73 protein-coding genes, 1 tRNA gene and 1 pseudogene are annotated in these 87,233 nt (G+C 71.7%); 50 read left to right on the top strand and 25 right to left on the bottom strand.

Annotation, left to right across the window (positions count from 1 at the left end; genetic code table 11):
* Window positions 1-144 precede the first annotated feature (144 nt).
* The 4 genes from AC060K_RS11460 (at window position 145) to AC060K_RS11445 (ending at window position 3,868) form a co-directional block, all read left to right on the top strand.
* Complete coding sequence (locus AC060K_RS11460; protein ID WP_483765551.1) at window positions 145-1,266, top strand: lactonase family protein; 1,122 nt, start codon at window positions 145-147, stop codon at window positions 1,264-1,266.
* A 74-nt stretch (window positions 1,267-1,340) separates the two neighbouring features.
* Window positions 1,341-2,570, top strand: a complete 1,230-nt coding sequence (mshA, locus tag AC060K_RS11455; RefSeq protein WP_483765558.1) for a D-inositol-3-phosphate glycosyltransferase — start codon at window positions 1,341-1,343, stop codon at window positions 2,568-2,570.
* 53 nt (window positions 2,571-2,623) lie between these two features.
* Entirely contained in the window at window positions 2,624-3,064 is a 441-nt protein-coding gene (locus AC060K_RS11450; protein WP_483765550.1) for a nitroreductase family deazaflavin-dependent oxidoreductase, read from the top strand.
* A gap of 63 nt (window positions 3,065-3,127) precedes the next feature.
* A complete protein-coding gene (locus AC060K_RS11445; RefSeq protein ID WP_483765549.1) occupies window positions 3,128-3,868 on the top strand; it encodes a phosphoglyceromutase in 741 nt (246 codons plus the stop codon).
* A gap of 81 nt (window positions 3,869-3,949) precedes the next feature.
* Here AC060K_RS11445 and phoU read toward each other — a convergent pair whose 3' ends face one another.
* A complete protein-coding gene (phoU, locus tag AC060K_RS11440) occupies window positions 3,950-4,612 on the bottom strand; it encodes a phosphate signaling complex protein PhoU (RefSeq protein ID WP_483765548.1) in 663 nt (220 codons plus the stop codon).
* 226 nt (window positions 4,613-4,838) lie between these two features.
* On the opposite strand from phoU, the gene AC060K_RS11435 reads away from it, so the two are divergent.
* From AC060K_RS11435 to pstB, 6 genes are all read left to right on the top strand, one after another.
* Window positions 4,839-6,059, top strand: coding sequence for a sensor histidine kinase (locus tag AC060K_RS11435; RefSeq protein ID WP_483765547.1), 1,221 nt, complete (start codon window positions 4,839-4,841; stop codon window positions 6,057-6,059).
* Window positions 6,056-6,760, top strand: coding sequence for a response regulator transcription factor (locus tag AC060K_RS11430; RefSeq protein ID WP_483765546.1), 705 nt, complete (start codon window positions 6,056-6,058; stop codon window positions 6,758-6,760). Before AC060K_RS11435 ends, AC060K_RS11430 begins: the two co-directional genes overlap by 4 nt.
* A 156-nt stretch (window positions 6,761-6,916) precedes the next feature.
* Complete coding sequence (pstS, locus tag AC060K_RS11425; protein WP_483765545.1) at window positions 6,917-8,029, top strand: phosphate ABC transporter substrate-binding protein PstS; 1,113 nt, start codon at window positions 6,917-6,919, stop codon at window positions 8,027-8,029.
* Between the two features lie 159 nt (window positions 8,030-8,188).
* Window positions 8,189-9,181: a phosphate ABC transporter permease subunit PstC gene (pstC, locus tag AC060K_RS11420; RefSeq protein ID WP_483765544.1), complete on the top strand. Its 993-nt coding sequence runs from the start codon at window positions 8,189-8,191 to the stop codon at window positions 9,179-9,181.
* Window positions 9,181-10,137, top strand: coding sequence for a phosphate ABC transporter permease PstA (gene pstA, locus AC060K_RS11415; protein ID WP_483765543.1), 957 nt, complete (start codon window positions 9,181-9,183; stop codon window positions 10,135-10,137). The genes pstC and pstA overlap by 1 nt, the downstream gene beginning before the upstream one ends.
* A gap of 60 nt (window positions 10,138-10,197) precedes the next feature.
* Complete coding sequence (gene pstB / locus AC060K_RS11410; RefSeq protein WP_483765542.1) at window positions 10,198-10,977, top strand: phosphate ABC transporter ATP-binding protein PstB; 780 nt, start codon at window positions 10,198-10,200, stop codon at window positions 10,975-10,977.
* Window positions 10,978-11,150: 173 nt separating this feature from the next.
* On the opposite strand, the gene AC060K_RS11405 is transcribed toward pstB, so the two are convergent.
* Together AC060K_RS11405 and AC060K_RS11400 are read right to left on the bottom strand one after the other, a co-directional pair.
* Entirely contained in the window at window positions 11,151-11,462 is a 312-nt protein-coding gene (locus AC060K_RS11405) for a hypothetical protein (protein ID WP_483765541.1), read from the bottom strand.
* Window positions 11,463-11,571: 109 nt separating this feature from the next.
* Entirely contained in the window at window positions 11,572-12,045 is a 474-nt protein-coding gene (locus AC060K_RS11400) for a putative periplasmic lipoprotein (RefSeq protein ID WP_483765540.1), read from the bottom strand.
* A 302-nt stretch (window positions 12,046-12,347) separates the two neighbouring features.
* Here AC060K_RS11400 and AC060K_RS11395 point away from each other — a divergent pair, with 302 nt between their 5' ends.
* The 4 genes from AC060K_RS11395 (at window position 12,348) to AC060K_RS11380 (ending at window position 14,711) form a co-directional block, all read left to right on the top strand.
* Window positions 12,348-12,830, top strand: a complete 483-nt coding sequence (locus AC060K_RS11395; RefSeq protein ID WP_125776261.1) for a CarD family transcriptional regulator — start codon at window positions 12,348-12,350, stop codon at window positions 12,828-12,830.
* Between the two features lie 68 nt (window positions 12,831-12,898).
* Entirely contained in the window at window positions 12,899-13,552 is a 654-nt protein-coding gene (locus tag AC060K_RS11390; RefSeq protein WP_483765539.1) for an IspD/TarI family cytidylyltransferase, read from the top strand.
* A complete protein-coding gene (ispF, locus tag AC060K_RS11385; protein WP_483765538.1) occupies window positions 13,549-14,091 on the top strand; it encodes a 2-C-methyl-D-erythritol 2,4-cyclodiphosphate synthase in 543 nt (180 codons plus the stop codon). Before AC060K_RS11390 ends, ispF begins: the two co-directional genes overlap by 4 nt.
* On the top strand, window positions 14,088-14,711 hold the full coding sequence (locus AC060K_RS11380; protein WP_483765537.1) for a TetR/AcrR family transcriptional regulator: 624 nt from the start codon (window positions 14,088-14,090) through the stop codon (window positions 14,709-14,711). Before ispF ends, AC060K_RS11380 begins: the two co-directional genes overlap by 4 nt.
* On the opposite strand, the gene AC060K_RS11375 is transcribed toward AC060K_RS11380, so the two are convergent.
* Both AC060K_RS11375 and AC060K_RS11370 read right to left on the bottom strand, forming a co-directional pair.
* A complete protein-coding gene (locus tag AC060K_RS11375) occupies window positions 14,675-16,081 on the bottom strand; it encodes a D-arabinono-1,4-lactone oxidase (protein ID WP_483765536.1) in 1,407 nt (468 codons plus the stop codon). The two genes, AC060K_RS11380 and AC060K_RS11375, sit on opposite strands and share 37 nt — an antisense overlap.
* A 44-nt stretch (window positions 16,082-16,125) precedes the next feature.
* On the bottom strand, window positions 16,126-17,358 hold the full coding sequence (locus tag AC060K_RS11370; RefSeq protein WP_483765535.1) for an alanine racemase: 1,233 nt from the start codon (window positions 17,356-17,358) through the stop codon (window positions 16,126-16,128).
* A 42-nt stretch (window positions 17,359-17,400) separates the two neighbouring features.
* Between AC060K_RS11370 and AC060K_RS11365 the strand changes: the two are divergent.
* From AC060K_RS11365 to rlmB, 4 genes and pseudogenes are all read left to right on the top strand, one after another.
* Window positions 17,401-18,032 (top strand): annotated as a pseudogene (locus AC060K_RS11365) (low temperature requirement protein A); the annotation flags it as partial.
* A 67-nt stretch (window positions 18,033-18,099) separates the two neighbouring features.
* Window positions 18,100-18,672 (top strand): low temperature requirement protein A, encoded by a 573-nt coding sequence (locus AC060K_RS11360; protein ID WP_483765557.1) that lies wholly within the window; start codon window positions 18,100-18,102, stop codon window positions 18,670-18,672.
* 22 nt (window positions 18,673-18,694) lie between these two features.
* On the top strand, window positions 18,695-20,113 hold the full coding sequence (gene cysS / locus AC060K_RS11355; RefSeq protein ID WP_483765534.1) for a cysteine--tRNA ligase: 1,419 nt from the start codon (window positions 18,695-18,697) through the stop codon (window positions 20,111-20,113).
* A 21-nt stretch (window positions 20,114-20,134) separates the two neighbouring features.
* Entirely contained in the window at window positions 20,135-21,145 is a 1,011-nt protein-coding gene (gene rlmB, locus AC060K_RS11350) for a 23S rRNA (guanosine(2251)-2'-O)-methyltransferase RlmB (RefSeq protein ID WP_483765533.1), read from the top strand.
* 4 nt (window positions 21,146-21,149) lie between these two features.
* On the opposite strand, the gene AC060K_RS11345 is transcribed toward rlmB, so the two are convergent.
* The 3 genes from AC060K_RS11345 to AC060K_RS11335 form a co-directional block, all read right to left on the bottom strand.
* Window positions 21,150-22,436: a DUF4032 domain-containing protein gene (locus tag AC060K_RS11345; RefSeq protein ID WP_483765532.1), complete on the bottom strand. Its 1,287-nt coding sequence runs from the start codon at window positions 22,434-22,436 to the stop codon at window positions 21,150-21,152.
* 79 nt (window positions 22,437-22,515) lie between these two features.
* Window positions 22,516-23,622, bottom strand: coding sequence for an ABC transporter ATP-binding protein (locus tag AC060K_RS11340; RefSeq protein WP_483765531.1), 1,107 nt, complete (start codon window positions 23,620-23,622; stop codon window positions 22,516-22,518).
* A gap of 164 nt (window positions 23,623-23,786) precedes the next feature.
* Complete coding sequence (locus AC060K_RS11335) at window positions 23,787-26,093, bottom strand: bifunctional alpha,alpha-trehalose-phosphate synthase (UDP-forming)/trehalose-phosphatase (RefSeq protein WP_483765530.1); 2,307 nt, start codon at window positions 26,091-26,093, stop codon at window positions 23,787-23,789.
* A 235-nt stretch (window positions 26,094-26,328) separates the two neighbouring features.
* Here AC060K_RS11335 and AC060K_RS11330 point away from each other — a divergent pair, with 235 nt between their 5' ends.
* The 4 genes from AC060K_RS11330 (at window position 26,329) to AC060K_RS11315 (ending at window position 29,810) form a co-directional block, all read left to right on the top strand.
* A complete protein-coding gene (locus AC060K_RS11330; protein ID WP_483765529.1) occupies window positions 26,329-28,203 on the top strand; it encodes a protein kinase domain-containing protein in 1,875 nt (624 codons plus the stop codon).
* Between the two features lie 162 nt (window positions 28,204-28,365).
* Window positions 28,366-29,166: a DsbA family protein gene (locus tag AC060K_RS11325; protein WP_483765528.1), complete on the top strand. Its 801-nt coding sequence runs from the start codon at window positions 28,366-28,368 to the stop codon at window positions 29,164-29,166.
* 173 nt (window positions 29,167-29,339) lie between these two features.
* Window positions 29,340-29,415: transfer RNA gene (locus tag AC060K_RS11320), tRNA-Thr, on the top strand.
* Between the two features lie 140 nt (window positions 29,416-29,555).
* Window positions 29,556-29,810, top strand: a complete 255-nt coding sequence (locus tag AC060K_RS11315) for a hypothetical protein (RefSeq protein WP_483765527.1) — start codon at window positions 29,556-29,558, stop codon at window positions 29,808-29,810.
* A 79-nt stretch (window positions 29,811-29,889) separates the two neighbouring features.
* On the opposite strand, the gene AC060K_RS11310 is transcribed toward AC060K_RS11315, so the two are convergent.
* The 4 genes from AC060K_RS11310 to AC060K_RS11295 are packed head-to-tail and all read right to left on the bottom strand — an operon-like array spanning window position 29,890 to window position 32,206.
* The gene (locus AC060K_RS11310; protein ID WP_483765556.1) at window positions 29,890-30,732 is read right to left on the bottom strand and encodes an SGNH/GDSL hydrolase family protein; all 843 of its coding nucleotides are present in this window, start codon (window positions 30,730-30,732) and stop codon (window positions 29,890-29,892) included.
* 42 nt (window positions 30,733-30,774) lie between these two features.
* Window positions 30,775-31,158, bottom strand: coding sequence for a VOC family protein (locus AC060K_RS11305; RefSeq protein ID WP_483765526.1), 384 nt, complete (start codon window positions 31,156-31,158; stop codon window positions 30,775-30,777).
* Between the two features lie 2 nt (window positions 31,159-31,160).
* Window positions 31,161-31,439: an ArsR/SmtB family transcription factor gene (locus tag AC060K_RS11300; RefSeq protein WP_483765525.1), complete on the bottom strand. Its 279-nt coding sequence runs from the start codon at window positions 31,437-31,439 to the stop codon at window positions 31,161-31,163.
* Window positions 31,440-31,489: 50 nt separating this feature from the next.
* Complete coding sequence (locus tag AC060K_RS11295) at window positions 31,490-32,206, bottom strand: uracil-DNA glycosylase (protein ID WP_483765555.1); 717 nt, start codon at window positions 32,204-32,206, stop codon at window positions 31,490-31,492.
* 157 nt (window positions 32,207-32,363) lie between these two features.
* On the opposite strand from AC060K_RS11295, the gene AC060K_RS11290 reads away from it, so the two are divergent.
* The 5 genes from AC060K_RS11290 (at window position 32,364) to groL (ending at window position 37,398) form a co-directional block, all read left to right on the top strand.
* Entirely contained in the window at window positions 32,364-32,708 is a 345-nt protein-coding gene (locus AC060K_RS11290; protein ID WP_483765524.1) for a DUF3263 domain-containing protein, read from the top strand.
* 43 nt (window positions 32,709-32,751) lie between these two features.
* Window positions 32,752-33,408, top strand: a complete 657-nt coding sequence (locus tag AC060K_RS11285) for a LytR C-terminal domain-containing protein (protein WP_483765523.1) — start codon at window positions 32,752-32,754, stop codon at window positions 33,406-33,408.
* 303 nt (window positions 33,409-33,711) lie between these two features.
* On the top strand, window positions 33,712-33,915 hold the full coding sequence (locus tag AC060K_RS11280) for a cold-shock protein (RefSeq protein ID WP_125776246.1): 204 nt from the start codon (window positions 33,712-33,714) through the stop codon (window positions 33,913-33,915).
* A 128-nt stretch (window positions 33,916-34,043) separates the two neighbouring features.
* Window positions 34,044-35,591, top strand: coding sequence for a phytoene desaturase family protein (locus AC060K_RS11275; protein ID WP_483765522.1), 1,548 nt, complete (start codon window positions 34,044-34,046; stop codon window positions 35,589-35,591).
* 181 nt (window positions 35,592-35,772) lie between these two features.
* Window positions 35,773-37,398 (top strand): chaperonin GroEL, encoded by a 1,626-nt coding sequence (gene groL / locus AC060K_RS11270; RefSeq protein WP_483765521.1) that lies wholly within the window; start codon window positions 35,773-35,775, stop codon window positions 37,396-37,398.
* 72 nt (window positions 37,399-37,470) lie between these two features.
* Here the strand turns inward: groL and AC060K_RS11265 are convergent, their stop codons facing one another.
* From AC060K_RS11265 to AC060K_RS11250, 4 genes are all read right to left on the bottom strand, one after another.
* Complete coding sequence (locus tag AC060K_RS11265; protein WP_483765520.1) at window positions 37,471-37,755, bottom strand: WXG100 family type VII secretion target; 285 nt, start codon at window positions 37,753-37,755, stop codon at window positions 37,471-37,473.
* A 169-nt stretch (window positions 37,756-37,924) separates the two neighbouring features.
* Window positions 37,925-38,629, bottom strand: a complete 705-nt coding sequence (locus tag AC060K_RS11260; RefSeq protein ID WP_483765519.1) for an HD domain-containing protein — start codon at window positions 38,627-38,629, stop codon at window positions 37,925-37,927.
* 75 nt (window positions 38,630-38,704) lie between these two features.
* Window positions 38,705-40,219, bottom strand: a complete 1,515-nt coding sequence (locus AC060K_RS11255) for a sensor histidine kinase (protein ID WP_483765518.1) — start codon at window positions 40,217-40,219, stop codon at window positions 38,705-38,707.
* Window positions 40,212-40,949 (bottom strand): response regulator transcription factor, encoded by a 738-nt coding sequence (locus AC060K_RS11250; RefSeq protein WP_483765517.1) that lies wholly within the window; start codon window positions 40,947-40,949, stop codon window positions 40,212-40,214. Before AC060K_RS11250 ends, AC060K_RS11255 begins: the two co-directional genes overlap by 8 nt.
* 107 nt (window positions 40,950-41,056) lie before the next feature.
* Between AC060K_RS11250 and AC060K_RS11245 the strand changes: the two genes are divergently transcribed.
* Window positions 41,057-43,246 (top strand): TPM domain-containing protein, encoded by a 2,190-nt coding sequence (locus AC060K_RS11245; protein ID WP_483765516.1) that lies wholly within the window; start codon window positions 41,057-41,059, stop codon window positions 43,244-43,246.
* Window positions 43,247-43,299: 53 nt separating this feature from the next.
* Window positions 43,300-44,118: a PspA/IM30 family protein gene (locus tag AC060K_RS11240; RefSeq protein WP_483765515.1), complete on the top strand. Its 819-nt coding sequence runs from the start codon at window positions 43,300-43,302 to the stop codon at window positions 44,116-44,118.
* A gap of 17 nt (window positions 44,119-44,135) precedes the next feature.
* Here AC060K_RS11240 and AC060K_RS11235 read toward each other — a convergent pair whose 3' ends face one another.
* Window positions 44,136-44,876, bottom strand: coding sequence for a type 1 glutamine amidotransferase (locus AC060K_RS11235; protein ID WP_483765514.1), 741 nt, complete (start codon window positions 44,874-44,876; stop codon window positions 44,136-44,138).
* Between the two features lie 37 nt (window positions 44,877-44,913).
* Here AC060K_RS11235 and AC060K_RS11230 point away from each other — a divergent pair, with 37 nt between their 5' ends.
* On the top strand, window positions 44,914-45,507 hold the full coding sequence (locus AC060K_RS11230) for an NYN domain-containing protein (protein WP_483765513.1): 594 nt from the start codon (window positions 44,914-44,916) through the stop codon (window positions 45,505-45,507).
* Window positions 45,508-45,610: 103 nt separating this feature from the next.
* On the opposite strand, the gene AC060K_RS11225 is transcribed toward AC060K_RS11230, so the two are convergent.
* Both AC060K_RS11225 and AC060K_RS11220 read right to left on the bottom strand, forming a co-directional pair.
* On the bottom strand, window positions 45,611-47,305 hold the full coding sequence (locus AC060K_RS11225) for a DNA repair helicase XPB (RefSeq protein ID WP_483765512.1): 1,695 nt from the start codon (window positions 47,303-47,305) through the stop codon (window positions 45,611-45,613).
* Between the two features lie 8 nt (window positions 47,306-47,313).
* The gene (locus AC060K_RS11220) at window positions 47,314-50,055 is read right to left on the bottom strand and encodes a helicase-associated domain-containing protein (protein ID WP_483765511.1); all 2,742 of its coding nucleotides are present in this window, start codon (window positions 50,053-50,055) and stop codon (window positions 47,314-47,316) included.
* Between the two features lie 217 nt (window positions 50,056-50,272).
* Here AC060K_RS11220 and AC060K_RS11215 point away from each other — a divergent pair, with 217 nt between their 5' ends.
* From AC060K_RS11215 to AC060K_RS11205, 3 genes are read left to right on the top strand one after another with little or no spacing between them, the layout of a single operon-like run.
* Window positions 50,273-50,647: a cold-shock protein gene (locus AC060K_RS11215; RefSeq protein WP_483765510.1), complete on the top strand. Its 375-nt coding sequence runs from the start codon at window positions 50,273-50,275 to the stop codon at window positions 50,645-50,647.
* 33 nt (window positions 50,648-50,680) lie between these two features.
* Window positions 50,681-52,303, top strand: coding sequence for a DUF3027 domain-containing protein (locus AC060K_RS11210; RefSeq protein ID WP_483765509.1), 1,623 nt, complete (start codon window positions 50,681-50,683; stop codon window positions 52,301-52,303).
* Window positions 52,300-55,602 carry a sacsin N-terminal ATP-binding-like domain-containing protein gene (locus AC060K_RS11205; protein WP_483765508.1) on the top strand — a complete coding sequence of 1,101 codons (3,303 nt, stop codon included), beginning with the start codon at window positions 52,300-52,302 and terminating at the stop codon, window positions 55,600-55,602. The genes AC060K_RS11210 and AC060K_RS11205 overlap by 4 nt, the downstream gene beginning before the upstream one ends.
* Here AC060K_RS11205 and AC060K_RS11200 read toward each other — a convergent pair.
* A complete protein-coding gene (locus AC060K_RS11200; RefSeq protein ID WP_483765507.1) occupies window positions 55,599-55,850 on the bottom strand; it encodes a DUF2530 domain-containing protein in 252 nt (83 codons plus the stop codon). The two genes, AC060K_RS11205 and AC060K_RS11200, sit on opposite strands and share 4 nt — an antisense overlap.
* Before the next feature lie 349 nt (window positions 55,851-56,199).
* Here AC060K_RS11200 and AC060K_RS11195 point away from each other — a divergent pair, with 349 nt between their 5' ends.
* Both AC060K_RS11195 and AC060K_RS11190 read left to right on the top strand, forming a co-directional pair.
* On the top strand, window positions 56,200-57,726 hold the full coding sequence (locus tag AC060K_RS11195; protein WP_483765506.1) for a sugar transferase: 1,527 nt from the start codon (window positions 56,200-56,202) through the stop codon (window positions 57,724-57,726).
* Window positions 57,727-57,808: 82 nt separating this feature from the next.
* Window positions 57,809-58,723, top strand: coding sequence for a sulfite exporter TauE/SafE family protein (locus AC060K_RS11190; protein ID WP_483765505.1), 915 nt, complete (start codon window positions 57,809-57,811; stop codon window positions 58,721-58,723).
* Here the strand turns inward: AC060K_RS11190 and AC060K_RS11185 are convergent.
* Window positions 58,671-59,255: an arsenate reductase/protein-tyrosine-phosphatase family protein gene (locus tag AC060K_RS11185; RefSeq protein WP_483765504.1), complete on the bottom strand. Its 585-nt coding sequence runs from the start codon at window positions 59,253-59,255 to the stop codon at window positions 58,671-58,673. The two genes, AC060K_RS11190 and AC060K_RS11185, sit on opposite strands and share 53 nt — an antisense overlap.
* Window positions 59,256-59,664: 409 nt before the next feature.
* On the opposite strand from AC060K_RS11185, the gene AC060K_RS11180 reads away from it, so the two are divergent.
* The 8 genes from AC060K_RS11180 (at window position 59,665) to AC060K_RS11145 (ending at window position 70,082) form a co-directional block, all read left to right on the top strand.
* Window positions 59,665-61,467 carry a DUF4012 domain-containing protein gene (locus AC060K_RS11180; protein ID WP_483765503.1) on the top strand — a complete coding sequence of 601 codons (1,803 nt, stop codon included), beginning with the start codon at window positions 59,665-59,667 and terminating at the stop codon, window positions 61,465-61,467.
* 124 nt (window positions 61,468-61,591) lie between these two features.
* Window positions 61,592-62,122 (top strand): LPXTG cell wall anchor domain-containing protein, encoded by a 531-nt coding sequence (locus tag AC060K_RS11175; RefSeq protein ID WP_483765502.1) that lies wholly within the window; start codon window positions 61,592-61,594, stop codon window positions 62,120-62,122.
* A gap of 94 nt (window positions 62,123-62,216) precedes the next feature.
* The gene (locus AC060K_RS11170; protein WP_483765501.1) at window positions 62,217-63,746 is read left to right on the top strand and encodes a sugar transferase; all 1,530 of its coding nucleotides are present in this window, start codon (window positions 62,217-62,219) and stop codon (window positions 63,744-63,746) included.
* Window positions 63,747-63,793: 47 nt separating this feature from the next.
* Entirely contained in the window at window positions 63,794-64,600 is an 807-nt protein-coding gene (locus AC060K_RS11165) for a glycosyltransferase family 2 protein (protein WP_483765500.1), read from the top strand.
* Window positions 64,597-65,571: a glycosyltransferase gene (locus AC060K_RS11160; protein ID WP_483765499.1), complete on the top strand. Its 975-nt coding sequence runs from the start codon at window positions 64,597-64,599 to the stop codon at window positions 65,569-65,571. The genes AC060K_RS11165 and AC060K_RS11160 overlap by 4 nt, the downstream gene beginning before the upstream one ends.
* A gap of 122 nt (window positions 65,572-65,693) precedes the next feature.
* Window positions 65,694-66,935: an O-antigen ligase family protein gene (locus AC060K_RS11155; RefSeq protein ID WP_483765498.1), complete on the top strand. Its 1,242-nt coding sequence runs from the start codon at window positions 65,694-65,696 to the stop codon at window positions 66,933-66,935.
* Window positions 66,936-67,045: 110 nt separating this feature from the next.
* A complete protein-coding gene (locus tag AC060K_RS11150; RefSeq protein WP_483765554.1) occupies window positions 67,046-68,545 on the top strand; it encodes a tyrosine-protein kinase domain-containing protein in 1,500 nt (499 codons plus the stop codon).
* Window positions 68,526-70,082 carry a lipopolysaccharide biosynthesis protein gene (locus AC060K_RS11145; protein WP_483765497.1) on the top strand — a complete coding sequence of 519 codons (1,557 nt, stop codon included), beginning with the start codon at window positions 68,526-68,528 and terminating at the stop codon, window positions 70,080-70,082. The genes AC060K_RS11150 and AC060K_RS11145 overlap by 20 nt, the downstream gene beginning before the upstream one ends.
* Before the next feature lie 4 nt (window positions 70,083-70,086).
* On the opposite strand, the gene AC060K_RS11140 is transcribed toward AC060K_RS11145, so the two are convergent.
* From AC060K_RS11140 to AC060K_RS11130, 3 genes are all read right to left on the bottom strand, one after another.
* Entirely contained in the window at window positions 70,087-70,944 is an 858-nt protein-coding gene (locus tag AC060K_RS11140; RefSeq protein WP_483765496.1) for a hypothetical protein, read from the bottom strand.
* A complete protein-coding gene (locus AC060K_RS11135; RefSeq protein ID WP_483765495.1) occupies window positions 70,941-71,903 on the bottom strand; it encodes a polysaccharide pyruvyl transferase family protein in 963 nt (320 codons plus the stop codon). The genes AC060K_RS11140 and AC060K_RS11135 overlap by 4 nt, the downstream gene beginning before the upstream one ends.
* A 122-nt stretch (window positions 71,904-72,025) precedes the next feature.
* Window positions 72,026-72,757, bottom strand: a complete 732-nt coding sequence (locus AC060K_RS11130) for a polysaccharide pyruvyl transferase family protein (RefSeq protein ID WP_483765494.1) — start codon at window positions 72,755-72,757, stop codon at window positions 72,026-72,028.
* A gap of 225 nt (window positions 72,758-72,982) precedes the next feature.
* On the opposite strand from AC060K_RS11130, the gene AC060K_RS11125 reads away from it, so the two are divergent.
* Window positions 72,983-75,058 (top strand): acyltransferase family protein, encoded by a 2,076-nt coding sequence (locus tag AC060K_RS11125; protein ID WP_483765493.1) that lies wholly within the window; start codon window positions 72,983-72,985, stop codon window positions 75,056-75,058.
* A 17-nt stretch (window positions 75,059-75,075) separates the two neighbouring features.
* Here AC060K_RS11125 and AC060K_RS11120 read toward each other — a convergent pair whose 3' ends face one another.
* A complete protein-coding gene (locus tag AC060K_RS11120) occupies window positions 75,076-75,804 on the bottom strand; it encodes a TylF/MycF/NovP-related O-methyltransferase (RefSeq protein WP_483765492.1) in 729 nt (242 codons plus the stop codon).
* A gap of 136 nt (window positions 75,805-75,940) precedes the next feature.
* Here AC060K_RS11120 and AC060K_RS11115 point away from each other — a divergent pair, with 136 nt between their 5' ends.
* The 6 genes from AC060K_RS11115 (at window position 75,941) to AC060K_RS11090 (ending at window position 87,154) form a co-directional block, all read left to right on the top strand.
* Entirely contained in the window at window positions 75,941-76,468 is a 528-nt protein-coding gene (locus AC060K_RS11115; protein WP_483765491.1) for a CAP domain-containing protein, read from the top strand.
* Between the two features lie 60 nt (window positions 76,469-76,528).
* A complete protein-coding gene (locus AC060K_RS11110; RefSeq protein ID WP_483765490.1) occupies window positions 76,529-77,998 on the top strand; it encodes an NCS2 family permease in 1,470 nt (489 codons plus the stop codon).
* Window positions 77,999-78,136: 138 nt separating this feature from the next.
* Window positions 78,137-84,202: an Ig-like domain-containing protein gene (locus AC060K_RS11105; protein WP_483765489.1), complete on the top strand. Its 6,066-nt coding sequence runs from the start codon at window positions 78,137-78,139 to the stop codon at window positions 84,200-84,202.
* A 66-nt stretch (window positions 84,203-84,268) separates the two neighbouring features.
* A complete protein-coding gene (locus AC060K_RS11100) occupies window positions 84,269-85,366 on the top strand; it encodes an LCP family protein (protein ID WP_483765488.1) in 1,098 nt (365 codons plus the stop codon).
* Between the two features lie 58 nt (window positions 85,367-85,424).
* Window positions 85,425-85,871, top strand: a complete 447-nt coding sequence (locus tag AC060K_RS11095) for a MarR family winged helix-turn-helix transcriptional regulator (protein WP_483765487.1) — start codon at window positions 85,425-85,427, stop codon at window positions 85,869-85,871.
* Complete coding sequence (locus AC060K_RS11090; protein ID WP_483765486.1) at window positions 85,868-87,154, top strand: MFS transporter; 1,287 nt, start codon at window positions 85,868-85,870, stop codon at window positions 87,152-87,154. The genes AC060K_RS11095 and AC060K_RS11090 overlap by 4 nt, the downstream gene beginning before the upstream one ends.
* The last annotated feature ends 79 nt before the right edge of the window (window positions 87,155-87,233 follow it).

The following is an 87,233-nucleotide window of genomic DNA, read 5'->3' as shown; positions in this document are numbered from 1 at the left end:
GAGCGGTGCTTCAACCGCCTCAAGCAGTTCCGCGCCCTGGCCACCCGATACACCAAACGAGCCGCCTACTACCGGTCCGAACTCACGATCGCAGCCATCATCCTCTGGCTCCGCGATTCACAGGACAGGCCCTAGGCTTGGCGCATGACCTCCTCTTTGCACCGGTCGTTGTGGATCGGCACCTACCCCCGCCCCGGGGCTGCTCCCGGCACGGGCGAGGGCGTGTGGCGCGTCGGGCTCGACCTCGCCTCGGACACGTTCGGGCAGGCCGCGCGCGCGGCTGACGTGGCGTCGCCGTCGTTCCTGGCCCTGCACCCGTCCGGGCGCACGCTCTACGCGGTCACGGAGGCGCAGGAGGGGTCGCTCAGCGTCCTGGACCTCGGCGACCAGGATGGCGGCCCGTCGGGCAGCCCGTCGCTCGTGACGTCGGTCACCTCGGGCGGCGCCGACCCCTGCCACGTGGTGGCCACCGACGGTCAGGTCTGGGTCGCCAACTACTCGAGCGGCACCGCCACGGTGTGGCCGGTGGACGACGACGGCCGCCTCTCCGGGACCTGGCGCGCGTTCGGGCACGCGGGCAGCGGGCCGGTCACCGACCGTCAGGAGGGCCCGCACGCCCACTACGTGCACGTGCAGCCCGGCCGGGTCCTCGTGAGCGACCTCGGCACCGACGAGCTGCGGGCGTACCCCCTGGGCGGTACGGGGGAGGGCGCGGTCGTCGCCACCCTGCCGCCCGGCACGGGGCCGCGGCACGTCGTCGAGCTCGCCGACGGCACGCTCGTCGTCGTGGGCGAGCTGGACTGCCGCCTCCACGTGCTGGTGCCCGACGGCGGCAGCCTGCTGCACCACGCCGGCTCGGTGCCGATCACCGACGCGGTGTCCGACGACGGGTCGCGCGGCTTCCCGTCGCACATCACCCTCAGCCCCGACGGCCGCCGCCTCTACGTCGGCGTCCGCGGGCCCGACGTGCTGTCCGTGCTCGCCGTCGCGGGCGGGGCCGAGGCCGCCGAGGAGGCCGACGGCGCCGTCGGGCACCTGCGGCTGACGCACCTCGCCGACGTGGCCCTCGGGGAGCGGGTCTGGCCCCGGCACCACACCGTGCTGGCGGCGCCCGAGGCCGACGTCGTCGTGGTCGCCGCCCAGGGGACCACGACGGAGGGCACCTTCGGGCTCGTCGCCGTGCGGGTGGACCCCGCCACCGGCAAGGGCGAGGTGACGGGCACACTCGACCTGCCCGTCCCCGCCGCGTGCGTGCTGGAGGCGTAGTGCGCGACTCCCTGCCTGCCTCCGTCGCGGTGCCGGACCCCGGCCACGGCCGTCCCAAGGTGCTCCGCGTCGCGATGGTGTCGGTGCACACGTCGCCCCTGGAGCAGCCGGGCACGGGGGACGCGGGCGGCATGAACGTCTATGTGCTCGAGCTCTCGCGGGCTCTCGCGCGGCTGGGCGTGCAGGTGGAGATCTACACGCGGGCCACCACGTCGGCACAGCCCAAGGTGGTGGACGCTGAGCCCGGGATCCGGGTGGTCCACATCTCCGCGGGGCCGTACGAAGGACTCGACAAGAACGACCTGCCGGGCCAGCTCTGCGCGTTCACGGCCGGTGTGCTGCGGGCCGAGGCCCACCGCCCCGAGGGCTGGTACGACGTGGTGCACACGCACTACTGGCTGTCGGGGCAGGTGGGCTGGCTGGCGGCGGAGCGCTGGGACGTGCCGCTCGTCCACACCATGCACACGATGGCGCGCGTCAAGAACGCCGCGCTCGCCCCCGGCGACGCGCCCGAGCCGCTGGGGCGCATCATCGGCGAGGAACAGGTCGTCGCGGAGTCGGACGCCCTCGTGGCCTCGACCCCGGAGGAGGCGGACGACCTGGTCCGCGGCTACCACGCCGACCCGGCCCGGGTGCACGTGGTGCCGCCCGGGGTGGACCTCGACGTGTTCACGCCGGCGCCCGCGGACCTTCGAGGCCCCGCCGCCTTCCGTGCCCTGCGGGAGCGCCTGTCCTTGCCGTCCGACCGCAAGATCGTGCTCTTCGCCGGCCGGGTCCAGCTGCTCAAGGGGCCGGACGTGCTGGTGCGTGCGCTCGGCGAGATGGAGGACCCGCCGCTGCTGCTCGTCCTGGGCGGCCCCAGCGGCCGCCGCACGGCGGTCCGCGAGCTGGAGGCGCTCGCCTACCAGACGGGCGTCGCCGAGCACGTCGTGGTGCGCCCGCCCGTGCCGCGCGAGGTGCTCGTGGAGTACTTCCGGGCCGTCGACCTCGTCGCCGTGCCGTCGCACAACGAGTCGTTCGGCCTGGTCGCCGCCGAGGCGCAGGCGACGGGCACCCCCGTCGTGGCGGCCGCGGTGGGCGGCCTCCGGACGGTGGTGGAGGACGGCGTGTCCGGCGTCCTCGTTCCCGACCACGAGCCGTCCACCTGGGCGCGCGTCCTGTCTGCCCTGCTCGCGGACGCGCCGCGCAGGGCGGCCCTCGCCGCGGGGGCCCGGCGGTCGGCCGAGCGGTTCGGCTGGGAGCGTGCGGCGCGCCAGATGATCGAGGTGTACGAGCACGCGGGGAAGGTTCGCGCCGGGCGCTGAGGTGCCTTGGTTGCCGCAGGCGAGCACCGGGGTCGCCGGGGCAGAATGGGGCCATGCCCATCACCGGTGAGTATGTCCCGAGCCCGACCGCGCACGCCGCCAAGCAGGTCGAGCTGTACGAGTCGTCCGGCGGCACCAAGGGCCTCACGCTCCAGGGCAAGCCCTGCGTGATCCTCACGACCCTCGGCGCGAAGAGCGGCAAGGTACGCAAGGTCCCGCTCATGCGGGTGGAGCACGACGGCGACTACGCCGTCGTGGCGTCCCTCGGCGGCGCCCCCAAGCACCCCGTCTGGTACTACAACCTCAAGGCCCATCCCGAGGTGGAGCTCCAGGACGGCCCGGAGAAGCACGACTACGTCGCGCGCGAGGTCAGCGGCGACGAGAAGGCCGTCTGGTGGGAGCGGGCGGTCGAGGCCTGGCCCGACTACGCGCGCTACCAGGAGCGGACGGACCGCGAGATCCCGGTGTTCGTGCTCGAGCGCACGGGCGGCTGAGCGCCGCGTGACCACTCTTCGGGACCGTCTGCCGCGGCCCGCATCACAGGGCAGGATGGAGCCATGACCTACACCCTCGTGCTGCTCCGCCACGGCGAGAGCGAGTGGAACGCCAAGAACCTGTTCACCGGCTGGGTCGACGTGGCCCTGTCCGAGAAGGGCACCGAGGAGGCCAAGCGCGGCGGCCTGCTCCTCAAGGACGCCGGGGTCACGCCGGACGTGGTGCACACGTCGCTGCTGCGCCGCGCCATCATGACCGCCAACCTGGCGCTCGACACGGCCGACCGGCACTGGATCCCCGTGAAGCGCAGCTGGCGCCTCAACGAGCGCCACTACGGCGCGCTGCAGGGCAAGGACAAGAAGCAGACGCTGGCCGAGTTCGGCGAGGAGCAGTTCATGCTCTGGCGTCGTTCGTACGACGTCCCGCCGCCGGAGATCGAGCTCGGCTCCGAGTTCTCCCAGGACGCGGACCCGCGCTACGCGGACGCCCCGGTGGTCCGCACGGAGGCCCTCAAGCAGGTGCTGGAGCGGGCTCTGCCGTACTGGGAGTCGGAGATCGTCCCGGACCTCACGGCCGGCAAGACCGTCCTCGTGGCCGCGCACGGCAACTCGCTGCGCGCCCTCGTCAAGCACCTCGACGGGGTCTCGGACGACGCCATCGCGGGTCTGAACATCCCCACGGGCATCCCGCTGCTCTACGAGCTGGACGAGGAGACGCTCGCCCCCGTCACGCCGGGTGGCACCTACCTCGACCCCGAGGCCGCCAAGGACGCCATCGCGGCGGTGGCGAACCAGGGTCGCTGACCCCGGCTCTACGTCGTCGAGCAGACGGCTGTGGCCGGTCCCGAGCTCGGGACCGGCCACAGCTGTCTGCTCGACGGAACGTCAGCCGAGGTGGAGGTGGTCCTCCGGGAAGTCGCCCGTCACCAGGAAGGTGACGCGGCGGGCCACGGACACGCCGTGGTCACCGAAGCGCTCGTAGTAGCGGCCCAGGAGAGTGATGTCGATGGCCTCCTGCACGGTCCCGGACCATGACGGGTCGAGCAGCTTGGCGAAGGTCTCCTGGTGGAGCTCGTCGAGCAGGTCGTCGTCGCGCTCGAGCGCCTGCGCCACCTCGAGGTCGCGCGTCTGGAGCAGCTCCGTGGTGCGCTGGGCCACGCGGACCGCGGCCTCGTGCATCGCGACGAACGTCTCCTCCGCGGCGGGCACGACGGCGTGCGCCGGGTACCGCCCACGTGCCACCTGCGCCACGTGGCGGGCGAGGTCACCCATGCGCTCCAGGGACGCGCTCATGCGCAGGGCGCTCACCACGACGCGCAGGTCGGTCGCGACGGGTGCCTGCTGGGCCAGGATGTGCACGCACCGCTCGTCGAGCGACGCCTCGATCTGGTCGATGGTCCGGTCGGAGGCGATGACCTCCTGGGCCAGCTGCAGGTCGGCCTCGAGCAGGGCCTTCCCGGCCCGGCTGATCGCCGACTCGACCAGGCGGCTCATCTCGGCAAGGTCGTCACCGACCTGACGCAGCTCGGCGTCGAAGATCTCTCGCATCAGTGTCCTCTCGGAGGGTTCGCACGGGTCTGGCCGGCGCCACGGGGACGGGACGGGCCCGTACAGCGTGCAGCACGGTCGAGCCGCACGCGATCTTAAGGCTCGCACCGCCGGGTGAACCGGAAAGTGAACGACACCTGCCCCACTGATGAACACTAGGCGACGCGCTCCCGGGACGGCACCCTCTCGGCCGTGACCTGCTCGTGACCGGACCTACTCTGGAGCCGTGGACGGAATCATCTCCGGGGTGACGGCCCTCGCGGCCGGGGTCCTCGGCCTCGTGGTGGGCGTGGTCGCGACCGTCGCGTTCCGCATCTCCGACCGGCAGCAGCACAGGCTGCCGGACTCGGAGCCGGTGGAGCTCGACGAGGGCTTGGTGCGCGTGCTGTCGGTGCTGCGCTCGGCCGCCGTCGTGCTCGCGGACGACGACGAGGTGGTGCGTGCGTCGCCGCCGGCCTACGCGCTGGGTGTGGTGCGCAACGACGCCCTGGTCCACCGTGCCATCCTGGACATGGTCGGCAGCGTGCGCCGCGACGGCGTCATCCGCGAGCAGGAGCTCGAGCTGCCGCGCGGTCCCATCGGGTCGGGCACCGTGCTGCTCCAGGTGCGGGTCGCGCCCCTGGGGCTCGACCGGATCCTGGTGCTCGCCGAGGACCGCACCGAGGCGCGCCGGGTCGAGGCTATCCGCCGGGACTTCGTGGTGAACGTGTCCCACGAGCTCAAGACGCCCGTCGGCGCCCTCGCGCTGCTCGCCGAGACGCTCGGCGACGCGGCCGACGACCCGGTCGCGGTCCGGCGCTTCACCGAGCGGATGCAGAAGGAGGCGCAGCGGCTGTCCGCGCTGGTGCAGGAGATCATCGAGCTCTCGCGCCTGCAGGTGGCGGGCGCCGCCGAGAAGGCGACGCCCGTCCCGGTCCGCGACGTCGTGGAGGAGGCCGTGGACCGCGCCCGGATCACCGCGCAGGGCAAGAACATCACGATCACCGTGGGCGGCTCCGTCGACTGCGTCGTCTACGGCGACCACAACCTGCTCGTCACCGCGGTGCGCAACCTCGTCGACAACGCCGTGGCGTACTCCGCCCCTGCTACCCGCGTCGGGGTGGGGGTCAACGAGCGCGACGGGCTGGTCGAGATCGCTGTGGTGGACCAGGGCATCGGGATCGCCGAGGACGAGCAGGACCGGGTCTTCGAGCGGTTCTACCGCGTGGACCCGGCCCGGTCGCGGGACACGGGAGGCACCGGCCTGGGCCTGAGCATCGTCAAGCACGTGGCCGCCGACCACGGCGGCGACGTCACCATGTGGTCCGAACCCGGACGCGGGTCTACCTTCACACTGCGGATCCCCGCAGCAGACCTGCCGTCGCACGTCGCGGAGCCCAGCACTGACAGGCCGGCCTCCGCGCCGGCGCCGACCGCAGCACACAAGGACGAGGAGGTGGGTGCGTGACGCGCATCCTGGTGGTCGAGGACGAGGAGTCGTACCGGGACCCGCTGACGTACCAGCTCGCCCGCGAGGGCTTCGAGGTGGTGGAGGCCGCGAACGGCCCGGACGCGCTCGCGCTGTACGACGCCGGGGGTGCCGACCTCGTGCTGCTCGACCTCATGCTGCCCGGGCTCTCGGGCACGGAGGTGTGCCGCGAGCTGCGTGCTCGCGGGGACGTGCCCGTCATCATGCTCACCGCGAAGGACTCCGAGATCGACAAGGTCGTCGGGCTCGAGCTGGGGGCTGACGACTACGTCACCAAGCCGTACTCGTTCCGCGAGCTGCTGGCCCGCGTCCGGGCGGTCCTGCGCCGCCGGCAGCCGGGCGACGGGCTGGGCGAGGGCGAGGAGGACGGGGTGCTCGAGGTGGGTCCCGTGCGGATGGACGTGGAGCGCCACACCGTGACCGTGGGCGGCGCGCAGGTGCCCCTCCCGCTCAAGGAGTTCGACCTGCTGGAGCTCCTGCTCCGCAACGCCGGCCGGGTGCTCACCCGCGGCCAGCTCATCGACCGCGTCTGGGGTGCGGACTACGTGGGCGATACCAAGACGTTGGACGTGCACGTCAAGCGGATCCGGTCCAAGATCGAACCGGATCCGGGAGCGCCGCGCTACCTGCTCACGGTGCGTGGCCTCGGCTACAAGCTGGCCGACGCGAACGAGCAGTGAGGGCCGTAGTGGCGCGGCTCACCCGCTCCTGAAGGACTGTTCATCTCGCGTTCACCTCGTCCTGGGGATCAGGTCATCCTGCGTGCCTACCGTCCCGGGTGTTGCCGGTGCTTGCCGGCACGCAGAAGACTTCTTCCGAACAGGATGGAACGACACGTGAAGCTCAGCCGAATCACCCGCGCTGGTTCTGCCGTCACGGTCGGCGTGCTCGCGCTGACTCTCGCAGCCTGCAACCCCGACGCCGCAGAGCCGGGCACGGAGACCTCGGAGTCCGCCGCCGCCGAGCTGTCGGGCGAGTTCGCCGGCGCCGGTGCCTCGTCGCAGGAGTCGGCCATGGCCGCCTGGACCGCGACCTTCGGCGCCGAGTACCCGGACGTGACGGTCAACTACGCTCCCGACGGCTCGGGTGCGGGCCGCGAGGCCATCGCCGCCGGCACCGTCGCGTTCGCCGCCTCGGACCGCGCGCTGAAGGATGACGAGATCGAGAGCACGGTCGAGTACTGCGGCCCCGACGGCGCCTGGAGCCTCCCGGTCTACGTCTCGCCGATCGCCGTGGCGTTCAACCTGCCGGGCGTCGAGTCGGTGAACCTCACCTCCGAGAACATCGCCAAGATCTTCGCGGGCCAGATCACCACGTGGAACGACCCGGCCATCGCCGCGGACAACGCGGACGTCACGCTCCCGGCCACGCCGATCGTCCCCGTGCACCGCTCGGACGACTCGGGCACCACCGAGAACTTCACCGACTACCTGGCCGAGACGGCCTCGGCCGTGTGGACCTGGGAGGCGGACGGCGTCTTCCCCGAGGACCTCGGTGGTGAGTCGGCTCAGGGTTCGTCCGGCGTGATCGGCGTCGTCGAGAGCACCGAGGGTGCTGTCACCTACGTCGACGCCTCGAAGGTCGGCGAGGGCATCGGTACCGCCTCCGTCAAGGTCGGCGAGGAGTTCGTCGCCTACACGCCGGAGGCCGCCGCGGCCGCCGTCGACGCCTCGCCGCTGGCTGAGGGCCGCCACGAGCACGACCTCTCCTACGAGATCGACCGCACGACGACCGCGTCGGGCGTCTACCCGATCGTCCTGGTCTCCTACGCTCTGGTCTGCTCCAACTACTCGGACGAGGCCACCGGCACGTTCGTGAAGGAGTTCGTCGGCTACATCGCGTCGGCCGAGGGCCAGGAGGTCGCCGCTTCGGAGGCCGGCTCCGCGCCGATCTCGTCCGACCTGCAGGACAAGGTCGCTGCCGCCCTCGAGGCGATCACGGTCGGCTGAACCAGCCGCTCGTAGCACCACAGCAGCACCCAGCACGACGCCAGCCGGTGGCCGGGCCACACACCTCGACAACGAGGCGGTCCGGTCACCGGCGCGGCCGTATCAGCAACACTTGATCTCGCACCACCTGTGCACGCGACCACACCGAGGAGCTCCGGAGTGACCACAACCGACAGCCCGCCCGCCCCAGCGGTGGTGCGCCCCCGCCGACGGCGGAGCGGCGACACCGAGCGGGGCCTGAGCCGGGTCTTCCGGTGGATCTCCACCGGTGCGGGCGCCCTCCTGCTGGTGGTGCTGGCCGCCGTCGCGCTGTTCCTGATCGTCCGGGCCCTGCCCGCGTTCTCGGCCGGCACGGACCAGCTGCACGACGCAGGCAAGGTCCCCGGGTCCTTCGGCTCCCTCCTCGGGTACGTGGGCCCGCTCGTCTTCGGCACGCTGCTGGCGTCCGTCCTGGCGCTGGTGGTCGCCACGCCGATCTCGGTCGGCATCGCGCTGTTCATCTCGCACTACGCGCCGCGCCGGCTCGCGGCGATCATCGGCTATGTGGTCGACCTGCTCGCCGCGATCCCGTCCGTTGTCTTCGGGCTCTGGGGCGTCTACGTGTTCTCGGGCCTGGTGGGTGACCTCTGGGTGGGGGTCGCAGACCTGCTGAACCTGATCCCCGGGGCGAACGTCGAGGCGTCGCCCACCGGCCGGTCGCTCGCCACGGCTTCCCTGGTGCTGGCCGTCATGATCCTGCCGATCATCACCGCGGTGTCTCGCGAGGTGTTCCTGCAGACGCCGAAGCTGCACGAGGAGGCGGCGCTCGCGCTGGGCGCCACCCGCTGGGAGATGGTGCGCACCGCCGTGCTGCCGTTCGGGCGCTCCGGCGTCGTGTCGGCTGCCATGCTCGGCCTCGGCCGCGCGCTCGGCGAGACCATGGCCGTGCTGATGATCCTCTCGCCCGGCCTCAGCTACTCGTTCCAGATCTTCGACTCCGGCCGCCACACCACGATCGCCGCCAACATCGCGTCCCGGTTCCCCGAGGCGAACGGCCTCGCGATCGACGTGCTGATCGCGACCGGCCTCGCGCTGTTCGTCATCACGCTCGCGGTCAACATGCTGGCCCGCTGGATCGTCGCCCGCCGCAAGGAATTCTCGGGAGCCAACTGATGAGCACCTCGACCGCACCGACCCTGGACGCCGTCGAGCGCACCCGGGCGCTCCTCGTCTCCGTCGACCCGGGCCGCCAGCGTATCGACGGCATCATGACGGTCCTCGTCTACGCCGCGTTCGCCATCGCCATGGTGCCGCTCGTGTCGCTGCTGTGGACCGTGATCGACAGCGGCCGCATCAAGTTCACCATCGAGTTCCTCACCTCGACGATGCGTGGCATCTACGGCGGGATCGACGCCGGCGGCGTCTACCACGCGATGATCGGCACGCTGGTGATCACCCTCCTGGCGGCCGCCATCTCGGTGCCGGTGGGCCTGCTCACGGCCATCTACCTCGTCGAGTACGGCCGTGGCCCGCTGGCGCGGGCGGTGACGTTCTTCGTGGACGTGATGACGGGTATCCCGTCGATCGTCGCGGGTCTGTTCGCGTTCGCGCTGTTCACGCTGATCCTCGGGCCGACGGGTGCCCGCACCGGCTTCGTGGGGGCGGTCGCGCTCTCGGTCCTGATGATCCCCGTGGTGGTCCGCTCCTGCGAGGAGATGCTCAAGCTCGTCCCGAACGAGCTGCGCGAGGCGTCCTACGCCCTGGGCGTGCCGAAGTGGCTCACGATCGTCCGCGTGGTGCTGCGCACCTCGGTGGCCGGTCTCACCACGGGCGTGCTGCTCGCCGTCGCCCGCGTGATCGGCGAGACGGCACCGCTCGTCATCACGGCGGGCACCACCGACTCGTACAACATGAACCCGTTCGACGGGCGCATGATGACCCTGCCGGTGTACATCTACAGCCAGTGGCGCCAGGGCGTCGTCCCCTGCCGGGCCGGGCAGACCGACTGCCTCGCCGACATCAACGAGCTGCGGGCCTGGGCGGCCGCCCTGCTGCTGATCCTCGTCGTCATGGGGCTCAACCTGATCGGCCGCCTTGTCACCCGCTGGTTCTCCCCGAAGCTGCGCTGACGCGCAGACTCCGCCGCAGGCTCAGCCCAGACGCAGCTCACACCGAAGGACGTACCCCCGATGGCTCAGCGCATCGACGTGAAGGACCTCAACATCTACTACGGCGACTTCCTCGCCGTGCAGGACGTCTCCATGACGATCGACCCCAAGTCGGTCACCGCGTTCATCGGCCCCTCGGGCTGCGGCAAGTCGACGTTCCTGCGCACCCTGAACCGCATGCACGAGGTCATCCCCGGTGCTCGCGTGGAGGGCTCCGTGGAGCTCGAGGGCGTGGACCTGTACGGCGCCGACATCGACCCCGTCGCCGTGCGCCGCACGGTCGGCATGGTGTTCCAGCGGCCCAACCCGTTCCCCACGATGTCCATCAAGGAGAACGTGCTGGCGGGCGTCAAGCTGAACAACCGCAAGATCTCGAAGAACGACGCCGACGAGCTGGTCGAGCGGTCCCTCCGGGGCGCCAACCTCTGGAACGAGGTCAAGGACCGCCTCGAGAAGCCGGGCTCCGGGCTCTCCGGCGGTCAGCAGCAGCGGCTCTGCATCGCCCGCGCCATCGCGGTGAAGCCGCAGGTGCTGCTGATGGACGAGCCCTGCTCGGCCCTGGACCCCATCTCGACCCTCGCGATCGAGGACCTGATCCAGGAGCTCAAGAAGGACTACACGATCGTCATCGTCACGCACAACATGCAGCAGGCTGCGCGCGTGAGCGACCGGACGGCGTTCTTCAACATCGCGGGCACGGGCAAGCCCGGCCGCCTGATCGAGATGAACCACACGGCCACGATCTTCTCCGCCCCGGGCGAGAAGGCCACGGAGGACTACGTCTCCGGCCGCTTCGGGTGACCTGACCCCCTCAGGGGTACGACGACGCCAGGGCCCGCCTTCCGTACGGAAGGCGGGCCCTGGCGTTCTTCCGGGGGCGGCCGGAGCCGCCTACCGGGGGTGGATCACTGGGCGATGCCCCGCAGGGTGCCCGTGACGGGCTCCTCGGACTCGATCACGCGTTCGATGACGCTTTATCGGCAGGCAGTAACACCCGTTGTACGACCCGACACGACCGTGACCTGGCGCATGGGCGCGGGGTAAGCGCCGTTGTGCTCGACGACGTACACCGTGCCCGTGTTTGCCGTAAAGGTCTTCGTCTGACCAGTCGTCACGTAACCAATGATTGAGCCGTTGTAGTACTGGACGGTTGCAGGGCAACCCTTGGCGTACACGCTGATCTGCCCGGTCGCTGCGTTGGCGGGCGCAGCGCCCAGGACGAGGGAGCCGACGGTGAGTGCAATGGTCGTGGCGACCGCAGCAACTCTGCGCGAAATAGGAGACATGTCCATATTGTACGCCGAGTAGGAGGTGCCGGGAGGTGGCCTGGTGCGCAGGGTGCGAAGGAACGGTGAGTCGGTTGGGGATTCAACCCCCGGCGCCGTGCGCCCCTCGTCACGGCAGGTAGTCGGCGTACTCCGGCAGCGACCCGTCGAGCACGGGCAGGGCGAACTCGGCCTCGCCGTCGCCGGCGCTGAGCACCGCGGGGATGGTGCTGCCCGGGACCACGTCCACGGCGTCGAGCTCGACGGCCTCGCCGTCCTCGGTCCCGAGGTTGACCGTGCCGCCGGCCTCGACGCTCACGGTCACGGGCGCGGCGCCCTCGGCCGTCAGGGTGAAGGTCACGTCCTCGGTGCTGTGGTTCGACAGGGCCCCGAGCAGCGTGCCGGGCGCGCCGTCGCCCTCGGAGACCACGAGGAGGTTGAGGCCGCGCAGGCTGGCGTCGTCCCCGACCTCGACGCGTGCGCCGTCGGAGGCCGCGTAGTCGAGCGTCGTGGTCGTGGGGGAGCAGGCCGCCAGGAGCAGGACCGCCGTGGAGGCGCCGGCGAGGGCGGCGGCGCGAGCGGTGACGGTGGCACGACGGGGCACTGTGAACTCCCTGGTCTACGTGGTCTCGAACGGTGCGCCGAGCACTGCGCCGAGCACACCCGGGGCCGCGGCTCGAGAGCCGCTCAGCACCCTGCGCCATCTTAGTGCGGGTGGTGGTGTGCCCGTCCCGGGTGGTCTGGGCATTTCCGGCGCTAATCATCCGGAAAGCCGTTCGGTCAGGTGCAGGCAACGCTCTGACCTGCGGTTATGTCGAGACGATGGTGTACGGCAAACGTCAAGCGGGTGAGTTGTCCAGATCGTGCCGTGGTAAGATGGTGACCTGGGAAAGGGGACATCTGCAGATGACGTTCACAGTAGGCGAGACGGTTGTCTACCCGCACCATGGAGCGGCTCTGATCGAGGAGATCAAGACGCGCACCATCCGCGGCGAAGAGAAGATGTACCTCAAGCTCAAGGTCGCCCAGGGTGACCTGACCATCGAGGTCCCGGCGGAGAACGTCGACCTGGTGGGTGTGCGCGACGTGGTGGGCCAGGAAGGGCTCGACCGCGTCTTCGAGGTCCTGCGCGCCCCCTACACGGAGGAGCCCACGAACTGGTCCCGCCGGTACAAGGCGAACCTGGAGAAGCTTGCGTCGGGTGACGTCATCAAGGTGGCCGAGGTCGTCCGCGACCTCTCCCGCCGTGACGCCGACCGCGGTCTGTCCGCAGGCGAGAAGCGGATGCTTGCCAAGGCCCGTCAGATCCTCGTCTCGGAGCTCGCGCTTGCCGAGCACACCGAGGAGGAGAAGGCCGAGGCGATCCTCGACGAGGTGCTCGCCAGCTGACGACGCTCGTTATCCTCACGGCCGCCGGGTCGGGGAGCCGGCTCGGCCGTGATCTTCCCAAGGCGCTCGTGGAGCTCGGCGGCCTGCCGCTGGTGCTTCACGCAGCCCGTCGCCTGGCGGCCTCGGGCGTTGTCGACGCCCTCGTGGTGACCTCCCCTCCCGGTCTTGCCGACGTCGTCCGCGACCTGATGGCCGCTGACCCTCATGTGGAGGTACCCGTGCGCGTCGTCGAGGGCGGCGCCACCCGTCAGGCGTCCGTGGCGATCGGCCTGAGCCTGGCCTCACCGGCCGACGACGTGGTGCTCGTCCACGACGCCGCCCGTCCGCTCGTCCCCGCGGACCTGGTGCGCCGTGTCGTCGACGCGGTGCGCGCGGGCCACGGCGCCGTCGTTCCCGGCCTGCCCGTGACCGACACGGTCAAGCAGGTGCTGCCTGGCCCCGGCGCGGAGCTGGTGGTCGGCACGCCCGACCGCAGCGCGCTCCGGGCCGTGCAGACGCCGCAGGGCTTCGACCGCGCGCTGCTCGAACGGGCGCACACGACGGGCGCAGCGCGCGCCTTCGCCGAGCACCTCGCGGCGACCGACGACGCCGGTCTCGTGGAGGCGCTCGGCGAGCCGGTGTCCATGGTGCGTGGAGACGAGGCGGCCTTCAAGATCACGACCGAGCGCGACCTGCGGCTCGCGGAGCTCGTCCTCCAGGACCGCACGCAGGAGCTCGCATGACCGAGGCCACCTTCCCCCTCCCGCGGGTGGGGACGGGCGTGGACGTGCATGCCTTCGCCCCCGAGGGATCCGACCGCGAGCTGTGGCTCGGCGGCCTGCGCTGGCCCGGTGAGCGCGGTCTCGCGGGCCACTCCGACGCCGACGTGGCGGCTCACGCCGCTGCCGACGCGCTGTTCTCGGCCGCGGGGATCGGCGACCTGGGCTCGCACTTCGGCACGAGCCGGCCCGAGTGGTCCGGCGCCTCCGGGACCGCGCTCCTCGCGGAGGCCGCCAGGCGGGTTCGCGCGGCGGGGTACATCATCGGGAATGTGTCAGTCCAGGTGATCGGCAACCGCCCGCGCATCGGAGCCCGGCGGACCGAGGCCGAGGCCGCCCTGTCGGCCGCGGCCGGAGCCCCTGTGTCCCTGTCGGCCACCACGACGGACGGCCTGGGGCTCACCGGCCGGGGCGAGGGCGTTGCCGCGCTCGCCACCGCCTTGGTGGTCGTGGCACCCGGGGCGCCGGTCCCCGGCGCCGCGCGGGGGGAGGGCGAGGCGTGAGCCCGCACACGCGCAAGCCGCTCGAGCAGCGGCGGGCGGAGATCGTCGACGCCGGCCTGCGCGTCGCCATGCGCGACGGCGTGGAGGCGGTCACCGTGCGCCAGGTCGCGCGGGAGGCCGGCGTGTCGCTCGGCACCGTGCACTACTGCTTCGACGACAAGGAAGCCCTGCTGCGGGCGATGGGCCGCGCCATCGCCCTGGCCGCCTCGCAGCCCGTCCTGGACGCCCTGGAGGCCAGCGACGACGCGCCCGGCATGGCCGCCGCCGCCGCCAAGTCGCTGCTCGTCGGGCTCAAGGACAACCGGCACATGCGGCTGCTCACCTTCGAGTTCGCCACAGCCGGTGCCCGGCAGCCCGTCCTGCGCGAGGTGGCGCTGGCGCACCTCGAGCAGAGCTACGCGATGACGCGCGAGTACCTGGACGTGTTCGCCCAGCGAGGCGGGGTCCGGTACCGGGTCGACATCGATTTCCTCGCGAAGATCGTCGCCGCGCTGATCGACGGCATCGAGATCGCGTGGCTCGTCACCGAGGACGACGCGGCGGCCCAGGAGGCGTTCGACGAGCTCGCGCGGATGGTCCTGTCCTACGTGGTGCGGGAGCCGAGCACGCGGTCCGTGTAGGCGTTGCGGAAGACGCCCTCGGGGTCTGCCGCTGCCCGGACACGCCCGAAGTCCTCGAACCGGGGGTAGAGGGGGGCCAGGTCGGCGGCGGTGCGCGTATGGAGCTTGCCCCAGTGCGGCCGCCCGCCGGCCTCGGTGAGGATGCGCTCGGCCGCGGTGAAGTACCGCCCGAACGGCAGGCGCCAGAACTGGTGTACCGCGACGTACGCGGTCTCGCGGCCGTGCGCGGTGGACAGCCAGACGTCGTCGGCCGCGGCGAACCTGACCTCCACCGGGAACGGGACGTTCTCCCCGGCGTCGCGGAGCCAGGCGTCGAGCTCCGCGAGCACGTCGAGCAGCGCCGCCCGGGGCAGGGCGTACTCCATCTCCCGGAAACGCACCCGTCGCCGTGAGCAGAAGACCTCGTAGGACGGCGCCGTGTACGTGCGCGCGGACAGCACGCGCGCCGACAGGTCGTTGAGGCGGGGCGTGTACCGCGGGAAGGCGGTCGCAGCCTCGTTCACCAGGGCGAACGCCCCGTTGGAGAGCACCTCCTCGTCCACGAAGGTGCGGACCCGGGTGGCGGCCCGGGCGACGTCGCGCAGGCTCCGCCGCCGCGGTTCGTCGCCCGGCGTGCCGGGCAGGTCCGCGGGGTCGCGGGGCAGGCGTGTGTTGCGCAGGGTCAGGGCGCGCCGGGTCAGCGGGAACCAGTAGAGCTCGAAGTGGTCGTGCCCGGCGACGAGGTCGTCCAGCTCGTCCAGGACGCGGTCGAGCGGCCAGGGCTCCTCCTGGGCGCGCAGGTCGTACGCCGGCGCAACCTCCAGGGTGACGGCCGAGAGGATCCCGGTGGCGCCGAGCCCCAGCCGGGACGCCTCGAAGAGGTCCCGGTCCGCGGGGTCCTCGGAGCGGGCGGAGACGCTCCGGACGGTCCCGTCGGCGCCCACGACGCGCACCCCTCGTACCTGGGTCGCCAGGCCGCCGAACCGTGCGCCGGTCCCGTGCGTGCCGGTCGAGATCGCCCCGGCCACGGACTGCCGGTCGATGTCACCCAGGTTCCACAGGGCCAGCCCGCGGGCGTCGAGCAGCCGGTTGAGGGCGTGCAGGCGGGTCCCGGCGCCGACGGTCACCAGCGTGCTGCCCGTCGCCGGGTCGCGCTCGATCCGCTCGATGCCGCTCAGGTGGTCCAGCGAGAGCAGCAGGCCGTCCGTGGCCGCCGCGGGCGTGAACGAGTGCCCGGCGCCCGCGGCGCGCACCCTCAGGCCCGCGGAGGCCGCGTCGGCCACGACGGCGGCGAGCTCTCCCTCGTCCCGGGGCGCGGCGGTGCGTGCGGGGGTGAACGTCACGGTGCGGGCCCAGTTGGTCCAGGTCCGCGCTGAGGAGCCGGCTGCCACGGGAGCACTATCCCACGCGCGGTGGGACGCGAACAGGGACCCGTTCAGCCGAACGTGCGGCCCTCGCCGCGGTACGTCGGCGCCGCGCCCACGACCTCGTCCCCCTGCACGAGGTGGACCAGGTCGAACCTCTCCATGAGCTCGCCCGCCTTCGCGTGCCGGAACCAGACGCGGTCGCCCACGGCCAGGCCGGGCACGTCGTCGGACCGCGCGGCCCGTCCTGTCCGGCGGAGCGGCGTCTGCACCTCTCCCGCGCCCTCCGTGCCGCTCAGCGCCCAGCCGGGCGTGACCACGCGGGGGAGGCGCGACGTCGCCGCCGGTCCCGACGCCACGTACCCGCCACCGAACACCGTGGCCCAGCCCGGCGCGGGCACCCGGCCCACGTCGAGCCCGAAGTACGCGGCCGGCCGGGCGCTGAACGCGCGGTACCCGTCGAACAGGCCGGGTGCGAAGAGCCCCGACCCCGCGGTCACCTCCGTCACGGAGGGCGCCGCGGAGCTCGCCTCGAGCGAGCCGGTCCCGCCCGCGTTGACGAGCTCGAGCGGGTGCCCGACGGCGGCGCCCGCCGCCGCGACGACGTTCGCCCGCCGCTCCCGCAGCTCGCGCAACGAGAGGCGCTTCACGGCCCGGACCGCGGGGCTGCTGTCGGGCAGCCCGGCCACCTGCGCCTCGTAGAACATGACCCCGCGCAGGCGCAGGCCGGGCGTCTCCGCGACCCGTGCGGCCAGGGCCGCGACCTCGGCAGGCTCGCGGAGAGGCGACCGGCGGACGCCGAGATGCGCGGTCAGGCGGCCGACGCCGAGCCGGAGCGACGCGTCGACATCGAGGCAGACCTGGACCGGCGGGAGGTCCGGGCTGTCTGCCCCGACCCCCTGCGCGGCCGCGGCTACCAGCGCGAGGTGCGCTCCGTCGTCGGCCATCAGGGTGATCTGCTCGCGGGCGAGCGGGTCGGCCGCGAGGCGGGCCAGCGCGGCGCGGTCCGTGCTCGGGTAGCCGACCAGGACGTCGCGGACACCCTCGCCCACCAGCCACAGGGCTTCCCGCACGGAGAACGCCATCACCCCCGTGAAGCCGGCCTCGAGGCCGCGGCGGACCAGCGGGAGCACGCGGACGGACTTGGTGGCGAGCCGTACCGGGAGGCCGCCCGCCCGGCGGAGCAGGTCCGCGGCGTTGGCGTCGAAGGCGTCGAGGTCGACGACAGCGAGCGGCGCCGGCAGGTGGGCCGTCGCTGCGGAGAGCCGAGCAGTGCGGAGGCGGGGCGAATCGGGCGCCGACATGACCCGACGCTACCGCGCCGCGGCACCCGGGGAGGGCACCATATGGGCATGACGCACCTCGGCCCTGCCCGGACCCGTCGGATGACGGGCCGGGACCCGCACGAGCCCGCCCGGTCGGCGACCCCGCTGGAGCTCCTGTTCGACCTGGCGTTCGTCGTCGCGTTCGGCGTGGCCGGTGAGCAGGCCGCGCACGCCGTGGTCGAGGACCACGTGGGCGTGGGGCTGCTCGGGTTCGCGTTCTCGATGTTCGCCATCGTCTGGGCGTGGATCAACTTCTCCTGGTTCGCGTCGCCTTCGACACCGACGACTGGTTCTACCGCGTCACCACCATGGTCCAGATGATCGGGGTCGTCGTGCTGGCCCTGGGCCTGCCCGACATGTTCCACTCCCTGGAGGAGGGCGACCGGGTCCACAACGAGGTCATGGTCGCCGGGTACGTGGTGATGCGCCTCGCGCTCCTCGTGCAGTGGCTCCGCGCCGCCCGGCAGGCGCCCGAGTTCCGCGCCACCTGCTACACGTACGCCCGGGTCCTGGTCCTGACCCAGGCCGGCTGGATCGCGCTCGCGATCGCCCCGGTGAACGTGCCGACCTTCTTCGTCGCCGGGGCGATCCTCGGCGCCGTCGAGATGGCCGGGCCGCGCCTCGCGGAGCGGATCCCGGGCGGTCTCGGCGACGGAGGCGGCCTACGCGGCACGCCCTGGCACGCGCACCACATCGTCGAGCGCTACGGCCTGGCTCGCCATCATCACGCTCGGCGAGGGCGTCATCGGCACCGTCGCCTCGCTGAGCGCCGTCGTGGAGGGCGGCGGCTGGACCGTCGACGCGGCGCTCGTGGCCGTCGCCGGGATCGGGCTGACGTTCGGGCTGTGGTGGACGTACTACCTCACCCCGGCGGCGACGATGCTGCACCGGCATCGCGAACGGTCCTTCGCCTGGGGGTACGGGCAGATGGTCGTGCTCGCCTCGTTCGCGGCCGTCGGGGCGGGGCTGCACGTGGCGGCGTCGTACCTGGGCGGGGAGTCGCACCTCGGTGCGGTGGGCACGGTCGTGGCGGTCGCGGCGCCGGTCCTCGTGTTCGTCCTCGCGGACTACACGCTCCACTGGGTGGTGATGCGCACCTTCGACGCGTTCCACGTGTGGCTGGTGCTCGGCGCCGTGGCGCTGCTCGTCGCGGCGGTCGCGGCGGCCGGCCTGGGCGTGGACATGGCCTGGGCGCTGCTGCTCGTCATGCTGGCCCCGGCGGTCTCCGTCGTCGGGTACGAGACGGTGGGCCACCAGCACCAGGAGCGCGCGCTGGAGGCCGACGGGGCGTGACCCCGCCCGGTACCCTTGGCTGGTGAGCCTCCGACTGTACGACACCGCTGCGCGGGATGTGCGCGACTTCGAGCCCTTGACTCCGGGTGAGGTCGGCATCTACCTGTGTGGCGCCACCGTGCAGTCCGCCCCCCACGTGGGGCACCTGCGCCCCGTGATCGCCTTCGACGTGCTGCGGCGCTGGCTCGAGCGCAAGGGACTCCGGGTCACGATGATCCGGAACGTCACGGACATCGACGACAAGGTCCTCGCCAAGTCCGCCGCGGCGGGCGTCCCCTGGTGGGCGCACGCCGCGCACTACGAGCGGGTCTTCACCGCGGCGTACGACGCGATGGGCGTGCTGCCCGCCACCTACGAGCCCCGGGCGACCGGGCACGTGCCCGAGATGGTGGCGCTCATGCAGCGCCTCGTCGAGCGCGGGCACGCGTACGCCACGGGCGAGGGCGACGTCTGGTTCGACGTGCGGTCCTGGCCGCACTACGGCGAGCTGACCCGTCAGCGGCTCGAGGACCTCAACCCCGAGGACGGCACCGAGGCGGAGGCCTCGCCCAAGCGCGACCCGCACGACTTCGCGCTGTGGAAGGCCCCCAAGCCGGGCGAGCCCGCCACGGCGGCCTGGGACACGCCCTACGGCCGCGGCCGGCCCGGCTGGCACCTCGAGTGCTCCGCCATGGCGTACCGCTACCTGGGCGAACGCTTCGACATCCACGGCGGTGGCCTCGACCTGCGCTTCCCGCACCACGAGAACGAGCAGGCGCAGTCGCGGGCGGCCGGCTACGGCTTCGCCGAGCGCTGGATGCACTGCGCCTGGGTCACGCAGTCCGGCGTCAAGATGAGCAAGTCGCTCGGCAACGGCCTGGTCGTCAGCGAGCTGCTCGCGCAGGCGCCCGCCCCGGTCGTCCGCTACGCCCTCGCGTCCGTGCAGTACCGGTCCATGCTCGAGTGGTCCCCGGACACCCTCGACGAGGCCAGGACCACCTGGGAGCGGCTGTCCGGGTTCGTCGCCCGCGCCACCGAGCGGGTGGGTGCCGTCCCGGCCGACGAGATCGCCAAGGCCGAGCTGCCGGAGGCGTTCACGGCCGCGATGGACGACGACCTGAACGTCCCCGCGGCGCTCGCGTCGGTGCACGAGCACCTGCGGGCCGGGAACTCGGCCCTCGCCGCCGGAGACGACGAGGGCACCCGGGCGGGCCTCGTGGCGGTCCGTGCGATGCTGGACGTGCTCGGCCTCGATCCCGAGGCCTGGTCCGGTCCCGCCGACACCCGGTACGCCGACGCGCTCGACGCGCTGGTCCGTGCCGAGCTCGACGCCCGCGCGGCGGCCCGCGCCGCCCGCGACTGGGCTGCGGCGGACGCGATCCGCGACCGGCTCCTCGCGGCCGGCATCGAGGTCCAGGACTCCGCGGACGGCGCCCGCTGGGCGCTCGCCGCCACCAACTGATATCTGACAGAACGAGGCACCATGGCAGCCACACCCAAGCGCCCCGGCGCGGTCCGCAAGGCGGGCAGCAAGAAGGGCGCCACCGTCGGCACCGGCGGTCACGGCCGCAAGGCCCTCGAGGGCCGCGGCCCGACGCCCAAGGCCGAGGACCGGGAGTACCACCCGGCCCACAAGCGCAAGATCGAGGCCGAGAGGCGCGCGGCGACCCAGGGCCGTCGTCGGCCCGGCGACCGGAGCGTCGCCGGGTCGTCCCGTGCGGGCAAGGCGGGCGCCAAGGAGACCGAGCTCGTCACGGGCCGCAACTCCGTGCTGGAGGCGCTGCGGAACGAGGTGCCGGTGTCGGCGCTCTACCTGGCGACGCGCCTCGAGGCCGACGACCGCACGCGCGAGATCCTGCAGATCGCGTCCGGCCGCGGGTACAACCTGCTCGAGGTCACCAAGCCCGAGCTCGACCGGATGACCGACGGTGCGGTGCACCAGGGCGTCGTGCTGCAGGTGCCGCCGTACCAGTACGCGGAGGCCGAGGACCTGCTCGACGCCGCGGCCGCCGCGGGCGAGCCGGCCCTCATCGTGGCGCTCGACGGAGTCACGGACCCGCGCAACCTCGGGGCGGTCCTGCGGTCCGCGGGGGCGTTCGGCGCCCACGGCGTGCTGGTGCCCGAGCGGCGCGCGGCGGGCGTGACGGCGTCGGCCTGGAAGGTGTCGGCGGGCGCGGCGGCGCGTGTGCCGGTGGCGCGGGCGACCAACCTTGCGCGCGAGCTCGAGACGCTGAAGAAGGCCGGCTGCTTCGTGGTCGGTCTCGACGCGGACGGCGACACCGAGGTGGGCGAGCTCGCGTTCGCCACCGACCCGCTCGTCATCGTCGTCGGCTCGGAGGGCAAGGGCCTGTCCCGCCTGGTGCGCGAGACGTGCGACGCCGTGGCGTCCATCCCGATCTCGTCGGACACCGAGTCGCTCAACGCGGCGGTCGCCGGCGGCATCACGCTGTACGAGGTGGCGCGGCTGCGCAAGGCAGCCGCAGCGCCCGCGTGACGGCTCAGCCGTAGAGCTCGTCGCCCGCCCCGCGGGGGCCCAGCTCGCTCTCGTCCTGGGCCTCGCCAGGGGCGAGGCCGAGCAGGGCCTTCTCGTCCGGGCGGTGGCGGAGAACGTTCTCCACGTACGAGGCGGTCGCCTCGCGGAGGGGGACGTCGCGCTTGGCACGCTCCGAGATGAACCACCGGTGGTCGAGGATCTCGTGGAAGAGCTGTGCCGGCTCCAGCTTGCGGCGCAGGTCGCGGGGCACGGCCGTGATCGTGGGTTCGAAGACGGTGCGGAGCCAGTCGTGGGCGACGAACTCCTCCTCGTCGTTCTGCCGGTCCATGGCGGCGCGGTAGGAGTCCAGGTCGTTCAGCAGGCGCCGGGCCTGGTTCTCCTGCACGTCGAGGCCCGTGAGCCGCAGCAGGCGGCGCGAGTGGTGACCGGCGTCGACCACCTTGGGCTGGATGCGCACGGTGGTGCCGTCGATGTCGGTGGTGATCTCCAGCTCGTCCACGTCGAAGCCCAGGTTGTTGAGCTGGTCGATGCGGGCGGCCACGCGCCACCGCTCGTCGCCGGCGAACGCCTCGGCAACCGTCAGGGCGTTCCACAGCTCGTTGTACCGGGACACGAGCGCGTCACCGATGGCGATCTCGTCGGCGTCCTCGTCGAGCAGCTCGCCCGCGGCCAGGTCCATCAGCTCGCCGATGATGTTGGTCCGGGCCAGGTCGACGTCGTAGGCGCGCTGCTTGGGGCTGAGCTGGCGGTGCAGGTCGCCGGTCTCGGCGTCCACCAGGTACGCGGAGAACCGGTCGGCGTCGCGGCGGAAGAGGGTGTTGGAGAGCGAGACGTCGCCCCAGTAGAAGCCCACGAGGTGCAGCCGTACGAGGAGCACGGCGAGCGCGTCGATGAGGCGCGTCGCCGTGTCGGGCCGCAGCGCCTGGCTGAACAGGGCGCGGTACGGGAGCGAGAACTGCAGGTGCTCGGTGACCAGCACGGCCTCCAGCGGCTCGCCCGTGGGCGAGCGCCGGCCGGTGATCACACCGAGGGGGACCACCGACGGGACGTCGATGCGGCGCAGCTGGCGCAGCAGCTCGTACTCGCGGTACGCCACGGACTCGCCGATCTCCTTGATGGCGATCACGCGGCCGGACAGGCGCACGAACCTGACGACGTGGCGCGAGATGCCGCGGGGGAGCGCGGCGAGGACCTCCGACGGCCAGTCCTCGAGCGGCACGTCCCAGGGGAGGTCCAGCAGCGCCGGGTCGGGCGCTGCCGCGGTGATCTGCAGGTTCTGCTGGGTCCTCATGAAGTACCTCCGTCACGACGCCGGAAGGGCTCGGCACACCGTAGACGGTGTGCCGAGCCCTTCCGGCGTGTCAGTGAGATCAGCCCAGGCGCTCGCCGGACGTGGCGGAGAACACGTGCTGCTGGCCCGGCTTGATGGCGACGGTGATGATCTCGCCCTTCTCCGGGACGTGGCGCGGGTTGATGCGGACGATCAGCTGGTCCGTCGAGCCCGCGTGCAGGTCCGTGGCCACGTCGTCCTTCAGCGAGCCGTAGACGTACGCGTCCGAGCCGAGCTCCTCGACGAGGTTGACCTCGACGTGGAAGGCACCGGCGGTCGAGGCGTCCACGACGTCGAGGGACTCGGGGCGGAAGCCCAGGGTCACCCGGTTGCTGTCGAGGTTGCTCGCGATGCTGCGGTCGATCGGGATGGTGGCGGCGCCGACCTGGACGTTGCCGTTGTTCACGGTGAACGTGCCGATGTTCATGGCCGGGGAGCCGATGAAGCCCGCGACGAACACGTTCGCCGGCTTGTCGTACATCTCGCGCGGCGTGCCGACCTGCTGCAGGATGCCCGCGTTGAGGACCGCGATGCGGTCACCCATCGTGAGCGCCTCGGTCTGGTCGTGGGTCACGTAGACCGTCGTGACGCCGAGGCGGCGCTGGAGCGACGCGATCTGCGTACGGGTCTGGACACGGAGCTTGGCGTCGAGGTTCGACAGCGGCTCGTCCATGAGGAACACCTGCGGCTGGCGCACGATGGCGCGGCCCATGGCGACACGCTGACGCTGACCACCGGAGAGCGCCTTCGGCTTGCGGTCGAGGTACTCGGTGAGGTCGAGGATCTTCGCGGCCTCCTCGACGCGCTGGCGGATCTCCGCCTTCGGCGTGCCGGCGATCTTCAGCGCGAAGCCCATGTTGTCGGCGACCGACATGTGCGGGTACAGCGCGTAGTTCTGGAAGACCATGGCGATGTCGCGGTCCTTCGGCTGGACGTCCGTGACGTCGCGCTCGCCGATGAAGATGTGGCCGCCGTTGACGTCCTCCAGGCCTGCGAGCATGCGCAGGGAGGTGGACTTGCCACAGCCGGACGGGCCGACGAGGACGAGGAACTCGCCGTCCTCGATGTGCAGGTTCAGCGCGTCGACCGCGGGGCGCTCGGTCCCCGGGTAGATCCGCGTCGCGTGGTCGAAAGTGACCGTAGCCATGATGAAACATCCCTCCACCGGCAGGTACGTGCCGGACGATCCGTCGTGTCGGGTGTCGTTGCTTCCACTCACGTGTCTGCTGTGACACTGTTGCAGCGCGATCGTACCCTGACCTACGGGGTGCTCCGCCATGACCAGCGTCTCACCTCCGGGTCATGAGCACTTCACGCGGTCTTCTCGTGGCCCTCCAGGTAGTCGGCGAGCTGGTCGAGAAGTGCGGCGAGGGCGTCGGGGTCGTCGACGCGGTGGACGGCCAGGGTGTCGCCCGTCCCCACCTTCACGGCCAGGTCACCCTGCTCGAGCGCCGCGAAGGCGTGCTCGTCGGTGGTGTCGTCGCCGGCGTACATGACCCGGACCACGGCGGCGTCGCACTCGGCGCCCACGGCGGCCCGCAGCCGGCGCAGGGCCTCGCCCTTCGACGTGGTGACCACGGAGACCTCGACCACGTCCTTGCCGTGCATCGCGCTGAGCCCCAGGTTGGCGGCGACCTCGTCGGCGGCGACGGTCACGGCGGCCGCGTCGTCGGCTCCGGCGAGCCGCGTGTGGACCACCGCCGCGGACGGCTTGACCTGGACCCAGGCGCCCTCCCGCCCGGCGACCGCGGCCTCGAAGCCGGCGATGAGCGCGTCCAGCTGCTGCGCCTGCACCGGCGACAGCTCGAGCGGCGCGCCCTCGACCCCGGTCGCGGTGGCCCGGCCCGCCTCGGCCCCGTGGCCGCCCACCAGGAACGTCCCCGCCGGTGCCTGCGTGCGCTCCACGAGGTCCTGCAGGTCCCGGCCGGACACGAGCGCGAGGCGCACCGGCCGGTCACGCCCCAGCTCGGCGAGGTGCTCGACGGCCTCGCGGGCCGCCTTGGTCATCGCAGAGGCCTTCGGGTCGTCGACCAGCGGGGCCAGGGTCCCGTCGAAATCGAGAGCGATCAGCCAGGCGGTGGACCCTGCCCGGTGGGCCGGGGTGGGGGACGCGCCGTGCGCGTCGTCGTCGGGCACCCGGGCGGCCGGGGCGCGCGTGAAGGCGCGCAGGGCGTCCGGGAAGCCGGAGTGGCGCGGGTCCACCGCGCGGGGCTCGACGGCGATGGGACGGGCGGGGAGGGCGTTCAGGACGCCGAGGAACGCCTCTGACCACTTGGCGACGTCGTCGGAGAGCACCTTGCGGCGCAGCCGGCGCATGCGGCGGCGCTGCTCGCGGGGGTCCATCGACGCGGCGGCCACGATGATGTCCTTCATCCCGTCGATGTCGTGAGGGTTGATGAGGAGCGGGCCGGGCGCGAGCTCGTCCGCAGCCCCCGTGAACTCCGAGAGCACGAGGACGCCGCGCTCGTCGGAGCGGGCGGCGATGTACTCCTTGGCGACCAGGTTCATGCCGTCGCGCAGGGAGGTCACGAGCATGACGTCGGCGGCGAGGTAGAGCGCCGCCATCTCGTCCTGCGGGTACGAGTGGTGCAGGTAGTGGATGGCCGAGTGGCCCAGCTCGCCGAACTCGCCGTTGATGCGGCCCACGAGGATCTCGACGCTCTCGCGGAGCTCCTGGTAGGCGCCCACGTTCTCGCGGCTCGGGCTCGCGACCTGGACCAGGGTGGCGTGCTCGACGTCGAGGCGTCCGTCCTCGAGGAGCTCGCCGTACGCCTTGATCCGGTGGCGGATGCCCTTGGTGTAGTCGAGGCGGTCCACGCCGAGCATGAGGATGTCGGGCTCGCCCAGGTCGGCCCGGATCTCCTTGGCCCGCGCCTGGATCTCGGGGCGGCGGGCGAGCTCGTCGAAGCTCTTGGAGTCGATCGAGATCGGGAAGGCCCCGGCGCGCACGTGGCGGCTCAGCCGGCCCTCGGAGTCCTGCAGCGTGATGATCGGGCCGCGCGTCGTGTAGTCGGTGAGGCGGCGCACCGCGCGGACGAAGTTCGCCGCGTCGCCGTTGCGCTGGAAGCCGACGACGTCCGCACCCAGCAGGCCGTCGATGATCTGGCGGCGCCACGGCAGCTGGCCGAACAGCTCGACCGGCGGGAAGGGGATGTGGTCGAAGAAGCCGATCCGCAGGTCCGGCCGCTGGTCGCGCAGCATGCGGGGCACCAGCTGCAGCTGGTAGTCGTGGACCCAGACGACCGCGCCGTCCGCCGCCTGCTCCGCCGCGGCGTCGGCGAACCGCTGGTTCACCTTGCGGTACGCGTCCCACCACTGGCGGTGGTACGTGGGCGGGGCGATCACGTCGTGGTACAGCGGCCAGAGGGTGTCGTTCGAGAAGCCCTCGTAGTAGCGCTCGATCTCGGACGCGCTGAGGGTGACCGGGACGAGGCGCATGCCGTCGGCGTCGAACGGTTCGTGGGCCAGGTCGGGTGCTCCGGACCAGCCCACCCACGCGCCGTCGGCCTGCTGCATGACCGGTTCCAGGGCGGTGACCAGGCCGCCTGGGGAGCGTTGCCAGGTCAGCTCGCCGTCCGGGGCTACCGAGAAGTCCACCGGCAGCCTGTTGGCCACCACCACGAGGTCGTATCCGTCTTTACCTGGCAATGATCTACCCCTTGCCTTCCGTTACGAAACTTCCTACCGTTCCTAGGGTAACGGGGTCGTCCGCGTCTCCACACTAACCAGGGACCGGGTCACCCGGGGCGATGAGACCACCCAACGCACAGGTCAGCCGCCCGATCAGCAGGCGTCGGTAGCGCGACGACAGGGCGGCCGACCGTTACGGTGTCCACCATGAGGGAGGTGGCCCATGGGTGACGTGGACATGGGCGAGGCCAGGCCCGCCGCGGGGACCGTCGTCGGTGGCTACACGATCGTGGAGCCGCTCGGCAGCGGAGCCATGGGCGCCGTCTACCGCGCCGAGGACGACGGGGGCAGTCCCGTCGCCCTCAAGCTGCTGCACCGCCACCTCGACGAGCCCGGCGCCCGGGAGCGGCTCCGTCGCGAGGCCGAAGCCCTCCAGCGGCTGCGCCACCCCTCCGTCGCCCGGGTGCTCGACGCCGAGCTCGACGGCCCCGAGGCCTTCATCGTCACGGAGCTCGTGGACGGCCCCACCCTCGAGGACGAGATCGACCAAGGCGGAGCGCTCGACGCCCACGACCTCTTCGAGCTGGCCGACCAGCTCGCCGACGCCCTCGAGGCCGTGCACGGCACCGGCGTGGTCCACCGCGACCTCACCCCGTCCAACGTGCTCATCGCCCGCCACGGCCCCGTCCTCATCGACTTCGGGCTGGCGCACGCCCTCGGCGACGCGCGGTCCACCGCGTCCGGCTTCGTCATGGGCACCCCCGGCTACCTGGCACCCGAGCTGCTCGACGGCGCAGAGCCCGGCCCCGACACCGACTGGTGGAGCTGGGCCGCCGTGCTCGTCTTCGCCGGTACCGGCCGTCCGCCCTTCGGCGTGCGTCCTACCGAAGCCGTGCTGCGGCGCTCGCGGGAGGGGCGTGTGGACCTCATCGGGCTGCCGTCCCGCACGGCCCGCGCGCTCGGCGCCGCCCTGCGGGCCGTCCCCACCGAACGGTGGGGGCCCACGGAGGTGGCCCGGGCGCTCCGCCGGTCTGCCGAGGACCTCGACGCCGGCGTGGCCGTGCCCGTGCTGATGCCGGGGGCCGACGACACCGAGGTGCTCGGGGCTCTGGGGGGCGACGACACGCTCTCGCTCGACGGGCGGGAGCTCGCCGTCGCCGGGTCGGTCGGTGCGTCCGCCGCGGCGGGGACCGCGGTGCTGGAGGCCGGGCCGGGAGCCGCCGACACGGCGGTGCTGCCCGGTGACACGGCGGTTCTGCCTGACGGGCCGGTGCGCAAGGGGCGGTCCGTGACCGGACGGGCGGTCGGGCTCCCTGTGCGCCCGCTCGGCGAGGACCGGTACCGGGCGGTGGGCGACGTGCCGCCCGAGCCGGAGGACGAGGTCCCCGCGCCGGTCCGGGGGAAGGGCCGGGGGGCGGCCCTCGCGCCGTCGGCCCCGGCCGTGGTCGTCGTGCCGCCGTACCAGGCGCCCGCCTTCGCTCGCCGCCGGGGAACCGTCGCGGCCGTCGCGCTGCCCATCGTCGTGCTCGGCGCCACGCGCCCCGGGCTCGCCTTCGCGATCCTGGTGGTCCTCGTGGTGACGTCCCGCATGTCAGGCGTGGTCGTGGACGAGTTCCACGCTCGCCGGGCACGACGGGGCGCAAGCCGCTTCGAGGGCACCGTCGCCGCGCTGAAGTCGCCGTGGCACCTCGTCCGGGCCGTCTTCGGTGCCCTGCCGGCCCTGCTCGTGGCAGCGTGCGCGGCAGTGCTCACCGTCATGATCGGTCTGTGGGTCTTCGGGCCCGGGCGGGTGATCGTGGTGCCGCAGACCAGCGTCGAAGCGCGGTCCGTGGGCGGCATGAACGAGCCGATCGTGGATACCTGGGTGCTGATCACGGCGCTGCTCGTCGCGGCCCTCGTCGCCTGGTTCGGGCCGGCTGGCTCCGGGACCAGGTCGGGCGCGCGGCCGCTGCTGGCGCTCGTCGCGCCGGGCTGGGTGGGCGCGGCGGTCATCGTGGGGATCGCTCTCGTGCTGACCTGGGTGGCGCTCTCGGCCTGGCTCGCCGACCCTTTGGTCGTCCATTGGTGGCCGCTGCCGGGGCGTCCCGAGATCGAATGACGCCCGGGGTGCCCGAGGCCTGATCGGACGCTTGCTGGCACGCCCGTTGCGCACGGATTTGTCTCAGCCCATGCCCAGGTAATGCGGGTACCCTGACGGGGTAGGCGGCCCTACGCCCTCGCCGAAACGTCGCACACCAGTGCGCCGACACGAAGGACCCCCATGTCGACCAGCCAGAACATGTCCAAGGCCGAGCGCCGCGACGCTGCGCGCGCCGAGGCGCTCGCCCTGCAGAAGAAGCAGCAGGCCCGCGAGAAGACCACCCGCCTCGTCACGCTCATCGTGCTGGGCGGCCTGGTGATCTTCCTCGGGATCGTCATCTGGTTCATCGTGCAGGAGGGCCAGAAGTCCACGATGGAGAAGGTGGACCGCTTCCCGGCCGGCGTGGTCGAGGAGACGGGCATCGCCGTCGGGGCTTCGGGTGCCGCGGGAGAGCGCAACGAGGACGCTCCCCGTCTCGACGTGTACGTCGACTACATGTGCCCCATCTGCGGTCAGTTCGAGCAGACCAACGGCGCCAGCATCGACGAGATGCGTGAGGCGGGCGAGGTCGACCTCGTGATCCACCCTGTCGCGATCCTCGACCGTGCGTCGCAGGGCACCGAGTACTCGACACGTGCGGCGTCCGCTGCCGCCTGGGTCGCCGACCAGGCGCCGGAGGCCTTCGAGGCCTACAACGACCTGCTGTTCGCGAACCAGCCGCAGGAGAACACCGGCGGCCTGACGAACGCGCAGCTCGGTGACCTGGCCGAGCAGGCGGGCGCCTCCGCCGACGTGGCAGACGGCATCTCCAGCGGCGAGGCCGAGCGCGAGTTCAGCGAGTGGGTCACCGCCGCTACAGAGGACGTCCAGACCCAGGACTTCTTCAGCGGCACGCCCACCGTACTGATCGACGGTGAGAAGTTCCAGGAGTGGCAGGTCGTGGGCAACCTGACCGAGGCGATCACCGGCCAGGCCGGCTGACCTGCTGCCGCACGAACGAGCCCTGGCTCCTGACACCCCTGCCGGTGTCGGGAGCCAGGGCTCCTTTCGTGGCGGCGACTGACAACCGACCGACGTGGTGAACGGGCTCGGGCTGGCGCGCCGGGAGGCGCTAGGCTTGTCCCCGGCTCGCGGAGGACCGATCCCGCGGCTGTGCCGCCTTAGCTCAGCTGGTAGAGCTCCCGTCTTGTAAACGGAAGGTCGTCGGTTCGAACCCGACAGGCGGCTCCAGTATGTGCAGGTAGGCGACCGATTCTCGCTCTGGCCAGGCCTCGGTTGCCTACCGCCGTCCACGCTTCGTCCACGCTTTCGCGCGTGGGACGTGGCCAGTTCGACAGGTTCTGACCGCAGGAGCCGCGCACCTGGCTGGCATGAGCGTCAACACGGGCCTGTGCACGTTCGACGCCTCGCGCACCATCTCGTCGGTCACCGTGCGGACCGGTGACTGCGACCGGGTCCAGGTGCGGATCGTGAGCGGCTCCGGCACGTCCCTGCACACGGTGTCCGGTGAGCGCCGGACCGCCGTCCTGTCCGTCCAGCCCGGCACGACCTCGGTGTCGGCGAGGGCCGTCGAGGGCGGGGTCGCCAGCCCGTGGTACCCGGTCGGCGGGTTCGCCATCGCCTAACGATTGCGTCGAGGTGACCTGCGCGCGGGCGAGATCGCACGCAGGTCACCTCGACTGCGTCTGAGCCAGGGGCGTGCGCCTACGCTCGAGGCCACACGTCCGGCGTCGGCCACTTGGGGGTACGTCCGTCACCGGACGACTTGCCGGTGAGCCGGCGCCTGATCCACGGCGCCACGTGGGTGCGGGCCCAGGCGGCGTTGGCCCGGGCCTGTGCGGCGAGCGTGAGGCGCTGGGCGGTGCCGAGCGGCTCGTCCCACGCGGTGTCGTCGGGCTCGAGCCCGAGCGCGGTGAGGGCGGCCTGCGCCACGCGGTGATGCCCGTCCGGTGTGAGGTGGATGCGGTCCTCCGACCAGACGCGCAGGTCCTGCAGCGCCCGCATGCCCCAGAGGTCGACGACGTGGGCGCCGTGCCGTCGCGCGATCGTCCAGACGTTGGCGTTGTAGATGCCCACGCGGCCGTTGGTCCAGCTCAGCGCGCCGCCCGCCTTGAAGCCCGTGCCGAGCAGCACGTCGGCTCCGGTGGCGCGGATCTTGACCACCGCGTCCTCCAGGTGGCTCGACAGCAGGTCGATGTCGGCCGCAGGCCGGAGGATGTCGTTCCCGCCGCCCACGACGGACACCAGGTCGGGCTGGGCCTCGAGCGCGACCGGGAGCTGCTCGGCGAGGATCGGCCGGAGCAGGCGCCCACGGATCGCGAGGTTGGCGTACTGGAGGGGTGCCTGGCCGTCGGCGACGCGGCGGGCGGACAGCGCCTCGGCAAGGCGGTCCGCCCAGCCGCGCTGCGTGTCGGGCAGGTCGGGGTGCGGGTCCCACAGCCCTTCGGAGAAGGAGTCGCCGATGGCGACGTACCTGGTCCAGAGGGCCGACGGCGTGGTGGGCCGGGTCGAGACCGTCGAGGTTGAGTCAGGATCGGGGGTCGTCATGCTCACCGACCCATCGTGCCCCAGCCAGGTTTCGGTGAGGGGTCAGACCTGCGCGATCTGGATGAGGTTCCCGCATGTGTCGTCGAACACAGCGGTGGTCACGGGGCCCATCGGCGTGGGCGGCTGCGTGAACGTGACGCCGAGGGCGGTGAGCCGCTCGTACTCCGCCTGCACGTCGTCCACACCGAAGGACGTCATCGGGATGCCGTCGTCGACCAGCGCCTCCTTGAACGGCTTCACGGCCGGGTGCTCCGACGGCTCCAGCAGGAGCTCGACGCCGTCCGGCTCGCCCGGGCCCACGACGGTGAGCCAGCGGTACTCGCCCACGGGGACGTCGTTCTTCTTCACGAAGCCGAGCACGTCCGTGTAGAAGCGCAGGGCCTTCTCCTGGTCGTCGACGAACACGCTCGTCACGGTGATGCGCATGGTCACTCCTCCGGTGGGACTGGCCACCGCTCGGCGATCTGCCGCAGCGGCGTGGTGTCGAGGTCGTGGAACTTGTACCGGCCCTCGCGCCGGGTGTGGACGAGGCCCGCGGCCTCCAGCACGTCGAGGTGCTGGGAGACGGCCTGGCGCGACGAGCTCAGCCCGTGCTTGTTCAGCAGCCGGCCGCAGAGCTCGAACAGCGTCTGGCCGTCCCGGTCGGCGAGCTCGTCGAGGAGAGCTCGCCGGGTCGGGTCGGCCAGGGCCTTGAAGACGTCGTCCACACCCCCAGCATAGGCAAGTATCTACTTGCCTGTCATCCGGAGGGCTGAGATCAGGGCAGCGTCCAGTCGATCGGCTCGCCGCCCTGAGCCGTGAGCAGCTCGTTCACCCGGGTGAAGGGCCGCGACCCGAAGAATCCGCGGTGCGCCGACAGGGGCGAAGGGTGGGCGCTCTCGATGTATGGCACGTCGCCGAGCCAGGGCTTCAGCGACTGGGCGTCCCGTCCCCACAGGATCGCGACAAGGGGCCCACCGCGGGCGACGAGGACGCGGATCGCCGCCTCCGTGACGGCCTCCCACCCCTTGCCGCGGTGCGAGCCGGCCTCGCCCGGCCTGACCGTCAGGACCCTGTTCAGCAGCATCACGCCCTGGTCGGCCCAGGGGCGCAGGTCGCCGTTCGAGGGCATCGGCGCCCCGACGTCCTCGCCGAGCTCCTTGTAGATGTTGGCGAGCGACTTCGGCACCGGCCGCACGGTGGGCTGCACCGAGAACGAGAGGCCCATCGGGTGCCCCGGGGTGGGGTAGGGGTCCTGGCCCACGACCAGCACCCGCACGTCGGCGAGCGGACGCTGGAACGCGGCGAGGATGTCGCCGGGCGCGGGCAGGTAGGCGCGCCCGGCGGCGGTCTCGGCGCGCAGGAAGTCGCCCATGGCGTGCACCTGGTCCTCGACGTCTGCCAGTGCTGCCGCCCAGTCAGGTGCGATGACCTGCGACAACGGAGGTCGAGGTGCGGGCGCGGCGCCGGCGGGCGCGGTCTGTTCGGTCGTCATCTCCACGCGGGCGACGCTACCGGTCCCCACCGACACGCGGGCAGGGGCGTCGAACCCAGATGACGGGGAGGTTCCGAGGAGGTCGCCCAGGTGGCCAGGAGGTGAATGACGGGCTTGTCAGTACCCGGGCCTAGTGTGGCGGTATGAGGAGCAGCCGATGAGAGAGATGGTCGTGACCGTGCTGGCCGCCGAGGCCGCCGTCGTCCCGGTGGAACCCCAGGTCGAGGCGACGTCGGAGGGCGCCGCCGAAGGCCTGGACGACCGCGGCCGGGAGATCCTCGCCTTCGAGCGCCAGTGGTGGAAGTACGCCGGCGCGAAGGAGGAAGCGGTGCGCGAGCTGTTCGGCATGTCGGCCACTCGTTACTACCAGGTTCTCAACGCGCTGATCGACTCCCCGGCCGCCCTCGCGCAGGACCCGTTGCTGGTCAAGCGCCTGCGTCGCCTCCGTTCCACCCGCCAGCGGGCCCGTTCGGGGCGCCGTCTCGCGGACGAGAAGGGCTGAGGCCGGTCACCCGGCCCCAGGCTGACCCGCTACCCTTTCCGCCGTGACCAAGAGCGCGTACCCCTACCCGCCCGACGAGTTCGACGTCGCTGTGCCCGGCGGCGCCCCGGTCGGGGTGCACCGTGCTCCACGCAGCGGCTGGAGCTCGGCCTGGCCGTTCCTCCTCGTCGCGGTGGTCTGTGCCGTGGTGGCGTGGGGCGCCATCTCGTTCATCACCGGACAGGACGGTCCGGCCGACGCCGACACGCCGACGGACCAGTCGACCGTCGCTGCCACCGACGCGCCGTCGACCGACCCCTCCGCCCCGGCCGATCAGGCGTCGCCGTCGCCCGAGGCTCCGCCGGCGCCGGACATCCCCGCTCTGATCGCGGCGGGCGACCCGGCTGCGACGATCTGGGTCTACAACTACAGCGGCAACGCGGCCACCGTGGACAAGCTCGCCGCCAAGACGGTCGGCTACCTGGAGCCGTGGGGCTTCACGAACGCCGAGCCCATCGCCGACGAGGCCGAGGAAGGCGCCGACGCGACGGTGAACACGATCTTCTACGGCGAGAACCGGGTGAACGAGGCGAAGGCTGTCGCGGCCATCCTAGGGATCCCCGAGACGCAGCTGGTCGTGTCCGAGGCAGTCGCCGCCTCCCCGCAGGCGCTCTGGGTGATCATGGTCACCGACGTCACCCCGCAGGTCCCGGCAGGCTGACCTGCACTTCACCCGGCTCCGGCGCCGAGCCGCTCCGTCACGCACCCGAGGGTCGTCGTCCGCCAGGACGGCGGCCCTCGGGCGCATTTTCACACCCTGTCCGAGTCGCCCCGTATTACGCCCGCGATGATGGCGGTGTTTCGAGGCTCGTGTGACAGGCAGAAGCCTTCTGACCTGCGCGTTCGCTGATCGCGGAATCCGACATCCGCGACAATGATGCTTCCCTGGTGTGAGACGGACCACTACCCTCGAATCACCACGGGTCGACCGAGTGTCCCGTGCGAGAGGTACAAGGAGAAAGACATGGCCCAGGGCACCGTCAAGTGGTTCAACGCGGAGAAGGGGTATGGCTTCATCACTCCGACCTCCGGTGGACAGGACCTCTTCGTCCACTACAGCGCCATCGAGACCGACGGCTACCGCACCCTCGACGAGGGCCAGTCGGTCGAGTTCGAGGTGGGGCAGGGGCAGAAGGGCCCGCAGGCGGAGCAGGTCCGTCCGCTCTGACGCGCGACGTGACCTGACCGAGGGGCAGACGGGCGGGGTCGCCCGCCCGTCGCCCGCCCCTCGCGCCGGAGGGTGCATCCGGCACAACCCCGTCGGCGCTCGACGCCGAGGTCTGCTGTGATGGGGGCATGACTCTGCTCGACGCCGTCGTGGTCGGCTCGGGGCCCAACGGCCTGGCCGCCGCGGTGACGCTGGCGCGCGCGGGTCTGTCCGTGCGTGTCCTCGAGGCGCAGCCCACGATCGGTGGCGGCTCGCGGACCCTCCCCGGCCTGGCGGGCCGTCCGGAGCTCCTGCACGACGTCTGCTCCGCCGTGCACCCGATGGCCTGGTCCTCGCCCTTCCTGCGGGCCTTCGACTTCGCCGCGCGCGGGGTCGAGCTCCGCACACCGGACATCTCCTATGCGCAGCCGCTCGACGGCGGCCGGGCGGGCCTCGCGTATCACGACCTCGGGCGCACCGCCGAGGCGCTGGGCCCGGACGGCCCGGCCTGGCGCAGTCTCCTCGGGCCTCTCGTGGAGGGCTGGGAACACGTCGCGGCCCTCGCGCTCGGCGACCGCCGCACCCTCACAGGCATGACCGGCACGACGGGCGTGCCGCAGGGCCGCTCCCGCGGGCAGGCGCCGTCGGGCCTCCTGGGCGGCTTCGGTGCCGCCCTCGGCGCCGCCGGGCCCGGGCTGCGGTTCGCGGGCGGACTGGTCGAGCAGGGCACCCCCCTGTGGGACCGGCGCTTCTCCGGCGACGTGGCGCCCGCGCTGCTGAGCGGGGTCGCCGCTCACTCCATCGCGCCGCTCCCGTCGCTCGCGGCGGCGGGCACGTCCCTGCTGCTGGCGGCGCTCGCGCACGGGCCGGGCGGCTGGCCCCTGCCGGCCGGCGGCTCGGGGGCCATCGTCGCGGCTCTGGTCGAGGATCTGCTGGCGCACGGCGGGGAGATCGAGACGGACCGCGAGGTCCGGACCGCGCGGGACCTCCCGCCCGCGCGGACGTACTTCTTCGACACGGCACCCGGTGCCGTCGCGCGGATCATGGGCACGCGGCTCTCGCCGCGGGCGCGAGCGGCCTTCGGCCGCTTCCGGCACGGCAACGGGGCAGCCAAGGTGGACTTCGCGCTGTCGGGCCCGGTCCCGTGGGCGGTGCCCGACGTCGGGCGCGCGGGAACCGTCCACCTCGGCGGCAGCCGTGCGCAGCTGGCCGCCGCGGAGAACCAGGTGGCGCGCGGACGGCACGCGGAGCAGCCTGTGGTGCTGGTGAGCGACCCTGTCGTCACGGACCCCGGCCGCGTGGCGGGCGGGCTGCGCCCCCTGTGGACGTACGCGCACGTTCCCGCCGGCTCGGACGTCGACGTCACGGAGACGGTGACGGCGCAGCTCGAACGGTTCGCGCCGGGCTTCCGGGACGTGGTGGTGTCGGCGCGGTGCGTGCCGGCGTCGCGCATGGCGCTGCACGACGCGAACTACGTGGGCGGCGACATCGCGGCAGGCGCGGTGACGATGGCGAGGATGTTCCTCTCCCCGGCGGGCGGCTGGGAGCCGTTCCACGGGGGCGCTGAAGGTGTGTACCTCTGCTCCTCGTCCGCGCCGCCCGGCCCCGGTGTGCACGGCATGGGGGGCTGGCACGCGGCCCGTCGCGCGCTCCGCCGGGAGTTCGACGTGCTCCGGCTGCCCTCCCTCGCCCCCTGAGGCGTCTTGCACTCTCCGGTCGAGAGTGCCAATAATGGGTTAGCACTCTCGGACTGAGAGTGACAAGCAAGGTCGAACGGTGAGGCCTGCTGCCTCGGCGAGACATGGACGCCGGGGCGGAGGGTCGTCCGTCGCGGGCGCCGGCCGACCGACACACGCCACCAGCGGAGGATTTTTCCCCATGGCCAAGATCATCGCGTTCGACGAGGAAGCTCGTCGGGGCATGGAGCGAGGGCTCAACGTCCTCGCAGACACCGTCAAGGTCACCCTCGGCCCCAAGGGCCGCAACGTCGTGCTCGACAAGAAGTGGGGCGCGCCGACGATCACGAACGACGGTGTCTCCATCGCCAAGGAGATCGAGCTCGAGGACCCGTTCGAGAAGATCGGCGCCGAGCTCGTCAAGGAGGTCGCCAAGAAGACCGACGACGTCGCGGGTGACGGCACCACCACCGCGACCGTCCTCGCTCAGGCGCTCGTCAAGGAGGGCCTGCGCGTCGTCGCCGCCGGCGCCAACCCGATCGCCGTCAAGCGCGGCATCGAGAAGGCCGTCGAGGCTGTGACCGAGCAGCTGCTCAACGCCGCCAAGGAGATCGAGACCAAGGAGGAGATCGCTGCTACGGCCGCCATCTCCGCCGGTGACCCCGCGATCGGCGAGCTCATCGCCGAGGCCCTCGACAAGGTGGGCAAGGAGGGCGTCATCACGGTCGAGGAGTCGAACACCTTCGGCCTGGAGCTCGAGCTCACCGAGGGCATGCGCTTCGACAAGGGCTTCCTCGCGCGCTACTTCGAGACGGACCCCGAGCGCCAGGAGGCCGTGCTCGAGGACCCGTACGTCCTGATCGTCGAGTCCAAGATCTCGAACGTCAAGGACATGCTCCCGGTCCTGGACCAGGTCATGAAGTCGGGCCGCTCGCTGCTCATCATCGCCGAGGACGTCGAGGGCGAGGCTCTCGCGACCCTGGTGCTGAACAAGATCCGCGGCACCTTCAAGTCCGTCGCCGTCAAGGCTCCGGGCTTCGGTGACCGCCGCAAGGCCATGCTCCAGGACATCGCGATCCTCACCGGCGGCCAGGTCATCACCGAGACGGTGGGCCTCAAGCTCGAGAATGCGACGCTGGACCTGCTCGGCCAGGCGCGCAAGGTCGTCGTCACCAAGGACGAGACCACGATCGTCGAGGGTGCCGGCGACGCCGACCTCATCGCCGGTCGCGTGAACCAGATCCGCAGCGAGATCGAGAAGTCGGACTCCGACTACGACCGCGAGAAGCTGCAGGAGCGCCTCGCCAAGCTGGCCGGTGGCGTCGCCGTCATCAAGGCCGGCGCGGCCACCGAGGTGGAGCTCAAGGAGCGCAAGCACCGCATCGAGGACGCCGTGCGCAACGCCAAGGCTGCCGTCGAGGAGGGCATCGTCGCCGGTGGTGGCGTGGCCCTCATCCAGGCCGGCGCCATCGCGTTCGCCAAGCTCGAGCTCGAGGGTGACGAGGCCACCGGTGCGCAGATCGTTGCCGCCGCCATCTCGGCCCCGCTCAAGCAGATCGCCATCAACGCCGGCCTCGAGGGCGGCGTCGTGGCGGAGAAGGTCCGCAACCTCCCGTCGGGTCACGGCCTCAACGCCGCGACCGGCGTGTACGAGGACCTGCTCGCCGCGGGCGTGAACGACCCGGTGAAGGTGACGCGTTCCGCGCTGCAGAACGCCGCGTCGATCGCCGCGCTGTTCCTCACCACGGAGGCCGTCGTGGCCGACAAGCCGGAGCGCAACGCCCCGGCCCCGGGTGGCGACGGCGGCATGGGCGGCATGGACTTCTGAGTCCGGCCCCTCGCTGACGACGGAGGCCGTCTCCCCCTCGGGGAGGCGGCCTCCGTCGTGTGCGGGGCACGGTCAGCTGAACAGCCGCGTCGCCTGCGCCTCCGCGTCCGCGTAGGTCTGCGCGGCCGCCGCGAGGGCCGCCTGGATGGCGTCGAGCGCCGTCTCCACCTGGGCCTGCGCGGCCCGCCACTGGCCCACCGTGCCGGAGAACGCCGTCGCCGCACCGCCGTGCCAGCTGCCCTGCAGGCCCTCCAGGTTGCGCATCAGCCCGCCGACCTCCGCCCGCACGGCGGCGACGGAGCCTGCCACCGCCGCGCTCGCCAGGCCCACCTGCTCGCTGTCGACCTCGAACCTCATCACGCCCCCTCCCCGGGCCGGCGACCCGGCCCCGCCCGGACCGTCCGGACTCCGCCGACGCTAGCCAGCCCAGGACGACGTCGGGCGGCGCTGTGGCGGCCCCTGTGCACAGAGCGGGCCCGGACGCCGCTGTGGTCGGCGCCCGGGCCAGGAGGTCCCGTGGGGGCGGTCAGCCCGCCTGCTGGAGCTTGCGCTGCTCCTTCGTCAGGCGGTGCAGCTCGGCGTCGAGGTTCTGCCGCGCGGGCTCCTCCCACGCGGCGCCCATCGGGCTGAAGAACAGCGACTCGCGGGCGAGCAGCTTGCCGATGATCTTGATGCGCGCGTTGAGGTAGTCCTCGAGCGGGACGTGGGCGTACTCGGCCCGCACGTCCGCGGTGTACTCCTTGTAGCGCTGCGGCTCCGCGGCCAGCATCGCCAGGTCGGCGTCGTTGAGCACTGCGGCGTCGAAGTCGGCGGGGTCCGGGGCGTGCCGCAGGAGGCCGTTCACGAGGTGCGCCACGCGGTCCGCCGACGCCTGGGGAACGCCCAGGCTCACGAGGTCGGTACGGGCCAGCTCGGCGCTCTCGTGCGTCTGCTCGCCACCGCTCGCCGCGTAGGCGGCCTTGCGCTCGGCGTCGAAGACCGCCCCGTGGTACCAGGCGGCGAGCCGCACCAGCTCGGGCTTGTGCGTCTCCTGGGCGAGCTCGTCCACGCGGTGCAGCACGGCCGCGAGGTGACGGAGGTTGTGGAAGTGGCGGTTCTCGGCCGACCAGCGGTCGATCAGGGCCTGCCCCACCCGGCGGATCTCCTCCTCCGGTGCGGTGGCGCCCGCCCCGACGGCGCTACGGACGAACGACGAGAGGAACCACTGTGGTGCGTCGTGCAAGACGCCCATGAGTATCAGGCCTTCGGCTCGGGTGCAGTCGTCTCTCTCCAGCGTACGACCGATGGCCAGGCTGGGGACGGCGCATCATCCTAGCCGGACGGTCGTGTCCGCCGTCGGCCCTCGTCCGGCTCCCCCCGGGAGCCGCACCCGGACCGTCAGCCCGCCGCCGGGGGTAGGCATGACGCCGACGTGGCCGTCGTGCGCGCCCACGATCGCCGCGACGATCGCCAGACCCAGGCCGGAGCCGCCCGACTCGCGGGTCCGGGACGAGTCGGCCCGGTAGAACCGCTCGAAGATGCGCTGGGCCTGCTCCTCGGTGACGCCTGGGCCGTGGTCGCGGACCTCGAGCACGGCGTCGCCGTCGACGGTCCCCAGGGCGATCTCGACGGAGGACCCGGCGGGGGTGTGGCGCGCCACGTTGCCGATGAGGTTCGTGAGGACCTGGCGGAGCCGGTCGGCGTCGCCCGTCACCACGACCGACTCCGGGACCTCGCCGGACGACAGGGGGGCGAGACGCACGTCGCGCGTGGGATCGAGGGCGTGCAGGTCCTGGGCGGACTCGCGGGCCAGCGCGGCGAGGTCCACGGGCTCGTGCGCCACGGGCCTGCCCTCGTCGAGCCGGGCCAGCACCAGCAGGTCGTTCACGAGGGTGCCCATGCGGCGGGCGGCGTCCTCGATGCGGCCCATCGTGTCGTCGACCTTCTCGGGGCTGTCGAGCGCGCCCATCCGGTAGAGCTCGCCGTAGCCACGGATGGTCGCGAGCGGGGTCCGCAGCTCGTGCGACGCGTCCGACACGAACCGGCGCATCCGCCCCTCGGACGCCTCCTGGGCGGAGAAGGCCTGCTCGATCCGGGCGAGCATCGTGTTGAGCGACGCGGAGAGCGAGCCCACCTCGGTGGACGACGGCACCGCCGGGACACGGCGCGAGAGGTCGCCCGCGGCGATGTCGGCGGCGGTCTCCTCGATCTCACGCAGGGGCCGCAGGGACCGCTTGACGAGCAGCCACGCGGCCAGCCCGCCCGCCACCACGATCCCCAGGCCCGTGAAGGCCAGAGCCCGGGCGAGGAACGACACCGTCTTGCTGATGCCCGAGAGGGGGAGTGCCACGAACGCCGTGCCGCCGATCTCGCAGACCCCGCAGTCCCGGTAGGGGAACATCACCACGCGCCACTCGCCGGCCTTGTGGCTGCCCTGAGAGGTGACGGTGAACGGCTCGCCCTGACGCTCGACGGCCTCTTCCGTGGTGACGGCGGGCATCGTGGGCTCGCCGTAGAGCTGGGCCGCGGGACCCCAGCTCAGCGTGTAGTCCGAGCCGTTGGTGGTCCGGGCGAGCACGTAGTAGTCGCTGGGGAGCGTGCTCTCCGCCGGGTTGCTGAGGGAGGCCTGCGCCACCTCGAGCGCGGAGTACTTGAGCTGGGTGTCGACCTGCCCCACCAGGTAGTTGAACACCACCGTCCGGGTGATGACCGACGCCACGACGAGCCCGGTCGCCAGCAGGAGCACGATGATCGCGACCAGGCGGGCCCGCAGGGGCATGGCGCCGAGCCACCTGGGCACGCGCCCGGGCCGGCGCGTCCCCGGGAGGCTGCGCTCAGGCACGGGTGGTCTGCGGGGGGCGCAGGAGGTATCCCACGCCCCGCTTGGTGTGGATCAGCGGCGGCAAGGTGGCCTGGCCGTCGGCCGACGGGACCGCCAGGTTGTCCACCTTGCGCCGCAGATACGAGATGTAGGACTCGACGATGTTCGCGTCCCCGCCCCAGTCGTACTGCCACACGTGGTCGAGGATCTGCGACTTCGACAGGACGCGGCCGGCGTTGAGCATCAGGTAGCGCAGGAGCTTGAACTCGGTGGGGGAGAGGTCGATCTCGACCCCGGCGCGCCGCACCTCGTGAGAGTCCTCGTCGAGCTCGAGGTCGCCGACGCGGAGCACCGCGGTGTCGTCCGGGGCCGGTACCCCGGTGCGGCGCAGCACGGCCCGGATGCGGGCCACGACCTCCTCGAGGCTGAACGGCTTGGTGACGTAGTCGTCGCCACCCACGGTGAGCCCCTGGACCTTGTCCTGCGTGTCGTCGCGGGCGGTGAGGAAGACGACGGGCGTGTGCCGGCCGGTCTCCCGCATCCGGCGGGTCACGGTGAAACCGTCCATGTCGGGAAGCATCACGTCGAGCACCACGAGGTCGGGCTCGAGGTCGCGCACGAGCTGGAGCGCTCCGTTGCCGTCGGCGGCGGCGTGCACCTCGAAGCCCGCGAACCGCAGGGACGTGGAGAGCAGCTCGCGGATGTTGGGCTCGTCGTCCACGACGACCAGTCGTGCCTCGGGAGTCGACATGTCTCCAGTGTGCGCCCGCAGTCTGGAGGTTGCCTGGGGTTGGCTGGGGGTTACCTGAATGCCGATCTCCGATTGCGTCGGCGGGGCGTGGGCGCGACGATCGGGGCGTGTCAGCCTCCAGCGCTCCTTCCGTCCCCGCCGACCATACGGACCGTCCCGCGCGCCGCACCGCGGCCACCTGGGCAGCCACGGCCGTCGTCGTCCTGTCCGGCGCGGCAGCGTCGCTCGCCGGGACCCAGGGCGCGGTCGCGGCGCCGTCGGACGAGGCGACGCCGTCGCCTGTGCCGGCGCTGCTCTCCTCGGCCAACGCCGCGACGATGCCGGACGTGCTGCCGGCGTCCCCGCCGCTCGTGCTCGGCTCGGAGATCACGGACGACGTGGACGCGCTGTCCGACGAGGACACCGCCGACGTCCAGGCCGCGCTCGACCGGCTCGCCGAGGGGTCCAGCCTCCAGCTCTTCGTGGTCTACGTGGCGAGCTTCGACGGTGCCGACCCCGTCGACTGGGCCAACGCGACGGCCAACAACTCAGGGCTGGGCGTGGACGACATGCTGCTCGCCGTCGCCACGGAGGACCGCGTCTACGGCTTCTCCGTCGACGTCAACGTCGACCTCACGGACAGCGAGATCGACGAGATCGAGGCAGCGGCCGAGGACCGGCTCCGCGCGGACGACTGGGCCGGTGCGGCGGTGGTGGCCGCGGACACCGCCCTCGAGGCGTCCACCGGTGGCGGCGGGGGTGTGAGCACCGGCGCGATCGTGGGCGGGGCCGCGGGCGTCGCCGCCCTGGGCGCCGTCGGCTACGGGGTGTACCGGGCGCGCAAGCGCTCCGCCGCGCCCGCCGCGCCGTCAGGCCCGTCGCCCGACGAGCTGGCTGCCCTGCCCACCGAGGAGCTGGACCGGCGCGCATCCTCCGCGCTCGTCGGCATCGACGACGCGGTGAAGACGTCCGAGCAGGAGCTCGGCTTCGCCCAGGCCGAGTTCGGGCTGGAGGCCACCCGCGAGTTCGGCGAGGTGCTGGCCACCGCCAAGGCCGACGTGCAGCAGGCGTTCGCGCTGCGGCAGCAGCTGGACGACGAGGTCCCCGAGACCGAGCCCGAGCGGCGGCAGCTCCTCACCCGGGTGATCGGCCTGTGCGACGGCGCCGCCGACGCGCTCGACGCGCAGACCGCGGCGTTCGACGACCTGCGCAAGCTCCAGGAGCGTGCTCCCGAGGTGCTGGACGAGGTGGAGAAGCGGTCCGCGGAGATCTCGGCCCGCGTTGCCGTGGCCCGGCAGACGCTCGAGACCCTCGGCGCCACCTACCCCGCGACGGCGCTCGCGTCCGTCTCGGCCAACCCCGACCAGGCGGAAGCCCTGATCCGGAACGCGCTCGACGCCGTCACGCAGGGCCGGGCGGCACTCACCGCGCGCAACCGGTCCGTGGCCGTGGCCCACGCGCGGGGCGCCCAGAACGCGCTCGGACAGGCCGTGACGCTGCTCGACGCGGTGGGCTCCGCCGGTGAGGACCTCGCCTCGGCAGGGCCGCGGCTCGACAAGGCGATCGCCTCCATCTCGCAGGACATCGCCGACGCCGGACGCCTGGCGCCCTCCGACCCCGCGGTCGCGGCGGCCGCCGCCGAGGCGCAGGCCGCCGCCGACCAGGCCCGCGAGGCGCGCGCGGGAGGCGACCCCCTCGCCGCGCTCAGCCGGGTCGCCGCCGCGGAGGCCGCGCTGGACAACGCGCTCGCCCCGTCCCGGGAGAACGCCGAGGCCCGGGCGCGGGCGTCTGCCCTGCTGCGCGACACCCTCGGCCGGGTCGAGTCACAGATCCGCGCCACGAACGACTTCATCGCGACCCGGCGCAACGCCGTCGGCCCCGAGGCGCGCACGCGGCTCGCCGAGGCGATCCGCCTGGTCGGGGAGGCGCGTGCGATCCAGGCGGAAGACCCTGCTGCGGCGCTGCAGCGCGCCCAGCAGGCCGACTCCCTGGCCCAGCAGGCCGCCCAGCTCGCCCAGCGCGACACGGAGACGTGGTCGCAGCCCGGCCCCCAGACCGCAGGCGGCGGTTCGAACATGGGCGGCATGGTGCTCGGCGGCATCCTCCTCGACTCCCTGCTCCGCGGCGGAGGCGGCGGCGGTGGCTGGTCGGGCGGGTTCGGCGGGGGCGGGTTCGGCGGCAGCCTCGGCGGCGGGCGCTCCCGGTCCCGCTCGGGCGGCATCGGCGGCGGGTTCGGCGGCGGTGGCTTCGGCGGCGGGCGCTCGTCGGGCCGGTCGGCCGGCGGCCGCGGTGGCCGGTCGCGCGGCGGGCGGTTCTGACACAACGCAGGGCAACGGCAAGACACCGCAAGGCAACCTAGGAAGGCGTCAAAATGGCCCAGAAGCAGAGCATCCTCGGCCGCGTGGCACAGCTCGCCAAGGCGAACATCAACGCGATCCTCGACCGGGCCGAGGACCCCCAGAAGATGCTGGACCAGCTCGTGCGCGACTACACCAACAGCATCGCGGAGGCCGAGCAGGCCGTCGCCGTGACGATCGGCAACCTGCGCCTCGCGGAGCAGGACTACAACGAGGACGTGTCGGCGGTGCGGGAGTGGGGCAACAAGGCCGTCGCCGCGTCCCGCAAGGCAGACGAGCTGCGGAACGCCGGCAACACGGCCGACGCCGACAAGTTCGACGCCCTGGCGAAGGTGGCGCTGCGCAAGCAGCTCGATGCCGAGGGCGAGGTCCGGCAGGCCGAGCCGATGATCGCCTCGCAGCGCGAGACCGTAGAGAAGCTCAAGTCGGGCCTCACGTCCATGAAGGACAAGCTCGGCCAGCTGCGCTCCAAGCGCGATTCGCTCGTGGCACGGCAGAAGTCGGCCGAGGCACAGCAGACCGTGCAGGGCGCCATCTCGTCGATCAACGTGCTGGACCCCACCAGCGAGCTGTCCCGCTTCGAGGACGCCGTGCGGCGCGAGGAGGCGCTCGCGATGGGCCAGGCGGAGATCGCCGGGGCGTCCCTGGAGGCACAGTTCGCGGAGCTCGAGGCGAGCGACGACGAGGTGGAGCTGGAGGCACGCCTCGCCGCGCTCAAGGCAGGGTCCACGTCGGGTCCGGCCCTCAGCCCCACGCCGGTCACGCCCGAGGTCACCGCCGGCTCCCGGAGCGGGGCCGTCCAGGACGCCCCGGTCGACGCGTACGAGGAGTAGCCCCTCCGCCGAGACTGCTACCTCGGCCGGGCGGCGTGGGCTTGCACCTGGGCCAGGAACGCGTCGGCCAGCACCTCGCCGGTCGCCGCGAGCTCGGCGGCCTGCGGGGTGAGGTCGTCGGCGAGGGCGACGGGGTCGACGTCGTCGTGCCCCGCGGCCCAGCGCAGCGCGAGCTCGACCGACGCCTCCGGGTGGAACTGCACGCCGAGCGCCGAGCCGAGGCGGAACGCCTGGAACGGATACATGGCGGAGGCGCCCAGCCAGACGGCGTCCGCGGGGAGCTCCACCACCGCATCGGCGTGCATGCTCACGAACCGGCTGATGGTCGCCCGGGGGCCGTCCGCCGCGGCGACGACGGGGCCGAGCACGGGGTCGGCGGCAGCGGCGTCGCGCCAGCGCACGGCGACGACGCCTGCCTCGCGGCCGGGCGGGGCAGCGACCTGGACGGCGCCGCCTCCGGCCACGGCGAGGAGCTGGGCGCCGAGGCAGATGGCGAGCGTCGGCACGCCCGACCGGGCGGCGTCGGCGAGGAGCGCACGGGTGGCCGGGAGCCAGGGCGCGAGGGCGTCGTCGTAGGCCGACATCTGGCCGCCCAGCACCACGAGGCCGTCCCCCACCTGATCCACCGTGGGAACGTTCTCACCGGCGAAGGCAAGGATCAACCGGACATTCGCGCCCCAGCGGGCGGCGAAGAGGTCCATCGGCACGTCGGGTGAGCTCTGGATCACCGTGATGCGCGGGTTCTGTTCCGTAGACACGGTCGCCCAAAGTACAACCACAGATACGCTGGGGTCCATGTCGGCACCGTCATCCCAGGCCATCGCGACCCCGCGTCGCACGTACCTCATCGTCGACGGCGAGAACATCGACGCCACGCTCGGGATGAACGTGCTGGGCCGCCGGCCGGCGCCGGAGGAGCGTCCACGATGGGACCGCATCTCGGCGTTCGCCGAGAAGGTGTGGGCCCAGGACGTCGTCCCGCTGTTCTTCCTCAACGCCACGTCGGGCCAGATGCCCATGCCGTTCGTCCAGGCGCTGCTGGCGATGGGCTACCGGCCCATCCCGCTGGCCGCGAACGGTGCCGAGAAGGTTGTCGACGTCGGTATCCAGCGCACGCTGGACGCGCTGGCCGGGCGCCCCGGCGACGTGCTGCTCGCCAGCCACGACGGCGACTTCCTGCCGCAGATCGAGACCCTTCTCGACGACGACGGCCGACGGGTCGGCCTCCTCGGCTTCCGTGAGTTCGTCAACGCGCGCTTCGCGGACCTGACCGAGCAGGGCCTCGAGATGTTCGACCTCGAGGGCGACGCCGACGCGTTCACCACCATGCTGCCCCGCGTCCGGATCATCCCGATCGACGAGTTCGACCCGCTGCGCTACATCCTCTGAGGCGCGGCGCGCGCACATCACTTCGGCACTTTGTCGTCGGTTCGGCACTTCGAAGTGCCGAACCGACGACAAAGTGCCGAAGTGATGTGCGCGGTCGAGCCGGTCAGGCCGCCGGCTCCTCCTGCTCGCTGCCGAGGTCCTCCGCGTCGACGATGCGGTACGCGTACCCCTGCTCGGCGAGGAACCGCTGCCGGTGGGCGGCGAAGTCCTGGTCGACGGTGTCGCGCGCCACCACCGCGTAGAAGTGCGCGGTGCGCCCGTCGGCCTTGGGACGCATGACGCGGCCCAGCCGCTGCGCCTCCTCCTGCCGGGACCCGAACGACCCGGAGACCTGGATCGCGACGGACGCCTCGGGCAGGTCGATGGAGAAGTTCGCCACCTTGGACACCACGAGCCGGGAGATCTCGCCCGAGCGGAACGCCTCGAACAGGCGCTGGCGCTCGCGGACGGTCGTGGCCCCGGTGATCAGCGGCGCGTCGAGGTGCTGCGCGAGCTCCTCCAGCTGGTCGAGGTACTGCCCGATGACGAGCACCTGGTCGTCCGGGTGCTTTGCCACGATCTGCTCCACGACGCGCTTCTTGCCCGTGGCGGAGGCGGCGAGCCGGTACTTGTCCTCCGGCTCGGCGGTCGCGTAGATCATCCGCTCGCTCTCGGGCAGCGTGAGCCGCACCTCGATGCAGTCGGCGGGCGCGATGTAGCCCTGGGCCTCGATGTCCTTCCACGGCGCGTCGTACCGCTTGGGGCCGATCAGCGAGAACACCTCGTCCTCCCGGCCGTCCTCGCGCACGAGCGTGGCGGTGAGGCCCAGCCGGCGGCGGGCCTGCAGGTCGGCGGTCATGCGGAAGATCGGCGCCGGCAGCAGGTGCACCTCGTCGTAGACCACGAGGCCCCAGTCACGGGCGTCGAGCAGCTCGAGGTGCGTGTAGACGCCCTTCCGCTTGGTGGTGAGCACCTGGTAGGTCGCGATCGTGACGGGCTTGATCTCCTTGCGGGCGCCCGAGTACTCGCCGATCTCGTCCTCGGTGAGCGAGGTGCGCCGCACCAGCTCGTCGCGCCACTGGCGGGCCGACACGGTGTTGGTGACGAGGATCAGCGTGGTGGTGCCCGACTTGGCCATGGCCCCCGCGCCGACGATCGTCTTGCCGGCGCCGCAGGGCAGCACCACGACGCCCGACCCGCCGTGCCAGAACCCGTCGACCGCGTGCTCCTGGTACGGGCGCATCGACCACTCGCGGGGCGCCTCGCCCGCTGTGCGGCCGGGCACGGTCGGGGAGAGCTGGATGGGGTGCTTCTCGCCGTCGACGTACCCGGCGAGGTCCTCGGCGGGCCAGCCGAGCTTCACGAGGACCTGCTTGAGGTGACCACGCTCAGACGGGTGCACCACGACCGTGAGGTCGTCGATGCGCTCGCCCACCAGGCCGGCGGTCCGCTTGGACTTGAGCACCTCGGCCAGCACCGCGCGGTCCGTAGCGGTGAGCACGAGGCCGTGCACCGGGTGCGTGGCGAGCTGCAGCCGCCCGTACCGAGCCATGGTCTCGGCGACGTCCACGAGAAGAGCGTGCGGCACCGGGTAGCGCGAGAACTCGAGGAGGGTGTTGACCACCTGCTCCGCGTCGTGCCCCGCGGCACGTGCGTTCCACAGCCCGAGCGGCGTGAGCCGGTACGTGTGGACGTGCTCCGGCGCGCGCTCCAGCTCGGCGAAGGGCGCGATGCCCCGGCGCGCCTCGCCGGCGCGCGGGTGGTCGACCTCCAGCAGGAGCGTCTTGTCGCTCTGCACGATGAGCGGCCCGTCGGTCATGCAGCCTCCTAGGCTTCCACTGCCGCGATGCGGTGCACGGCGATCGTCAGCTCGGCCTCGCGCAGCGGGTCCACCGCGCGCAGGCGCCCCCCGTCGAGGCGCAGCGGCCTGAGCTCGCGACGCTCCAGGGTTCCCGCCCGGCCCACCAGGTCCACCTGGACCGTGCGGCCGTCCCGGATGGCGTCACGCAGAAGCGCCAACGCGTCCGCGGGGTGCTGTGTTCCCCCGGCGGGTGCGGCGGTGGTCACGTCGGGTGCGGACGCGTCGTCCGCCCCGGGCTGCCCGACGCCGGTCGCGCCCCCGGGTGCACCGCCCGCCCCGGGTGCGGGGGCGGTCGGGTAGTAGCGACCGAAGCCGCGCTCGGCGACCGGCTCGGCGGAGGGGACCGGATCCTCGAGGACGGGGGCGGCAGCCGGTGGAGCCGCCTGCGCCGCCGGCACTGCCGGGGCGGGGGCAACCGGCGCCGCTGAAGGGGCGGGCCGCACTGCGGGCTCCGCCGACCGCAGCACCGTCGCCGTGGCGTTGCGGGCCGCTTCGCGGGCGGCGGCCCGGGACTGGGCCGCGTCCCCTGCCGACGCGTCGACGGCGCGCAGGCCTGCTACGAGGGCGGCGTAGTCCGGCTCGGTCGTCACGGTCTCCGCGGGCGCCCGCCCGGAGGCCAGCGCCAGCGCGGAACGCCGGGCCGGGACTGCCCGGCGGGGCCGCGTCATGCGTCGTACGTCGACGACCTGCCCGTTCGGGCCCTCCACGGCGGACACCATCCCGCGCGCCCGGAGGGCCTCGTGCAGCTCGCCCGCGTCGGCGGCCGCCGCCAGGACGGTGGGCGCGAGACGGACCAGGCCCAGCGACGACAGGGACGGGTCGTTCTCGAGGCCCGCGAGCACCACCGGGTCGGCGGCCCGCAGGTAGCTGCCCGCTGAGCCCACCCGGACGGCGCCGTGCCGGCGGGCGGTGTCGCGCACGAGGTAGTCCAGCGGCTGGGGGAGCGGCACGGGCGAACGCCGGGCCAGCTCCGTGAGCAGGCCGTCGGCGTCGGCCCCGTGGTCCAGCGCGCGGGTGATCGAGGCCGCCGTGAACCGGACGGTGGTGGCCGCCCCGCGCGACTCTGTCTCCGACGTCTGCTCCAGCAGGCGGGCCAGCTCGCGCGACGGCCGCCCGGGCACGATCCCCGTCAGGTCACCCTGCAGCAGGATCTCGTCCACCTCGTGGGGCAGGATCTCCCGCACCGCGGCGGCAACCCGGTCCACGGCCGCGATCCGGCCACCGTCCGAAGGTGGCTGCTCGGGCTCCTGGATCACCGTCTCCAGCAGCGACCGGCCCGGCGCCGACAGGGCGCCCGCGCCGGTCACCCCGAGCCAGGACGCCTCCATGAGCAGGCCGTCGACGGCCCGCTCGGGCGGCACCGCGCGCGGCGTGCGCCACGTCAGCACCTCGAGGACCTCGGCCGTCGTGAGCGCCGTGCGGTCCTCGCTGCTCGAGGACCCCGGCTGCAGCACCTCGAGCACGTGGGCGCGCAGGCGCGGGACCCACGGCCGCTGCAGGTCGGGGGACAGCGGCGCGCGGAGCGTGCCCCGCTCGTCCCGGGTGCCGATCTGCCAGGGCGTGCGGCGGGTGGTCGCCCAGGCACGGGCGAGGACGGCCCAGCGGTCGGCGTCGTCCAGGGTCGACCACGGCTCGGCCGCGTCGGTCGGGACATAGGCGGGCGGAGCATCGCCGTCGTCGGCCACGAGGCCGGCCAGGGCGGCGAGCTCGACCACGAAGGCCGCCGACGCCTCGTCCGACTCCATCGCGGTGGCGACGCGCCGCAGGTCGCGCACGCCGAGCCCGCCGGTCCGCAGCTGCGGTGCCGGCGCGTCGTCCCACGCCGAGACCAGCACCCCCACCCGGCGCACGATCTCGAGCGCGGCGCCCGCGGCCTCGGCGTCGACCGTGGCGGCGGATACCGGCCGGCCCTCCGGCCGGGGAGCCTGGGCCTGGAGCCGCTGGTGGGTGCGTCCGCCGCGCAGCGCGAGGCCCACCGCACGCGGCAGCAGCACGTGGCGGGCGTCGGACCGGACGAGGTAGCCGTTGCGGACCAGCCAGTCGACCGCCTCGCGCGGGCGGCTTCCGGGCGGCGGCACGACGCCGACCGGCGGGCCCCACGCCAGGGCGTCGAGGACGGCCCGAGCGCCCGCCGGGGCGTCGGGGCCGGGGAGGGGCTGGGGCGTCGTCGACGGCTCGACCGCCGGGCCGAGGCCCGCGGGATACGGGCCGAGCACCTCGTCGAGCCCCGGCGCGGGGCGCAGGTCGGGCTCGGCGGGTCGTCGCCCGGGGGGCGTCGCGTCCCACAGGAGCGCCGCCTCGAGGGCGCGTTCGACGCACGCCTCCACGAGCTGCCGCTCCTCCGGACCAGCGCCGAGCGCCTCGACGACCGCCCCCGGCGTGACCCGCGGACCGGCGCGCGTCCCGGCGACGGTCCGGGCGCCCGGCGGTGCCGCGGGCGTACCAGGCTCCCGGACCGGCGGCGCGAGAGCGAGCACCGCCTCCAGGACCTGGAGGGTGAGCGCATCGGCACGGGCGAGGGCCCGCTCGAGCGAGGTGCGGCTCGACGCCCGCGCAGCGAGCGACCGTAACGTGGACGGAGAGGGTGAACCGAGGTCGGGCCGGGCGCGCAACAGGGCGACGAGCGCGCCGTCGGGGCGCTCGCGGAGGGCGTCGGCGAAGTGCCGGGTGGGCGCCGACGGCGCGGGGTCGCGCAGCGTGGAGGCCATCGACGTGATGTTACGCGCCCTGGCTGCACGTCGGTTGCGCCTGTGTTGCGTCCGGGTTGCGGCGGCGGACCTCGCGGCGCCGTTCGCCTGCCGCGGAGAGACCGGTATGGATGCGACGGAGCGAGCAGGAGCCCGGTAACCTTGGAGGTCTGGCCCGAGGCCGCGTGTTGCGCGCGCCGGGCACCGAGAGATTCCCACGAGCACGAACGAGGTTCCAGTGCCCACCGGCAAGGTCAAGTGGTTCGACACCGAGCGAGGTTTCGGCTTCATCGCCAGCGAGGACGGCGGCGAGGTGTTCCTGCATGCCTCCGCGCTGCCCGAGGGCGCCGCGCCCAAGCCGGGCGCCAAGGTGGAGTACAGCGTGGCGGACGGCAAGCGGGGGCCGCAGGCCCTCTCGGTGAGGCTGCTGGACCCCGCGCCGTCCATCAGCAAGGTGAAGCGCATGCCGCCGGTCGACATGGCGGTCCTGGTCGGCGACCTGATCCCGACCCTGGAGAAGACGGCGGACCAGCTGCGGAAGGGCAAGTACCCCGCGAACTCCGCCAAGCTCGCCCAGGTGCTGCGCAAGGTCGCGGACGACTTCGACGCCTGAGCCCGCTCAGGCCCCCACACGTGAGGCCCGTACATGGTGATCATGACTGCCGAGGCGGTCCCAGCCGTGCGTTCGCAGGCTCGGCGGGTCAGCGCCCGCACGAGCCGTGACGCCGTACTGAACGGTGCCGTCGAGCTTGCCCGCGAGGCGGCTCAGGAGGTGGCCGAGCGCCCGGAGGACGTGGGCGAGCACCTCGGCACCGCGCTCGAGGACGACCGGGTGGTGTCCCACCGCTTCGCGGCCACGATGAAGGGTTACCGCGGCTGGCACTGGACCGTCACGCTCGCGCGGATCCCGCGCAGCAGGTCGGCCACGGTCAGCGAGGTGGAGCTGCTCCCCGGCGACGAGGCGATCCTCGCGCCCGAGTGGCTGCCCTGGTCCGAGCGTCTTCGCCCGGGTGATATCGGTCCTGGCGACGTCCTGCCCTTCCGCGCGGACGACCCGCGCCTCGAGCCGGGGTTCGTCCCGACGGGCGACCCCGAGGTGGACGAGGTGGCGATCGACGAGCTGGCGCTCGCCCGTGCCCGCGTCCTGTCGCCGCAGGGTCGTGACGAGGCCGCCGAGCGCTGGTACCGCGGCACCCGCGGCCCCACCGCCCCGGGCGCCGTCGCGTCCGCGGCCGAGTGCGTGGGCTGCGGGTACTTCATCCCGTTGCAGGGCGCGCTGGGCCAGCTCTTCGGGGTCTGTGCCAACCCGTGGTCGCCCGACGACGGCAAGGTCGTCTCCGTCGACCACGGCTGCGGTGCCCACTCCGAGACGGACGTGGACCCCCAGCCCAGCGACTGGCCGGCGCCCGCGCCGATCATCGACGAGCACGGGGTCGAGCTCGTCACGCTGCCCGACGGCGATCGCTCGCCCCGGGCGCGGCGCGCACCCGAGCCCGTGGTCGGCGAGGAGCCGGCCGCCGCGGCCGCAGCGGGGGAGCCCGCGGGCGCGCCGGCGGAGCCCGCGGGCGAGGCCGTCGTGGCTGAGCCTGCTGTCGTGGCGGAGCCTGCCGCGGAGGCGCCGGAGGCCCCGGAGGCCCCGGGCGTGCCGGCCGAGCCTGCCGCTGCTGCCGAGACCGTGGCGGAGCCTGCCCCGAAGCGCCGCCGCACGCGCGCAACCCGGGCTGCCGAGCCGGTCGTGCCCGCTGAGCCGGTGGAGCAGCCCGTGTCCGCTGGACCGGTCGAGCCGGTGGCCGCCCCCACGCCCGAGGTCGTCGCCGAGGCCCTGGTCCTGGCTGAGCCCGTCGAGGTGCCGGTCGAGCCCGAGGCGGTCTCGGAGCCCGAGCCGGTTGCTGAGCCCGCGCCCGTCGCCGAGCCCGCGCCTCCGGTGCGTCGGCGCCGCCGGGCGACCGCGCCTGCCGGGAGCACCGCTCGGTCGTCCGAGCCGCTCGTGATCGTCGAGCCGGCGCGCGAGGTGACGGTGACGGCCACCGCCGCGCCGGCGGCCGCCGATCCTGCGGCCGCACCGGTGGTCGCTGAGCCGGCCGCCGCCCAGCCCGCGATCGAGACCGTCGGCGACGTTCCCGCTGAGCCGGCGGCGCCCGTGCGTCGTCGCCGTCGGGCTACGGCTCCCGCGGGCAGCACCGCGCGTGCTGCCGAGCAGGACACCGCCCGAGGTGCGGAGACCGGCGAGGGTGACCGGCCGACGTCGGGCAGCGACGGGACGGCGTGACCCACGACGCCTTCGGCACCGCCGCGCTGCGGCGCGCGGTGACCGAGGCGTGGCTCGCCTCGCCCACCCGCCTCCGCGAGGACGCGAACTCGGAGGAGGACCACGCCCGCGGCTACTACCGCGACCGCGTCGTGGTCGAGCTGGCCCAGAACGCCGCCGACGCCGCGGCGAGGGCTGGGGCGCACGGACGCCTGTCGCTGCGCCTCGAACCGGGGCGGGACGGCGTCTGGCGCCTCGTCGCGAGCAACTCCGGTGCTCCCCTCGACGCCGACGGGGTCGCGTCCCTGGCGTCCCTGCGTGCGTCGTCGAAGTCAGGCGCAGGGAGCGCAACGGACCCGGGTCACGCCGTCGTCGGCCGGTTCGGGGTGGGTTTCGCGGCCGTGCGCTCGGTGTCCGACGAGGTGGTGGTGCGCTCGCGTTCCGGCGGCGTCCGCTTCTCGCTCGCGGAGACGCAGAAGCTGCTGCGCGAGGTGGCCGACGCCCCCGCACCGGTGCGGGACCTGGTCGGGTCCCGGCCCGACTCCCTCCCGGTCCTGCGCCTTCCGTTCCCTGCCCCCGCCACGCGCGACGACGAGCCCGACACCGTGGTCGAGCTCTCGTTGCGCGACGAGGACGCGGTGTCCGCCGTGCGCCGTCAGCTCCAGGCCGTGGACGACGCGCTGCTCCTGGCGCTCCCGGCCCTCGACGAGATCGTCGTGGAGACCGAGGGCGCGGAGGGTTCAGAGACCGGCGAGAACAACATTGCGCAGGCTGGCGGCCCGGACAGCAGGCGCAATGTTGTTCTCGCACCCGGCGCAAGGCCCGGGGTCGGGCCCGGGGCCGCCCGGAGGACCCTCCGCGACGCCGGCTCGCGCTGGCTCGTCCACCGCGCGGCCGGCACGCTGGATCCCGACCCCTCGCTGCCCGTCGAGGCGCAGCGGACCGGCTGGACGGTCCTGTGGGCGCTGCCGCGCGGGTCGGCATCGGGCATGCTGCCGCCGGTGCTGCACGCGCCCACGCCCACGGACGTGCCGCTGTCGTTCCCGGCGCTGCTCATCGCGTCGTTCCCCGTGGACCCCGGCCGCCGTGGCGTGCTGCCCGGCGCGGCCACGGACCGGCTCGCGGCGGAGGCGGGCCGCGCGTATGCCGCGTTCGTCGGCGAGCTGGCGGCCGCTGCGGGCGAGCTGGCGGCCGGCGCGGACGGCCCGGCCGGCGCCGCGGCCGACGTCCTGGACCTGGTCCCCACGGGCCTGCCCGCGAGCGAGCTTGACGCGGCGGTCCGCGAGGCTGCAGCGCAGGCCCTCCGCGCCACGCCGCTCCTGCCCGCCCCGGCCGGCGACGCTGCGGGTGCACGAAGGGCCGCCTCCACGGCCGAACCGGCGACCATACGCGTACCCACGGCGGCCGGGCGCGGGCGGCTCGTGGCGCCTCAGGACGCCGTCCTGCTGGGTGGGGACGTCGCCGAGGACCCGGCCGTCGCCCTCGCCCTCGCCCCGGCGGTCAGCGGCTACCACAGCGACTCGGACGGGCCCGACCCGGTGCTCGTCGCCCTGCCCCGGCGGCACCAGGCGCTGGCGCGCCGCCTGGGCGCCCGGGTCGTCGACCTGGCCGACCTCCTGGCGGAGCTGCCCGCAGACCCCGCCACGGTCCGTGCGGCGCTCGACGCCCTCGCGCCGCACGTCAGCGACCCGGCCGTCCTGGAGGCGCTCGCCGGCGCGCCGGTCCCGCTCGCCGACGGCCGGACGGCCCGCGGGGCGCGCGGCACGGTGGTGCTTCCCACCGACGAGCTGCTGCGGCGTAGTACCGCCGTCCTGGGCGTGCGGGCGGTGCACCCGGACGCCGCACACCCGGTCCTGTCCCGGGCCGGTGCGGTACCGACCACGCCCCGGGCCCTGCTCGACGACGCGTCGGTCCGGGCGTCGTCGCTCGCCGCGGCGGAGGAGATCCTCGAGGGCGAGCTCGCGTGGCCGGGCATCCTGGAGACCGCGGGCCCGTGGGCGGTCGTGGACGCGACCCTGGGCCTGGCCCGCCTCGCGATCGAGGAGGACGCCGACGCCGCCCTCCCGTTCTGGCTCGGCGAGCTGCCCGTCGACACCGCCGACGGGCTGGTCGCGCTCCGCGAGTCGGTCCTGCCCGGCACCCCCGCGGAGCGGCTCCTGCCGGAGCTCGCCCCGCTGTCCGACGACGTGGTGCGCACCTGGGGCGCCGGTGTCCTCGCTGCCGCAGGTGCCCGGGCTGACCTCGCGGTCTACCGGGTGCGCGACGTCGTGGTGCCCGACTCCGGCGACGAGCCCGACCCCGGCCCCGACGACCCCGCCGGCTGGCTCCCCGCCTGGGACGAGTACCTGGACCACCTGGGCGACGTCCTGGGGCCCGGCAGCTGGGTGGGCGACCTGGAGGCGGTCGCGGACCTCGACGCGACAGGCGACGAGGGTGCCGGCGAACCAGGGCTCGCAGCCCTCCTCGCCCGCATCTCGGCCGACCCCGCGGCCCGTCAGGCCCTCCTCACCCCGGTCCGGTCGCCCGACAGCGGCGGCAGCGCGCCGTCGTACACCGCGTGGTGGCTGCGCCGTGAGCTCGGCGCGCCTTTCGCGCTGCGCGCCGACGTGCCCCTGCTCCCACCGGCGCCGGCCGCTGCACGCGGCCTGGACGAGCCCGTCCTGCGCGCCCTGGGCGGCGTGGACGACCTCGAGCTGCTCGGCCCGGACGACTGGCCGAGCCTCCTGACCACCCTGCCCGACGCCGGAGCCCGCCTCCCGGCGCACGTCGCCCTCGCGCTGTGGCGGGGCCTGGCCGCACTGGCGGCCGACGAGCGCGCCGAGCTGGACCCGCTGCCCGACCGGCTCCCCGCGCTCGGGCCCGACGGCACGGCGGTCGTCGAGCGCGCCGACGACCTGGTGGTCGCCGCCTCGGCCCGGTGGGCGCAGCTCGAGTGGGCCGACGGGAACGCCGTGGTACCCGCTCCGGCTGGTGCTGCCCGGGCGCTCGCGGACCTGCTGGACCTGCCGCTCGTGGGTGAGGACGACGACGTCGTCCCCCCGGACGACGCGGGGGAGCGCACCCTGCTCGACCCGAGCGTGCGGGCGCTCTCGCCGGCGCTCCCCGAGGCGTGGTTCGCGCACGAGCGCCTCACGGTGGAGGGGCGGGACGTCGCGTGGTGGCTCACCGCCGACGGCGCCGCGCACGCGACCGGCGTGACCGGACTGGCCAGGGCGCTCGCCGAGCTGTCGGGGCTGGACCGGTTGCTGCTCGAGACCTCGCTGCGGGAACCGGGACGCGCTGACGCGCTGACCTCCGAGGCGGCCTGGGACGAGCCTTAGCCGGACCGGTCGTTGCGGTGGCGCCGGGCCCAGAGGAGGCCCGGACCGCCGAGGAGCAGCCCTGTGGCGCACGTCAGGACGGGCAGAAGACCGCCGGAGTCGCGAACGAACAGGACGAGCGTGACGACGAGTGCCACTGCCCACGCGCCCATGCCCAGGAGGACGACCCGGGTCAGGTCGGCGCGAGGCGGAGGAGGGCTCGGGCGGCGCTTCTCCGGGTGCGCGAGCAGGCTCACGATGGACGGCACCCAGCCAGTCTAGGCAAGCCGCTCCCCGCTGGCCTGGGGTTTCGGTGGCCACGGCGGCGGTGAGGGTGCCCGCAAGGGGTACGTGTGGGTGAAACTGCAGGTCAGCGAGCGAAAAACTGCCGGGTGAATCGGTGGGTGAAAGGCCCCGGCTGCGGCACGCACGGAGGGGTCCGCACTCTTAGCATCGTGATGGCCGCCCCGCCGTCGACGCTTCTCCGACCCACCCGCTCGGAACGCCCGCACGATGGCATGCGCCCCTTCTGGGCAGACCATACCGGTATATGCCCTTATGCCCGAACTGCCTGTGCCCGCGCTCCGAGACGTCCGCGCCCCCGAAAGGACCCTCATCGTGACGACACTGGACGAGCGACGAAGCCTCCGCGCCCCGTGGCCCGCAACACGCCACGTCGCCACACCGGAGGCCACTCTCCGTGTCCTGCGCCGTTCGATGCCGCGGGCCCGCTGGCAGACGCACTACCGGGACCGCGTGCTGCTCAGCGACACGTTCGTCGTCCTCGGCGCGGTCGCCGTGGCCCATCTGCTGCACTGGCAGCAGTTCGCCACCGCGCCGGTCCGTGCGGGGTTCGGGCCCTGGTACTGGGCGATCTCGGCGCTCGTCGTCTGCGTGTGGATCGGCGCGCTCGCGATGGGGCGCGCGTACTCGACGCGGGCGTTCGGCTCCGGGTTCACCGAGTACCAGCGGGTCTTCGACTCGACCTGGAAGCTGTTCGGCATCCTTGCGGTCGTCGCGTTCCTCGCCGACTTCGGCGAGGCCCGCGCCTACCTGCTGTACGCGTTCCCGCTGGGCGCCGTGACGCTGGTGCTCACGCGCTACGCGTGGCGCAAACGCCTGCACCGCCGGCGCGCGGCGCACGGCGAGTGCATGACCACCGTCGTCGCGATCGGGCACCGGGACCAGGCGGAGCGGCTCGTCGAGCGCCTCAACCGCCACCCGTACCACGGGTTCCGGGTGGTGGGCCTCTGCGTACCCGACGGTGAGGCGAGCCTGGGCGAGACGATCCTCGACGTGCCGGTGCTGGGTGACCTGAGCCAGGCCGGCGAGGTGGCGGCCATGGTGGGCGCCACCTCGGTCGCGGTGAGCGGTTCCGACGCGATGACGGCCGATGCCGTGCGGCGCCTGGGCTGGGAGCTCGAGCCTGCCGGGGTGGACCTCATGCTCACGGCCGAGCTCGCCGACGTCGCCGGTGCGCGCATCCACGTCACCCCGGCGACCGGCGTCTCCCTCCTGCACGTGGACCCGCCGCGGTTCGGGGGCGCCAAGTTCCTGGTGAAGGCCGTGATGGACCGGGCAGCCGCCGCCCTGCTCGTCGTGCTGCTCCTCCCGGTGCTCGCCGTCGTCGCCGTCGGCGTGATGATCGACGACCCCGGCTCGCCGTTCTTCTTCCAGAAGCGGGTGGGCAAGGGCGGTGCGGTGTTCACCATGATCAAGTTCCGCACCATGCGTGCCGGTGCGGACCGCGAGGTGGACACGCTGGCCCCGGCGAACGAGGCGGCGGGCGTGCTCTTCAAGCTGCGGTCCGACCCGCGCGTGACCCGGCTGGGCCGCGTGCTGCGCAAGTACTCGGTCGACGAGCTGCCGCAGCTGGTGAACGTGCTGCTCGGGAACATGAGCCTCGTCGGGCCGCGACCGCCGCTGGAGCGCGAGGTCCAGCAGTACGGGCAGCGGATGCGGCGCCGTCTCCTCGTGAAGCCCGGGCTCACCGGACTGTGGCAGGTGACGGGCCGGTCCGACCTGTCCTGGGACGAGTCGGTCCGCCTGGACGTCTACTACGCGGAGAACTGGACGGTGCTCCAGGACCTGCTCATCCTCGCGAAGACGGCGCGCGCGGTGTTCTCCGGCCGCGGCGCGTACTGACGATTCCTGCGGGGCCGACAGCCGGTGATCGACAGGTGGTCTGCTGATGCCCGGTGACCACTGACCGGTTAGCGTCCGAGCGGTGAGCATCGATCCGGGCTTGGTCGTGGGCGGGTTGCTCGTGGGCTTCGTCGTGGGGCTCACGGGCATGGGTGGTGGTGCTCTGATGACGCCGATGCTGATCTTCGTCTTCCGGGTCGACCCGCTGACCGCGGTATCGAGCGATGTGGTCGCGAGCCTGTTCATGAAGCCGGCCGGTGCCGTGGTGCACCTGCGGCGCGGCACCGTGAACCTCCGGATGGTGCTGTGGCTGTGCGTCGGCTCGGTCCCTGCGGCGTTCTGCGGGGCGCTGCTCGTCCAGGCACTGCCGTTCGGCGACTCCCTCGACGAGGCGCTGCAGATCGTGCTCGGCGTGGCGCTGCTGATCGCCGCCCTCGGCCTGGTGGCGCGTGCCGTGCTCCAGATGGTGAAGAGCAGGTCCGCTTTCGGCGAGGGTCCCGCCGTGCCGACGGCGCCCGAGGTGGTGGTGCGACCGGTTGCCACCGCCCTGCTCGGGGCCGTCGCGGGCCTCCTGGTGGGCATGACCTCGGTGGGTGCCGGGTCCGTGGTGATCGTGGTGCTCCTCCTGCTGTATCCGGCGCTCAAGGCCTCCCAGCTCGTCGGCACCGACCTGGTCCAGGCCGTGCCGCTGGTGGCCGCGGCGTCGCTGGGCCACCTGCTCTACGGCGACTTCTCGCTGGGGCTCACCACGTCCCTGCTGATCGGCGCGATCCCTGGGGCGTGGGCCGGTGCTCACGCCTCCTCGCGGGCGCCCGGTGGACTCCTCCGCAGGGCGCTCGCGATCCTTCTTCTCGCGTCCGGGCTCAAGCTCGTCGGCGCGTCCGTCCCCGTGGTGCTCGTGGCGGCCGGGGTGGCGCTCGTCGGCGGGAACGTCCTGTGGTTCCTCACGAAGCGCTGGTACGAGCAGCGGAACCCGCTTCCGGCCGCACCGCGCTGAGGATCGGCGCCAGCGCCTCCAGGATCTGGCCGTACGACTCGCGGTACGTGCGCTCCGACCGTCCGTACGGGTCCACGACGTCGTCGTCGTGCTGGCGGCCCGCGTGCCGCGGGCGCTCGAGCAGCGCGGCGACGAGCAGTGCGGCGAGGCGGTCCGCGTCGGTGGCGCCGGCCACCGTGCCCGGTGGCACGGTGCTCGTCAGCCGGGCGAGCTCCCGCAGCGTGAGCGTGCGGCGCACGGCGGCGGGTTCCCGGTCCACGATCCACGCGCGGTGCGCTGTGGTCAGGGCCAGCACCAGGTCGGCCTCGCGGATGATGGCCGGGGTGAGCTGCCGCGCCACGAAGTCCGCCGCGTCGACCCCGCTCGCCGTCAGCAGGGCGTCCATCGGTGGCGAGACGGGCGAGCCGACGACGGCGTGGGTGCCCGCGCTGGTGACCTGGACCGAGTCGTCGAGCGAGTGCCGGAGGAGGGACTCCACAGCGGGAGAGCGGCAGATGTTGCCGGTGCAGACCGCCAGGACGGTGAATGACATGAACGGCTCCGGAAGAATGTCGGGTATCGGGCGCTAACTGGTGGTCGGCAGAATTCTGCCGCACTTCTCCGCTCCGTTTGTTTCGAGGGTGTAAACGGCTCGGAGTTATCGGTCTTTTCTCCGGAACTCCCGCTCAGCGAGAGCGAGAGAGCTGTCGGAGGTAACGTAACGGTTGCTGTCACCAGTTCTCGCGTCGAAACGGGAAATTCGGTCGACGACAGCTTCCGCGAAGGAGCCAGCAGATGGGGGTCTGGTGACGCATCCGGGGTGGGGAGATCGATGGGCGGAGGTGCCGGTGCTTTCGCCGAAGGGCTCGACGACGAGCCCGGGAGCAGGGCCAGGCGTCCTCTCGCCCGCCGGTCAGCGCAGTGGGCGGGGGCAAGACCGCCCGGTTTCCGTGGCGCGTCCCGTGCGCCCGGACAAGGTCTGGAAGAAGCCGCCCGAGGTTCGGCGGCCCTTCTGGACGCGGTCCCGCCGCCGGGCGCTGCGTGGAGTGCTGTGGGCGCTCGCCCTCGTCGTCGGAGTGCTCCTCGTCCTGCTCGCCTGGGTCGCGGTCGACGCGCTGCGGGCCAGGGGGGCGCTGGAGGACGCGGCCGCGAAGGTCGCGGTCCTGCAGGCCGACGCCGTGGCGGGGCGCGCCGACCGGCTTGACGGGACCGTCGCCGCGCTCCAGCAGGACGCTGCGCGGGCGGCTGACGCGACGAGCGGGCCGCACTGGTCCGTCGTCGGCCGGCTGCCGGGCGTCGGCCCCACGGTGGACGCGGTGTCGACGGTGGCCGACGTCGTCGACGGGCTCGCCACAGGGCCGCTGCCCGACCTGGCCGGCGTGGTGCAGCTCGCCAACCCGGCCACGTTCGTGCCGACCGACGGGCGCATCGACCTGGCGCCGCTCCAGCAGGTCGCGCCCCAGGTGATCCGCGCGGACGAGTCGATCGACGCCGCCTTCCAGCGCGTGCGGAACCTCGACGGACGCATGCTGCCGCAGGTCGAAGAGGTCGTGACTCGCTTCGAGAACCAGCTCGGTGACGTCCGGACCACCTCCGCGACCGCCTCGCGTGCTGCGCAGCTGATCCCCTCGATGCTCGGGGCGGACGGTCCGCGCGACTACCTGGTCCTGGTGCAGAACAACGCTGAGCCCCGCGCGCTCGGGGGCATCGTGGGCTCCGTGCTGGTGCTGCGCGCCGAGGGCGGCGCGGTCTCGTTGGTGCAGCAGCTACCGGGGCAGCAGGTGGGGCCGTTCGAGACCCCGGTGGTCGAGCTGACCCAGGACGAGCAGCTGGTCCTCGGCGACGAGGAGATGGCGCGCTGGATGCAGAACATCACCCTCACCCCGGACTTCCCGCGGGCGGCGGAGGTGGCCCGGGAGATGTGGCGGGCGGAGACAGGCCAGGTCGTCAGCGGCGTCATCTCCGTGGACCCGGTCGTGCTGGCCGACCTGCTCGCCGTGGTGGGGCCGTTCGACGCCGGCCCCGGTGGTGCGCTGCAGGGCGACCAGCTCGTGGACTACCTGCTCAACGGCATCTACAAGACGGAGACGCCTGCGCGGCAGGACGTGATCTTCGCCGACATCGCGCGGCGGGCGTTCGAGACGCTCTCCGCGGGAGCCGGTGACGGCACCGGGCTGGTGAACGCCCTCGCCATCTCGGCGCGGGAGGGCCGGCTGCTGGTGTGGTCGGCGGACGGCGAGGAGGCCGACCTGCTCCAGGGGACGGTGCTCGACGGCGCGCTCCGGGGCGTCAAGGACGCCTCCCCCGTGGTGGGCGTGTTCACGCAGGGGATCGACGCGGCGAAGATCGGCTACTACCTGGACACCGCCGTCAGTGTTCAGGAGCTGGGGACGCGTCCCGACGGCTCCCGCGAGCTCGAGGTCAGCGTCACCTACAGCTCGCTGGTGACCCCCGAGGGGGCGGCGTCGCTGCCGACCTACATCGCCGGGCCGGACCAGGGGAACGCCGGGCGCATCCGCCTGCGGTCGCTCGTCTACGCGCCGGCCGGCGGCGGAATTGATAATTCCGCCGTAAAGGACGGTAAAACGGAACTATCTCCCCAGGTTCACGATGGATTGGCCGTTGCCGCGAGAAGTGTGAATCTATCGCCCGGAGAGACAACAACAGTGACGTATGTCATTATCACCGGGAAGCGCCAATCAGGGGACATCCAGGTTCGGATGACACCCGGCGCTCGGCCGGTCGACGTGTCCGTCTCGGACTGACGCGTGGCCGGTACCACGGACGGTGGCGTGCACGCGGCTGGATATGCCCGGGTACGGAGTCAGGTGTTGAAGAACACGACACCTACCTGCAGCAGTTCGCCTATACGTAACAGGGGACAGAGCTATGCTTCGACGCCTTATCAGTGCCGCAGGGATTGCTCTTGCGGCCCTCGTCGTACCGGCAGCGGGGGCAGCCGCCGACGACTACACCCCGGACGACCAGCCGTACACGGTCTACACGTCGTCCACCACAGTCACCGTGGGCAGGGCCTTCTCGGTGCTGACCACAGGACCCGACGGCCAGGTCCTCTTCACCGTCGAGGGCGCGGCCGCGGCTGACGGTGCGGTGAACATCGCCGGTGTCAGCGCGGAGGCCATCACGGTCGACGCCGACGGCACCACGAGCGCGGTGACGATCCCGGCGGCCGGCACGTACCGGATCTACGTGACCGACGCCGCGGGGACCGTGGTCTCCAACGTCGTGACCGTGACGGCTGTCGCCGCGGCTGCGGGGGGCGGCGCCGGTGGTGGCGGAGGCCCGCTGCCGGTCACAGGTGCCTCGGGCACCCCGTACCTCGTCCTGGCGGGCGCGCTGCTCGTCGCGGGCGTGACGGCGCTGGTCGCTACGCGTCGTCGGGCGGTCCGGCAGGCCTGAGCGAACTGGTTACGGGCTGCCGTGGTGCGCTGCGCCCCGCCTCTCAGGCGGTGGGGCGCAGCGCATTCACCTTGGGAGAGGCCGTAGGTGAGACATGACGATTGAGAAGGACGGTGTGGCGGTCGCCCAGTCTCCGGATGCTGGCTTACGGTCCGGTGCGATGACTCGGCGGGCTGCGCTGTCGCCAAGCCTGGTCGCTCCGCCGATCCGGCGAGCACCGGCCTCCAGCTGGCAGGCCAGGATCACGAGCAAGGCACTGCTTGTGGACACGGCCGCTGTCGTCCTAGGGACGGCGCTCGGATACATCTTGAGGCTCGACAGGGCGGTGGAGGTAGATCTCTTTCAACCCCGTGGCGGTCAGTACCTGCTCGTATCGATCCTCATCGCAGAAGCTTGGGTAGTTGCACTCGGCGTGGTCGGCTCCCGCAGCGCAAGAGTGCTGGGGTCAGGACGTGCCGAGTACGGGCGGGTACTACGAGCGACGTTCGCACTCTTCGGGCTGATCGCAGTCGCTTGCTACGTCGCGAACCTGGCCCTTGCGCGTTCCTTCGTCGCCGTCGCTCTCCCGTTCGGTCTCAGTTTGCTCCTCATAGGTCGGGCCCTTCTGGCTCGCCATCTGCACCTAGCCCGACGTGAAGGGCGCTACTCCCGCAGGACGGTCCTCGTGGGTGCGCAGGACGCTGTCAGGGACCTCGGAATCCGGATCGCTCGCACCAAGCAGGCGGGTTTCCACGTAGTAGGTGTATGCGTCAACGGTGGCGGGCCGTCACCGGTCGAGGGCGTGCCGGTCCTCGGCTCGGTCCAAGAGGCCGCACATGTCGCGGAGTCAGTACAAGCAGACGCCGTTGCAGTCACGGCGTCAGATGCCACGACGCCACAGTCGATCAAGCGGCTCGCGTGGGACCTGGAGCCGACCGGTGCGGAACTGATTGTCGTGCCCGCTCTTGCCGACGTCGCGAGCCCTCGCCTGGTGACCACGCCGATCGACGGTCTGCCGGTGCTACAGGTCTCACACCCCGGCTACGCGGGCGCTCAACACGCGCTCAAGCGGGGCTTCGATCTCGTTGCGGCGTCGATTGTCCTGATCGTGCTTGCGGGCCCACTGGCCGTCGCCGCGCTGGCCGTTCGTCTGACGAGCAGGGGACCCGTTCTGTTCCGCCAGCAGCGAATCGGGCTGAACGGTCGCCCGTTCACCATGTACAAGCTCCGGTCCATGTATTCCGGAGCTGAGGCTGACCTCTCAAGGACGCTTGGCGAGGACGTTGGACTGTTCTACAAGCCGAAGAACGACCCCCGCGTGACGCCGTTCGGAAGGCTCTTGCGTCGATATTCGATCGATGAGCTACCCCAGCTCTTCAATGTGATCAAGGGTGACATGAGCCTCGTTGGACCACGTCCCCAAGTCGCACTCGAGGTGGCACAGTACGACGATTCTGTAAAGCGTCGCCTGTACGTGAAGCCTGGACTCACCGGACTTTGGCAAGTCAGCGGAAGAAACGATCTGCCAATCGACGAGAGCGTGCGACTGGATCTGTATTACGTCGAGAACTGGAACCTCTTCGATGACGTAGTGATCTTGTTCCGGACTGCCCGCGCTGTCATCGCACCGACTGGAGCCTACTGAACGCAGACCGTGAGCTCGAACGATCCGTAACGTGAAGGAGGTCAGGAATGCAGAGAGACTCCGACGTCTGTGTGATCACGGTTTCACACAACAGTGAGACGGACCTCAGAGAGTTCTGGTCGGCCCATGTGGACCGTTCCTACGAGTGGCTTGTAATCGACAATGCCTCGAAGGATCGATCGGCAGAGGTGGCAAGAGAACTGGGCGCCCGAGTGGTCTGTCTGCCCGAGAACCAAGGTTTTTCCGCAGCCAACAACAGGGGCGCAGCCGAGACGAATGCCGAAGTCCTCGTCTTTTGCAATCCCGACGTCACCCTGACCGAGAGGGGACTGGCGATCCTCGTCGACGAAGTCCAGCGCCGCGGCGGAATCGCAGCGCCTCAACTCCTGAACCGGGACGGCTCAGCCCAGGAGAACGGCCGCGGCGTGCCGTACATCTCTCGCAAGGTCAAGCACCTGCTACGAAGCGACGACCCGCGCTATTGCCGCTTTGCGGCTGAAGGCGAGGTGGTAGACGTACCATGGGTGATTGGGGCGGCGCTAGCGATCACGCGAAGTGACTTTGAACGCCTCGATGGCTGGGATTCCAGATTCTTTATCTACTATGAGGACGCTGACATCTGCCTTAGGTCCTGGCAACATGGAATGTCCGTCCGGGTCGTGGGCGATGCGCGGTGGGTGCACGGGTGGGGACGCGCGACGGGCCGTGGTATCTCATGGAAAGCATGGAGATATGAGTTGATGTCGGCCTCGCGATTTTACAGAATGCATCCCGCGTGCTTGCTTCCAATCGGTCCCGTGCCGTCGGGTGTCCGTGCAGCCGAGAGCGGACACGTCCGTGAGGTCGTCCAGTGACCGGTCGCGCGGCACTTGTCGTGCCGGTGACGCTCGTCATGACGGTTCTCAACGAAGAGCGCGGGCTTCCAACCTTTCTCGAGTCGGTGCGCGCGCAGACGACCGTTCCGTCAGAGATGGTCGTCGTAGACGGCGGTTCTACTGACCGAACTGTGGACCTGATAGAGGCCTGGGGCGACGGCATGACGTTTCCCGTTAAGGTGGTCGTGCTGCCTGGCGCAAATATCTCACGGGGCCGCAATGTGGCCATCGAGTTGGCGACGTACGACCTGGTCGCGATTACGGACGCAGGTACGGTCCTCGACCGTGAATGGCTCGACAAGTTGCTCAGCGTGGCGAAACCTGAGGTGGACGTCGTCGCGGGGTTTTTCGAACCGTGTTGGACGACTGCCCGCGAGCATCTGTTCGCTGCCGTCACGGTGCCGCTCCGCCAGGAGATCAAGCCAGAGCGATTCCTACCGTCCAGTCGTTCGGTCATGGTACGTCGTCGGGCCTGGCGAGACGTTGGTGGGTATCCGGAGTGGCTTGACTTCTGTGAGGACCTCTTCTTCGACATCTCGATGAAGTCGGCGGGCATGCGCTTCGAGTTTGCCGGTGACGCGATCGCTCGCTGGGCGGCGCGACCGACTTGGCGTGCGTACGCCAAGCAGTACTTCCGCTACGCGAGAGGTGATGGCAAGGCTGACCTTTGGCGTAGACGTCACGCGCTCCGGTACGGCGCCTATGTCGTCGGCATCCTCGGAATGACTAACGGACCGTGGCCTGTCCGGCTGTTGCTTGCTGCCGGGTTCGCCGGCTACATGCGCAAGTTCGTCGCGCGTGCCTGGCTACGGAGACCGGCTACGGCCGGGCGCGCCTCAGCGATGCTGGTTCAGGTTCCTGCGGTGGTGGTGGTCGGAGACATAGCCAAGATGGTTGGGTACCCGGTCGGTGTCCTTTGGCGCGTGCGCAAGCAGCTGGCGGCCCGATGATCACTGCCTCGAGCGCTTTGCCACGCACGGACCGCACATCGGGCGTCATGCACCGTCGGCGGAGCTCCGTCGCGCCAGATCTCAAGGTCCGTGCATTCGATTCCCCGAGCACCACACGGGTGATGATCGCCAACCTCGCGTTTGGCTTAGCCTTGTTCGCAGTCTGCAGCCGTGGCTTCTTCGAGGGGCTCGCGCTTAAAGAGGCTGCCTATGCATTTCAAGCGCTGATGTTTGCCGCAATGCTGTTGACCTTCACCCTGTGCGGTGTCAGGGCGCGTGCGAACAGGGCCTCTGTCGTCGTGGTAGGTTACGCGTTCCTCCTCGTGGAGTTCCTCTCGGGAATATACGTGACCCTCACGGTGGATTTTCCCGAGGCATGGATCTACGTGCTTGTCATGACATTCTTTGCCGGCTCACTCGCGCTCTTAAGTGCGAACGAATTTCGGATCGCAGCGTCCGTGAACGTGTCATTCTGGCTCGGAATGGCAGCTGTAACGTCCGTCGGCGTAGCGACGGCGCAGCAGGCGGGCTTGCTGCTCGATATTTTTCCCGGTGTTGACACTGCCAGTATGGGTGGATTGGTGCGCCCGTCCGGGATGACCGGAAGTTATCTGCATTACCCACTGTTCATCGCGCTCGTATTCTTCGTTTTTGTTCAGCTGTGGAGCAGCTCGCGGCAGAGATTGCATCTGGCCATCGCCATCATCCTTGCGGGGGCGGTCGTGCTCAGCTTCTCGCGTTCCGGAGTCATGATCCTTGGTCTCGGAGCTGCCGCGGCAGCGTTCACGGCTCGCACAACCACCCAGAGGGTCCGGCTCGTCTACCTGGGTCTTGCGCTGGCACTTGCCTTGCCACTCGTTATGCGGGACTCCATTTATTCCGAACGGATCTTGAGCGCGGTGCAGGTCGACGGGGCAGGCAACCAGACGCGGATAAACCAGTGGTCCGAGAGTTTCTCAATGTTCGCCGATTCGCCCATATTGATCGGCGGCTATACCGGCATGGTCACGAACGTGACCGAGAATTTCGGCGGCGGATCCGCGGGGGTCGTCGAATCGGGCCTGCTGCAGCAGCTCGTGAGCTTTGGTCTTCTCGGGATGCTCATGTTCTATGGACTGTTCGTCTTTGCTGTCAAGGCGGTGAGCCCAGATCACCTCTGGATCAGGGCCGGTATGATCGGAGGAATCCTACAAACATTCGTCTATCAGTCGATCGAGGTTGTGCCGTATATGACGCTGTTCGCACTCATGCCGTTCGTCTCAGAGTCGATCCGTCGACGAGCTCAGAGACATGGGTCCCGGACGCCCGCTACGGGCAGGCGTTCTCACCCGGTTCAGCATTCGCTTCCGGGGTCGATCTACTAGGTAATCGGATACGCGTGGTTGTGGTCACGTCCGTCTATGGGGGGTTCGCCTTGGGAATTTCAGACTATCTTCGGATTGCGCGAAAGCGCTGGGTCTACGGTGTGGTGCCTATGCTGCTCTGCGTCTCGGCGGCGCTCGTCTATACACTGGCTCGGACACCGGTGTTCAGTGCTTCGGCAGAGGTGTTCGTCTCGTTCACTTCTGCGCAGTCAACTTCTGAGCTGACGGCCGGATCGACGTACATTCAACGGCAGGTCGCCACCTACTCAAGCCTCGTCGGCACGGAACGCGTGCTCCAGCCGGTGATCGAAGAACTGGGGTTGCCGACGACTCCGGCGGGATTGCGCGACAGGATATCTGCGGTATCCCCTGCCGACACAGTTCTCATTCGCGTCACCGCGACGGATGCGGACCCCATGCTCGCTTCTCGCATCGCTGATGCAGTGGCGGCCAGCCTCTCCACGCAAGTCGCCATGCTAGAGACGCCGCAGGGCACCTCGACCCCAACGGTCCGACTGGAGACCGTCCGGAATGCCGAGGTGCCCACGACACCGAGTGACCCGGACCTTCGCCTGAATACTTTACTTGCAACCGTGTTCGGTCTGATCCTTGGCGTCGGATTCGTAGCGGTGCGGGAGGCGACTGATACCCGGGTACAGGCGGATCACGATATCGAGATGTTGACGGACAGTGCTGTGATTGGCCACATCGGGCACGACGAGGATGCAGCCGACACGCCGCTCGTCGTGCAAAGCAGCCCTTACCACACGCGGTCGGAGGCATTCCGCAGGCTCCGCACAAATCTTCAGTTCGTCGATCTGGACGGTGGTGCTCACATTATCGTCGTGACCTCGTCCGTTCCGAACGAGGGCAAGACCACCTCTGCAATAAATCTTGCAATAACGATCGCTGACGCGGGGTCTCGAGTCCTCCTGATCGATGCGGATCTTCGACGACCTACCGTAGGAAAGTATCTCGGAGTGGAAGAGTCGGCTGGTCTCACGACTGCATTGATCAACCGCGCCTCGTGGAGCGACGTCATGCAACCGTGGGGGTCGGCTGGCTTGTTCGTCTTGTCGTCCGGTCCCATCCCGCCTAACCCGGCGGAACTCGTCGGATCAAGGACGATGGCGAAACTGATCGAGGAGGCGCGAGAGGAGTTTGACTACGTGATCATTGACACGCCGCCGCTGCTACCGGTGACTGATGCGGCACTCATAGCTAAGATGGCGAGCGGAGCATTGGTGATCGCGGCCTGTGGGCACGTCCGACGTGATCAGCTTCGACAGTCGCTGAGCAACCTGGAAGCGGTGAACGCACGTGTCCTCGGCGTCGTACTGAACCGGGTCCCGTTGGACTCGGATGGATACGGCGGCGTCTATGGCTACTACGAATATCGTCCGGAGCAGGGGGCTGGAGAGCGTCGAGGGCTGGCAGGTCTGGTGGATCGACTGCGTGGCCAACGGGTCCCAGTTGATGTCGTAGCGGGTGCCTCGGCTACTACCTCGGTGATTGAGAATCTGCCACCGCGACACGGCACCGCAAAGCCGCATCCCCGCTGGGCGCCCTTGGAGGCGGCGACTCAGGTCGATGACCGGGTCTCGACTTGAGCCAACCCGGACTCCGCCGATGAATGGTGTAGCGGATTCCGCGAACCTTGGCCGCAGCGCGGCCCGCGGCGGCGCCGTGACGCTGCTTGCCCAGTTCGCACGGGTGCTCATCCAGGCCACATCGCTTGCGGTACTCGCGCGCATTCTCGAACCGTCAGACTTTGGCTACGTGGCGATGGTCGTGGCCCTCGTGGGAATCGGCGAGGTCATCAAGGAGTTCGGCCTTGCCAAGGCGGCGATTCAGGATCGGAACCTCTCGATCGCGCAGCGCGACAACCTCTTCTGGCTCAACGCCGGCCTCGGGGCGGCAACGGGTGCCCTGGCATTTGTCGCTGCTCCGGCCGTGGCGGCCTTCTACGGGGAGCCGGCGCTCGAAACCATCACACGCTGGTTCGCTGTCACCTTTGTGCTCAACGGTGTCGCGGCGCAATACCGGGCAAGTCTCCTGCGGGAGATGAGGTTCGCAGCTACCGCGGTATTCGAGGTCGTGGGACCGCTCGTTGGTCTCGGGGCGGCCGTCGTGGTGGCGCTCTCGGGTGGCGGGTACTGGGCACTGGTCTCGCAGCAGCTTGCGACCACCTTCATTGCCACCCTCGGTGTGATGGTTGCGGCTCGGTGGGTGCCTGGGCTGCCGCACCGTGACGTGTCGGTTCGCAAGCACGTGAGGTACGGCGCCAATCTGCTCGGATCGCAAGTTCTGAGCTACCTGGGCTCGAACGTGGACACCATCGTCGTCGGTGCCCGCCTCGGCGTCGTGGCCGCTGGCTTGTATGACCGTGTCTTCCAGCTGATGACCCTGCCGGTCCGTCAGCTGAACTGGCCGGTCGCGCGCGTTGCGCTGCCTGTCCTGTCCCGGATCGTCGACGACAAGGAGCGCTACCAGAGGTTCCTCCGCCGGGGCCAGCTTGTACTCACCCACGCCATAGTCCCTGTCCTGATGTTCTGCGCAGCATTTCCCAGGCCGACTATCGACGTCGTGCTCGGGAGCCAGTGGACGCAGGCGAGCACCACGTTCGCCATCCTGGCAGTGGGCGGGGTGTTTCAATCGGTGAGTTTCGTGCCGAACTGGATCTTCATGTCGGCAGGGCGGACCGACGTTCAGCTGCGGCTGGCGCTCGCGAGCCATCCTGTCGCCATCGCGGCAGTGCTGATCGGGTCGGTATGGGGGATGAACGGCATTGCGGCGGGCTACTCGATTGCCTACGCGGTGCTCTGGCCTGTCGGGTTGTGGTGGGCCGGCCGCGCTACCTACGTTGCCGTTCGCGGTCTGCTCCTGGACGGGCTTCGGGCGCTCGTAGCGTACGGTGCTGCCGCATCGACGGCGGGTGTCGTCGTCGGCTGGCTGGCTCCGGCTTCTTCGTGGACGGCGATCGGCCTCGGCCTCGCAACGATGACTCTCGTGGTCGCCCTCGAGGCCGCCGCCTGGCCGGCACTGCGGCGTGACCTGGTCGGCCTGGCGGGTACGCGGGAACTGCTTCGGAGGCCGGAGCGGGGCGCACGGACCGGCAAGGCGGTCGTGCGGGCCGACAAGCCCTGACCGTTCAGCGGGTGAGTCGGCGGACCACCCGGCGGCTGAGCTCCCGGACCGAGTCGGCTGCGGCCGGCGGGCCGAATGCTTGCCACGCGGAGTTACCGCTCGAGTCACGCCGTGGCACTCCGAAAGCTGCTACCAGTGCTTCCGACGTGGGCCGAGAGATGCCGCGGAGGCCGTACCCAGAGTGGTTCTCTCCTGTGTCCACGTGGTAGACGGCACCGCGGAAAGGGAGCGGCTGGAGGAGGTAGCCACGTGCAGCCAACCACTCACGCTTGTGGAGGTGGGCGCCCAGGAGGGCCGGAAGCCGCTCCCCGTACGCTGCGACGACCTCGTCCTGGGCTGCTGTGACGTCAAGACCTGCTGGAACGGCGTAGGCGTCGAACGAGACGACGTGGCTCGTACCGCAGATCTGGTTGAAGCCGGGACGGCTTCGATATGTCTGCCGGGAGCTCGAGTAGATCCAACCGTCGGTGAGCACCCACCCGGGAGCGTTTCGATGCTTGGCTGCGAATCCCGCGAGGCCTCGGTGAACGAAGTCGTCCGCATCGAAGATCATCACGTGGTCGGGCTCCGCGTCGCGTGCTGCGAGAAGCCCGACGCCGATCTTGGAGCCCTTGTCCCGCACGAAGGGCTCGCGCGCCGTCCGCGGCCCGGGTGTAGAGACGGGCGGCGGGAAGTCGACTGGAACGAACGTGACCTTGTCGGGCAGTGAAAAGCCTGGTTCCTTGTTGCCCACCACGTAGACAACAAAGTCTGGATGATCCTGAGCGGTAACGGAGCGCAGCGTCTGCTGGAGGAGCGACTCGACCCTTCCGTAGTCGTCGGAGTTGCGCGGATGGCGGAGGGACGTGACGAAGGCGATCACGCTACGAGCTCCTGCTGGGCTCCCGTCGCGCGCTGTGCCAGCTCGCCCGCGATCTCCAGTGCTTCCTCCACCTCGGAGGCATAGTGGGCGCCGGAAAGGGTGTGGCTGTACTCCTGATAGACGGAACTGATCTTGCGGTAGTTGTTGTCCATGACGACGTGAGGTATCCGCAGGAGACCGGCCAGAATGTGGGCGTGCAGACGGTCGACGATTGCAAATGGTCGCCCCCGGAAGAGACGTACTCCGCTGTGTGCGTTGATCGCGTTGATCGCCGTAATGGTCTGACGCATCGCTGGCTGGAGCGATGCGCTCCGAAGAGCGGGGATCTTGTGCGATGCGAGCGGCAGCACCCGGAGCGAACGCCACGCTACCGAACTGGGACCGCGAAGGTGCCAATCGGTCACCTCGGCGTCGAACGGCAGCGGAGCCCGAGGCGCCCGGTTGTTCCCGAACGCGTGAACCAGGCCGGATGCTGACTCCACATCGGCACGTGCCAGGACGAGCGGGCGTCGCCCGGACGGCTCAGGTTCGTAGGCCTCCAGTGGCGGCTCCCAGCCGAGGGCCATGTCCCAGCAGTATCGCGTGGTGACGTCAGGCAGGTGCTCGGCTGCTCGGGCAAGCGACACGCGGTCACGCACGAGGACCGTAAGGTTCGGGTGCCCGCCCAATACCTCGTTTGCCTGTGCCGCGTGGCCCATGTCGTCGAAGTAGATGGACTGGGAGAGTTGCACGATCGGGTAGTCCGGGAAGTCTCGCGCCACTCGTTCGCGATGGAGTTGATGCCCGTACCAGAGGTCCCCGAAGTTTCCGCCACCATGGATGAGGATCACCCCGCCCTGCGGCAGGCTGGCGCGGAGGACTCCCGGGTCGTACGACCAGGGGTCGCTGACGTACCGAACGCGCAGACCGAGGTCCTCGAGGTATCGACGTTCTCCTAGCCAGATCAGTGTGTCGCCCACGTTGCGCTGGTTTGGTGCCTGGAGAAGGGCTACGTCGCGGCCGGTTCCCACCGTGTCTGCCAGGACCTCAAGGGTGGCTGCCCGGATCCCATGGAGAGACGTCGGGGGATTGGGCGTCACTGTCATGCTGCTCCATTCCGGGTCAGGGTGTCACCGCTGCTTGTTGTACTCGCCATGTCAGATCCCCAGAGGTCACGCGGGAACGCGTCGTAGAGGGGCTGCGGATTCCACTCCGCGAGATCGGGCGTCTCCGGAACGCGCTGCAAAGCCTCGTCGAGGTCGCCGGCCAGGGCCGGCAGGGGGCGACCGGTGCCCTCGTAGTAGTCCTGGTACTTGAACGGCTTCTGGTGTCCGCTGAAGAGCGTGGCCGGGATGCCCAGCGACTCGGCAATCACGACGCCGTGCAGTGAGGAGGTGACCACCCGCTCGCTCTGGGCGATGGTTCGCAACACGTGCCAAAGACCCGAGCAGGGATCGACCGCGTGTGGGTGTGCACTCAGGTGCGACCAGTCATGAAGGTTCGGGATGACGGCGACGGAACGTCGCTTCTCGTTCGACCAGGAACGGAGCATCGGATATAGGTCAGGTAGAAGCAGCGCTGGGTCGCCGTACACGGCTGGGACGTCGAGCCCACGAGCGTTGAGAAACGACCGTGTCAGTGGGCCACGTACCGCGCGTACGTCCAGAGCCGAGAACCGGTGCTTGCTCGCTGGCACGTTGCCGTTCACGCCCGTACCCCAGACAACATCGCGGCTCGAGGCGACGTGCAGGACGGAGCCGACCGTGATGAGGCGCCCTGGGCGGTTCAGCAGAGGCCAGGTGAGGCCTTCCCGCGCGCAGATCGCCTGGACCACGAGGGGCCCTAAGAGGTCGCCGAAGTTATTCGTTCGCGGACCGACGAACCGGTCACGGAACGGGCGCGGTAGGTCGTTGCGCCGGGGATTCCACGCGAACGCTTCCATCGACAGCCTCCAGGTGCGGTATTCCGCAGAGTGCGTGATTGTTCTTCACGGGGCTCGCAGTGCCCAGGAAATCACGGCGCTCGCCCCGCTGCGACCGGACCGACGGCGAGGACAGACATGACTTCGACCACCCCAGTAGCGCTGTCGAGCGCGTCCCTTCCGAAGCCTGATCGGTCGACCCGCGTATCGGATGGGACGCGGTTTCGGGCCGATGTCCAAGGCCTTCGTGCAATCGCAGTGCTTGCGGTGATCGCGGACCACATCCTGGGATGGCCGAACGGCGGGTTCGTAGGCGTCGACATCTTCTTCGTGATCTCGGGATACTTGATCACCGGGCTGCTGCTGCGAGAGTACGAGGCGACAGGGACGGTGTCCTTCACTCGCTTCTACGCGCGCCGTGTCAAGCGCATCGTCCCGGTGGCTGCAGCCGTCCTGTTCGCTACGTTGTGCGCCTCCGTCGTTCTGGTGCCAGGACGGATCCGCGACATTGTCGTGGACTCGCTGTTCGCTTCGGGATTCTTGGCGAACTGGCGCTTCATCCGGTCCGGAGCCGACTACTTTCAGCTCGACAAGCCGCCGTCGCCAGTGCAGCACTTCTGGTCGCTCTCCGTCGAGGAGCAGTTCTACCTCGTCTGGCCATGGCTCCTGCTCGGGGTTCTGCTCCTTGCTGCCCGCCATCGGCGGTGGCGTCTGGAGTATGCGCGCCCGGTAGCCGGGCTGATCATCGTGATCCTCACCATCGTCAGCTTGCTCTGGGCGCTCCACGAGACGGCGACTGTCCAGAAGGTTGCCTACTTCTCGACGTTCTCACGGGCCTGGGAACTGGGCATCGGTGCGCTTGTCGCTGTGCTGGGGAGACGCCTGAGGATCAGGTCGGTGACCGTGCGCACGTGCCTTGCCTGGCTGGGGCTCGGCGGGCTCCTCGTCGCTGTGTCGGTGGTGCCTGAAGCGCACGGCTTTCCCGCTCCCTGGGCGTTGTTGCCCGTTGCCGCTACTGCCCTCGTGATTGCCGCCGGGGAGGGCGGCCCGACGGCCGTACCCGTTCTCACGAACCGTGCGAGCCAGTACGTTGGCGAGATCTCCTACAGCCTCTACTTGTGGCACTGGCCGCTCGCCGTTCTCTTGCCTGCCCTCGTGGTGCGCGGTTCGGCGCGCTACCTCGTGCTCGGCATAGGACTGACCTTCTTGCTCTCGGCCGGGTCCTATCGTTGGATCGAGTCCCCGGCGCGCCGCGCACGCTGGTTCCGGTGGAAGGGCCGGCGGCCCGTGGGTCTCCAGCACGGCTGGAGCAAGGCCGCCAGCGGGCTCCTGGTCGCGTTGATCGTTACGGGGTTGGCCACCGCAGGAGTTCGATCAACGGAACCGGAAGCGCTGAGCGAGTCGTCTATGCGGGGGAGTTGTTTCGGCGCTGCGGCGATGGCCGATGCGACGGGGTGCGAGAACCTGAACGTCGGGAGCTCTGTGACACCCCTGCCGCGCGAGGCCCTCCCCGACACCGACGGGGCATTCGACTGCTTCACATCGGCCGACGGCCCCCTACGCACGTGCACCTTTGGTAGCGAAGCGCCTGACGCCCTTCGGGTGGCGCTGGTCGGGGACAGCCATGCGGCTCAGTTGATGCCCGGACTCTTGCCGCATCTGGAAGACCTCAACTGGAGCGTCACCACGTACGTGGGGTGGGGCTGCAGGTGGTTCCTTCCAAGGCCTGGGGTCCAGTACTGCCGAGACAACCTGCAGACCATCCATACCCGGCTCACGTCGGGTGACGTCGACCTCATCGTGGCAACGTCTCGCCGGGGATCGTCGACGACGGCTGCCGATCATGTCGAGGTCATGACTGATGCAGTCGCTGCCGGGGTCTCGGTGATTGTCATCGCGGACAATCCGGAGGCCAACCGCGACGCCGTCGAGTGTGTCGGGAGAGTGACCTTCGCAGTTGCGGACCGGTGCGGGACAGCGCAAGCACTGGCTTTCGATGCACCCGACCCGCTTGTGGAAGCGGCAGCGGCAGTTCCGGGCGTACGGGTGGTTGACCTGACGCGCTACTACTGTGCCGACGGCTTCTGCCCGAGCGTCATTGGAAATGTGGTCGTGTACCGAGACGCTGGCGGGCACATCACAGCAACGTGGGCGAGGACGCTCGGTCCCTACTTGGTGGCCGAGATCGCCGAAGCGGCCGGACCGACAGCCTGACTTCCTCGATCAGCCTGCTACTGGTCGACCACGCTCGTCTTGACGAGATGAGGGCGGAACCACCGCTCGACCCGCGCCTCGCGATGCGTTCCGAGGAACTCGTCGACAGCCTTGCGGCAACCGGACCATGCGTCGTAGTCATCGATCACGATTGCACCGCCGACCGACAGGTGCGGCCAGATCCGGTCCAGGCACACCTTGACCGACTCGTACCAATCCCCGTCCACATGTGCCAGAGCCACCGGTCCGGACGGCCGGATCGTGTCTTCGAACAGTCCCTCGACGAGGGTCACGCAGTTGCGCTGCACGGGCACACCAAGCCGTGCGAAGCTCGCTTCCACCTTGGCCTTCAATTCGGGTTGGTACCCGTAGTACAAGTCGTCGCCGAGGCCGGTCGCCTTACCAGCTGCGATGGTCTCGTAACGTTCGAGCACGTCCGCACCATCTTCCGCTGACGGCGGCGGGATCGTTCCGAAGACGTCGTGAACCGTCATTGGGCGGCTCGGCGCTTTTGACGACGCCAGGATGATCGCAGAGCCGCCAAGGGCGCATCCGGCTTCCAACACTGATCCAGGAACGCCGTCGCGCTCGATCTGCAGCATGCGCCGCCGCAGGTCGACGAGCGCCTTGAGGGGGAGGTACGACAAGCGGTCCCGTCGAACCTGATAGAGGAGACGCAGAGCCTGCGGGTCGGACAGCGCAAGCCGGCCAGCGACGGTGGCCTTGTCGAGCGTGCTGCGGATCAAGGGGCCCTCCAGAACGTGGATCGGACAGACCTCAGGGAATCACGTGCAAAGAGGCGCGGCATCCGGACGAGTGTTTCCGTCACCAGCGGTTGTGCAGCTCGACGGCCTCCTGTCGTATCGGATCATGCGTCCCTTAGTGGCTCTGATTGCCGTCAGCCTCCTCGCCGGGTGTGCGGCCGGTCCTGGGCCGTCCGCACCTTCTCCGACCGAGACCGCCCCCACCCCCCAGGCGACCCCCACCCCCGAGGCGATCGCTCCACCGTCGGGCAGCGGAGACCTGACCGACCCGGCGGGGTACGCCGCGGTGCTCGAAGGGCTGGTCAACGACCAGCGCGAGGCGGCCGGCCTGCCCGCCCTGGCGCACGACGGGTGCGCCGCCCAGCAGGCGCAGACCCGTGCGGACGCGCTGGTGGGCGCGGCGGAGCTGGAGCACGCGCCGCTCGGCGGGGTTCTCGACTCGTGCGGCGCGGGGCTGGCGGGGGAGAACCTGTCGCGCGGGGAGAGCCCGCCCCAGGACGTCGTCGAGGCGTGGATGGCGTCGCCCGGGCACCAGGCCAACATCGTGAAGCCTGAGTTCGCCGCGGGCGCCATCTCGTGCGCCCGCGACGGCGGCGCCGACCCCGCCCCGCGGTTCGTCTGCAGCCACATCTTCCTCGACGGCTGAGACGCGGCACGCCGTCCGCCTCCGAAGGCGGGAAGCCCGCTCGCCACCGAAGATCGGAACATGGCGAACACCCAGGACGTCGCGACGCGGTCGGCGATCGACAGGTTCTTCCACATCACCGAGCGCGGCTCCAGCGTCACCACGGAGATCCGCGGCGGGCTCGTCACCTTCTTCACGATGAGCTACATCATCGTGCTGAACCCGCTCATCATCGGCACGGTCCAGGACGACGGGTTCGAGGGGAGCTTCCTCGGCGGCGGTAGCGAACCCAACCTCGCCGCCGTCGCGGCAGCCACGGCCCTCGTCGCGGGCGTCATGTCCATCCTCATGGGGGTGGTCGCCAACTTCCCGCTGGCGCTCGCGGCGGGCCTGGGCCTCAACGCGGTGGTCGCGTTCAGCGTGGCGGCACTGCCGGGCATGACCTGGCCCGACGCCATGGGCATCGTGGTCCTGGAGGGGCTGGTCATCCTGGTCCTGGTCCTGACCGGCTTCCGGGAGGCGGTGTTCCGGGCGGTCCCGCGAGAGCTCAAGGTCGCGATCAGCGTGGGCATCGGTCTGTTCATCGCGTTCATCGGCCTGGTGGACGCGGGCTTCGTGCGGATCCCCGCGTCAATGGCTACCCCGGTGGAGCTGGGCATCGGCGGGTCGCTCGGCTCGTGGCCGCTGCTGGTGTTCGCGGTGGGCCTGCTGCTCGCGGCCGTCCTGATGCTCCGGCGGGTCCGGGGCGCCATCCTCATCGCGATCATCGTCGCCACGGTGCTGGCGGTGATCATCGAGGCGGTCGCGGGCGTGGGCGCGCAGACCGAGGACAACCCGGGCGGGTGGGGGCTCAACGTCCCGGCGCTGCCCGACCAGGTGGTCGCCGCGCCGGACTTCTCGCTGATCGGGCAGTTCTCGCTGTTCGGCTCGTTCGAGAAGATCGGCGTCGTCGCCGTCATCCTCCTGGTCTTCACGCTCCTGCTCGCCGACTTCTTCGACACCATGGGGACCATGGTCGCGATCGGCGGTGAGGCCGGGCTGCTCGACAAGGACGGCAACCCGCCCCGCACCCAGCAGATCCTCGTCGTGGACTCGCTCGCGGCGGTCGCCGGCGGGGCCGGCTCGGTGTCGTCGAACACGGCGTACGTGGAGTCGGCGTCCGGTGTGGGCGACGGCGCCCGCACCGGGCTGGCGTCGGTCACGACGGGGGTGGCGTTCCTGCTGGCCACGTTCCTCACGCCGCTCGTGGAGATGGTCCCCAACGAGGCCGCCACCCCCGCGCTCGTGGTGGTGGGCTTCCTCATGGTCGTGCAGATCACCGGGATCGACTGGACCAACCTCGAGGTGGCCATCCCCGCCTTCCTCACGATCGTGCTGATGCCGTTCGCCTACTCCATCACCGTGGGCATCGGTGCCGGGGTGATCTCCTTCGTGCTGCTCAAGGTGGCCGTGGGCAAGGCGTCGAGGGTGCACCCGCTGCTGTGGGTGGCCGCGGCGATGTTCGTCGTCTACTTCCTCATGGGGCCCATCAAGGGCGCGCTGGGTCTCTGACGCGGAGCGCCCCGTTCGGGGCGCTCAGTACGTTGCGTCCCCTTTGCGGACGACTTGGTAGGGTTCCTGCCAATGTCCGGCGCAGCAGGGGGTCCAGTGGCGACGTCGGGCATCTCGGTGCGGCAACGGTGGGCGTCCGTGGCGTCCGTGACCCTGGTCGCGCTGTTCGCTGGCTCGGTCGTCACGCTCGCCGTGGCTCATCCCGGCGAGCCGACGGCGGACGTCGAGCTCGACGACTCCGGGGTCTGGGTCACCAAGACCTCTGCCGGCCTCCTGGGCCGGTTCAACCACGAGGCGCGGGCCCTCGACGGGACCCTCCTGGCCGGCACGTCGCAGTTCGACGTCCAGCAGGCCGGCTACCGGGTGCTCCTGACGGAGGACGAGAACGCCACGGCGAGCCCGGTCGACCCGGCCCACCTGGTCCTCGACGGCTCCCTGACCCTGCCGGACGGGGCCCTCCTCGCCTCCGGCGGCGCCACCGCGGCCATCCTCGACCGCGAGGAGGGTGACCTCTGGGTCCTGCCCTTCGACGCGCTCACCTCGTTCGACGCCGAGGAGGCCGAGCCGGCCGCGACGGTCGGCGCGGACGCCGTCGTGACGGTCGCCACCGACGGCACGGTCTTCGCCGCGTCGTCGACCCGCTCCAGCCTGTACACGGTAACGACGACCTCACGTGGCGCGGTCGAGCACGTGCGGCAGTCGAGCCTCCAGGTGGGGCCGGGCGACGAGCTCGATCTCACCGCCGTGGGCGACGAGCCCGTGGTTCTGGACCGGACCACGTCCACGCTGGTCCTGCCCGGCGGGCGCATCGTCGACGTGCAGCACGCCGCCGAGGCGTGGCTCCAGCAGCCGTCCCAGGCGTCCGACGTGGTGGTGCTCGCGACGACCGAAGGGCTGCTGTCGCAGCCGCTGGACGGCGGCCTCGGGTCCGTGCGCCGGGCGTCCGGCGTGCCGGCGGAGCCGGTGCAGCTGGGCGGGTGCGTGTACGGCGCGTGGTCGGGCACCGGCCAGGTGCTGCGCGACTGCCCGGGCACCGACCGGGACGTCGACCGGAGGCTCGAGGGGATCGACGCGTCCTCCGCGCCCGTCTACCGGGTGAACCGTCGCGTGGTGGTGCTGAACGATGCCGTCACCGGGGAGCTGTGGATGGCGCAGGAGGAGTTCGACCTGGTCGACGACTGGGACCTGACGCTGCCGCAGGACCAGGAGGGCGAGAAGACCGAGTCCGAGCAGAGCACCCCCGAGCAGGTGGACCAGGTGCTCGCTGACCGGACCAAGCCCAACCGGCCGCCGCAGCCCCAGGAGGACTCCCTCGGCGTCCGGCCCGGGCGCTCGACGGTCCTGGACGTGCTGGGCAACGACGTCGACCCGGACGGCGACGTCATGACCGCGGCGATCACGGAGCCGCCGTCGGCGGGTGGCACGAGCGTGAGCCCGGTGCTGGGCGGCAAGGCCCTGCTCGCGCAGGTACCGGCCGACGCGTCGGGCACCGTGGGCTTCGCCTACGCGGCGTCCGACGGGCGCGGCGGGATCGCCCCGGCGCGCGTGACGCTGCGCGTGGTGCCCCTCACGGAGAACGCGGCGCCTGCCCAGGCCGGGGAGCCCGTGCTGAAGGTGGCCCAGGGCGGGGTGGCCACCGCCCGCGTGCTGCCGTCCTTCGAGGACCCGGACGGGGACGACCTGGTGCTCTCCGCGGCGTCGGTCTCGGTCCTGGGCGACGAGGTCCGCGCCCGGCCGGACGGAACGGTCGAGTTCCGCGACGGTGGCACGACGACGGGCCGCAAGATCGTGCAGCTCACGGTGACCGACTCCCTCGGCATGAGCGTCGAAGGCCGTCTCCTCGTGGACGTCACCGCACCGGACCAGCCGCCCGTCGCGGTCCAGGACCACGTGGTGGTCCTCGCGGGCCGCCCCGTGACCGTCGACCCGCTCGCCAACGACACGGACCCCGACGGTGACGTGCTGCGGCTCGCGAACGTGTCCGGGCCGGCCTCGGCGACCATCACGGCGAACCACTCGGCCGGCACGTTCCGGTTCACCGCGGACCAGCCGGGCAACTATGACCTCACGTACCAGGTGAGCGACGGCCCGCACGCCGCCACGGGCCTCGTGCGGGTCGACGTCGTCGGGCCGCCCGAGGGTGAGGGCGCGCCCGTCGCCGTGCCGGACCGGGTGCTGCTGCCCGCGGGCGGCTCGGCGCTCGTGGACGTCCTCGCCAACGACACGGACCCGGCGGGCGGCGTGCTCGTCGTCCAGTCCGTGAGCGTGCCCCCGGAGGCGGGCGTGGACGTCGCGGTCCTGGCCCACCAGGTGCTGCGGGTCACGCCGGCGCGCACGCTCCCCGGGCCGGTGACGTTCGGCTACACGGTGTCGAACGGCCGGACCACCTCGGTGGGCCAGGTCACCGTGGTGCCGGTCGAGGCGCCTTCGCGCCTGCGTCCCCCGGAGGCCGCACCCGACGAGGCAACGGTCCGCGCCGGCGACGTCGTCACCGTCGACGTGCTCGCGAACGACAGCCACCCCGACGGCCAGGAGCTGACGGTGGACGACGCGCTGGTCGAGGAGCCCGGGGCGGGCGAGGCGTTCGTCTCGGAGAACACCGTGCGGTTCCGGGCCCCGGCCGAACCGGGTGTCCACCACGTCGTCTACCAGGTGCGGGACCCCCACGGGCAGAAGGACTCCGCCCAGGTCACGCTGACCGTGCGCGGCGGCGACGACAACGCGGCACCCCAGCCGCCGGACGTCGAGGCCCGGGTCGCGGCCGGTGCCGTCGTGCGGGTCCCGCTGTCGCTGGAGGGCACGGACCCGGACGGCGACCACGTCGTGCTCGCGGGCGTGGCCTCCGCGCCCGAGCATGGCACGGTGTGGGTCGTCGACGGGTTCCTCGACTACCAGGCGGGGCCGGACGCCCACGGCGAGGACGAGTTCACGTACCTGGTGCGGGACACGCGGGGGGCCACCGCCGTCGGCCTCGTCCGCGTGGGCGTCGCGGCCCCGCCGGCCGTGAACCAGGCTCCTACCGCCGTGGCCGACCGCACGGTGGTCCGGCCCGGACGGACCGTCGGCATCGGCGTGCTGGACAACGACTCCGACCCCGACGGCGACCTGCTCGCGCTGGTGGCCGACGCCTTCGGCGGACCGTCCGACGCGCTCGACGTCCTCCGTCCGGCGGCGGCGGACGGCCTGGCCGTGGTGACCGTCCCCGACGGCGAGGCAGCGCACACGTTCTCGTACGTCGTCGAGGACCGCTGGGGTGCCCGCGCCACCGCCGCGGTGACCGTCCAGGCCACGCACGACGCGCCGCTGCTCCGGCCGGTGGCCCGGGACGACGTGGTCCCGGCGGAGGCGGTCGCCGGGCCGACGGTGACGGTGGACGTGCTGGCCAACGACGCGGACCCCGACGGGGTCGTCGAGGACCTCACGGTCGCCGTGGAGGAGCCGGGGGCCGTGACGGACGACGACGGGCGGGTCACCGTGCCGCTCTCCGCCACGCCCCAGGTGCTCCGCTACACCGTCACGGACCGGGACGGGCTCGCGGCGTCCGCCTTCCTCTGGCTCCCGGCCGACGGCACCGCGCCCCACCTCCGGCCCGGGAAGCCGCTGGAGGTCGTCAGCGGGGAGACCCTCGCGATCGACCTCGCCGACCACGTGGTCGTGGCCGAGCGGCGCACGCCCCGCCTGACCCGGGAGGAGGCGGTCGTGGCGCTGAACGGGACGCGCGAGGTCCTCAGCCCCACCACGCTCTCGTTCGTGTCCGAGGCCGGGTACACCGGCCCGGCCGCGGTGACGTTCGAGGTGGCCGACGGCGACGCGGACGACCCGCTCACCCGCACCGCCGTGCTGACCCTGCAGATCGAGGTGCTGCCCGCGGAGAACCTCCCGCCGGTCTTCACGGGCGCGCCCGTGCTCGAGGTGGCGGCGGGGGAGGAGTCCGAGCTCGACCTCGCACGCTACGTGACAGACCCGGACGGCGACCCGGTCACGCTCGAGGTCACGGGGGACGTGGCGGGCCTGAGCCCGGCCGTGTCCGGTACGCGCCTGACGGTCCGGGCGGAGGCGGGCCTCCCCAAGGGCGCACGGGTCACCCTCCCGGTCACGGTGTCCGACGCCGGGCACCCGCCCGTCGCCGGAGAGGTCGCCGTCACGGTGGTCGCGTCGACCCGGCCGCTGGCCGTCGCGAACGACGACGTCGTCCTCGACGCGCACCCCGGCCGTGCCGAGCAGGTGGACGTGCTCGGCAACGACGTGAGCCCGTTCCCGGGCGAGCCGCTGGAGGTGGTGGCGGCGGCCCTCGAGACCGGCGCCGGGACCGTGGCGACGGACGGGACCAGGGTGACCGTGACGCCGTCGGACACCTTCCTGGGCGTGCTGACGGTGCGCTACCGCGTGCAGGACGCCACGGGCGACCCCGACCGGGAGGTGGAGGGGCGGGTGCGGGTGACCGTGCTCGGCCCGCCGGAGGCGCCGGCCGCGCCCGCGGTGGTCGAGGTGCGGTCGCGCACGGTGGTGCTCTCCTGGGACCCGCCGGCGGACAACGGGGCGGAGATCACCGGCTACACGGTGCGCTCGAGCCGCGGCGACGAGCGGGCGTGCCCCACCACGACGTGCACGGTGGACGGGCTCACCAACAACCTGCCCTACACGTTCACCGTGACCGCGGCGAACGAGGTGGGCGAGTCCGACGCGTCCCCGGCCTCGGCGGAGGCGACGCCGGACCAGCGCCCGGACGCCCCCGACGCTCCCGTGCTGGCGTTCGGGGACTCGTCGCTCACCGTCACCTGGGTCAACCGCACGTACACCGACCGGTCGCCCGTGGAGTGCGTGAACCTGGAGATCTCGCCGGCGCCGGCCGACGGGCGGGTCCAGCGTGACTGCCTGTCCGGCTCGGCCTACGTGTGGAGCGGGCTCACCAACGGGACCGCCTACACGGTGCGCGTGCAGGCGTTCAACGCCGCGCCCGACCCCTCGGACTGGTCCGAGCCGTCGGCGCCGATGACCCCCGCAGCGCCCCCGGCGCGCCCCGCGGCCCCGGCCGCCCAGCGGGCGCCCGACGCCGCAGCGGGCGGCGGCGTGGTCGAGGTGTCCTGGACCGCTCCCGCCGACAACGGCGACCCGGTCGCGTCCTACACCGTGGCGGTGCTCCGTGACGGCGCCGCGGCCGGCACCCGGACGGTGTCCGGGACCTCGACCCGGTTCGCGGGGCTCGACACCAGCGCCTCGTACACGTTCACCGTCGCGGCGACGAACAAGGCGGGGACCTCTCCGGCCGGTCCGGCGTCCGCCCCGGTGGTCCCGTACGGGACGCCCGACGCGCCCTCCGGTGCCCGGGCCGCGCTCATCGCCGGTGACACCGACGGCAAGGCGCGCGTCACGTGGAACGCCGCCGGGGCCTTCCGCGGCCCCGCGCCGAGGTACGAGGTGCAGGCGAACAACGCCGGGACGCGCGACGCGGGCACCGCGACCGCGTACACCTACACCGGTCTTGCCAACGGCACGGCCTACACCTTCCGCGTGCGCGCCTGCAACGAGTACACGTGCTCCACCTGGGTGCAGACGCCCGAGGCCGTCACGCCGTACACCACGCCCGGCGCGCCCGGGATCCGCTGGGAGGCGTCCTTGTCGGACGACGGCTCGTTCCCCGTCACCCGGCCCTCCGACGACGGCGGGATCGACCCGACCCGGGTGGACTGGCAGCTCAGCGGCGACTACACCGACAGCGGGTCCAACGACCTGCCGCCCGGCTGGAACAGCCCTTTCCGGCTCAACGTCCCCACGGGGACCAACCAGTCGTACGTGGGCCGGGCGCGGCTCTGCAACCCCGCCGGGTGCGGCCCGTGGGCCGAGGCTTCCGGGAGGACCGGGGGCTCCGAGAGCGACCGGAGCGTGACGGTGTCGAAGGGGTCGTCCGCGGCCGGGGCCGACCTCGGCAACGGCACGACGTGCTCCGGGTCGTCGTGCCGCTACCTGCGGGTGACGATCACGGGCGCGGAGCCGAACACCTCGTTCGGGGTCCAGTGCGTGGCCGACGGCAACGCCTACGCCCCGCGCTCCGGCTACTACGGGGAGGCGCGGGACGGCAGCCCCCTGCAGACCGACGCGAACGGCAGGTTCTCGGGTGAGCTGCCCTGCGCCTGGGGCACCGCGGGAGCCCAGGTCACGATCGCGACCTACAACTGGGGGTACGCGCCGGCGATCACCTGGTGAGCACCGGCCGGGTTCCACCCGCTCGCACGGTGTCAGCCGCCAGACCGGGCACAGTACGATCCGCGCATGCCTGGCACCGACCCGATCAACGACCTGCTCGGTGCCGCGCCGCGCACCGGTCTCGTGCGGCACCGCCGGCCCGGGCGGCGCAGGGCCCGCGGCGCGACGGTGGTCGCCCTGTCGCTCGTCCTCGTGGTGGGTGGCGGCGCGGGGGCCCTGTGGATGCTCCAGCGGTCGATCGAGGCCGGCATCGAGCGTATCGAGGACCCGTTCGAGGACCTGGACGAGGCGACCCGGCCCAGCCCCGCCCCCGTGGACCCGGCCGCGCCCGCCGAGCCCCTCAACTTCCTGATCCTCGGCTCCGACAGCCGGATCTCCGCCGGCGACCCCACCCAGTGGGAGGCGGGCGCCCAGCGCACCGACGCCATCATGCTGCTGCACCTCTCCGGCGACCGGCAGTCCGCCCAGGTGATCTCCTTTCCCCGCGACTCCTGGGTGGCGATCCCCGGCCACGGCGAGGGCAAGATCAACGCCGCGTTCTCGTACGGCGGCCCCACGCTGATGATCCAGACGGTCGAGCAGCTCACCGGGGTGCGGATCGACCACTTCGCGGTCACCGACTTCGTCTCGTTCACGACGCTGACGGACGCCGTCGGCGGCGTGGAGATCGCCGTCCCGGAGGCCACGACCACCACGGGCGGCGACGTCCTCGAGGCAGGCGTCCACACCATGACGGGGGAGGAGGCGCTCGCCTACGCCCGCGAGCGGTACGGCCTGCCGAACGGCGACTTCGGTCGCGTGCAGCGTCAGCAGAACTGGATGCGCGCCATCATGGCCAAGGCCGCCGACACCCGGGGCGACGTCGGAGCGATGAACAACCTGGTCCAGGCGGTCGCCCGGTCCGTCGCGGTCGACGAGACGCTGACGCTCTGGCGCATGCAGGAGCTCGCCGTCGGCTCGATGGGGCTGGGGGTCGGCGACATCACGTTCCTGACGGCCCCCCACGCGGGGACCGGACGCAGCCCCGACGGCGCGCAGTCCATCGTGGTGCTCGACCGGACCGCTCTCGACCCCCTGATGGCGGCGGTCGCCGACGACTCGGTGGCCCAGTACGTCCGCGACCACGCCGACCAGCTCATCGTGCTGGGGGACACCGTCCGGTAGCGCGTGACGTCCCGCACAGCTCATTTCATTACCCGAGGTAATGATCTAGGCTCAAGAGGTGACACGTCCCGGAACCGCCGCCCCCCGCACTCCCGCGACCCTCGGTGGCGACCTCCGCGTCGCCCTCGTGCGGATCTCCCGCCGCCTGCGCGCGCAGCGCGGCGAGGCGGACCTGCCGGAGGGGCAGTTCGGCGTGCTCACCGTGCTGCACCGGCACGGGGAGATGTCGCCCGGTTCCCTCGCCGAGCACGAGCGCGTGCGTCCGCCGTCGATGACGCGCGCCGTGAACGCCCTCGCGGAGATCGGCCTCGTCGAGAAGGTCGAGCACGCGACGGACAAGCGCCAGGTCGTGGTGCGCCTCACCCCCGCGGGCATCAAGGAGGTCGAGGTCACCCGTCGTCGCCGCGACGCCTGGCTGACCCAGCAGCTGTCCACCCTGACCGAGGAGGAGCTCGACGTCCTGGCTCGCGCCGGCGAGCTGCTGAGCCGGATCGCCGCACGATGAGCAGCACATTCTCCAGCCTTCGATATCCCAACTACCGTCTCTGGTTCGCCTCGGCCCTCGTGGCCAACATCGGCACCTGGATGCAGCGCGTCGCGCAGGACTGGGTGGTCCTGACCGACCTGACCCACGAGTCGGGCGTGGCCGTCGGCATCGTGACGGCCCTCCAGTTCGGCCCGGCCCTGCTGCTGTCGCCCTGGGCGGGCGTCCTCGCCGACCGCCTCGACCGCCGCAAGCTCCTGATGGCCACCCAGGGCGCAATGGGGGTGCTCGGCCTCGGGCTCGGCGCGCTCTATCTCTCCGGGTACGCCCAGCTCTGGCACGTCTATGTGTTCGCGACGCTGCTCGGCGTCGTCTCCGCGCTGGACAGCCCCGCACGCCAGACGTTCGTGGCCGAGCTCGTCCCCGCCAGCGGTCTCGCGAACGCGGTGGGCCTCAACGCGACGTCGTTCAACGCCGCGCGCCTCATCGGCCCTGGCGTGGCGGGCCTGCTCATCGCGGCCGTCGGTGCGGGGTGGGTGTTCGTGATCAACGGCGTGACGTTCGGCGCCGTGATCCTCGCCCTGGCCCGGATGCGCGGCCTGAAGATGGCGCCACGCGTCGCCTCGTCGAAGGGCCGGATCCGCGAGGGGGTGGCCTACGTCCGCGGGCGCAGCGACATCCTCGTGATCATGGTGGTGATGGGCGTGGTCTCCACGTTCGGGCTCAACTTCCAGCTGACGTCAGCCATGATGGCGCGCATCGAGTTCGGCCGTGGTGCGAGCGAGTACGGCATCCTCGGTTCGGTGCTCGCGGTCGGGTCCCTCGCGGGGGCGCTGCTCGCCGCTCGGCGGGAGCGGCCACGGGTGCGGCTTGTCCTGGGCGCGGCCTTCGCCTTCGCTGCGGCCACCGCCGTCCAGGCGGTCATGCCCACCTTCCTGGGCTACCTGATCATGTGCGTCCCGGTGGGGCTCGCGTCGCTGACCATGCTCACCGCCGCGAACGCGGCGATCCAGCTCTCCGTCGACCCCGCCGTGCGCGGTCGCGTCATGTCGCTCTACATGATGGTCCTGCTCGGCGCCACGCCCCTCGGCTCGCCCGTGGTGGGCTGGGTCGGTGAGACGTTCGGCCCGCGCTGGGCGGTGCTCGTGGGATCGGTCGCCACGGTCGTCGTCGCCACCGGGGCGACGGTCTGGGCCAGCCGGCGCTGGCACGTCCGCGTCCGGTACCACCTGCGCCCGCGCCCGGGCTTCCGGGTGGTCTACCTCGACCAGTCGGTCCAGGAGGACGCGGCCCTCGCGGCATAGCACGACGGTGCCCGACGCCGGACCGGTCGCCGCCCGCCGGTGGCGACCGGTCCGGCGGCGGGCCCCCGCGTGACGCGCG

Source organism: Antribacter sp. NEAU-D49, from assembly GCF_057158775.1.
The sequence above is the reverse complement of the archived record's forward strand: the minus strand, read 5'-3'. Positions and strand labels throughout refer to the sequence as shown.

What these genes read in the sequence shown, in the direction of transcription:
- AC060K_RS11340 (WP_483765531.1), bottom strand. Translation starts at nt 23,622, where the DNA reads ATGGCTACGGTCACTTTCGACCACGCGACGCGGATCTACCCGGGGACC.
- AC060K_RS11450 (WP_483765550.1), top strand. Translation starts at nt 2,624, where the DNA reads ATGCCCATCACCGGTGAGTATGTCCCGAGCCCGACCGCGCACGCCGCC.
- AC060K_RS11150 (WP_483765554.1), top strand. Translation starts at nt 67,046, where the DNA reads ATGCTGCTCTGCGTCTCGGCGGCGCTCGTCTATACACTGGCTCGGACA.
- AC060K_RS11155 (WP_483765498.1), top strand. Translation starts at nt 65,694, where the DNA reads ATGATCGCCAACCTCGCGTTTGGCTTAGCCTTGTTCGCAGTCTGCAGC.
- pstA (WP_483765543.1), top strand. Translation starts at nt 9,181, where the DNA reads ATGAGCACCTCGACCGCACCGACCCTGGACGCCGTCGAGCGCACCCGG.
- AC060K_RS11370 (WP_483765535.1), bottom strand. Translation starts at nt 17,358, where the DNA reads ATGTCGGCGCCCGATTCGCCCCGCCTCCGCACTGCTCGGCTCTCCGCA.
- AC060K_RS11250 (WP_483765517.1), bottom strand. Translation starts at nt 40,949, where the DNA reads ATGTCGACTCCCGAGGCACGACTGGTCGTCGTGGACGACGAGCCCAAC.
- AC060K_RS11125 (WP_483765493.1), top strand. Translation starts at nt 72,983, where the DNA reads ATGACTTCGACCACCCCAGTAGCGCTGTCGAGCGCGTCCCTTCCGAAG.
- AC060K_RS11260 (WP_483765519.1), bottom strand. Translation starts at nt 38,629, where the DNA reads ATGGGCGTCTTGCACGACGCACCACAGTGGTTCCTCTCGTCGTTCGTC.
- mshA (WP_483765558.1), top strand. Translation starts at nt 1,341, where the DNA reads ATGGTGTCGGTGCACACGTCGCCCCTGGAGCAGCCGGGCACGGGGGAC.
- AC060K_RS11225 (WP_483765512.1), bottom strand. Translation starts at nt 47,305, where the DNA reads ATGACCGACGGGCCGCTCATCGTGCAGAGCGACAAGACGCTCCTGCTG.
- AC060K_RS11090 (WP_483765486.1), top strand. Translation starts at nt 85,868, where the DNA reads ATGAGCAGCACATTCTCCAGCCTTCGATATCCCAACTACCGTCTCTGG.
- phoU (WP_483765548.1), bottom strand. Translation starts at nt 4,612, where the DNA reads ATGCGAGAGATCTTCGACGCCGAGCTGCGTCAGGTCGGTGACGACCTT.
- AC060K_RS11330 (WP_483765529.1), top strand. Translation starts at nt 26,329, where the DNA reads ATGGGTGACGTGGACATGGGCGAGGCCAGGCCCGCCGCGGGGACCGTC.
- AC060K_RS11280 (WP_125776246.1), top strand. Translation starts at nt 33,712, where the DNA reads ATGGCCCAGGGCACCGTCAAGTGGTTCAACGCGGAGAAGGGGTATGGC.
- rlmB (WP_483765533.1), top strand. Translation starts at nt 20,135, where the DNA reads ATGGCAGCCACACCCAAGCGCCCCGGCGCGGTCCGCAAGGCGGGCAGC.
- AC060K_RS11325 (WP_483765528.1), top strand. Translation starts at nt 28,366, where the DNA reads ATGTCGACCAGCCAGAACATGTCCAAGGCCGAGCGCCGCGACGCTGCG.
- AC060K_RS11275 (WP_483765522.1), top strand. Translation starts at nt 34,044, where the DNA reads ATGACTCTGCTCGACGCCGTCGTGGTCGGCTCGGGGCCCAACGGCCTG.
- AC060K_RS11110 (WP_483765490.1), top strand. Translation starts at nt 76,529, where the DNA reads ATGGCGAACACCCAGGACGTCGCGACGCGGTCGGCGATCGACAGGTTC.
- AC060K_RS11100 (WP_483765488.1), top strand. Translation starts at nt 84,269, where the DNA reads ATGCCTGGCACCGACCCGATCAACGACCTGCTCGGTGCCGCGCCGCGC.
- AC060K_RS11185 (WP_483765504.1), bottom strand. Translation starts at nt 59,255, where the DNA reads ATGTCATTCACCGTCCTGGCGGTCTGCACCGGCAACATCTGCCGCTCT.
- AC060K_RS11290 (WP_483765524.1), top strand. Translation starts at nt 32,364, where the DNA reads ATGAGAGAGATGGTCGTGACCGTGCTGGCCGCCGAGGCCGCCGTCGTC.
- AC060K_RS11220 (WP_483765511.1), bottom strand. Translation starts at nt 50,055, where the DNA reads ATGGCCTCCACGCTGCGCGACCCCGCGCCGTCGGCGCCCACCCGGCAC.
- AC060K_RS11230 (WP_483765513.1), top strand. Translation starts at nt 44,914, where the DNA reads ATGTCGGCACCGTCATCCCAGGCCATCGCGACCCCGCGTCGCACGTAC.
- AC060K_RS11315 (WP_483765527.1), top strand. Translation starts at nt 29,556, where the DNA reads ATGAGCGTCAACACGGGCCTGTGCACGTTCGACGCCTCGCGCACCATC.
- ispF (WP_483765538.1), top strand. Translation starts at nt 13,549, where the DNA reads ATGACCGAGGCCACCTTCCCCCTCCCGCGGGTGGGGACGGGCGTGGAC.
- AC060K_RS11210 (WP_483765509.1), top strand. Translation starts at nt 50,681, where the DNA reads ATGGTGATCATGACTGCCGAGGCGGTCCCAGCCGTGCGTTCGCAGGCT.
- AC060K_RS11405 (WP_483765541.1), bottom strand. Translation starts at nt 11,462, where the DNA reads ATGTCTCCTATTTCGCGCAGAGTTGCTGCGGTCGCCACGACCATTGCA.
- groL (WP_483765521.1), top strand. Translation starts at nt 35,773, where the DNA reads ATGGCCAAGATCATCGCGTTCGACGAGGAAGCTCGTCGGGGCATGGAG.
- AC060K_RS11345 (WP_483765532.1), bottom strand. Translation starts at nt 22,436, where the DNA reads ATGAGGACCCAGCAGAACCTGCAGATCACCGCGGCAGCGCCCGACCCG.
- AC060K_RS11310 (WP_483765556.1), bottom strand. Translation starts at nt 30,732, where the DNA reads ATGACGACCCCCGATCCTGACTCAACCTCGACGGTCTCGACCCGGCCC.
- AC060K_RS11175 (WP_483765502.1), top strand. Translation starts at nt 61,592, where the DNA reads ATGCTTCGACGCCTTATCAGTGCCGCAGGGATTGCTCTTGCGGCCCTC.
- AC060K_RS11165 (WP_483765500.1), top strand. Translation starts at nt 63,794, where the DNA reads ATGCAGAGAGACTCCGACGTCTGTGTGATCACGGTTTCACACAACAGT.
- AC060K_RS11145 (WP_483765497.1), top strand. Translation starts at nt 68,526, where the DNA reads ATGACCGGGTCTCGACTTGAGCCAACCCGGACTCCGCCGATGAATGGT.
- AC060K_RS11240 (WP_483765515.1), top strand. Translation starts at nt 43,300, where the DNA reads ATGGCCCAGAAGCAGAGCATCCTCGGCCGCGTGGCACAGCTCGCCAAG.
- AC060K_RS11395 (WP_125776261.1), top strand. Translation starts at nt 12,348, where the DNA reads ATGACGTTCACAGTAGGCGAGACGGTTGTCTACCCGCACCATGGAGCG.
- pstB (WP_483765542.1), top strand. Translation starts at nt 10,198, where the DNA reads ATGGCTCAGCGCATCGACGTGAAGGACCTCAACATCTACTACGGCGAC.
- AC060K_RS11460 (WP_483765551.1), top strand. Translation starts at nt 145, where the DNA reads ATGACCTCCTCTTTGCACCGGTCGTTGTGGATCGGCACCTACCCCCGC.
- AC060K_RS11295 (WP_483765555.1), bottom strand. Translation starts at nt 32,206, where the DNA reads ATGACGACCGAACAGACCGCGCCCGCCGGCGCCGCGCCCGCACCTCGA.
- AC060K_RS11265 (WP_483765520.1), bottom strand. Translation starts at nt 37,755, where the DNA reads ATGAGGTTCGAGGTCGACAGCGAGCAGGTGGGCCTGGCGAGCGCGGCG.
- AC060K_RS11170 (WP_483765501.1), top strand. Translation starts at nt 62,217, where the DNA reads ATGACGATTGAGAAGGACGGTGTGGCGGTCGCCCAGTCTCCGGATGCT.
- AC060K_RS11445 (WP_483765549.1), top strand. Translation starts at nt 3,128, where the DNA reads ATGACCTACACCCTCGTGCTGCTCCGCCACGGCGAGAGCGAGTGGAAC.
- AC060K_RS11305 (WP_483765526.1), bottom strand. Translation starts at nt 31,158, where the DNA reads ATGCGCATCACCGTGACGAGCGTGTTCGTCGACGACCAGGAGAAGGCC.